The sequence below is a fragment of the Ideonella sp. FW305-24 genome (assembly GCF_058788035.1).
In genome coordinates this window covers 115,344-226,028 of the sequence record NZ_JBYTAI010000001.1, presented here as the reverse complement: position 1 = coordinate 226,028, position 110,685 = coordinate 115,344, and the positions used below count along the sequence as shown (strand labels likewise).

Annotated in this window: 103 protein-coding genes and 3 pseudogenes (2 of these 106 running past the window's edge); 59 read left to right on the top strand and 47 right to left on the bottom strand. The window is 67.4% G+C overall.

Annotated features, from left to right (window positions below):
* Nucleotides 1–922, bottom strand: partial view of a Rieske 2Fe-2S domain-containing protein gene (locus tag AC3WR5_RS00990; RefSeq protein WP_492481173.1) — the 5' portion only. It extends 323 nt beyond the left edge of the window; 922 of the gene's 1,245 nt are visible here — the first part of the coding sequence; the start codon lies at nt 920–922; its stop codon lies off the left edge, out of view.
* A gap of 230 nt (nt 923–1,152) precedes the next feature.
* Between AC3WR5_RS00990 and AC3WR5_RS00985 the strand changes: the two genes are divergently transcribed.
* On the top strand, nt 1,153–2,121 hold the full coding sequence (locus tag AC3WR5_RS00985) for a tripartite tricarboxylate transporter substrate binding protein (protein WP_492481171.1): 969 nt from the start codon (nt 1,153–1,155) through the stop codon (nt 2,119–2,121).
* Between the two features lie 22 nt (nt 2,122–2,143).
* On the opposite strand, the gene AC3WR5_RS00980 is transcribed toward AC3WR5_RS00985, so the two are convergent.
* From AC3WR5_RS00980 to AC3WR5_RS00945, 8 genes are all read right to left on the bottom strand, one after another.
* The gene (locus AC3WR5_RS00980) at nt 2,144–3,397 is read right to left on the bottom strand and encodes a LysR family transcriptional regulator (protein ID WP_492481168.1); all 1,254 of its coding nucleotides are present in this window, start codon (nt 3,395–3,397) and stop codon (nt 2,144–2,146) included.
* 56 nt (nt 3,398–3,453) lie between these two features.
* Entirely contained in the window at nt 3,454–3,915 is a 462-nt protein-coding gene (locus AC3WR5_RS00975; RefSeq protein WP_492481166.1) for a nuclear transport factor 2 family protein, read from the bottom strand.
* A complete protein-coding gene (locus AC3WR5_RS00970; protein WP_141286936.1) occupies nt 3,912–4,664 on the bottom strand; it encodes an alpha/beta fold hydrolase in 753 nt (250 codons plus the stop codon). The genes AC3WR5_RS00975 and AC3WR5_RS00970 overlap by 4 nt, the downstream gene beginning before the upstream one ends.
* A complete protein-coding gene (locus tag AC3WR5_RS00965; RefSeq protein WP_141286934.1) occupies nt 4,661–5,020 on the bottom strand; it encodes a protocatechuate 3,4-dioxygenase in 360 nt (119 codons plus the stop codon). The genes AC3WR5_RS00970 and AC3WR5_RS00965 overlap by 4 nt, the downstream gene beginning before the upstream one ends.
* A gap of 10 nt (nt 5,021–5,030) precedes the next feature.
* A complete protein-coding gene (locus AC3WR5_RS00960; RefSeq protein WP_141286933.1) occupies nt 5,031–5,870 on the bottom strand; it encodes a gallate dioxygenase in 840 nt (279 codons plus the stop codon).
* Between the two features lie 15 nt (nt 5,871–5,885).
* Nucleotides 5,886–6,962 carry a porin gene (locus tag AC3WR5_RS00955; RefSeq protein ID WP_492481164.1) on the bottom strand — a complete coding sequence of 359 codons (1,077 nt, stop codon included), beginning with the start codon at nt 6,960–6,962 and terminating at the stop codon, nt 5,886–5,888.
* Between the two features lie 300 nt (nt 6,963–7,262).
* A complete protein-coding gene (gene tnpC, locus AC3WR5_RS00950; RefSeq protein WP_492481163.1) occupies nt 7,263–8,042 on the bottom strand; it encodes an IS66 family transposase in 780 nt (259 codons plus the stop codon).
* Between the two features lie 90 nt (nt 8,043–8,132).
* Nucleotides 8,133–9,065, bottom strand: coding sequence for a LysR substrate-binding domain-containing protein (locus AC3WR5_RS00945; RefSeq protein ID WP_492482579.1), 933 nt, complete (start codon nt 9,063–9,065; stop codon nt 8,133–8,135).
* Nucleotides 9,066–9,259: 194 nt separating this feature from the next.
* Here AC3WR5_RS00945 and AC3WR5_RS00940 point away from each other — a divergent pair, with 194 nt between their 5' ends.
* The 15 genes from AC3WR5_RS00940 to AC3WR5_RS00870 all read left to right on the top strand — a co-directional run bounded on the left by AC3WR5_RS00940 (nt 9,260) and on the right by AC3WR5_RS00870 (nt 23,732).
* Nucleotides 9,260–10,270, top strand: a complete 1,011-nt coding sequence (locus AC3WR5_RS00940) for a TRAP transporter substrate-binding protein (RefSeq protein WP_492482577.1) — start codon at nt 9,260–9,262, stop codon at nt 10,268–10,270.
* 81 nt (nt 10,271–10,351) lie between these two features.
* Nucleotides 10,352–12,133, top strand: a complete 1,782-nt coding sequence (locus AC3WR5_RS00935; RefSeq protein ID WP_492481161.1) for an IlvD/Edd family dehydratase — start codon at nt 10,352–10,354, stop codon at nt 12,131–12,133.
* A gap of 78 nt (nt 12,134–12,211) precedes the next feature.
* Nucleotides 12,212–13,414: a fumarylacetoacetate hydrolase family protein gene (locus AC3WR5_RS00930; protein WP_492481159.1), complete on the top strand. Its 1,203-nt coding sequence runs from the start codon at nt 12,212–12,214 to the stop codon at nt 13,412–13,414.
* A 49-nt stretch (nt 13,415–13,463) separates the two neighbouring features.
* A complete protein-coding gene (locus AC3WR5_RS00925) occupies nt 13,464–14,024 on the top strand; it encodes a TRAP transporter small permease (RefSeq protein WP_492481157.1) in 561 nt (186 codons plus the stop codon).
* A gap of 16 nt (nt 14,025–14,040) precedes the next feature.
* Complete coding sequence (locus tag AC3WR5_RS00920) at nt 14,041–15,321, top strand: TRAP transporter large permease subunit (RefSeq protein ID WP_492481155.1); 1,281 nt, start codon at nt 14,041–14,043, stop codon at nt 15,319–15,321.
* Between the two features lie 11 nt (nt 15,322–15,332).
* Nucleotides 15,333–15,851: a P-loop NTPase family protein gene (locus tag AC3WR5_RS00915; protein ID WP_492481154.1), complete on the top strand. Its 519-nt coding sequence runs from the start codon at nt 15,333–15,335 to the stop codon at nt 15,849–15,851.
* Between the two features lie 137 nt (nt 15,852–15,988).
* Nucleotides 15,989–18,232 (top strand): heavy metal translocating P-type ATPase, encoded by a 2,244-nt coding sequence (locus AC3WR5_RS00910; protein ID WP_492481151.1) that lies wholly within the window; start codon nt 15,989–15,991, stop codon nt 18,230–18,232.
* Nucleotides 18,233–18,245: 13 nt separating this feature from the next.
* Nucleotides 18,246–18,395 carry a cbb3-type cytochrome oxidase assembly protein CcoS gene (gene ccoS / locus AC3WR5_RS00905; protein ID WP_492481149.1) on the top strand — a complete coding sequence of 50 codons (150 nt, stop codon included), beginning with the start codon at nt 18,246–18,248 and terminating at the stop codon, nt 18,393–18,395.
* A gap of 84 nt (nt 18,396–18,479) precedes the next feature.
* Nucleotides 18,480–19,910: a cytochrome-c oxidase, cbb3-type subunit I gene (gene ccoN, locus AC3WR5_RS00900; RefSeq protein ID WP_492482575.1), complete on the top strand. Its 1,431-nt coding sequence runs from the start codon at nt 18,480–18,482 to the stop codon at nt 19,908–19,910.
* Between the two features lie 10 nt (nt 19,911–19,920).
* The gene (ccoO, locus tag AC3WR5_RS00895; RefSeq protein ID WP_492481147.1) at nt 19,921–20,541 is read left to right on the top strand and encodes a cytochrome-c oxidase, cbb3-type subunit II; all 621 of its coding nucleotides are present in this window, start codon (nt 19,921–19,923) and stop codon (nt 20,539–20,541) included.
* A gap of 13 nt (nt 20,542–20,554) precedes the next feature.
* Nucleotides 20,555–20,749 (top strand): CcoQ/FixQ family Cbb3-type cytochrome c oxidase assembly chaperone, encoded by a 195-nt coding sequence (locus AC3WR5_RS00890; protein ID WP_141288729.1) that lies wholly within the window; start codon nt 20,555–20,557, stop codon nt 20,747–20,749.
* A complete protein-coding gene (gene ccoP / locus AC3WR5_RS00885) occupies nt 20,746–21,684 on the top strand; it encodes a cytochrome-c oxidase, cbb3-type subunit III (RefSeq protein ID WP_141288730.1) in 939 nt (312 codons plus the stop codon). The genes AC3WR5_RS00890 and ccoP overlap by 4 nt, the downstream gene beginning before the upstream one ends.
* A 20-nt stretch (nt 21,685–21,704) precedes the next feature.
* Nucleotides 21,705–23,180 (top strand): cytochrome c oxidase accessory protein CcoG, encoded by a 1,476-nt coding sequence (ccoG, locus tag AC3WR5_RS00880; RefSeq protein WP_141288731.1) that lies wholly within the window; start codon nt 21,705–21,707, stop codon nt 23,178–23,180.
* A 23-nt stretch (nt 23,181–23,203) separates the two neighbouring features.
* Nucleotides 23,204–23,437: a nitrogen fixation protein FixH gene (locus tag AC3WR5_RS00875; RefSeq protein ID WP_492481144.1), complete on the top strand. Its 234-nt coding sequence runs from the start codon at nt 23,204–23,206 to the stop codon at nt 23,435–23,437.
* Nucleotides 23,412–23,732, top strand: coding sequence for a hypothetical protein (locus AC3WR5_RS00870; RefSeq protein WP_141288733.1), 321 nt, complete (start codon nt 23,412–23,414; stop codon nt 23,730–23,732). The genes AC3WR5_RS00875 and AC3WR5_RS00870 overlap by 26 nt, the downstream gene beginning before the upstream one ends.
* Before the next feature lie 58 nt (nt 23,733–23,790).
* Here the strand turns inward: AC3WR5_RS00870 and fnr are convergent, their stop codons facing one another.
* A complete protein-coding gene (gene fnr, locus AC3WR5_RS00865) occupies nt 23,791–24,531 on the bottom strand; it encodes a fumarate/nitrate reduction transcriptional regulator Fnr (protein ID WP_492481142.1) in 741 nt (246 codons plus the stop codon).
* Nucleotides 24,532–24,651: 120 nt separating this feature from the next.
* On the opposite strand from fnr, the gene hemN reads away from it, so the two are divergent.
* The 3 genes and pseudogenes from hemN to AC3WR5_RS00850 all read left to right on the top strand — a co-directional run bounded on the left by hemN (nt 24,652) and on the right by AC3WR5_RS00850 (nt 28,183).
* On the top strand, nt 24,652–26,085 hold the full coding sequence (gene hemN / locus AC3WR5_RS00860; RefSeq protein ID WP_231011233.1) for an oxygen-independent coproporphyrinogen III oxidase: 1,434 nt from the start codon (nt 24,652–24,654) through the stop codon (nt 26,083–26,085).
* A 7-nt stretch (nt 26,086–26,092) separates the two neighbouring features.
* The gene (locus AC3WR5_RS00855) at nt 26,093–26,779 is read left to right on the top strand and encodes a sulfite exporter TauE/SafE family protein (protein ID WP_492481139.1); all 687 of its coding nucleotides are present in this window, start codon (nt 26,093–26,095) and stop codon (nt 26,777–26,779) included.
* Between the two features lie 206 nt (nt 26,780–26,985).
* Nucleotides 26,986–28,183, top strand: a pseudogene (locus AC3WR5_RS00850) (MFS transporter).
* Here the strand turns inward: AC3WR5_RS00850 and AC3WR5_RS00845 are convergent.
* Complete coding sequence (locus AC3WR5_RS00845; RefSeq protein ID WP_492481137.1) at nt 28,153–28,677, bottom strand: Rossmann-fold NAD(P)-binding domain-containing protein; 525 nt, start codon at nt 28,675–28,677, stop codon at nt 28,153–28,155. The pseudogene AC3WR5_RS00850 and the gene AC3WR5_RS00845 overlap by 31 nt on opposite strands.
* Nucleotides 28,678–28,908: 231 nt before the next feature.
* Here AC3WR5_RS00845 and AC3WR5_RS00840 point away from each other — a divergent pair, with 231 nt between their 5' ends.
* Nucleotides 28,909–29,751 (top strand): Crp/Fnr family transcriptional regulator, encoded by an 843-nt coding sequence (locus AC3WR5_RS00840; RefSeq protein ID WP_492481135.1) that lies wholly within the window; start codon nt 28,909–28,911, stop codon nt 29,749–29,751.
* Nucleotides 29,752–29,760: 9 nt separating this feature from the next.
* Here AC3WR5_RS00840 and AC3WR5_RS00835 read toward each other — a convergent pair whose 3' ends face one another.
* From AC3WR5_RS00835 to AC3WR5_RS00820, 4 genes are all read right to left on the bottom strand, one after another.
* Nucleotides 29,761–31,872: a PAS domain S-box protein gene (locus AC3WR5_RS00835; protein ID WP_492481133.1), complete on the bottom strand. Its 2,112-nt coding sequence runs from the start codon at nt 31,870–31,872 to the stop codon at nt 29,761–29,763.
* Nucleotides 31,873–31,877: 5 nt separating this feature from the next.
* Nucleotides 31,878–32,639 carry a response regulator transcription factor gene (locus AC3WR5_RS00830; RefSeq protein ID WP_141286065.1) on the bottom strand — a complete coding sequence of 254 codons (762 nt, stop codon included), beginning with the start codon at nt 32,637–32,639 and terminating at the stop codon, nt 31,878–31,880.
* A 42-nt stretch (nt 32,640–32,681) separates the two neighbouring features.
* Nucleotides 32,682–34,115: a hypothetical protein gene (locus AC3WR5_RS00825; protein WP_492481131.1), complete on the bottom strand. Its 1,434-nt coding sequence runs from the start codon at nt 34,113–34,115 to the stop codon at nt 32,682–32,684.
* 169 nt (nt 34,116–34,284) lie between these two features.
* Nucleotides 34,285–35,268: a LysR family transcriptional regulator gene (locus AC3WR5_RS00820; protein WP_492481129.1), complete on the bottom strand. Its 984-nt coding sequence runs from the start codon at nt 35,266–35,268 to the stop codon at nt 34,285–34,287.
* A 158-nt stretch (nt 35,269–35,426) separates the two neighbouring features.
* Here AC3WR5_RS00820 and AC3WR5_RS00815 point away from each other — a divergent pair, with 158 nt between their 5' ends.
* The 7 genes from AC3WR5_RS00815 to AC3WR5_RS00785 all read left to right on the top strand — a co-directional run bounded on the left by AC3WR5_RS00815 (nt 35,427) and on the right by AC3WR5_RS00785 (nt 44,385).
* Nucleotides 35,427–36,278 (top strand): fumarylacetoacetate hydrolase family protein, encoded by an 852-nt coding sequence (locus AC3WR5_RS00815; protein ID WP_492481127.1) that lies wholly within the window; start codon nt 35,427–35,429, stop codon nt 36,276–36,278.
* A 15-nt stretch (nt 36,279–36,293) separates the two neighbouring features.
* Nucleotides 36,294–38,375: a hydantoinase/oxoprolinase family protein gene (locus AC3WR5_RS00810; RefSeq protein ID WP_492481125.1), complete on the top strand. Its 2,082-nt coding sequence runs from the start codon at nt 36,294–36,296 to the stop codon at nt 38,373–38,375.
* The gene (locus tag AC3WR5_RS00805) at nt 38,372–40,210 is read left to right on the top strand and encodes a hydantoinase B/oxoprolinase family protein (RefSeq protein WP_492481123.1); all 1,839 of its coding nucleotides are present in this window, start codon (nt 38,372–38,374) and stop codon (nt 40,208–40,210) included. The genes AC3WR5_RS00810 and AC3WR5_RS00805 overlap by 4 nt, the downstream gene beginning before the upstream one ends.
* Nucleotides 40,211–40,227: 17 nt before the next feature.
* Entirely contained in the window at nt 40,228–40,620 is a 393-nt protein-coding gene (locus AC3WR5_RS00800; RefSeq protein WP_492481121.1) for a hypothetical protein, read from the top strand.
* 42 nt (nt 40,621–40,662) lie between these two features.
* Nucleotides 40,663–41,634 (top strand): Bug family tripartite tricarboxylate transporter substrate binding protein, encoded by a 972-nt coding sequence (locus AC3WR5_RS00795; RefSeq protein WP_492481120.1) that lies wholly within the window; start codon nt 40,663–40,665, stop codon nt 41,632–41,634.
* A 137-nt stretch (nt 41,635–41,771) separates the two neighbouring features.
* On the top strand, nt 41,772–42,881 hold the full coding sequence (locus AC3WR5_RS00790; RefSeq protein ID WP_492481118.1) for a porin: 1,110 nt from the start codon (nt 41,772–41,774) through the stop codon (nt 42,879–42,881).
* 88 nt (nt 42,882–42,969) lie between these two features.
* Nucleotides 42,970–44,385 carry an MFS transporter gene (locus tag AC3WR5_RS00785; protein ID WP_492481116.1) on the top strand — a complete coding sequence of 472 codons (1,416 nt, stop codon included), beginning with the start codon at nt 42,970–42,972 and terminating at the stop codon, nt 44,383–44,385.
* A gap of 147 nt (nt 44,386–44,532) precedes the next feature.
* Here AC3WR5_RS00785 and AC3WR5_RS00780 read toward each other — a convergent pair whose 3' ends face one another.
* From AC3WR5_RS00780 to AC3WR5_RS00765, 4 genes are all read right to left on the bottom strand, one after another.
* Nucleotides 44,533–45,849 carry a CapA family protein gene (locus AC3WR5_RS00780; RefSeq protein WP_492481114.1) on the bottom strand — a complete coding sequence of 439 codons (1,317 nt, stop codon included), beginning with the start codon at nt 45,847–45,849 and terminating at the stop codon, nt 44,533–44,535.
* Between the two features lie 255 nt (nt 45,850–46,104).
* Entirely contained in the window at nt 46,105–47,037 is a 933-nt protein-coding gene (locus tag AC3WR5_RS00775; protein WP_492481113.1) for an aliphatic sulfonate ABC transporter substrate-binding protein, read from the bottom strand.
* A complete protein-coding gene (locus AC3WR5_RS00770) occupies nt 47,034–48,347 on the bottom strand; it encodes an LLM class flavin-dependent oxidoreductase (protein ID WP_492481112.1) in 1,314 nt (437 codons plus the stop codon). The genes AC3WR5_RS00775 and AC3WR5_RS00770 overlap by 4 nt, the downstream gene beginning before the upstream one ends.
* 140 nt (nt 48,348–48,487) lie before the next feature.
* Entirely contained in the window at nt 48,488–50,773 is a 2,286-nt protein-coding gene (locus tag AC3WR5_RS00765) for a TonB-dependent receptor (protein ID WP_492481110.1), read from the bottom strand.
* Nucleotides 50,774–51,017: 244 nt separating this feature from the next.
* On the opposite strand from AC3WR5_RS00765, the gene AC3WR5_RS00760 reads away from it, so the two are divergent.
* The 3 genes from AC3WR5_RS00760 (at nt 51,018) to AC3WR5_RS00750 (ending at nt 53,269) form a co-directional block, all read left to right on the top strand.
* Nucleotides 51,018–52,037 carry a LacI family DNA-binding transcriptional regulator gene (locus AC3WR5_RS00760; RefSeq protein WP_492481108.1) on the top strand — a complete coding sequence of 340 codons (1,020 nt, stop codon included), beginning with the start codon at nt 51,018–51,020 and terminating at the stop codon, nt 52,035–52,037.
* A gap of 158 nt (nt 52,038–52,195) precedes the next feature.
* Nucleotides 52,196–52,714 (top strand): DUF6622 family protein, encoded by a 519-nt coding sequence (locus AC3WR5_RS00755; protein ID WP_492481106.1) that lies wholly within the window; start codon nt 52,196–52,198, stop codon nt 52,712–52,714.
* 117 nt (nt 52,715–52,831) lie between these two features.
* Nucleotides 52,832–53,269, top strand: a complete 438-nt coding sequence (locus tag AC3WR5_RS00750) for a YXWGXW repeat-containing protein (protein ID WP_233446883.1) — start codon at nt 52,832–52,834, stop codon at nt 53,267–53,269.
* Nucleotides 53,270–53,347: 78 nt separating this feature from the next.
* Here the strand turns inward: AC3WR5_RS00750 and AC3WR5_RS00745 are convergent, their stop codons facing one another.
* Nucleotides 53,348–55,411: an NAD(+) synthase gene (locus AC3WR5_RS00745; RefSeq protein WP_492481104.1), complete on the bottom strand. Its 2,064-nt coding sequence runs from the start codon at nt 55,409–55,411 to the stop codon at nt 53,348–53,350.
* A gap of 140 nt (nt 55,412–55,551) precedes the next feature.
* Here AC3WR5_RS00745 and AC3WR5_RS00740 point away from each other — a divergent pair, with 140 nt between their 5' ends.
* Nucleotides 55,552–55,986 (top strand): DUF427 domain-containing protein, encoded by a 435-nt coding sequence (locus AC3WR5_RS00740; RefSeq protein WP_492481102.1) that lies wholly within the window; start codon nt 55,552–55,554, stop codon nt 55,984–55,986.
* Between the two features lie 10 nt (nt 55,987–55,996).
* Here the strand turns inward: AC3WR5_RS00740 and AC3WR5_RS00735 are convergent, their stop codons facing one another.
* The 7 genes from AC3WR5_RS00735 to AC3WR5_RS00705 form a co-directional block, all read right to left on the bottom strand.
* The gene (locus tag AC3WR5_RS00735; protein WP_492481100.1) at nt 55,997–57,397 is read right to left on the bottom strand and encodes a class II fumarate hydratase; all 1,401 of its coding nucleotides are present in this window, start codon (nt 57,395–57,397) and stop codon (nt 55,997–55,999) included.
* Between the two features lie 274 nt (nt 57,398–57,671).
* The gene (locus tag AC3WR5_RS00730; protein WP_492481098.1) at nt 57,672–58,559 is read right to left on the bottom strand and encodes an ATP-binding cassette domain-containing protein; all 888 of its coding nucleotides are present in this window, start codon (nt 58,557–58,559) and stop codon (nt 57,672–57,674) included.
* 11 nt (nt 58,560–58,570) lie between these two features.
* Nucleotides 58,571–59,590 (bottom strand): FecCD family ABC transporter permease, encoded by a 1,020-nt coding sequence (locus AC3WR5_RS00725; protein ID WP_492481096.1) that lies wholly within the window; start codon nt 59,588–59,590, stop codon nt 58,571–58,573.
* A gap of 74 nt (nt 59,591–59,664) precedes the next feature.
* The gene (locus AC3WR5_RS00720; protein ID WP_492481095.1) at nt 59,665–60,579 is read right to left on the bottom strand and encodes a heme/hemin ABC transporter substrate-binding protein; all 915 of its coding nucleotides are present in this window, start codon (nt 60,577–60,579) and stop codon (nt 59,665–59,667) included.
* Nucleotides 60,567–61,691, bottom strand: a complete 1,125-nt coding sequence (locus tag AC3WR5_RS00715; RefSeq protein ID WP_492481093.1) for a hemin-degrading factor — start codon at nt 61,689–61,691, stop codon at nt 60,567–60,569. The genes AC3WR5_RS00720 and AC3WR5_RS00715 overlap by 13 nt, the downstream gene beginning before the upstream one ends.
* A 20-nt stretch (nt 61,692–61,711) precedes the next feature.
* Nucleotides 61,712–63,949, bottom strand: coding sequence for a TonB-dependent hemoglobin/transferrin/lactoferrin family receptor (locus AC3WR5_RS00710; protein ID WP_492481091.1), 2,238 nt, complete (start codon nt 63,947–63,949; stop codon nt 61,712–61,714).
* Nucleotides 63,950–64,171: 222 nt separating this feature from the next.
* Entirely contained in the window at nt 64,172–65,209 is a 1,038-nt protein-coding gene (locus AC3WR5_RS00705; protein ID WP_492481089.1) for a helix-turn-helix domain-containing protein, read from the bottom strand.
* 207 nt (nt 65,210–65,416) lie between these two features.
* On the opposite strand from AC3WR5_RS00705, the gene eat reads away from it, so the two are divergent.
* From eat to AC3WR5_RS00685, 4 genes are all read left to right on the top strand, one after another.
* Nucleotides 65,417–66,796 carry an ethanolamine permease gene (gene eat, locus AC3WR5_RS00700; RefSeq protein ID WP_492481088.1) on the top strand — a complete coding sequence of 460 codons (1,380 nt, stop codon included), beginning with the start codon at nt 65,417–65,419 and terminating at the stop codon, nt 66,794–66,796.
* Nucleotides 66,797–66,824: 28 nt separating this feature from the next.
* Entirely contained in the window at nt 66,825–68,201 is a 1,377-nt protein-coding gene (locus AC3WR5_RS00695; protein ID WP_492481086.1) for an ethanolamine ammonia-lyase subunit EutB, read from the top strand.
* An 81-nt stretch (nt 68,202–68,282) separates the two neighbouring features.
* Complete coding sequence (gene eutC / locus AC3WR5_RS00690) at nt 68,283–69,056, top strand: ethanolamine ammonia-lyase subunit EutC (protein WP_492482573.1); 774 nt, start codon at nt 68,283–68,285, stop codon at nt 69,054–69,056.
* Nucleotides 69,057–69,308: 252 nt separating this feature from the next.
* On the top strand, nt 69,309–69,614 hold the full coding sequence (locus AC3WR5_RS00685) for a hypothetical protein (protein ID WP_492481084.1): 306 nt from the start codon (nt 69,309–69,311) through the stop codon (nt 69,612–69,614).
* 71 nt (nt 69,615–69,685) lie between these two features.
* Here the strand turns inward: AC3WR5_RS00685 and yiaA are convergent, their stop codons facing one another.
* The 4 genes from yiaA to AC3WR5_RS00665 form a co-directional block, all read right to left on the bottom strand.
* Complete coding sequence (yiaA, locus tag AC3WR5_RS00680; RefSeq protein ID WP_492481083.1) at nt 69,686–70,120, bottom strand: inner membrane protein YiaA; 435 nt, start codon at nt 70,118–70,120, stop codon at nt 69,686–69,688.
* A gap of 87 nt (nt 70,121–70,207) precedes the next feature.
* Complete coding sequence (locus AC3WR5_RS00675) at nt 70,208–70,543, bottom strand: hypothetical protein (protein WP_492481082.1); 336 nt, start codon at nt 70,541–70,543, stop codon at nt 70,208–70,210.
* A 30-nt stretch (nt 70,544–70,573) separates the two neighbouring features.
* Entirely contained in the window at nt 70,574–72,814 is a 2,241-nt protein-coding gene (locus AC3WR5_RS00670; protein WP_492481081.1) for an FUSC family protein, read from the bottom strand.
* Between the two features lie 57 nt (nt 72,815–72,871).
* Complete coding sequence (locus tag AC3WR5_RS00665; protein ID WP_141286661.1) at nt 72,872–73,513, bottom strand: NAD(P)-dependent oxidoreductase; 642 nt, start codon at nt 73,511–73,513, stop codon at nt 72,872–72,874.
* A 101-nt stretch (nt 73,514–73,614) separates the two neighbouring features.
* Here AC3WR5_RS00665 and AC3WR5_RS00660 point away from each other — a divergent pair, with 101 nt between their 5' ends.
* The 5 genes from AC3WR5_RS00660 (at nt 73,615) to AC3WR5_RS00640 (ending at nt 78,124) form a co-directional block, all read left to right on the top strand.
* Nucleotides 73,615–74,523, top strand: coding sequence for a LysR family transcriptional regulator (locus tag AC3WR5_RS00660; protein ID WP_492481078.1), 909 nt, complete (start codon nt 73,615–73,617; stop codon nt 74,521–74,523).
* A gap of 244 nt (nt 74,524–74,767) precedes the next feature.
* On the top strand, nt 74,768–75,223 hold the full coding sequence (locus AC3WR5_RS00655) for a DUF305 domain-containing protein (RefSeq protein ID WP_492482571.1): 456 nt from the start codon (nt 74,768–74,770) through the stop codon (nt 75,221–75,223).
* An 11-nt stretch (nt 75,224–75,234) separates the two neighbouring features.
* A complete protein-coding gene (locus AC3WR5_RS00650) occupies nt 75,235–76,704 on the top strand; it encodes a YncE family protein (RefSeq protein WP_492481076.1) in 1,470 nt (489 codons plus the stop codon).
* An 82-nt stretch (nt 76,705–76,786) separates the two neighbouring features.
* Nucleotides 76,787–77,332: an RNA polymerase sigma factor gene (locus AC3WR5_RS00645; protein WP_492482569.1), complete on the top strand. Its 546-nt coding sequence runs from the start codon at nt 76,787–76,789 to the stop codon at nt 77,330–77,332.
* Nucleotides 77,333–78,124: an anti-sigma factor family protein gene (locus AC3WR5_RS00640; RefSeq protein WP_141286655.1), complete on the top strand. Its 792-nt coding sequence runs from the start codon at nt 77,333–77,335 to the stop codon at nt 78,122–78,124.
* Nucleotides 78,125–78,190: 66 nt separating this feature from the next.
* On the opposite strand, the gene AC3WR5_RS00635 is transcribed toward AC3WR5_RS00640, so the two are convergent.
* The gene (locus AC3WR5_RS00635; protein ID WP_492481074.1) at nt 78,191–79,873 is read right to left on the bottom strand and encodes an electron transfer flavoprotein-ubiquinone oxidoreductase; all 1,683 of its coding nucleotides are present in this window, start codon (nt 79,871–79,873) and stop codon (nt 78,191–78,193) included.
* Between the two features lie 220 nt (nt 79,874–80,093).
* On the opposite strand from AC3WR5_RS00635, the gene AC3WR5_RS00630 reads away from it, so the two are divergent.
* From AC3WR5_RS00630 to AC3WR5_RS00620, 3 genes are read left to right on the top strand one after another with little or no spacing between them, the layout of a single operon-like run.
* Entirely contained in the window at nt 80,094–80,876 is a 783-nt protein-coding gene (locus AC3WR5_RS00630) for an SDR family oxidoreductase (protein ID WP_141286651.1), read from the top strand.
* A 7-nt stretch (nt 80,877–80,883) separates the two neighbouring features.
* Complete coding sequence (locus AC3WR5_RS00625; protein ID WP_492481072.1) at nt 80,884–81,594, top strand: YceH family protein; 711 nt, start codon at nt 80,884–80,886, stop codon at nt 81,592–81,594.
* Nucleotides 81,595–81,616: 22 nt separating this feature from the next.
* Complete coding sequence (locus AC3WR5_RS00620) at nt 81,617–82,036, top strand: acyl-CoA thioesterase (RefSeq protein ID WP_492481070.1); 420 nt, start codon at nt 81,617–81,619, stop codon at nt 82,034–82,036.
* 6 nt (nt 82,037–82,042) lie between these two features.
* Here the strand turns inward: AC3WR5_RS00620 and AC3WR5_RS00615 are convergent, their stop codons facing one another.
* Genes AC3WR5_RS00615 through AC3WR5_RS00605 form a run of 3 tightly spaced genes read right to left on the bottom strand, consistent with a single transcriptional unit; the run spans nt 82,043 to nt 84,096 of the window.
* Nucleotides 82,043–83,041, bottom strand: a complete 999-nt coding sequence (locus AC3WR5_RS00615; RefSeq protein ID WP_492481068.1) for a DUF3667 domain-containing protein — start codon at nt 83,039–83,041, stop codon at nt 82,043–82,045.
* Between the two features lie 26 nt (nt 83,042–83,067).
* On the bottom strand, nt 83,068–83,613 hold the full coding sequence (locus AC3WR5_RS00610) for a helix-turn-helix transcriptional regulator (RefSeq protein WP_492481066.1): 546 nt from the start codon (nt 83,611–83,613) through the stop codon (nt 83,068–83,070).
* 27 nt (nt 83,614–83,640) lie between these two features.
* On the bottom strand, nt 83,641–84,096 hold the full coding sequence (locus tag AC3WR5_RS00605) for a PaaI family thioesterase (protein ID WP_492481064.1): 456 nt from the start codon (nt 84,094–84,096) through the stop codon (nt 83,641–83,643).
* 86 nt (nt 84,097–84,182) lie between these two features.
* Between AC3WR5_RS00605 and AC3WR5_RS00600 the strand changes: the two genes are divergently transcribed.
* The gene (locus AC3WR5_RS00600; RefSeq protein ID WP_492481062.1) at nt 84,183–84,884 is read left to right on the top strand and encodes a CoA transferase subunit A; all 702 of its coding nucleotides are present in this window, start codon (nt 84,183–84,185) and stop codon (nt 84,882–84,884) included.
* A gap of 34 nt (nt 84,885–84,918) precedes the next feature.
* Complete coding sequence (locus AC3WR5_RS00595; RefSeq protein WP_492481060.1) at nt 84,919–85,557, top strand: CoA transferase subunit B; 639 nt, start codon at nt 84,919–84,921, stop codon at nt 85,555–85,557.
* A 59-nt stretch (nt 85,558–85,616) separates the two neighbouring features.
* On the opposite strand, the gene AC3WR5_RS00590 is transcribed toward AC3WR5_RS00595, so the two are convergent.
* On the bottom strand, nt 85,617–86,207 hold the full coding sequence (locus AC3WR5_RS00590) for an NADPH-dependent FMN reductase (protein WP_141286637.1): 591 nt from the start codon (nt 86,205–86,207) through the stop codon (nt 85,617–85,619).
* A gap of 192 nt (nt 86,208–86,399) precedes the next feature.
* On the opposite strand from AC3WR5_RS00590, the gene AC3WR5_RS00585 reads away from it, so the two are divergent.
* Together AC3WR5_RS00585 and AC3WR5_RS00580 are read left to right on the top strand one after the other, a co-directional pair.
* A complete protein-coding gene (locus AC3WR5_RS00585; protein ID WP_492481057.1) occupies nt 86,400–88,268 on the top strand; it encodes a gamma-glutamyltransferase family protein in 1,869 nt (622 codons plus the stop codon).
* A 133-nt stretch (nt 88,269–88,401) separates the two neighbouring features.
* Nucleotides 88,402–89,715: a hypothetical protein gene (locus AC3WR5_RS00580; RefSeq protein WP_492481055.1), complete on the top strand. Its 1,314-nt coding sequence runs from the start codon at nt 88,402–88,404 to the stop codon at nt 89,713–89,715.
* A 61-nt stretch (nt 89,716–89,776) separates the two neighbouring features.
* Here the strand turns inward: AC3WR5_RS00580 and AC3WR5_RS00575 are convergent.
* The 4 genes and pseudogenes from AC3WR5_RS00575 to AC3WR5_RS00560 form a co-directional block, all read right to left on the bottom strand.
* Nucleotides 89,777–90,757: pseudogene (locus AC3WR5_RS00575) on the bottom strand (methyl-accepting chemotaxis protein); the annotation flags it as partial.
* A 104-nt stretch (nt 90,758–90,861) separates the two neighbouring features.
* Nucleotides 90,862–91,752 (bottom strand): ABC transporter permease, encoded by an 891-nt coding sequence (locus tag AC3WR5_RS00570; protein WP_492481053.1) that lies wholly within the window; start codon nt 91,750–91,752, stop codon nt 90,862–90,864.
* Between the two features lie 22 nt (nt 91,753–91,774).
* Complete coding sequence (locus AC3WR5_RS00565) at nt 91,775–92,584, bottom strand: ABC transporter ATP-binding protein (RefSeq protein ID WP_492481051.1); 810 nt, start codon at nt 92,582–92,584, stop codon at nt 91,775–91,777.
* A gap of 13 nt (nt 92,585–92,597) precedes the next feature.
* Nucleotides 92,598–93,605 (bottom strand): ABC transporter substrate-binding protein, encoded by a 1,008-nt coding sequence (locus tag AC3WR5_RS00560; RefSeq protein ID WP_492481049.1) that lies wholly within the window; start codon nt 93,603–93,605, stop codon nt 92,598–92,600.
* A 149-nt stretch (nt 93,606–93,754) separates the two neighbouring features.
* Between AC3WR5_RS00560 and AC3WR5_RS00555 the strand changes: the two genes are divergently transcribed.
* Nucleotides 93,755–94,429 (top strand): response regulator, encoded by a 675-nt coding sequence (locus AC3WR5_RS00555; RefSeq protein ID WP_492481047.1) that lies wholly within the window; start codon nt 93,755–93,757, stop codon nt 94,427–94,429.
* A complete protein-coding gene (locus AC3WR5_RS00550; protein ID WP_492481045.1) occupies nt 94,419–95,840 on the top strand; it encodes a sensor histidine kinase in 1,422 nt (473 codons plus the stop codon). Before AC3WR5_RS00555 ends, AC3WR5_RS00550 begins: the two co-directional genes overlap by 11 nt.
* A 6-nt stretch (nt 95,841–95,846) precedes the next feature.
* On the opposite strand, the gene AC3WR5_RS00545 is transcribed toward AC3WR5_RS00550, so the two are convergent.
* A complete protein-coding gene (locus AC3WR5_RS00545; RefSeq protein ID WP_492481043.1) occupies nt 95,847–96,800 on the bottom strand; it encodes a quinone oxidoreductase family protein in 954 nt (317 codons plus the stop codon).
* Nucleotides 96,801–96,908: 108 nt separating this feature from the next.
* Here AC3WR5_RS00545 and AC3WR5_RS00540 point away from each other — a divergent pair, with 108 nt between their 5' ends.
* Nucleotides 96,909–97,376 carry a MarR family winged helix-turn-helix transcriptional regulator gene (locus AC3WR5_RS00540; RefSeq protein WP_231011214.1) on the top strand — a complete coding sequence of 156 codons (468 nt, stop codon included), beginning with the start codon at nt 96,909–96,911 and terminating at the stop codon, nt 97,374–97,376.
* Nucleotides 97,377–97,400: 24 nt separating this feature from the next.
* On the opposite strand, the gene AC3WR5_RS00535 is transcribed toward AC3WR5_RS00540, so the two are convergent.
* The 4 genes and pseudogenes from AC3WR5_RS00535 to AC3WR5_RS00520 all read right to left on the bottom strand — a co-directional run bounded on the left by AC3WR5_RS00535 (nt 97,401) and on the right by AC3WR5_RS00520 (nt 100,084).
* The gene (locus AC3WR5_RS00535) at nt 97,401–97,763 is read right to left on the bottom strand and encodes an FKBP-type peptidyl-prolyl cis-trans isomerase (protein ID WP_492482567.1); all 363 of its coding nucleotides are present in this window, start codon (nt 97,761–97,763) and stop codon (nt 97,401–97,403) included.
* A pseudogene (locus AC3WR5_RS00530) lies at nt 97,758–98,105 on the bottom strand (FKBP-type peptidyl-prolyl cis-trans isomerase); the annotation flags it as partial. The gene AC3WR5_RS00535 and the pseudogene AC3WR5_RS00530, both read right to left, overlap by 6 nt.
* Before the next feature lie 93 nt (nt 98,106–98,198).
* A complete protein-coding gene (gene gluQRS / locus AC3WR5_RS00525) occupies nt 98,199–99,089 on the bottom strand; it encodes a tRNA glutamyl-Q(34) synthetase GluQRS (RefSeq protein WP_492481041.1) in 891 nt (296 codons plus the stop codon).
* A gap of 2 nt (nt 99,090–99,091) precedes the next feature.
* Complete coding sequence (locus tag AC3WR5_RS00520) at nt 99,092–100,084, bottom strand: LysR family transcriptional regulator (RefSeq protein WP_141284061.1); 993 nt, start codon at nt 100,082–100,084, stop codon at nt 99,092–99,094.
* 177 nt (nt 100,085–100,261) lie between these two features.
* On the opposite strand from AC3WR5_RS00520, the gene AC3WR5_RS00515 reads away from it, so the two are divergent.
* The 5 genes from AC3WR5_RS00515 to AC3WR5_RS00495 all read left to right on the top strand — a co-directional run bounded on the left by AC3WR5_RS00515 (nt 100,262) and on the right by AC3WR5_RS00495 (nt 103,805).
* Complete coding sequence (locus AC3WR5_RS00515) at nt 100,262–100,963, top strand: pirin family protein (protein WP_141284063.1); 702 nt, start codon at nt 100,262–100,264, stop codon at nt 100,961–100,963.
* A 146-nt stretch (nt 100,964–101,109) separates the two neighbouring features.
* Nucleotides 101,110–102,348, top strand: a complete 1,239-nt coding sequence (locus AC3WR5_RS00510) for a glycoside hydrolase family 5 protein (protein ID WP_492481039.1) — start codon at nt 101,110–101,112, stop codon at nt 102,346–102,348.
* 44 nt (nt 102,349–102,392) lie between these two features.
* The gene (locus tag AC3WR5_RS00505) at nt 102,393–103,103 is read left to right on the top strand and encodes a DUF599 domain-containing protein (protein WP_141284068.1); all 711 of its coding nucleotides are present in this window, start codon (nt 102,393–102,395) and stop codon (nt 103,101–103,103) included.
* A gap of 103 nt (nt 103,104–103,206) precedes the next feature.
* Nucleotides 103,207–103,419 carry an AbrB/MazE/SpoVT family DNA-binding domain-containing protein gene (locus AC3WR5_RS00500; RefSeq protein WP_141284070.1) on the top strand — a complete coding sequence of 71 codons (213 nt, stop codon included), beginning with the start codon at nt 103,207–103,209 and terminating at the stop codon, nt 103,417–103,419.
* Nucleotides 103,419–103,805, top strand: a complete 387-nt coding sequence (locus AC3WR5_RS00495; protein ID WP_492481037.1) for a type II toxin-antitoxin system VapC family toxin — start codon at nt 103,419–103,421, stop codon at nt 103,803–103,805. Before AC3WR5_RS00500 ends, AC3WR5_RS00495 begins: the two co-directional genes overlap by 1 nt.
* An 84-nt stretch (nt 103,806–103,889) precedes the next feature.
* Here AC3WR5_RS00495 and AC3WR5_RS00490 read toward each other — a convergent pair whose 3' ends face one another.
* Nucleotides 103,890–104,579: a DUF1353 domain-containing protein gene (locus tag AC3WR5_RS00490; protein WP_492481035.1), complete on the bottom strand. Its 690-nt coding sequence runs from the start codon at nt 104,577–104,579 to the stop codon at nt 103,890–103,892.
* Between the two features lie 221 nt (nt 104,580–104,800).
* Nucleotides 104,801–106,315, bottom strand: a complete 1,515-nt coding sequence (locus tag AC3WR5_RS00485) for a DUF8370 family protein (protein WP_492481033.1) — start codon at nt 106,313–106,315, stop codon at nt 104,801–104,803.
* A 425-nt stretch (nt 106,316–106,740) separates the two neighbouring features.
* Between AC3WR5_RS00485 and AC3WR5_RS00480 the strand changes: the two genes are divergently transcribed.
* The 4 genes from AC3WR5_RS00480 to AC3WR5_RS00465 form a co-directional block, all read left to right on the top strand.
* A complete protein-coding gene (locus AC3WR5_RS00480; protein WP_492481031.1) occupies nt 106,741–107,493 on the top strand; it encodes a DUF4422 domain-containing protein in 753 nt (250 codons plus the stop codon).
* A 46-nt stretch (nt 107,494–107,539) separates the two neighbouring features.
* Nucleotides 107,540–108,406: a hypothetical protein gene (locus tag AC3WR5_RS00475; RefSeq protein ID WP_492481029.1), complete on the top strand. Its 867-nt coding sequence runs from the start codon at nt 107,540–107,542 to the stop codon at nt 108,404–108,406.
* 14 nt (nt 108,407–108,420) lie between these two features.
* Nucleotides 108,421–109,509, top strand: a complete 1,089-nt coding sequence (locus AC3WR5_RS00470) for a GSCFA domain-containing protein (RefSeq protein WP_492481027.1) — start codon at nt 108,421–108,423, stop codon at nt 109,507–109,509.
* 347 nt (nt 109,510–109,856) lie between these two features.
* Nucleotides 109,857–110,685: the 5' end (the start) of an SPM autocatalytic domain-containing protein gene (locus tag AC3WR5_RS00465; RefSeq protein WP_492481025.1), read on the top strand. Its footprint extends 13,043 nt past the window's final position; only the first 829 of its 13,872 coding nucleotides appear in the window; it begins with the start codon at nt 109,857–109,859; its stop codon lies off the right edge, out of view.

Here is a 110,685-nt window from a genome sequence, read left to right as displayed (position 1 = left end):
CCTGCACGTAGTGGGTGTCGTCCACCGGCACCACCCAGGAGATCCGGTTGGCCCGGCCGTCGCTCACGTCGGTACCCGGGATCGACATCACGTTCGGGAAGAAGTAGCTGGTGATGCGGCTGAACTCGGTGTCGTCGAGCACGCGCTTGGCCACTGCCTGCGAGCCGTTCGGCGTGCGCGTGAATTCCACCGAGGGCATCACGGCGAACTCCTCGGCGAACTGCACTACGCTGAAGGTCGAGTGCAGGACCTGCACATGAAAGGGGTCCATGATGTTGTCATTCATCTGCAGCCAGCTGTAGGGCACGTGCGGTGTGGCGGCGAAGGTTTCGTCGCGTGTCGCACCCCAGCCGCCCACGCTGGTCTCGTGGAACTCGCCAGGGGCCAGGTCTTCCAGGATGTCGTAGCGCGGCAGCACCGGCTTCTTGTCCAGCGGGCCCAAGTAGGCGAACACCAGCCCGTAGCGCTCTTCGGTCGGGTACCAGGGTTGGCGCACCTTGTCGCGAAAACGGCCGTTGTCGGGCTCGCAGGGTTGGCCGAGGCAGTGGCCCTCGGTGTCGAAGCGCCAGCCGTGATAGCAGCAGGCGATGCTGTCGGCGCCGACCTTGCCGTAATAGAGTGAAGCCCCGCGGTGCATGCAGCGTGGGTACAGCAGCCCGACCTGGCCGTTGCCGGTCCGGAACAACACCAGCTCCTCGCCGAGCACCTTGATGAGCTGCGGCCGGCGAGTGACCGCTGCGGACGCAGCGACCGGTTGCCAGTAGCGCCGCAGCATTTCACCGCAGGGCTGGCCCGGGCCGATGCGCGTCAGCAGTTCGTCGGGCTGACCCGGCACGTAGCCGTGTGCGCTGCCGCTGGCCGGAACGATCGGCACCACGGTTCTTGCGGGCTTGGCGGTTGGCTGGAGAAGTTGTTCGTTCATGGCTCGGGCTCGTTGAAAGAAGAGCATCGATGCTAGGAAGCAAGCATCCCGGGCGCCAATGCAGATTGGCATGCGGCGATGCGTTCTGCCGATAGCGCGCCGCTGGGTGCCATAGGGAATCGGCATCGCTGCGGCTGCGAATCGCAGCGCGCGAGCCACTGCAAGCCCGCAGAATTCTTCTCAAGACCTCCAAGGAGACAAGGCCGGTGAATTCCACTAGAAGAAAGTTCATGGTCGCCAGCGCGTCGATCCCCGCCCTGGCGTTCCCGAGCCGCGCATTCGCCGAGACGAGCTACCCGCCCGGCAAGTGGCCAAACAAGCCGATGCGGCTGATCGTGCCCAACGTGCCGGGCGGCGGCACCGACACGCTGGCACGTTTGCTCGAGCGCCACTTGGCCAAGATCTGGCAACAGCCCCTGCTGGTCGAGTACAAGCCCGGCGCAGGCACGATGATCGGCACCGACTACGTGGCCAAGTCGCCCCCGGACGGATCGACGCTGGGCATGGTCGTGACCTCGCATGTGATCAACCCGGCGTTGCGCAGGAAGATGCCGTTCGACACCCAGAAGGACCTGGCCGGTGTGACGTTGACCGCGCGCTCCGGTCTGCTGCTCTCGGTGGCGCCCGGCTTGCCCGTGCACTCGCTGGCAGAGCTGCTGGCCTACTCGCGGGCGAACTCGGGCAGGCTTAGCTACGCCACGCCAGGCGCCGGCAGCTCGATGCACCTGGCTGGCGAATTGCTGAAGCTCACCTCCGGCCTGGACATGGCTCATGTGCCCTACAAGGGCAGCGGCGCCGCCTACGGCGATGTGTTCGAGAACCGCGTCAACGTGCTGATCGATCCGCTGTTCAGCGCACTACCCCATGTCACTGCCGGGCGCTTGCGGCCCATCGCGGTGCTGAGCGCCAGACGCGATGCCATCGCGCCCAGGATTGCGGCGATCGGCGAGACCTATGCCGGGTTCGATGTGCAGAGCATCAACGGCATCGTGGTGCCCGCCGCCACGCCGCGCGAGTTGGTGAAGCGCCTGAACGCCGATTTCGCCGCCGTGCTGAAGAACGACGAAGTCGTCAAGCGGCTCGCCGAAATCGGCCTGGAGCCCGTCGCCTCGTCACCTGAGAGCTTCGACGCCTACGTGAAGAGCGAAATGCAGCGCTGGCAGGCCGTTGTCAAAGCGGGCAACATCACCATCGATTGACGCTCCGCGCTGGCCGCGGCCGCTACAGGGTCGCGGCAGTCGGTAGGTCGCTGATCGACTCTTCCTCGCACAAGGCGCGCAGCTCCGCCAGCAACGCCTCAAGCCCGGCCGATCGGATCGCGTCAGCGCGCATCACCACGCCGATCTGCAGCTCGGTGCCGACCAGTTCGATCGGCAACAACGTCAGCTGGCCGTTGCGCTGCTCGTGCAGGGCCTGCCGACGCGACAGCACGGACAACCGGTCGCTCGCCCGCAGGAGCCCGCGGACCATCGCCACCGTGTTCGACTCGATCGCGTGGGCCGGCAGGCTCAGGCCCGCTGCCAGGATCGCCCGCTCGAAAACGTTGCGCGAGCGAGTGCGGCGGTACGGCACCACCCACTCGGCATTCGCAACGTCGGGCAGTGCCAGCCGCTTGCGTTGCGCCAGCGGATGCCCCGGACGCACCACCACCGACAGCACGTCATCGAACAGGCGCTCCTGCACCATGTCGTTGGGCGGGCTGGGGTGCAGCGTGCCGACCATCACGTCGATGTCGCCGCAGCGCAGGCCTTGCAGCAAAGCGTCGTACGGACTTTCGATGACGCTCACGTGCAACTCCGGATGCGCCGCGGTGAGCTGGCTGATCGCCCGTGGCGCGAGCACCGTGCCCGAAAGCGGCAAAGCGCCCACCAGCAAGCGGCCGCTGACCAGGCCGACGCTGGCGGCCAGGTCGCTGCCGATGGCACCGATCTCGGCCAACGCCAGCTTGCCGCAGCGCACCATGATCTGGCCGCAGGTGGTCGCGACCATGCCGCGCGATGTGCGCAGGAAGAGGTCACGGCCGACGATACGTTCGAGGTCGCGCAGCGCCAGCGTGATCGACGGTTGAGACAAGCCCAGACTCAGCGCTGCCGCCGTCTCGGTGTAGTGATCGGCGATGGCGATCACTGCCTGCAGGTGCCGCCGCGCCACTTGGCCGACCAGGCTGCAGCGGCGCGCGCGAGGCTCGCCCGCGGCGGCGGCTTCATCCATCTCGCGCCCGGCGCCTTCGAGGTGCTCGATCGCCCGCCGTACACGCATCAGCACGAGGTCGCCCTCGTCGGTGGTCGACATGCCGCGCGAGCTGCGGTCGAACAGCGTCAGGCCGAGTTCGAGCTCCAGCCCGCGCACGGCGCGCGTGACGGCGGGCTGGGTGAGGTGCAGGCTGTCCGCCGCCTTGCGCACACTGCGGTGCTGCGCCACAGCGGCGAAGGCACGCAGTTGCCGCATGTTGACCTCGACCGGGTCTTGCGTCACGGAAGGTGGCCGCCATCCGGCAGCGCGGCGCCCAGCGTCAGTGACAGGTCCCGTGCTCACTCGGCGTCCTCGCGAAACAACACGAAGCGCGCTTCACGGCGCGCGATGCGCCAGCCAGAGGGTGTACACACGAAGTCGTCCTCGAACTCGCCAAGCACCTGTCGAGGCTGCGCCGGTCGACCGAACAGGCCGGCCTCGTCGCTCGACAGGCCGCTCCAGAGCAGCACGCAGCTGTGTCCGTGGGCGCGGCTCGATGTCTGGAGCGTCACCAGCGTGTTGGTGATCAGGTGCCGGGTCAGGCGATCGGACGGCCGCGAGCGGTAGGACGCCGCGATGGCGGCCGGTCCATGCAGCGGCTCGGCGCCGGGCCGGACCAGCACGCCGTCGTCGGCGAACAAGGCGGCGAAGCCGTCGTGGTCCCGCGCGTCTATGCACGACACCCCGCGCACCACGAGGTCGGTGCAGGCTTGCCTGGCGATCCATTGTTCGACCATGGCGGCTTTGGTCCCATCGCTCATGCTGGGCCTTGCGCCACACTGCCGGTCTCGATGAGCGAGGCACCCATCCACGCGGCGAGACCTTGCGAGACGGCCTGCGGCTGCTCCAGCGTGGTCATGTGGCCCGATGCTTCGACTATCTGGAGCCTCGAAGTCGGCATCATGGCGTGCATGCTCTGGTGCCGCTCCGGCGGGCTCCACCGGTCTTCCCGACCGCACAGCAGCAAGGTCGGGCAAACGATCTGCGGCAGCAGTTCGCTCGCGTCCGGCCGGCCCAGCAAGGCGCGGATCTGGGCCTCGAAGATCTGCGGCGTGCTGCGCGCGATCATCTCCAGGATGGTCTCGAACACCGGTGTTCCAACGCAGGCCGGGTGCACCATGCCGCGCGCCCAGGGTTCGCCCATCGCCCGCATGCCGAAGGCGCGCGCCAGGCTCAGCAGGTCGAGCCGTGCCGCGCGCTCCTGTTCGCCAGCCGCCCCCTCGGGCAGCGCCTGGAAGCCCGTGTCCAGCAGCGCCAGGCGCTCCACTCGCTCCGGCGCTCGGCGCAGCACCTCCAGCGCCACCCGTCCACCCATCGAGTGCCCGGCCAGGGAGAAAGCGCCCGGCGGCGCGGTGGACAGCACATGCGTCGCCATGGCCTCGATGCTGTCCAGTGCGCCATAGGCTGCCACCCGGCAGTCGGCAAGATCCGCCAAGGCGCGGCATTGCGGCGCCCAGTTCGCGCCGTCGCACAGCAGGCCGGGCAAGAGAAGCAGCACGGGCTTGTTCATCGCAGGCTCGGCACTTGGCGCGTCCGCATGAAGGCTTCGAAGGTCTCGCCCCGCATCAGCGCGTACACGACCAGATTGGGTGTCTTCACCACGCGGGCGAACTTCTCGAGCACGAAGAAGTTGACGCCGTGGCGCACCAGCGCTATCCAGTCGAGCCGGCGGATCATGGCCTTTTCGCCGTCCGACAGCCCGGCGTTCGACATCGACCGTTCGCTGTCGGCCAGGTAGGCATCGCGCGCTTCGGCGTTGATCATGTTCCAGAAGAAGCGATTCAACTTCAGGGTGCGGTTGCTCACGCGCAGATCGAAGACGTAGGTACCGCCCAACGCCGCCATACCCTCGACTTGTGGATTCATGCTTCGCGCCTCAGGTCTGGGTTTCATACAGCACGACGGTCATCGCGGTGGTCGTGGCCAGGTAGTAATTTTGATGCAGCTTGCGGATGCGGTCACCGAGTGCACCGCGCATGGACAGCCACATGATCTGCTCGACGCTCTCGGCGCCGCCAAGCCGAACGTAGTCTGCGTGCGTCATGTTCATCAACTGCTCCGGATCGTTCTCCAGCAGTTCGAGAAACTTCAGATCCCATTCGGTGTTGTTGAAGCCCGTGCGCTCGCCGTGGATCTGGTGCGACAAGCCGCCGGTGCCGACCACCACTACCCGCAGGTCGACCGGATACGACTCGATGGCGCGGCGCACCGCCTGACCGAGGCGGTAACAACGCCTGCCGGTTGGCAGCGGGTACTGCAGCACATTGATGGCGATCGGCACGATGCTGCCCGGCCAATCGGGCACATGCGGCCACAACAAGGGCAAAGGCGCTGCGCAGCCGTGGTCGATCGGTTTTTCCTGGAAGATGGTCAGATCAAACTCGTCGTTGACGAGTGATTCGGCGATATGCGCCTGGAACTCGACATCGCCCCGCAGCGGTGGCAGTGGCCGGAGGCCCGCGCCTTCATCGGCAACGGGAAACGTGGCCCCGACCCCGAGCGCAAAGGTCGGGTACAGGTCGAAGAAAAACGTGGTGCAGTGGTCGTTGTAGAAGAACACGAGCACATCGGCCCGATGAGCCGCCAGCCACGCCGCAACCGGCTCGTAGCCCTTGAACAGCGGCGCCCACGCCGGGTCTTGCTGCTTGCCCTTGTCGTATGCCACGCCGATGGTCGGGACATGAGATGTCCCGATGCCGCCAATGATGATTGCCACGGTCTGCTCCCCGGTTCAGAAGCTGTGCTTGATGCCGGCAACGAAGCCCCGCGGGTCGGCATCGCGCCCCGCACCGCCGACACGAGCCGAGCCCGTCGCCAGTGCGAGGTTGGTATTCGCATCGTTGTCGACTCCGCCGTAGGAGGCGTAGAGGTTGCTCCGCTTGGAGAGAAGGTAGTTGTAGGAGAGGCCGTAGTTGATGGCTCGGCCGGAGGGAGTGTTCAAGTGCTCGAAGCTCGTGCGTGCGACCTGGGTCCATAGCACATGCTGGCCGAAGCTGGCGCTTGCGCCGATCCAGCAAGCGCGGGTCTTGTCGACGGCGCCGGTCGTTGCCGTCACGGGATCGGTGCGCCAGCAGCCGAGATTGGCTGCGTAGGCCGCGAGCTTGTACTCGACGCCGAAGCCGCCCTCGTCGAAATGCCCTGCGGCCTGTGTAGAGGTCGCCAATAGCTTGCGGCGCTGCAACGAGACAGTCGCGAAGAGGTCGGGCCGGCGATAGTCGATCGACCCGGCCATCAGCTTGCCAGCGATTCCTTCCCCGGCCGCAATGGCCGCGCGCCCGATGAAGCCCGACCAGGCTGGCGAGTTGTAGAACACACCGTTGTTGATGCGTGCCTCGCGCAGTTGGCTTGCGACCGAGATGGTGCCCGGCAAGCCGTACCGATTTCGGTCCGACTGGATGATGGTCCAGAAGCCCGGCGAATAGTCCCGGCCCAGCAGCACTTCGCCAAAGCGGCCCTTCAGGCCGACCACCGAGCGCCGCGCCCAGAACGCCGAGGCCGGCTCGCCGTAGGTGACCGTGGTGCCGGTATCGAGACCGAAGCCGGTCTCGGTGTTGAAGATCGCCTGCAGGCCGTCGCCAAGGTCTTCACTCGCGCGAAAGCCCAGGCGCGAGTTCCATTGGTGCCCCGAGTCCACGGCCTTGGTCCAGTGCGCACCGGGTGCGCCGGTCTTGGACACCAGCACACCGGCATCGACGATGCCGTAGACCGTGACCTGATCCTGCGCCAACGTTGGTTGCAGGCCGGCACAGACGAACAGCGCCGAGGCTGCCGAGAACGGCGCCATGCGCCTGCCGAATGCAAAGGTCATCGTGTCTCCTGGGTGAGTTTTTTTCGCTGGCTGTTGGCGGGTGCATGCAACTCGAGGCCAGGGCAAGGAGCATCGCTGCGCTAGCGCCAATTGGCCATTCAGTATGTGCAGCGAGGCGATACGTTTTGCCAATACCGCCCACCGCAATCTGGGCGATTCCACCCTATTGCGCCGCGCGCCGGCCCAAGGTGTCTCCATCGACAAAGAGCTTGCGATGGACACAACCCTGGGTCATCGCAAACTGAAGGTAAGCGTCCGGCCAAGTCAGCTCGGCCTGAGGCATGCGGCTGACGCCGCACTTCAGGAAGCGGGCGCCCAGCGATGCGGCAGTAACTCGCCGATGCGGCTGGCCGGGTGAGTTGGCAACCGCTCGAGCACATCCTTGAAGTACGCATAGGGCTCGTGCCCGTTGATGCGCGCCGAGTGCAGCAGGCTCATGATGGCCGCGGCCCGCTTGCCCGCGCGCAGGCTGCCGGCGAACAGCCAGTTCGACCGCCCGATGGCAATCGGCCTGATGTGGTTCTCCACCCAGTTGTTCGAGATCGGCACATCACCGTCCTCGACGAAGCGAGTGAGTGGCGTCCAGCGCTTGAGGCTGTAGTCGATGGCCTTCATCGTGGCCGAGCCGACGGGCACCAACCGCCGCTGTTCGAGCAGCCAGCGATGGAAGACGGCCAGCACCCGTCGTGACTTGCGCTGGCGGATGCGCCGTCGCTCGTCGCCGGGCCGGTCTTCGATCTCGCGCTCGATCCTGAACAGGCACTGGTGGTAGCGCAGGGCCTTGCGGCCCACCTCACTGCGGTGGTTGGCCCACAGGTCGTTGAATTTCCTGCTGGCGTGGGCCATGCATTGCGCCGAGGTCACACCCTTGGTGGTGGTCGCGTTGTGGCCGCTGAAGCCGTCGGTGAGCAACGTGCCCTGCCAGGCCTGTGGGGTGTCGAGCTTGAGGAACTCGCGCACGTTCTCGCCGCTGCGGCCTTCGCTGAACTCGAACACCACCCGCCGAAGCCCCCGTTGCCGTAGCCAACGTCGGCGCGCTTGCCGGCGGTAAGCCGCCAGCCCCGTGGCCGCTTGCGCCACCAGTGGCCTCGCGGGGGTGGGTCAGCCAGGGCTGGGGAACAACCTGAAGATGCCCGGGCATCTGCTTGAATGTACGCGCCTAACGCCGGCTCATGCCGCGTTCGGCACAGGTGCGGCAACACTGCGCAGCACATTGATGAACGCCTGCGCGGCTGGTGTGAGAACCTCATCAAGCCTTGTGATCAGGCCGTAATCCGGCATGCGCGCCGGCAGGGCCACCGGTATGCGAGCCAGCAGGCCTTTCTTGACGTATTTGTCCACGAGTGCCGCTGGCTGCAACGAAAGCATGTCGGTGCTCTGCATCAATGCCATCGCGAAGAGGAAGGAGGGTGTTTCGACCACGCCTGAGCTGAGCGCCAGTCCGGTATTGCCCAATGCCTCGTCCGAAACGCGTCGCAAGGCTGTCGAGGTGGGGTAGAGGATCCAGGGCCAGTGCGCCAGCTTCGCCAGTTCCAGATCGGTTGCGGCACGAAGCGGGTGATGAACGCCCGCTACCACGTCCAGCATCTCGCCGGAAAGGCGTTCGTAGTGGAACTGCGTTTGCTGGGATTCTTCGGTGAAGCGGCCGATCATCAGGTCGATCTTGCGCTCGGCCAGCCAGACGATCAGTTGATCGCTGCTGTGCTCCAGGATCTTCAGCACCAGCAGCGGCCGCAGGCGCTGGATCTCGGCGACAGAGGCGATCAGCAGGTGAGCGGCCGAACCGGTGATGGCGCCTATCGTCAGGTGGCCATGACCTCCCTGCCGCAGGGCATTGAACTCGTCCACGAATTTGCGGTGCCCGGCCAGTGCGCTGGCCGCGTAGCGCAGCGTGAACAGACCCAGTTCATTGGGCCGCATGCCGCGCGAGAGCCGCTCAAACAGCCGCGACTCCAGCATCTCCTCGATGTCCATCAGGATCTTGGTAGCCGCCGGCTGGGTGATGTGCATTTGCTCGGCGGTCAGGCGCAGGTTGCGCGTGTGGCCGAGGATGTCCAGGAACTGCAGATGCCTGAAGCGCAGGCGAGAACAGGCCTGTGCCATGGACAAGGGTTTGCCCGTAAAGGTGTCTGGAGTCATAACTGTCTGGAATGGATGCTAGCAAAAAATTGAATAGACCCGCGGCCGCCGCAGACCTAATCTGCGCCGGCGCTGAAGGGGACCGACACAGATCCACCAAGGCGCCGCCGATGGCCCGCTGGGTCCGTCGCGTCCACTTCAAACCATCGGAGACAAGCATGAAGTTCAAGACCCTCGCCCTGGTCGGCGCGCTGCTGGCCGTGCTGGCGGTACCCGTGGCTGCTCAAGTCAAGGAACACACTTTCAAGGTCGGCATCGGGCTGAGCGACGACCATCCCCAGGCCGTGGCGGTCAGGTATTTCGGTGAGCAACTGGCCGCCAAGAGCGGCGGCAAGATGACGGTCAAGCTGTTTTCCAGCGGCTCGCTGGGCAACGACATCAGCATGACCTCAGCGCTGCGCGGCGGCACTCTGGAGATGACCGTGCCCGACAGCTCGACGCTGGTCTCGATGGTGAAGGCTTTTGGTGTGATCAATCTGCCACTGACCTTCAATACCGAACTTGAGGCCGATGCGGTGCTGGATGGTCCGGTCGGACAAAAGCTGCTGGCCACGCTGCCGGACAAAGGCCTGGTGGGCCTTGGCTATTGGGAGAATGGCTTTCGTGATGTCACCAACTCACGTCGGCCCATCACCAAGGCCGAGGACTTGGCGGGCCTGAAGCTGCGCGTGATCCAGAACCCGCTCTTCCTGGACACCTTCAACACCCTGGGCGCCAACGCCACGCCGCTGCCGTTCACCGAGCTCTACTCGGCGATGGAGCAGGCCGCGGTGGACGGCCAGGAGAACCCGCCTGCCACCATCCTCGCCAGCAAGTTTTACGAGGTGCAGAAGCATCTGGTGCTGTCGCACCACATGTACAGCACCTGGGTGTTGCTGATGTCGAAGAAAACCTGGGACGGCCTGTCTGCCCAGGAGCAGAAGATCGTGCAGGACGCGGCCCGCGAAGCCACTGCCTACGAGCGCAAGACCATCCGTGCTTTCGGCGACAAGGCGTTGGGCGAGTTGAAGAAGGCCGGCATGCAGGTCACCGAACTGCCGCCCGCCGAGCAGGCCAAGCTGCGCGCCAAGCTGCAGCCGGTAATGGCCAAGTACGCCAAGGAATTCGGCGAGACGACGACCGCGGAGATGATGGCCGAGCTGGCCAAGGTCAGGGGCGGCACGAAGTAGCTCCGGAACGCCCAGGGCGGTGCGGGCTCCGGACTGCACTGCCTTGCCTTGCTCCCATTTCTGCTGTCTGCCCACGCTGCCATGGACAAGATGCCCCGCCGCCCGTTTCGCTCACGTGAGTGGTTCGCCGACCCGGCGCGATCCGACATGACCGCGCTGTATCTCGAGCGTTTCATGAACTACGGGCTCACGCCCGAAGAGTTGCGTTCCGGTCGCCCCATCATCGGCATTGCGCAGACCGGCAGCGACCTGTCGCCCTGCAACCGCATCCACCTCGACCTGGCCAGGCGGGTGCGCGACGGCATCCGCGACGCCGGTGGCATTCCGATGGAGTTCCCGGTTCATCCGATCTTCGAGAATTGCCGGCGGCCCACGGCCGCGCTGGACCGCAACCTGGCCTACCTCGGCCTGGTCGAAATCCTCTACGGCTACCCGATCGACGCGGTGGTGCTGACCACCGGTTGTGACAAGACAACGCCGGCTGGCGTGATGGCTGCCTCGACGGTGGACATCCCTGCCATCGTGCTGTCGGGCGGGCCCATGCTGGATGGCTGGCACGGAGGTGAACTGGTCGGTTCGGGAACTGTCATCTGGCGCAGCCGCCGCCAGTTGGCTGCAGGCGAGATTGACGAAGAAGAATTCCTGCAGCGGGCCTGCAGCAGCGCCCCGTCGGCGGGTCATTGCAACACCATGGGCACAGCATCCACGATGAATGCGGTGGCCGAGGCGCTGGGGCTGTCGCTGCCGGGCTGCGCCGCAATTCCGGCACCCTATCGCGAGCGTGGGCAGATGGCCTACGAGACCGGCCGGCGAATCGTCGGGATGGCGCATGAGGATCTGCGGCCTTCCCGCATCCTGACGCGAGAGAGCTTCCTCAATGCGCTGTCGGTCATCAGTTGCGCGGGCGGGTCCAGCAATGCGCAGGTCCACGTGATGGCCATGGCGCGCCATGCCGGGGTCGAACTGCATGCCAGCGACTGGCGCACCCACGCGCATGACCTGCCGCTGCTGCTGAACATGCAGCCTGCGGGCCAGTTCCTCGGCGAGCGCTTTTTCCGCGCCGGTGGTGTGCCGGCGCTGATGTGGGAGTTGCTGCAGGCCCAGCGCCTGCATGGCGATTGCCTCAGCGTGACCGGCCGCAGCATGGCCGAAAACCTGCAAGGCCGCGAGACCCACGACCGCGAGGTCATCAAGCCTTTCGACCAGCCGCTGATGCACCAGGCTGGCTTCCTGGTGCTGAGCGGCAACCTGTTCGACTTTGGCATCCTGAAGACTTCGGTGATTTCCGAGCGCTTCCGGGCACGCTACCTGAACCGGCCCGGTGCCGAAGGTGTCTTCGAGGCCAGGGCTGTGGTGTTCGAGGGTGCTGAGGACTACCACGCCCGCATCAACGATCCGGGTCTCGACATCGATGAAGCTTGCATCCTGGTGATGCGAGGGGCGGGTCCCATCGGCTGGCCGGGCTCCGCCGAGGTGGTCAACATGCAGCCGCCTGACGCGCTGATCCGCCGTGGCATCACCACCTTGCCCACGCTGGGAGACGGCCGCCAGTCCGGCACGTCTGACAGTCCGTCCATTCTCAACGTCTCACCTGAAAGTGCGGTTGGCGGCGGCCTGAGCTGGCTGGCAAGCGGCGACATGATCCGCGTGGATCTGAACACCGGCCGCTGCGACGCCTTGCTGGCACCGGAAGAGATCGCGCGCCGCCGCCGCGAACTGCCCGCACCGCCGGTGCCACCCAGCCATTCGCCCTGGGAAGCGCTGTACCGCGAAAAGACGGGCCAATTGGTGGATGGCGCGACGCTTGACTTCGCGCTCGCCTACCGCCGCATCGCCGAGAACACCCCCCGCCACAACCACTGAACTTCTGTCCTTGCCGGCGCCGCCGTACTCGCACGGGGCTGCCGCATTGCCGTCCCCTGATCGCTTGAAGGAACCCGCATGAACGCCCTGACCACCCTGGCTGCCGATCTCGCCGCCATCCTGCCCGCCGACGGCTTGTCTGGCACACTCGTGGCCCGGGTCTGGCGCAGCGATGGCATTGCCGGTCCGGCCGTGGTGGCCTTGCGCGAGCACGGCGTGTTCGACCTGAGCACGCAGTTCCCGACCATGAGCACCTTGCTGGAACGGGATGATCCGGCTCAGGCTGTGAGCCAGACGGCAGGCGAGCGCCTGTGCAGCGTGGAGGCTCTGTTGGCCAACAGCCGAAGCGGCGCGCGCAACGAGGCGCTGCCGTGGCTGCTGGCCCCTTGCGACCTGCAGGTCGTGAAGGCTGCGGGCGTGACCTTTGCTGCCAGTCTGGTGGAGCGGGTGATCGAAGAGCAGGCAGGTGGCGATGCCAACCGTGCCCAGAGCCTGCGCGCCCAGGTCAATGCGTTGCTCGGTGAGCGCCTGGCCGACATCCGGCCCGGGTCGCCCCAGGCCATGGCATTGAAAGCCCTGCTTCAGGAGAAGGGGCTGTGGTCCCAGTACCTGGAGGTTGGCATTGGCCCGGATGCCGAGGTCTTCACCAAGGCGCCGGTGCTGGCCTCGGTGGGCTGCGGCGAGGACATCGGCGTGCGTGCCGACTCGGCCTGGAACAACCCGGAGCCTGAAGTGGTGCTGGCGGTCAACGGCCGTGGCCAGATCGTCGGCGCCACCCTGGGCAATGACGTCAACCTGCGAGACATCGAAGGCCGCAGTGCGCTGCTGCTGGGCAAGGCCAAGGACAACAACGCCTCGTGTGCCATCGGCCCCTTCATCCGCCTGTTTGATGCCGGTTTCAGCCTGGACGACGTGAGGCGCGAGACGGTGCACCTGCGGGTGGCTGGTGTCGACGGCTTTGAACTTTGCGGCATCAACACCATGGCGAGCATCAGTCGTGACCCTGGCGAACTGGTGGCGCAGACCCTGGCGGCACATCAGTACCCCGATGGCTTCATGTTGTTCCTGGGCACTCTTTTCGCGCCCATCGAAGACCGCGACCAGCCCGGCAGTGGCTTCACCCACAAGCTGGGCGACGTGGTCACCATCCACAGCCACTGGCTGGGCGGCCTGCACAACCGCGTCACCCACAGCGAGACGGCCGCTCCCTGGCAATTCGGCCTGCGTGCCTTCATCAACAACCTCGCCGCGCGGGGCTTGCTGAAGGACGGCACGCTCTGAAACCGCCCGTTCACATGGCGACGGCAAAGACCGTCACGGAGACAACATGATGAAGAAACTGCTCGACGGCTATTGCCGCGGCGTGGAATGGGTGCTGGTGACCTTGCTGGCGCTGATGGTGTTGCTGGTGTTTGGCAACGTGGTGCTGCGCTACGCATTCAACTCCGGCATCGCGGTCTCGGAGGAACTCTCGCGCTGGTTCTTCGTCTGGCTGACCTTCCTGGGCGCGGCCGTCGCCGTGCGCGAGCGCGCCCATCTGGGCTCGGACATGCTGACTTCGCGGCTGAGCCCTACCGGCAAGCGCATCTGCCTGGGACTTGGCCAGATCCTGATGCTGTGGGCCACCGCACTGCTGCTGTCGGGCTCCTGGCAGCAAGCCAGGATCAACTGGGACGTCGAAGCCCCGGTCACGGGCGCATCGGTGGCCATCTTTTACGCTGCTGGGATCGTGTTCGCCGTCTCCACCGGGCTGATGCTGCTGGGCGAATTCTGGCGCACCGTCTCGGGCCGGCTGAGCGAGTCCGAACTGGTGATGGTGCAAGAGTCGGAGGATCTGGCGCAGATCGAAGAACTCCAGCTCGACCGCAGCCAGACCTTCAAAAAGCACTGAGCAGCGGACACACATCATGACGGTTCTCATCTTCCTGGGTGCCTTGCTCGCTGCAATGGCGCTGGGCATCCCCATTGCCTATTCGCTGCTGCTCTCAGGCATGGCGCTGATGGTTCACCTGGACATGTTTGACGCCCAGATCCTGGCGCAGAACGTTGTCAATGGCGCCGACAGCTTTCCGCTGCTGGCGGTGCCTTTTTTCATGCTCGCTGGCGAGATCATGAACGTCGGCGGCTTGAGCCGGCGCATCGTCAACCTGGCCTTGGCGCTGGTGGGTCACAAGCGTGGCGGACTGGGCTTCGTGGCCATTGTGGCGGCCTGCCTGTTGGCTGCACTCTCGGGCTCGGCGGTGGCTGACACGGCGGCGCTGGCTTCGCTGCTGCTTCCGATGATGGTGGCAGCCGGCCACGACAAGGCTCGCGCTGGCGGCCTGATCGCCTCGGCCGGCATCATCGCCCCGGTCATCCCACCCTCGATCGGCTTCGTGGTCTTCGGTGTGGCGGCCAATGTGTCGATCAGCAAGCTGTTCCTGGCCGGCATCGTGCCCGGCTTGCTGATGGGCCTGTCCATCGCGCTCGCCTGGTGGTGGGTGGCGAAGAAGGAAAACGTCCCGCCGCCGCCCAAGGCCAGCTTGGCCCTGCGTTTGAGCGCGCTGAAGGAATCGACCTGGGCGCTGGTGCTGCCGGTGATCGTGGTGGCAGGGCTCAAGTTGGGCGTGTTCACCCCGACGGAGGCAGCAGTGGTTGCCGCGGTGTATGCGCTGTTTGTCGCAACGCTGGTGTATCGCGAGATGAGCCTGCGCCAATTGCGCGAGGTGTTCGTCAGCGCGGCCAAGACGACGGCCGTGATCATGTTCCTGGTGGCCGCGGCGATGGTCAGCGCCTGGTTGATCACCGTGGCAGACATTCCGAGCAAGATGATCTCGCTGCTGCAGCCGTTCATGGGCAACCAGACGCTGTTGATGATCGCGATCATGGCGCTGGTGATGGCAGTGGGCACGGCGATGGACATGACGCCAACCATCCTGATCATGACCCCGGTGCTGATGCCGGTGATCAAGGCAGCGGGCATCGACCCGGTGTATTTCGGCGTGCTGTTCATCATCAACAACGCGATCGGTCTGATCACGCCGCCGGTGGGCACGGTGCTCAATGTGGTGGCCGGCGTGGGCCGCATGAAAATGGACGAAGTCACCCGTGGTGTTCTGCCGTTCATGGCAGCCCAGTTCGCCATGATGTTCCTGATGGTCTTCTTTCCCTGGCTGGTCACCGGCCCGGCGAAGTGGTTTGCCAGCTGATGAGAGTTTGAATGCGCATCCACATCACCGGCGCTTCCGGTTCTGGCACTTCCATGTTGGCGGCAGCCTTGGCCGAGCGACTGGGTGCGGCCTGCCTGGATGGCGACGCCTACTACTGGCTGCGGCCAGAACCCCCATTCCTGGACAAGCGGCCGGCCGACGCGCGGCGGGCGATGCTCTCGCGCGACCTGCAAGCCGCGCAGCACGCGGTGCTCGGCGGCGCCATCATCGGCTGGGGCACCGAGGTCGAGGATGCATTCGACCTGATCGTCTTTCTCTACCTGGATGCGCCCATCCGCCTGGCGCGGCTGCGCGAGCGTGAACTGCAACGTTTTGGTGCAGTGGATGAAGCCTTCATCGAATGGGCCGGTCAGTACGACCAAGGCCCGTCGGAAGGCCGCAGCCTGGCGAAGCACCGGGCCTGGCTGGCGGACAGGACCTGCCCGGTGCTGGCACTTCATGGCGACCTGTCGGTGGAGGCGCGGGTCGAGCGGGTGCTGGCAGGACTGAAGTCTCACGGCCTGATGTAAGGCCCCGCGCGGCGCTTCGTCTCGCGGCGCTGGATTGATCTTGCGCAAGCGCTGAACCGGCCCGTTGCCTCAGCATGCGAGTCACGTCCAGCATGCATTCAGGCGATGTCCGCCCAGTGTTGGCGGGAGCTTGCATGATGAAACCGCTGGTCCAGGGTGGGCCAGACTTCTGGCCGGGTGCACAAGCCAAGCGTGGCCCGGAGCATGTGGCTGCGCCGGACGTGGCGCCGCAGCCGGTCGAGGCTTCACTGCGCCTGGGTGGTCTGAGCTGCTCGGCCTGCACGATGACCATCGAGGCCGCGCTGCGCCAGGTTGACGGCGTGCTGCAGGCGCATGTCAGTGCCGTGTCGGCCTGCGCCACGGTGCGCTGGGACGGCGCGCGCACGGACGTGCCGGCGCTGATCCGGGCGATCGAGCGTGCTGGCTACCAGGCGGTGCCGGACACGGCGGCCGGCGCGCGTGCGCTGCGCCAGCGCGAGGCACGCACGGCGCTGTGGCGGCTGTTCGTGGCCGGCCTGTGTGCGATGCAGATCATGATGCTGGCCACGCCCTCCTACGTGGCGGGGCCCGGCGAGCTGGCACCGGACCTGAAGCATTTGCTGGACTGGGGCAGTTGGCTGCTGGCACTGCCGGTGATGGCGTTTTCCGCGACGCCGTTTTTCCGCGGCGCCTGGCGGGCCTGGCAGAACAAGCGCATTGGCATGGACGTGCCTGTGGCGCTGGGCATCGCGGTGGCCTTCATCGGCAGCAGCGGCGCCACCTTCGATCCGGGCGGCCTGTTCGGCGACGCGGTGTATTTCGATTCGCTGACCATGTTCGTGGCCTTCCTGCTGGGCGGGCGGCTGCTGGAGATGCAGGCCAGGCACCGTGCAGCCGTTGCGCTCGAAGACACCCTGGCTGGTTTGCCTGAGCGCGCGCTTCGGGTCCGGGCAGACGGCAGCGTGGAGACGGTGCCGGTGCACCAACTGGTGCGGGGCGACGTGCTGCGCGTACCGGCCGGGCAGGCCTTGGTGGCCGACGGTGTGCTGTTGGAGGGCCACACGGCGGTGGACGAATCGCTGCTCAGTGGCGAGTCGACGCCGGTGGCCAAGGCGCCTGGAGACAGTCTGGTGGCCGGCAGCGTCAACGGCCATGCGGCCTTGCTGATGCGGGTCGAGCGCGTGGGGGCGGACACCCGTTATGAGGCCATCGTCGGGCTGATGCGCCAGGCCCAGACGCTGCGGCCAGCCTCGCTGGCCAGCAGCGAGCGCTGGGCCGGCCCGTTCCTGTGGGCGGTGCTGCTGGTGGCCGGCGCAGCGGCGCTGGCCTGGCAGGCCATTGACCCCGCGCGTGCGGTGTGGGTGGCCGTCTCGGTGCTGATCGTCACCTGCCCGTGTGCGCTGGCGCTGGCGGCGCCATCGGCGCTGCTGGCCGCCGCCGGTGCCATGGGCCGCCGCGGGCTGCTGCTGCGCCGGCTGGACGCGATCGACGGCCTTGCCAGGGTGCAGCTGCTGTGCATCGACAAGACCGGCACCTTGACCGACCCGCGGCAGCAGACGCTGCGGCTGCAGCGCCTCGCGCCCGATGCGCGCTGGGACGACGCTGCGCTGATGCGCATCGGTGCGTCGCTGGCCGGCTGGTCCAGCCATCCGGTGGCCAGGGCGTTGGTGGCCGCAGCACCGGGACCTGCGCATGGCGGCTGCTGGCAGTCGCCCTCGGAAGTGGCGGGCAAGGGGCTGCAGGCGCTGGACGCGCAGGGCCGGGCCTGGCGGCTGGGTGTGGCCGGCTGGGCGGGTGCGCTGGCGAGTGAAGCCCAGCAGCGTGGCGCCGCCACGCTGAGCGTGGACGGCCAGGCGCTGGCCTGCTTCGAGTTGCAGGAGCAGCCGCGGCCCGGCGTGGTCGACTGCCTGCGGCAGCTGCAGCAGGGCGGATTGAAGGTGCTGCTGCTGTCTGGCGACGACCCGGCGCGGGTCGGCCGCTTTGCCGCCAGCGTGGGCCTGGCCGACTGGCGCGGCGGCATGGCACCCGAAGACAAGCTGCGGGTGGTGCGCGAAGCCCAGGCCGCCGGCCTGCGCGTGGCCATGCTGGGCGACGGCATCAACGACGCGCCGGTACTGGCGCAGGCCGATGTTTCGGTGGCGATGGGCGAGGGCGCTGGTGTGGCCCGCTGCGAGGCAGACGCGGTGCTGGTTTCCAACCGCCTGCAGGACCTGGCCTCGGCGCGCGAACTCGCGCGCAAGACCCGGCGCGTGATGCGCCAGAACCTGGCCTGGGCCGTGGCCTACAACGCGGCCAGCGTGCCGCTGGCGCTGCTGGGCTGGCTGCCGCCCTGGGCCGCCGGCCTCGGCATGGCCGGCAGCTCGCTGGTCGTCGTCTTCAATGCGCTGCGCCTGGCCCGTTGAGCGGCTTCATCCAATGGACATCCTCTACCTCCTGATCCCGCTTTCGGCACTGCTGGTGCTGGGCCTGCTGGCCGTGTTCGCCTGGGCGCTGCAGGGCGGCCAGTTCGATGACCTGGAACAGCAAGGCGAGCAGATTCTGCTGGACGACCGCGCCCCCGATTGACAAGCATCAAGCCCCGAGGGGGGCGGCCAGCAAAGAATCCTTCTGTCGACATTCGACTGGGATCGGAGGACTCTGATGGTGGCAATGCGCGAGACGCCCGGCACGGTGAACTACACCGACGAAACGGTGCGTGGATTTGCGCTGGCGGCGGTGCTGTGGGGCGTGGTGGGCATGACGGTGGGGGTGTTGATCGCCGCCCAGCTGGCCTTTCCTGACCTGACCTACGGCATCCCCTGGCTCAGTTATGGGCGGCTGCGGCCGCTGCACACCAATGCGGTGATCTTTGCCTTCGGCGGTTGTGCGCTGATGGCCACCAGCTTCCACGTCGTGCAGCGCACCTGCCAGGTGCCGCTGTTCCTGCCGTGGCTGGCCAAGTTCGTGTTCTGGGGCTGGCAGGCGGTGATCGTGCTGGCCGCCATCAGCTTGCCGATGGGCTTCACCCAGGGCAAGGAATACGCCGAGCTGGAGTGGCCCATCGACCTGCTGATCGCCGTCGTGTGGGTCGCCTATGCGGTGGTCTTCTTCGGCACGCTGGGTGTGCGCAAGGTGCGCCACATCTACGTGGCCAACTGGTTCTTCGGCGCCTTCATCCTGGCTGTCGCGCTGCTGCACATCGTCAACAGCGCGGCCATGCCGGTGAGCTTCTGGAAGAGCTACTCGGCCTACGCTGGTGTGCAGGACGCCATGATCCAGTGGTGGTACGGCCATAACGCCGTGGGCTTCTTCCTGACTGCCGGCTTCCTCGGGATGATGTACTACTACATCCCCAAGCAGGCCGAGCGGCCGGTGTACTCGTACCGCCTGTCCATCGTGCACTTCTGGGCGCTGATCTTCACCTACATGTGGGCCGGCCCCCACCACCTGCACTACACCGCGCTGCCCGACTGGGCACAAAGCGTGGGCATGCTGTTCTCGCTGGTGCTGCTGGCGCCGAGCTGGGGCGGGATGATCAATGGCGTGATGACGCTGTCGGGGGCCTGGCACAAGCTGCGCGACGACCCGATCCTGAAGTTCCTGATCGTCGCCCTGAGCTTCTACGGCATGTCGACCTTCGAGGGTCCGATGATGTCCATCAAGACGGTGAACGCGCTCTCGCACTACACCGACTGGACGGTTGGCCACGTGCACAGCGGTGCGCTCGGCTGGGTGGGCTTCATCTCGATGGGCTCGCTGTACTACCTGATCCCGCGCATGTACGGCCGCAAGGAGATGTACAGCGTCAAGGCCATCTCGCTGCACTTCTGGATCGCCACGCTGGGCATCGTGCTCTACATCGCCGCGATGTGGATTGCCGGTGTGATGCAGGGCCTGATGTGGCGCGCGCTGAACACCGACGGCACGCTGGTCTACACCTTCGTCGAAGGTGTCAAGGCGACCTGGCCGTTCTATGCGATCCGCCTGCTGGGTGGTCTGTTGTACCTGTCCGGCATGGCTGTGATGGCCTGGAACGTGGTGATGACCGTGCGCAGCGGTCGTCCGGCCCCGTCCCCCATCCCCCGTCTGGTCCAAGCTTGAGGAGCGCCTTGTGAGCACCCATTCTCCCGTCAGCGGCCACGAGCGCATCGAGACGAGCAACTTCTTGATGATCGTGCTGATCCTGCTGGTCATCGCCGTTGGCGGCATGGTCGAGATCATTCCGCTGTTCTTCCAGCGTTCCACCACCCAGCCGGTGACCGGGTTGCAGCCGTACTCGGCGCTACAGCTGGTCGGCCGGGACGTCTACCTGCGCGAGGGTTGCTACAACTGCCACTCGCAGATGATCCGCCCGCTGCATGCCGAAACGCTGCGCTACGGCCACTACTCGATGGCCGGCGAGTTCGTCTACGACCATCCCTTCCAGTGGGGCAGCAAGCGCACAGGGCCCGACCTGCAGCGCGTGGGTGGCAAGTACAGCGACGAGTGGCACCGCCTGCACCTGGCCGGCCCGCGCGACCTGGTGCCCGAGTCCAACATGCCGGCCTACCCCTGGCTGGAGACGGCCGCCATCGAGCCGGCCAGTGTGCCACCCAGGCTCAAGGCCATGCAGCGGCTGGGCGTGCCCTACACCGACGCAGATGTGGCCGGCAGTGCCGAGGCCGTGACAGGCAAGACCGAGCTCGACGCGCTGGTGGCCTACCTGCAGTCGCTGGGCACGCACGTCAAGTGAATTGAGGGACACCATGGACATCAACGACATCCGCAGCCTCGTGACGCTGCTGAGCCTGGCCCTCTTCATCGGGCTGATGGTCTGGACCTGGCGCCCGGCGCAACGCGCCGCGCACGAGGCTGCCGCCCGCCTGGTCTTTGAAGGGGATGACGGCCCTCTCTCCGCTGCCGCGGTGGCTGAAGATCACACGCGAGGGAGCCGGGCATGAGCGACTTCATCAACGCAGGCTGGGGCTACTACGTTGCCGCAGTCACCGTGCTGGGCCTGGTGGCCTGCATCGCGCTGCTGCTGATCGCGGCACGCCGCCGCGTGATGGCGCAGGACAACACCACCGGCCACGTCTGGGACGAGGACCTGCGCGAACTCAACAACCCGCTGCCGCGCTGGTGGATGTGGCTGTTCATCCTCACGGTGGTGTTTGGCGCCGGCTACCTGGCGCTGTACCCCGGCTTGGGCAGCGCGCCTGGCCAGCTGGGCTGGAGCAGCGTCGGCCAGTACAAGGAAGAGCAGGCGGCAGCGAACGCGGTCACCGCGCCGATGTTTGCTGCGTTTGCTGCCAAGACTGCGCCCGAACTGGCCCGGGACCCGCAGGCCATGGCGGTGGGCGAGCGCCTGTTCGCCAACAACTGCGCGGCTTGCCATGGTTCGGATGCGCACGGCAGCAAGGGCTTCCCGAACCTGACCGACCAGGACTGGCTGTGGGGCGGGGCGCCCGAGCGCATCGAGGAGACCATCCGCGAAGGCCGCGTGGGCATCATGCCGCCGATGGTGGCAGCGGTCGGCAATGCCGACGAGGTGCACCAGGTGGCGAACTACGTGCTCAGCCTGTCCGGCAGCCCGCACGACAGCCTGGCTGCACAGCTCGGCAAGTCCAAGTTCGTGGCCTGCGCAGCCTGCCACGGGCCGGATGGCAAGGGCAACCAGGCGCTGGGCGTGCCCAACCTCAGCGACAAGGTCTGGCTGCACGGCTGGGGTGAAGACGCGGTGGTGGCGATGATCAACAAGGGCAAGACCAACGTCATGCCGGCGCACGGCGAGCGCCTCTCGGCGCAGCAGATCCACCTGCTGGCCGCCTACGTCTGGGGCCTGTCCAAGTCCGGCCCGGTGACGACGGCCACGGCCACAACTTCCGCCACGCCGTAAGGCAAATCAAGGCAAGCTGCATGACCCGCGTCATTCCCATCGTGCCAGCCCCGGGTGACGCTGCGTCCGCAGCGGGCGAGGGCGAGATGGTCTCGCTCTACCAGAAGCAGAAGAAGATCTACCCGCGCTCGGTCAAAGGCGGTTTCGCCCGCTGGCGCTGGCTGATGGTGTGGCTCACGCAGGCCTTGTTCTATGGCCTGCCTTGGCTGTCGATGAACGGCAGGCAGGCGGTGCTGTTCGACCTGTCGGCGCGGCGCTTCTACATTGGCCAACTGGTCCTGTACCCGCAGGACTTCATCTACCTCACCGGCCTGTTGGTGCTCAGCGCCTACGGGCTGTTCTTCTTCACCACCGTGGGCGGCCGCCTGTGGTGCGGCTATGCCTGCCCGCAGACGGTCTACACCGAGATCTTCCTGTGGATAGAGCGCCGCTTCGAGGGCGAACGCGGCGCCCGCATGAAGCTGGACGCCGGCCCATGGACGCTGAACAAGCTCTGGCGCAAGGGCGGCAAGCACGTGGTGTGGGTGCTGCTGGGCCTGTGGACAGGCTTCACCTTCGTGGGCTATTTCACGCCGATCCACAGCCTGTGGACCGAGGCCTTCACGCTGGACTTCGGCCCCTGGGAATGGTTCTGGGTCAATTTCTACGGCCTGGCCACCTACGGCAACGCTGGTTTCCTGCGCGAGCAGGTCTGCCAGTACATGTGCCCGTACGCGCGCTTCCAGAGCGCGATGTTTGACAAGGACACGCTGATCGTCAGCTACGACAGCGCTCGCGGCGACCCACGCGGCACGCGCGCCCGCGGCACCGACCTGGCGAGCGCCGGCCTGGGCCAGTGCATCGACTGCAGCCTGTGCGTGCAGGTCTGCCCGGCCGGCATCGACATCCGCGAGGGGCTGCAGTACGAATGCATCGCCTGCACCGCCTGCATCGACGCCTGCGACGGTGTGATGGACAAGATGCACTATCCGCGCGGCCTGATCCGCTATGCCACGCAGAATGCGCTGGCCCGGCAGGAACCGCATCCGGACCTCACCAAGCCGCCCAAGCCAGCGCTTGACCTGCCGCACCTGCTGCGGCCCCGGGTGCTGATCTATGGCGCGGTGCTGATCGTCATCGCCGTCGCGTTTGTCACCAGCCTCAGTCTGCGCCGCACGCTGAAGGTGGACGTGGTGCGCGACCGCGCCACGCTGGCGCGCATCGTTGAAGACGGCCTGGTCGAGAACGTCTTCCGGCTGCAGTTGATGAATGCCACCGAGCAGCCACAGCGCTATCACGTGGCAGTGCAGGGCATTCCCGGCGCTGTGCTGTCCGGCAGCCCGGAGGTCAGCCTGCTGCCTGCCGAAGCCCGCTGGGTGACGCTCGCGGTGCGGGTGCCGCCCGAGCAGGCGGCGGCCTTGAAACCGGGCGCCCACCCGATCCGTTTCGAGGTGTCGCCGCTGGGCGCCGCGGGTGCCGCGGTGAGCGAAAAGTCCTCGTTTGTGATCCCCCGCTGATTCCGCCAACAAGGAGACAAGCCATGAAGGCAAGGCCCATCGAACAGTTTCAACCGACCTTGCCCTGGTGGCGGGTGCCCACTGCCTGGATGGTGTTTGGCGGCCCCGCCCTCGTGGTGGTGGCGAGCTTCGCCACCTTCGGCCTGGCGCTGCACGGCCGGGACCGGCCGCTGTTGGAGGCGGGCAGCGCAGAGCAGGGGGCCACGACCGATGCCATGCAGGCGCGCAATCATGCTGCCAGCCCCACACGCCGTTGAGGAAGACGAGCCGGAGGAGCGCACCGTCGCTTTCCGGCCCAGGCTTCGCAGCAGGCTGCTGCTGGTGCTCTGGCCTGCATTCGTGATGGCGGGCCTGCTCGCCGGCCTGATGTTCGCCTTCGTGGACCCCGGCAGCGTGCACGACCTGCCAGGCAGCGGCGAATCCGAATGGTCGCGCAACGCCATCTGTTCGCTGGCATTCCTGGTCTTCTGGGTCACGACCGCCATTTCGTCGGCCGCTACTTTGTGGCTGGTGGGCGGCTTGCGGCGCGAGCGCGAGGCGGCGCCCGAATGACCGCTGGCGCCGCGGAGCCCGTCACGCAGGGGGGTGGCACCGCCGCGGCTCGGCTGGATCAGCCGTGCGCGTTGTTTACCAGGCGCTGCAAGGCCTCGGGGTCCAGCACGTCGATCTGCCGCTGGCGTACCGCCAGCACGCCGTCTTCCTGGAACTTCGAGAAGCAGCGGCTCACGGTCTCCAGCTTCAGGCCCAGGTAGGTGCCAATTTCCTCGCGTGTCATGCGCAGCACCAGCGAAGACGGCGAGAAGCCGCGCGCCTTGAGCCGCTGCGAGAGGTTCAGCAGGAACACTGCCAGGCGCTCTTCGGCCCGCATGCTGCCCAGCAGCAGCATCACGCCATGGTCGCGCACGATCTCGCGGCTCATGATCTTGTGGAACTGGCGCTGCAGGCCGGGGAATTCGCGCGAGAGCTGCGTGAGCTGGCTGTAGGGAATCACGCAAACCTGAGAGTCTTCCAGCGCCACGGCGTCGCAGGCATGGTGGTCATTGCCAATGCCGTCCAGACCCAGCAGTTCGCCCGCCATCTGGAAGCCGGTGACTTGGTCGCGCCCGTCTTCGGGCGTGATGCGGGTCTTGAAGAAGCCGGTGCGCACCGCGTAGACCGCTTCGAACGGATCGCCGTGGCGAAACAGCGTGTGGCCGCGGCGCACGCTGCGGCGGGTGGCGACCATGCCGTCCAGCCGCTGCAGTTCGTCTTCCGGAATGCCCACCGGCAGGCACAGCTCGCGCAGATTGCAGTGTGAGCAGGCCACATTGGGCTTGGCCTGGGCGGCGCAGGCATCGGTCAGGGGAATCATGGCGGGGCAGTCTTGATGTGAGACAACAAAGGTCCGGGACCTGATTGTTCAAGCCCGGCTGCTGTGGGCGCTTGCGCCAGATCAAGCCGGCCAAGGCCGGTGCCGGGCAGCATGCCGGGCATGACAGTCCTTTCGTCGACCTCCGCTGGCGCAGAGCAGGCGTCGCCGCTGCTGCCCGAGGCCTTGCTGCGGCGCTTCGACGCCCCCGGCCCGCGCTACACCTCCTACCCCACGGCAGACCGCTTCGTCGAAGCCTTCGGCCCGGCCGAGTGCCGCCGAGCGCTGGCGTTGCGCGGCGGCGGCGCGGCGCTGGGCGGGCCGCTGTCGGTCTACGTGCACATTCCGTTCTGCGAGTCGGTCTGCTACTACTGCGCCTGCAACAAGGTCATCACCCGCCATCACGAGCGCGCCACCGAATACCTGCAGGCGCTGGACACCGAGATCGGCCTGGTGCGCGCCGCACTGGGCGACGGCCCGTCGGCTTCGCAGCTGGTCTCGCAGCTGCACCTGGGCGGCGGCTCGCCGACCTTCCTGTCCGACGAGGAGCTGGGCCGTCTGCTGGCTTCGCTGCGCGCAGCCTTCGGCTTCACCGAAGGGGCGGAGCTGTCGATCGAGGTCGACCCGCGCACCGTCAGCGCCGAGCGCCTGGCCCACCTGCGCACACTGGGCTTCAACCGCATCAGCTTCGGCGTGCAGGACTTCGATCCGCAGGTGCAGCAGGCGGTGCACCGCGTGCAGCCGTTCGAAAGCGTGAAAGCCTTGATGGTCAGCGCGCGCGAACTGGGCTTCGCCTCCATCAATGCCGACCTGATCTACGGCCTGCCGCAGCAGACGCCGGCCAGCTTCGCGCGCACCATTGCGCAGATCGGCGAACTGCGGCCGGACCGCCTGGCGCTGTACGCCTATGCCCACCTGCCGCAGCGCTTCAAGCCGCAGCGCCGCATCGACACCCTGCAGCTGCCCAGCGCCGCGCAACGTGTGGAAATGCTGGGCGGTGCCATCGCCGGCTTGCTGGGTCGCGGCTACACCTATGTGGGCATGGACCACTTCGCGCTGCCGGACGATCCTCTTGCCGTGGCCAAGCGCGAAGGTCGGCTGCACCGCAATTTCCAGGGCTACAGCACCCAGCCCGATTGCGACCTGATAGGACTGGGTGTGTCGGCCATCGGCCGCGTGGGCGCGAGCTACCACCAGAACGCCAAGACCCTGCCCGAGTACTACGACGCGCTGCGCCAGGGCGAACTGCCGGTGCAGCGCGGCGTGGCGCTGGTGAGGGACGACCTGGTGCGCCGCGCCGTCATCATGGCGCTGATGTGCCAGGGCCGGGTCGACTTCGAATCCATCGAGCTGGCCCACCTGATGGACATGCGCAGCTACTTCGCCACCGAGCTGCAGCAGCTGGCGCCGCTGGCCGAGGCAGGGTTGGTCGAGATTGAGCCGGATGCCTTGCAGGTCACCGCCACCGGCTGGTATGTGGTGCGCGCAGTGGCCATGGTCTTCGACCGCTACCTGCAGACCGACCGCCAGCGCGAGCGTTTCTCCAGGATGATTTGAGCGCCTGATGACCGCTGCCGTGTTGCCGTTGGTGCTTGCCGGCCTGGCCATGGGCGTGGCCGCTTCGCCGCATTGCGCCAGCATGTGCGCCGGGCCGTGTGCGGCGCTCACCGGTGGCTGCGGGCGCAACCTGGCCGGCTTCCAGCTGGGCCGGCTCGTGGGCTACATGGCTGGCGGTGCGCTGGCGGCGGCCAGCGTGGCGGCGCTGGGTGCCTGGAGCCAGGCCGTGCCGGCGCTGCGGCCGCTGTGGGTGGCGCTGCACCTGGCGCTGCTGGCGCTGGGCCTGTGGTGGCTGTTGACCGGCCGCTTGCCGGCTGCCTTGCTGCGCGACGGTGCCAGTCCGGTGCGCTGGGTGGGTGGCCGCCGCCGGCCCTGGCGCGCCGGCCTGGCCGGGCTGGGTTGGGTGGCGCTGCCTTGCGGCGCGCTGCAGGCCGGCCTGTTGCTCGCCACATTGGCGAACGATGCCTTGGGCGGTGCGCTGGTGATGGCCGCGTTTGCGCTGGGCTCCATGCCCGCATTGGCGCTGGCGCCCTGGCTGTGGACCCGCTGGCAAAGCTGGCGCGGCCAGCGCGTCTCGCCCGTGCTGGCGCAGGCCTGGGGCTACCGCATGGCCGGCGCCGGCCTGGTGCTGGGCTCGGGCTGGGCGCTGAGCCATGGCTTGCTGGCGCAGTTCGCTGCCTGGTGCGTGGCCTGAGAGCCTGAGAAGGTGCCCCGCGGCCAGGGGCCGGGGAGAGTCAGGCCTCCCCCCATCAGCCGGCACCAGGAGGGCGTTTTCGGGAGAGGTGGGGAACACAAGCCGTCGCTAGTCTTCCAGGCATCGACCATGGAGACCACGCCGGCATGACCAACCCACCGCAATCCAGCCAGGGCGCCTCCGCAAACGCCGGCAAGCGCCCTTCGATGGCCCTCTATGCGCTGACCATCGGCGCCTTTGGCATCGGCACGACCGAGTTCGTCATCATGGGCCTGCTGCTGCAGCTCGCGGCCGACCTGAAGGTCCACCGCAGGCCTGCTCATTTCCGGTTACGCGCTCGGCGTGTTCGTGGGGGCGCCGCTGCTCACGGCAGCGCTGAGCAAGGTGCCGCGCAAGACGGCGCTGCTCGCGCTGATGGTCATCTTCACGCTCGGCAACCTGGCCTGTGCGCTGGCGCCCAGCTACGCGGTGCTGATGGTGGCGCGGGTCATCACCTCGCTGGCGCACGGCACCTTCTTCGGCGTGGGCGCAGTCGTCGCCACCAGCGTGGTGCCGCCGGACCGAAAGGCCGCTGCGCTCTCGACGATGTTCACCGGCCTGACGGTCGCAACGCTGCTGGGCGTGCCGGTGGGTTCCTGGCTCGGGCTGAACTTCGGCTGGCGGGCTACGTTCTGGGCCGTGTGCGCCATCGGCCTCGTCGCGATGGCGGTCATCGCGCTGTTCGTCTCGGCGAGGGAGGCGGGCTGCGGCAGCGGCGTGTCGCTGAAGGAGGAACTGAAGGTGCTGGGACGGCTGCACGTCGTGCTCGGGCTCGCGGCCACCGTGTTCGGCTTCGCCGGCGTGTTCGCCGTGTTCACCTACATCCAGCCGCTGTTGACCCAGGTCACCGGCTTTGCCGAGGCCACGGTGTCGGTGATCCTGCTGATGTTCGGCGTCGGCATGATCCTCGGCAACGTCATCGGCGGCCGGCTGACCGACCGCGCGCCGGTGCGCATGCTGCTCGGCTCGCTGGCCGCACTCGCCATCGTGCTGGTGCTGATGGGGTTCGTGATGGGCAACCCCATCGCCGCGGTGCTGTTCGTCGGGCTGCTGGGCACCGGCGCGTTCGCCACCGTGGCACCGCTTCAGCTGCGCGTGCTCAGCAAGGCGGAGGGAGCCGGGCAGAGCATGGCGTCCAGCCTCAACATCGCCGCCTTCAACCTGGGCAACGCGCTGGGCGCCTGGCTGGGCGGCGTGGTGATCGACCACGGGCCCGGCCTCGCGCACCTGCCCTGGGTGGCGGCCGTGCTGACGCTGGGCGGCCTTGCGGTGGCGGGCTACAGCGTGTGGCGTGAGCGTGCCGCAGCGCTGAGTGAGTCGTCATTCACCGCGACTCAGCGCAGCGCGTCCAGCAGCAGCGCCTGAAGCAGGTAGCAGCGCTTGTCGGCCTCGGAGCTCTGGCCTTCGAGCTGGTCGGCCAGCGTGTGGCCTGGATGCGCGCCCGAGGCCAGGTCCTGGCAGACCGGCACGCCGGCCTCGCTGCGGATCTGCTGCACCAGCGCGGCGGGCAGGCCCTCGCAGGCCAGCGCCTCATAGAAGCGGCCGAGCAGGCGCAGCGTGGGTTGCAGGTCCTCTGGCGTGCCGGTCTGCCACTGGCTGGGGCGCACCAGCGCCACCTGTGCGCCCAGCGCCAGCGCGGCACGGCGCAGCAGGCCGGCGCCTTGGGTGGGGTCGGCCGCACTGTCTTCGCACAGCAGCCCGAGGTTCAGGCCGCGCAGCGGTTGCGAAGCGGTGCCGGCCGCGGCCGCCCGTTGCAGGCTGCGCGCGCTGGCCAGCAGTGTGGCCTGCCGGGCGGCGAGATTCGCGGGAGGCAGCGTCTCGGGCATGGGGGACGGAAGGATGTGGGAGCGGGCAGGCATGGGTTGCGGGGAGGTGCGGCGCAAGCCTTGATTGCGCGGAGGCCCAGCCTAGCGGCGGCAGCGCGGCGCGCATTTGCGCGGCGTCAAGCCCGCCGCCGCCGGCCTGCCTGATACGCGGTTGACACGGTCTGTTGACCCACTGTTACCGAGCGACGCGGGCCGTTGATGCCTGTGTTGCAGGCGCTGCCTAGCATTCATCTCAACCTGAATGCCAACGCCCTGGAGATCCCCATGCACAGCTCTGCCGCCGCCACTGCCTCTGCCATCGCCGTTCCTGCCGCCCACGTGATGGCGATGCCGACGCCCCCGGCTCGGGCCATGGCGCAAGCGCCCAAGCTGCCAGGCCTGGCGCGCACGCAGCTCAGTGCCGCTGCCCAGATCGGCGACACGCTGACCCTGATCGGCGAGGCGCTTGCGCCGCAGCGCCGCGTGGTGCATGCAGGCGATCGCATCTACCAAGCCGGCGAAGCCTTTGCCTGCCTGCACCTGATGAACGCCGGCTTCGTGAAGCTGGTGCGCCTGTCGGCCGATGGCCGCGAGCAGGTGGTCAGCCTGAAGTTCCGCGGCGACTGGCTGGGCTTCGACGGCATTGCCCATGGCCACTATGGCTGCGACGCCGTGGCCATGGACACCGGCGAGGTCTGGAGCGTGCGCTATGACGCCCTGGTGGCCGCCAGCCTGCGCCAACCGGCTCTGCTGACGGTGCTGCACCAGGCGATGAGCCGCGAGATCACCCGTGACCGTGATTCGCTGATGTCGGTCTGCACGCTGCCTGCCGACGCGCGCGTGGCGGACTTCCTGCGTTACTGGGCCGAGTCGCTGGCCAAGCGTGGCCTGCGCACCGATCAATTCACGCTGCGCATGAGCCGCGCCGAGATCGGCAACTACCTGGGCATGACGCTGGAGACCGTCAGCCGCGCGCTGTCGCGCCTGGCCCGCGACGGGATCATCTGCTTCGCCGAGAAGGGCCGCCGCGAGGTGCAGATCCCGGACGTGAGCGCCCTGTCAGCCTTTGTGCAGCGCTGCCTTTCGCCGGTGGCCGACGAACTGCCGGCTGCGCCTACGTTGCAGTGAGCCAGCGAATCACCTGGTGCCAATGACGCGGGCCAGCGCCTGCGCCAGTTCGCTGCGGCTGTAGGGCTTGCGCAGCAGCTCCCAGTCGGGCGGGGAGTCGCGGTCCGCCTCCAGCAGCTCGGCCGAGAAGCCGGACATCAGCAGCACCGCCAGCTGCGGCCAGCGTTGCCTGGCTTTTGCTGCAAGCGCGGTGCCGCGCATGCCGGCGCCCAGCGCGATGTCGCTGAGCAGCACGTCGAAACCGGCATCGGGCAGGTCCGGCGGGTCCAGCTGTTCCAGCATCGACCATGCCGCCTCGCCGCTGGCCACCGGCGTCACCTGGCAGCCCAGCGCCAGCAGGAACTGCCGCACCACCTCGCGCACCTCGGCATCGTCTTCCACCAGCAGCACGCGCAAGCCTGGCGGCAGCGCCTGCGTGGCCGGCACCGGCTCGCTGGTCGGGGCCTGCGCGTCGGCCTGGGTCGGGATGTAGAGCGTCAGGCAGGTGCCGCTGCCGGGCGTGCTGTCGAGGGTCACGGCGCCGTGCGATTGCTTGACGAAGCCGTAGACCGTGCTCAGCCCCAGGCCGGTGCCGCGGCCGGCCTCCTTGGTCGTGAAGAAAGGCTCGAAGGCGCGTTCCTTGACTTCCTCGGACATGCCGCTGCCGGTGTCGCTGATGGCGATCGCGACAAAGCCGCCGTCGGCTTGGCCCTGCGGGTCCAGCTCGGCGCGCAGTGCGCCGGGCAGGCGCGCGTGCGGCGTGGCGGTAAAGCGCAGCGTGCCGCCTTCGGGCATCGCGTCGCGGGCGTTGATGGCAATGTTCAGCAGCGTGGATTCGAGCTGCCCGGGGTCGGCCAGCACCGGTGGCAAGTCCACCAGCGGCTCGACTGCAATCTGGATGCGCTGGTCCAGCGTGCGGCGCAGCATGCCGGCCAGCGAGAGCAGCAGTTGGCCCACGTCCACTGCGCTGGGCTGCAGCACCTGGCGGCGCGAAAAGGCCAGCAGCTTGCCGGTCAGCTCGGCGCCGCGGCGGCTGGCCCGGGTGGCCGCGTCCACCAGCTGCAGCGCGTGCGGGTCGGCAGCCAGCGTCGGCAGTTCTTCCAGCACCTGCAGGTTGCCCTGGATCACCGTCAGCAGGTTGTTGAAGTCGTGCGCAATGCCACCGGTCAACTGGCCCACGCTTTCCAGCCTTTGCGCATGGTTCAGCGCTTCTTCGGACTCGGCCCGCTGCAGGCTGGTGGTCAGCAGGTTGGCCAGCGATTCGAGGAAGCGCTGCTCGTCCTCACCGAAGCGCTGCGCCTCGCGCGAGCGCACGACGAGTGCGCCAATGGTGCGCCCGCGGTCGGACAAGGGCACGGCCAGCCCGCTGGTCAGCCCGGCGGCCAGGTAGGCAGGCGGCACCACGAAACGTTGTTCGCACCGGTAGTCGGCCACCGTCACCGGCCCGCCCTGGGCCAGCACGAAGGCCAGCGGGCTGTCCGGCAGGTTTGCCAGCTGCGAGCCGATGGTTTCCTCCGCCAGCGCGCCAAAGCCGCTCACCAGCCTGAAGTTCAGCCGGTCTGCCGTGAGCAGGTAGACCGCGGCCAGCTCGACCTGCAGCGCCTGGCCGGCGATCACCGGCACCTGGTCCAGCAGCACCTGCGGGTCGCGGGCGTCCACCGCGGCGCGGCCGAGCTGCGCCAGGTGTTCGCTGTAGCGTGCCCGCTGCAGGGCCTGCTTGACGCGCGGGTAGCTGCCAATGTCGCGGATGGCCGCCACCACCAGGGGCAGGCCCTGGCTTTGCAGCGGGCTCAGCGCGATCTCCACCATCACCTCGCTGCCATCGCGCCGCTTGGCCACCAGGTCCATCTGGGTGCCCATCGGCCGGGTGCGGGGATGGCGGGCGTAGCCCTCGCGGTAAGCCGCGTGCTGCGGGCGGATCGCGTCTGGCACCAGCACGTCCACATTCAGGCCCACCAGCTGCTCGGGGATGTAGCCCAGCAAGGCCGCGGCCGACGGGTTGGCCAGCACGATGGTGCCGCGGGCATCGGCCACGATCAGCGCGTCCGGGTAGGCCGCGAACAGTGAGCGGAACACATCGCGCTCATCCAGCTCCAGCGGCAGGCTGGGCGCCGAGGCGGGCGGAGGGGCAGGGCTGCGCATCTGTCTCAGCCCTTGGTCACCGGCGCCACCAGGATGTAGCCGGCGCCGCGCACGGACTTGATGATCTGCGGATCGTCGGCATCGGCCTCCAGCTTCTTGCGCAGCCGCCCCACCTGCACGTCGATCGTGCGGTCGAACGGCGCGGCGCTGCGGCCGCGGGTCTGCTCCAGCAGGAAGTCGCGCGAGAGCACCCGGCCGGCATGCTGCAGGAAGGTGCTCAGCAGGTCGAATTCGCCTGTGGTCAACACGGTTTCCTGGCCCTGTGCGTCCAGCAACCTGCGCGCCGAGCTGTCCAGCGACCAGCCGGCAAAGCGCTGCGGGCCGGCGGCTGCAGCAGCAGGGGCCGGAGCGGGTGCCATGGCGGGTGCAGCGGCTTCGTCGGGTGCAATGCGCCGCAGCACGGCCTTGACGCGCGCCAGAAGTTCGCGCAGGTCGAAAGGCTTGGTGACGTAGTCGTCCGCGCCGACCTCCAGGCCCACGACCTTGTCCACCGCGTCCCCGCGGCCGGTGACGATCACCAGCCCACAGTGCCAGTGCTCGCGCAGCTGGCGGGCAATGGAAAAACCGTCTTCGCCGGGCAATCCCAGGTCCAGCAGCACCAGCGAAGGCGCATCACTGCTCATCAGCGCCATCAGCGCGCGGCCACTGTGCAGCTGCGTGACCCGGTAGCCCCGGCCCTGCAGGTAGTTGGCGAGCAGTGCGGTGATGTCGGGCTCGTCGTCGAGAACGGCCAGGTGCAAAGGGCTGACGGCGGCGGGAAGCGACATCCCGCCATCGTAAGGGATGAATGCGTCAGATTCCTTGACTGCTCATGGCTTCTTCACCGGGCAGCCCATGGCTTCGAACCCTGCCCTGGCCTGGTAGGCCGGCACCGGGTAGTACTCACCCAGCGTGGTCGCCTCGTCCCCCGGCTTCTGCGTGGCCCACAGGCTTTGCGTGAAGCCGGGCGAGGGCTTCATGTGGCGGTGGATGATGTAGCCGCCGTGCGGGTTGTCCATGCCGTCGCCCACGCCCCAGGGCAGCCAGGCCACGCCGCATTCGGCGCGCGCATTGGCTGGCCGGTTGGCGGGCGTGGAGACCACCAGCGTGTAGCGCTGGTTCGCGTCCAGAGGCACCTGTTCGTCCATCAGGCAGGCGTCCACCGCGCCGTCGTGGATCGAGCGTCCCTTGCAGAAGGACCAGTAGCGCAGGTCCACGTTGGCGTCCATCACCGCATTGCCCTGCAGCGTGTGCGGCGTGCGCGGCGCCTTGCCCTGGATCACCAGCAGCTCGCCGTAGCGGTCGTCCACGTAGGCCGACATGTAGTAGTTGTCCAGCGTGCCGTAGAAGCCGCTGCGCCGCGTCGCATCCATGCGGTTGCGCGCTTCCTCGAACGGCGTGTTGATCAGCACGCTGGCCATCGTCAGCAGCGGGTTGTAGAAGCCATTCCAGCGCGGCACCGGCTGGGCCGGGTGGTAGGGCGCCTTGGCCCCAGGCACCGCGAACATCGCCTGGTTGCCAGCCTTGCTGGCACGGAAGTCCCGCACGGCCTGGTCCTTGACCACCTGGCCGCGGCACAGCGCATCGCCCTCCACCTGGCTGCCATCGGCCAGCGTCATCACCGGCCGCGGCAGCTTCGCGCCACCTAGCGGCCCCAGCCCATCGTCCGGCGCATACACCCGCAGCCAGAGCTGGTAGGTCGCCTCGCCCGTCGGCACGAAGATCGTGTTCGCCGGCCGTGTCGCCTCGTCCACCCGCACCCCCGCCTGCAGCGCCGCGCGCGCCTGCACGTTCACCGTGAACTGCCGCGGCATGGCCAGCCGCTGCGCGCCGGGGCGGAAGGGATTCACGCTGCCCGCATCCGGCGCAATCCCATCGTCCGCCAGGCCATCGACCGGCTGGCCCAGCGGGTTGTACGAAGCAAACGACATGTAGCGCGCCCGCGGGTACTCACCCTTGAGCACCAGTTTGGCACCCTCGGGCAAGCTGAATTGCGAGATCCAGTAGGTCACCGCCCGGTCCGGACTCAGGATGTTGAAGGTGGCCGGCGACACGGTGCCGACCCAGAAGCAATCCGTCAGGCCCTTGCCGGCCTGCACGCGGTCGATCTCTTCAGCGCTGAAGGGCACGACCTGCGGCGCGGCCTGGCGCAGCAGGTCCATCACGGCGGAGGCGGAAGGCTCAGGCGGCGGTGGCGTTTGGGCCAGCGCGGCTGTGGCGCAAAAGGTGAGGCTGCTCAGCCAACGCAGCGCTTGCAGGGGCATGCCGGTCTCCATTGTTCTCGGTAGACTGGCAAGGTAGCAGAGAACGGCGGTCCTGTTCCTTGCCATTGGTGGCCGAGATGCCACCTGCCGATGGGTTGGGTGCACGCTGTTGGCCACGCGCGCTCGGTCGATCGGCGCTTTCGAATGGCCGCATGGGGAGACCAGGCGGTCACGCAGAAGTCTTTTCCTTCGGCGACCGTCTGGCTTTCGCTGCCGACTTCGACGCGTCGCCCTCGGGTACGGGTTCGGTGAGGCGGTCTCCCCACGAGTGCGTCAACTGCTGAACCACTTCGGCGACGATGCGGCATGCGGGTGAGAGCTTGCCTTGCTTGGGCAAAGCCAGGGTCGTGTGGCGGATCAGGTCGGGCTTGACGAGTTGGCTGGCCTGAAGCCGTCCGCTCTGCAACTCGGCCGCCATCGAGTAGGGGCCGAGCACTGAGTAGAGGCCTTTCGTGTGCGCAACGAGCTCCTTCTGCACGGTCAATGAGTCCGCCTCGGTGACAGTTTCCAACTTGAACCCGAGGCTGCGCGCCGCCTCGTCAAGCGCGTTGCGCCATTGGCCCGGACGCCGGGGCAGCACCAGCCGCAAGTTCGCAAGACGCGTGAAGTTGACCGTTGGCTCACGCGTCAAATCGTCACCTGGCGCGGACACAAGGTAGGTGTGCGCGACGCTCAGCAGCTTCTCCTCACGTCCGCTCGGACGCTTGAAGCGGAAGAGGACCGCGAGGTCAACGGCCCCGCTGTCCAGCATCGCGTCGATCTCCGCGCCTTGCGCCTCGGCGATGTTCAGACGGATGCCCGGATGTTCCTGCTGCAGGCGCTCGAACAGTCGCGTCACCAGCGGATGCGCAGCCGAAGGGATGATGCCCATGCGCACCTCGCCCAGCACCTTGCCCGCATCCGCGCGCAGGTCCTCGGTCAGGCGCTCCGTTTCCTGAAGCCAAGAGCGCAAGCGCAGCGCGGCACGGGAGCCGAGTTCGGTCAACGCCACGCCGCGCCCCGTGCGCCGGAACAAGGGACTGCCAAAAGTGGCTTCGAATTCGCTGATCTGCCGGCTGACATGCGACTGCACCGTCTGCCTGCGTGCCGCCACCTTGCTGAGGCTGCCTGCCTCGGCCACTTCCAGGAAGAGTCTCGCGCTGGCGATGTTCATAGGGATTTCCAGTAAGAGCCATGCCAAAAATGGCAAGTCTGAATCCTTGGGATTCTAGGTAGGCAGAGAGCCTCCGGATTTCTACATTGGCGTCATCCGCTGCACCGAGCGACTCGACCGAGCCACCGGCAGCAGCATCCCTCAGTCAGGAGACGCCGTTGAAACTCGTCAGCTTCATTCACGCCGGACAGCCCACGTATGGCGTCGTCCAGGGTGATCGTTATGTGCAACCCCCCGCCGATTTCCTGAGCCGCTTTCCGGATCTGCTGGCGGTCCTCAAGGCCGGCGCGCAGAGCGAACTGCAACTGGCCGCGGCCAAGAGCGGCACGTCCGTGGACCCGGCCGCCGTCAAGGCCTTGCCGGTGCTGTCGAATCCGGGCAAGCTGATCTGCGTCGGTCTCAACTACAAGAGCCACGTCGCCGAGACCAAGCGCGCCGACAGCGAGTACCCCTCGCTCTTCCTGCGCTTCAACGACACCCTGGCCGCGCACGGTGACGCGGTCCTGCGGCCGAGCTTCTCCGAGCGCTTCGACTGGGAGGGCGAGCTGGCCTTCGTGATCGGCAAGGGCGGCCGGCACATCCCGAAGGCGCAGGCCTTCGAGCACATCGCCGGCTACGCCTGCTTCAACGACGTCAGCGTGCGCGACTGGCAGCGCCATACCCACCAATTCACGCCCGGCAAGAACTTCCCCGGCACGGCGCCGTTCGGCCCCTGGTTGGTCACCCGCGACGATGTACCCGACGTCACGAAGCTGACGCTGGAAACGCGCGTCAACGGCCAGGTGATGCAGCACGCCAGCATCGACGACCTGATCTTCGACATTCCGGTGCTCATCGAATACATCTCGCGCTTCACGCCGCTTTCGCCAGGCGACGTGATTGCCACCGGTACGCCGGGCGGCGTGGGTGACCGCCGTGAGCCGCCGGTCTACATGAAGGACGGCGACGTGGTCGAAGTCGAGATCACCGGCCTGGGTGTGCTGCGCAACCGCATCGGCACGGAAGCCTGAAGCGCGGAGACCGACATGGCAAACCCACGGCCCCAACTGCGCATCGCCGTCGACATCGGCGGCACCTTCACCGACATGGCGGCCTTCGACGAGGTCAGCGGCAAGCTGCTGTTCGGCAAGGCGCTGTCAACTCATGGCGAACTCGTCAAGGGCATCCAGGCCACGATAGCCAGCGCCGACATCGACTGGCGCGACGGCAACCTGTTCCTGCACGGCTCGACGATCGCGATCAACACGCTGCTGGAGCGCACCGGCGCGAACACGGCGCTGCTGATCACCGAGGGCTTCCGCGACATCTACGAGATCGGCCGCGTCAACCGGCCCGATGCCTACAACCTCTTCTTCAACAAACACCAGCCGCTGGTGCGGCGCTCGCTGCGCTTCGAGGTCGCCGAGCGCCTGCGCGCCGACGGCAGCACGCACAAGCCGCTGGACGAGGCCGCCGTGCGCGAGCTGGCGCGTGACCTCAAGGGCCAGAACGTCGAGGCCGTGGCCGTGCTGCTGCTGCACTCGTACCGCAACCCGGCGCACGAGCAGCGCGTCAAGCAGATCCTGCAGGAAGAAATTCCCGGCGCCTTCATCTGCGCCTCGCACGAGCTGAGCCAGGAGTACCGCGAATTCGAGCGCGTATCGACGGCGGTGGCCAATGCCTACGTCGGGCCGCGGGTCTCGGAGTACCTGGGTCAGCTGGAGACCCACCTTTCCGGCCACGGCTTCGAAGGTGACTTCTACATCGTGCAGTCCACCGGCGGACTGTTCCCGGTGGCGCATGCCAAGGTCGGCTGCGTGCGCATGCTCGAATCGGGGCCTGCGGCCGGCGTCATCGGTGCCCAGGCGATCTGCGCGCAACTCGGCATGGACGATGCCATCGCCTTCGACATGGGCGGCACCACCGCCAAGGCCGGCGTGATCAGCGAGGGCCGGCCGTTGACGACGGGCTCGGCGCTGATCGGTGGGTACGAACGTGCCTTGCCGATCCAGATCCCGATGATGGACATCCACGAAGTCGGCACCGGCGGCGGCAGCATCGCCCGTGTCGAGACCGGCAGCGCATTGCGTGTCGGCCCGCAGAGTGCGGGTTCGATCCCCGGTCCGGTGGCCTATGGCCGCGGCGGCACCGAACCCACGGTCACCGATGCCAATCTGCTGCTCGGGCGGCTCGACGCCGAGCACTTCCTGGGGGGTGAACTCAAGCTCGACCTCGACGGCTGCCAGCGCCAGATGCGCGAGCGCGTGGCCAAGCCGCTGGGCCTGGACCCGACCGCAGCGGCCGACGGCATCCTGCGCATCGCGGTGACGCAGATGTCGCATGCGGTCAAGGCCGTGACCACCGAGCGGGGCCTGGACGCCGGCAGCTTCACGATGGTCGTCTACGGCGGCGCTGGCCCGCTGCATGCGTCGGCCATTGCCCGCGAGATTGGCATCCGCAAGGTGTTGATCCCGTACGCGCCAGGCTACTTCTCGGCCTACGGCATGCTGTTCTCGGACCTGCGCTACGACTACGTGCGATCAGTGTTCCGCAAGCTGGGCGACGTGTCGTTCGACGAGATCGAGGCGGCGTACAAGACGATGGAAGATGAAGGCCGCGCGGCACTGGCGCAATCGGGGATCAAGCCCGACGGCGTGGTGATCGAGCGCGCCGCCGACATGCGCTATGTCGGCCAGGAACACGCCGTCACGGTCGACCTGCCGCTGGCCTACTTCGCGGGCAAGGACCGCCAGGCGATCAAGAAGCAGTTCGACGAACTGCACAAGGTCCGCTACGGCACCTCGGCTCCCAAGGAGCCGGCCGACCTGGTCAGCTTGCGCGTGACGGTGCTGGGCACGATGAAGAAGCCGCCCAGGCACAGCGTGGACGTGGGCACGGCCACGCCGGACAAGCGCGCGGTTCGCGCCGTGAAGCCGGTGTACTTCCGCACCGGCGGCTGGGCCGACACCCCGGTCTACCTGCGCGACCTGCTGCTGGCCGGCAACGTCATCACCGGCCCGGCCCTCATCGAAGAACACGCCTCCACCACCGTCGTGCAGCCCGGCGACGAACTGCGCGTGGACGAACTCGGCAACCTGCAGATTTCCATTGGGAGCGACCGCTCATGAGCACCGCCCAAGCCAGAACACTGGCCAACACCCACGGCACCACCCGCGCCCCTGACACGAACGCCTCGGCCGTGGACGCAGTCACCGTCGAAATCATCCGCAACGGCCTCTACGCCGTGACCGAGGAGATGAAGACCAACCTGACGCGCACCGCCTACAACCTGATCATCTACGAGGCGCTGGACTTCACGGTCGGCCTGTTCACCAAGGAAGGCGACACGGTGTCGATCGGGCTGGGCCTGCCGATGTTCATCCGCGGCATGTCGGAAACGGTGAAGGCCAAGATCCGGCATTTCGGCTACGAGAACATCCTGCCGGGCGACATCCTGGTCACCAACGACGCCTACACCACCGGCAGCCACCTGAACCACTTCACGTTCACCATGCCGGTGTTCCACGAGGGCAAGCTTGAAGGCTTTACCTGCTGCATGGCGCACTGGCTGGATGTGGGCGGCACGCTGGGCAATGTCACCACCGACATCTTCAGCGAGGGGATCCAGATCCCCATCATCAAGTACCAGCGCGAAGGTGTCGTCAACCAGGACCTGATCGACATCATCGCGATGAACGTGCGGCTGGCCGACCGGGCACTCGGCGACCTGCGCGCCCAGATCACCGCCATCACCACCGGCGAGCGCCGCTACGTCGAGCTGCTGCAGCGTTACGGTGCCGACGCTGTGAATGCGTCGATCCGCCAGATCATGGATTCGTCTGAAGCTGTGGCGCGACAGAACACGCTGTCGATCCCGGACGGCGTTTACGAGGCCGAATCGTTCATGGACGACGATGGCCTGGAGATCGGCAAGCGCATCCCGATCCGCGTCAAGGTGACGGTGGCGGGCGACGAGATGACGGTCGACCTGTCGGACGTCAGCAAGCAGGTGCGTGGCTTCTACAACTCGGGCTTCACCACCGGCATCGCCTGCGCGCAGGTGGCCTACAAGTGCCTGACGACGCCGACCGACTACCCGGTCAACGACGGCAGCTTCCGGCCGCTGAAGGTGGTCATGCCGATGGGCACCGTCATCAGCGCCGAGCGGCCTTACCCGATGCGCGTCTGGATGACTTTCCCGATGACGGTGATCGACACCATCTTCAAGGCGCTGGCACCGGCGATCCCGCACCGCTCGATTGCCGGCCATCATGCCGACCTGGTGTTCCCGAACATCCACGGCATCTCCCCGGAGGACGGCCGCTTGTTCATCGTGGGCATCGGCCCGCTCGGCGGCGGCTGGGGTGCCAAGAGCAGCGAAGACGGCGTCTCGGTGACCGTCTGCATCAATGACGGCGACACCCACAACAGCCCGACCGAGCAGCTCGAAGCGAAGTACCCGGTTCTGGTCGAGAAGTACGAAATTCGCCAGGACAGCGCCGGCGCCGGCAAGTACCGAGGCGGCCTCGGTGCCGAGATGGTGGTGCAGGCGCTGTCGCCGTTCACCGTGACGACTCGCATCGACCGCGTGCATTGCAAGCCCTGGGGCCTGGAAGGCGGCGGCGACGCGATGGGCAACGGCCTGGCCGTGCGCCACAAGGGTGAATGGAAGACTGACCACCTGAACGCCAAGATCTTCAACGTGCGGCTCGAACGCGGCGACGCCTACAAGATGCTGTCGGGCGGCGGTGGGGGCTTTGGTGACCCGCTGGAGCGCGACATCGAGAAGGTCGCCGAGGATGTGCGCGAAGGCTACGTCAGCGCGGAGGTGGCGCGCGAGGTCTACCGCGTTGCACTCGACGCCAATGGCCAGGTCCACGCCGAAGCCACGCAAGCCTTGCGCAGCGCCCCGCGGGCCCCGCGCAACGGTACGGCTGGTGATCTCGCCTGGGCCGGGCAGTGAGCAGCGCGGGCCTGGCCGTGGCAGCCAAAGACTTTGTGCAGCGTGCCGAGCACCTGCTCGACCTCTGGAGTTCGCTGTCGATGCAGCACGTGGCGCTCGGGGCCGGCTGCGGCTGCGGCATCGGCGGCATCAGCCTGCGCCTGGACGACTTCGAACTCGACATCGTCGACTACCTGGGTGACACCGGTGTGCGGTCCGGTGTGCCCGAGGTTGCGGCCTTTTTCACGGAGCTGCAGCAGTGCGCACAGGAAGGCTCGGCGATGGGCGCGCGCGCGCAGCCGCTGCGCCGCCTGCTCGATCAGGCCCGGCGCGAACGTCTGCCATTTGCTGTGACCGAGTGGCTGTTGCCCAAGGTCGAGAAGACGCTGCGGTCCTACGCCGAACTGCATGGACCCAAGCTCGAAGGTTGAGCACACCCGCTGCCAACGAAATACAAAAATCCAGGAGACATCTTGAACATCATCCAATTGCTGGCGGCGACGAGCTTGCTGGCCATTGCGCCTGCATGGGCGCAAGCCGCCACCTTCCCGGAAAAGGACAGGACGATTCGCATCGTCGTGCCCTTCGCCGCCGGCGGTGGCGTTGACAACGCGGCACGCCTGCTCGGCGAGCAATTGCGCAAGCAACTCGGCGTCTCGGTCATCGTCGACAACAAGGCCGGTGCGAGCGGCACCATCGGCGGCAGCGCGGTGAAGACGGCGCCTGCCGACGGTTACACGCTGCTGTTCTCGGCGGCGACGCATGTGCTGGCCAAGCAGGTGCTGTCCAACCCGCCCTACGACCCGCAAACCGACTTCGCGCCGGTGGCGCGCGTCGGCGAGGCGCCATTGATGCTGGTGGTCTCACCGCAGCAGCCGGAGAAGAAGCTGGCCGAGGTGCTGGCCGCCGCCAAGCAGCAGCCCGAGAAGTGGATGGCTGCGATACCTGCAGCCGGTGCTCCCAGCCATCTGGCGACCTTGCTGCTGGCCAGCCAAGGCGGCGTCACGTTCACCTACGTGCCTTACAAGGGAACGCAGCCGGCGCTGGTCGATGTCGGTGGCGGTCATGTCAACCTGCTGCTCGACTCGATGATCTCCGTGCTGCCCCTGGCCAGGAGCGGCAAGGTCAAGCCGATCGCCATCACGTCCACCAAACGCAGTGCCCTCGCGCCGGACGTGCCGACCGTGGCCGAGAGCGGGTTGCCGAACTTCTCCTACGTGTCCTGGTACGGCGTGTGGGCGCCCAAGGACACGGCGGCCGAGCGCATCACCATCCTCAACGCCGCCATCAACAAGGCCGTGGCCGAACTGGCCAAGAGCGGCGCTTTCGCGAGCCTGGGCATAGAGGCCGTCTCCGAAACCACCGCGCAATTCAGGCGCTACGTGGCAGCCGATGTCGCGCAAGGCGCCGAACTGCTGAGGAACGCTGGCTTCAAGCCGGAGTAGCCAGGCTGCACCCTGGCCAACGCCCCAGGCATTGGCATGTCCGTCAACCGGGGCGTCAGCGACGCCCCGGCGGAGATCGCCATTCCTCTCTCTAAGCGCATGGCGCAGCCAGCGTCCATCGCAAGCAAGGAAGCATCATGTTGAAAAGCATTTGCACGGCCGGCCTGAGCGCCGCCTGTTTCGCCGCCACGGCGCAATCGTCGGTCACGGTCGGCGGCACGCTGGACCTGGGCCTGCGACAGGTCCGCAACGGCTCGGTTGGTTCGCAGAAGTCCGAAGTCAGCGGTGCCAACGCGACGAGCAAGCTCGTCATCCGCGGTGTCGAGGACTTGGGCGACGGACTCAGTGCCGGCTTCTACCTGGACGGAACCATCCTCGCCGACACAGGGGTTGCTGGCGCTGCTGCGCCGGCCGGGCAATTCTGGGATCGCCGCTCCACCGTCAGCGTGGCCAGCGCCCAACTCGGCGAGGTCCGGCTGGGCCGCGATTGGGTGCCGACGCACCTGGTGTGGACCGGCTTCGACCCGTTCGTGACGCTGGGCATCGCCAGCGCCAACACCTTCCGGTCTTTCGCTGCCTCGCGCGCACTGGGCCAGGCATTCGGAACGGCCGGCGAGGCCACGACGGCCAACCCGACATTGCGGGTCAGCAATGCGCTTGAGTATTTCCTCCCTGCCGGGCTTGCCGGCGTTTACGGTCAGGCCATCGTGACGGCGGGGGAAGGCGGCACGCCGGCCGTCGGCGGCACCAGGGGCGAGGGCTTCCGGCTGGGCTGGGCACGCGGCGGCTGGAACGTCGCTGCTGCGCAATTCACGACGCACAATGCCACCGGCAACCAGAGCTTCAAGGACCAGGCCTACGGCGCCTCGTACGACTTCGGTGTCGTCAAGCTCGACGTCGCTCAGCGGCGCTGGTTGTTCGGTGTTGACCGTACCGTGAACACCCAGTTCGGTGCGGTGATTCCAGTCGGCCGGGGTGCCATCAAACTGACCTATCTGCGCGCCAATCAGACCGGCGCTACGGCTGCGCAGAGCGACAAGGACGCCAGCTTGCTCGGAGCTGGCTACGTCTACAGCCTGTCAAAGCGCACCGCCCTCTACACGCACGTGGCGCAGGTCGAGAACAAGGGCGCGGCGACTTTCGCAATTCCGGGTGGCCCGGCGGTCAGCGGAACGGCGACGGCAGCCAACTATTTCGGTGGCCAGAAGTCGACCGCCTACGAGGTGGGTGTGCGGCACGACTTCTAGGGCAACGCCGACCCGAGACCGCGAATTCCCAGTTGCGCGACGACCGCTCGACCGACAACAAGGACGACCCGAGCGGCGTGATGGAGACATGATGTACGACCACCCGACACCGGCGATGTCCGAGCAAGACGGCGCCCACCACGCAGCCCAACTGCTGTTCCGCATCGAGAACGTGCCATTCACGCGATGGCACACGAAGGCGCGCGTCGTCATGGGCAGCGCCACCTTCTTCGATGCCTTCGATGCGCTGGCGTTGGCGTTCGTGCTGCCGGTGCTGGTCGGCCTGTGGCACCTGACCACTGTCCAGGTGGGTGTGCTGATCGCCGCGGGCTACCTCGGCCAGGTCATCGGTGCGTTGTTGTTCGGCTCCCTGGCCGAGCGCTACGGGCGCGTCCCCATCGTCGCCGTGGCCGTCGGACTGATGTCGGCCATGAGCATCGTCTGCGCGCTGTCGGGCAACTTCCTGATGCTCTTCGTGATGCGCTTCATCCAGGGCATCGGAGTCGGCGGCGAAGTGCCCATCGCCGCCGCCTACATCAACGAGCTGTCGCAGGCCAATGGGCGAGGCCGTTTCTTCATCCTGTACGAACTCATCTTCCCGCTCGGCCTGCTTGCTGCGGCCCAGGTCGGCTCGTTCGTGGTGCCGCGATTCGGCTGGGAGTACATGTTCCTCGTCGGCGGCGTTCCCGGCCTGCTGATCCTGATCTTCCTGGCCCGCCTGCCGGAGTCGCCGCGGTGGCTGATCTCGAAGGGCCGCTTCGAGAAGGCGGAAGAGATCATTCGAACCATCGAGGCGAGTACGTCCAAGCGCAGCCTCGATCCAACGAACGACAAGCAGGAGATCGCCCGCCGCGTCGAAAGCCTGGCACTCGGTTTGCGGTCACAGAAAAGAGCATCCTGGAAAGAACTGTTCTCGCCGGTTTACCGGCCCCGCACCGTGGTGGTCTGGGTACTCTGGGCCACGTCGTATTTCGTGGCCAACGGCATCAACAATTGGCTGCCAACCCTTTACAAGACGGTCTACAACATGCCGTTGCAGGAAGCCCTGCGCGTAGCGTCGCTGACCAACGTACTGAGCGTGGTGGCCGTCCTTGGCTGCGCACTGTTGGTCGACCGCATCGGCCGCCGCCGCTGGGCCATGGGCTGCTTCGTGCTGTGCGGCGCGCTGCTCGGGGTGCTGGCGGCCCTCGGCGCCAAGAGTGCCTTGTCGGTGATGATCCTCGCTTCGTCGGCCTATGCGGTGATGGGAACCACGACGGTCCTGTTGTATCTCTACACGCCCGAGATCTACCCGACACGCATGCGGGCCATCGGCACCGGGCTGGCGACGTCCTGGCTGCGCGTGGCCTCGGCCACCGCGCCGGCGGTTGTCGGCATTGTCTTGTCTGGCCAGGGCATCGCCGCGGTCTTCCTGATGTTTGCCCTCGCCAACGTGATCGGCCTGCTCGCCGCGATGCGGATGATCGAAACGACCAATCGGGCACTCGAAGACATATCGCCGTGAATCACGGCAGTCAGCCAGATGCCATGACGGGTGGCCTGGCCTGGCCGGGGCGGGGCGGAGGTTGGCTACTCGTCTTGAAGCGGCGCTTGGCCCGGGCGCAGGAGTGCTGCCAGCAAGGTGCCCTGGAAGGCGGTGCGGGCCTCGGCCTCAGTTCACGGCGAGCCTGCGGGGCCGCGCGGGGTCTGTTGCGGCACGTGCCAAGTGCGGCGTGCCCGTTGGGTCGATGTGCACCGCCTGCAGCCGCCAGTCCCTGACGCCGGCGGCGGTGACCGTCATCCACAGGATGGAGCCGGTGTTGTTGTCCGCGTCGCTGAAGCCGTCGAAGACGAAGTTGCCCAGGCTGTAGATCACCGGCTTGCCGTCGATGACCTCGGTGTCCTGGCGGATGTGGGGATGGGCGCCCACCACCGCATCCGCACCGGCGCGGATCATCAGGCGGGCGAGGGCGTGTTGGCGGGCGTGCGAGGTTTCGCTGTGCTCCTGGCCCCAGTGCATGAAGGGGATGACGATGTCGGCCTGTGTCCTGGCCGAGCGGATGTCGGCCACGATCTGCTCCTCGTCGGCCCAGGCCACACCCGGGCTGTCCGGCCCGGCCTCGAAGCGGCGCGGGAACATCTCGTCATACCCCAGCAGGGCGATGCGCAAGCCCTGGCGCTCGATGATGGCGGGGCGGTGCGCCGCGCGCAAATCGGTGCCGCCGCCGAAGTAGGGTATGCCTGCGCGTTGCAGCCGGCCCAGCATCTCCCCAAAGGCCCCGGGGCCGAAGTCGCCCGAGTGATTGTTGGCCAGCGAGACGGCGTCGACATGCCGGCGCAGCACGTCCAGCACCCGCGGGTTCGCCCGGAAGGTCCAGGGCTTGTCGACGGGCTTGCCGCCGGTGGCGATGACGCATTCCAGGTTGGCGATGCGCAGGTCCGCGTCCTTCATGGCGTTCATGACAGGTCCAAAAGGATCGTGTCCGCGCGCGATGACCCGCCCCGGCCCGTCGGCCAGCATCACGTCGCCCATCCACGCCAGCCGCACCACAGCGCCGTTTGCCTCTGGCCTGGCAATGCCGGCTCGCGGCCGCGCCAGTTGCGCGCCATCGCCGGTCGCGTCCACGCGTGCCCAGCCATCGGGGGTTGCGCCTTGCCGCACCAGCGCACAACCCCAGGCCAGTTCACGGCCCAGCCCCGAGGTGTAGGCCCGCTGCCAGCCCGACAAGCTTGGTTGCCACGCATCTTCCTGGTCGAGCACCTCATGCCCCGCGGCCGGCCACCGGCTTTGCGACAGCACCACTGCGGGCCCGGCGCCTTCCCGGTCGAGCACGGTGACGACCACCTGGCTGACCTGGTCCGCACCGGCTGCGTCGCTCAGCGCAAGCGCGCGCAGCTCGAAGCCTTCGCCCACCTTGGCGTTCGTGGCCGCCAGCGGGTCAATGTCCGCTGCCACCCGTAGCGTCGCGGTGGCTTCCCCGCTGCGCATGCTGCACAGTAGTTCGGTGGGACCAGCCTGTTGGGCTGACGCAAGCGTGTTGGCCAGCAAGGCGCCAACGCCGAAGGCAAGCCTGACGACGCTGCGGCAACGACGCGCCGCGCGCCAGGGAACACAAAACATGGCAACTCCGCCGTGAAGAGACAAGGCGTGCTGCGCATGGCGCATGCACCTGCTACTTCACTGAACGGCGTGCAGGGCGCAGATGGGACATCGAAGCGCCGGGCTCTGCAGGCGCGGGACTGTTCAGCCCAACGGGGGCCAGAAGTTCTCCCGCACCTGCACCGCCCTCGGAATGAGCTTCAGCTCGAAGAACGCGTCGGCCACCGCCTGTTGCGAAGCGGCGATGGCGGCGTTGGTGGGCACGGCGCCGTAGTGTTGGCGCTGCTGCAGCTTCAGCGCCAGCGCTTCATCCAGCCCCAGCAGCGGCGCGAGGACGCGGGCGGCTTCCTGTTGGTGGTTGTTTGCCCAGGCGCCGGCGTCGGCCAGCCAGCCGACGAGGGCGCGCACGATCGCAGGGTTGGCTTGTGCGAACTCGCGGCGGGCTTCGTAGAAGCTCCAGGGGGCGCCGGTGTCCAGGCCGGGGGCGCTGAGCAGGCGGGCCTGGGTGGCGGACTGGGCGATGGTGAGGTAGGGGTCCCAGACGACCCAGGCGTCGATGGATCCGCCCTGGAAGGCGGCGCGCGCGTCGGCAGGGGGCAGGAAGACGGGCTGGATGTCGGCGTAGCGCAGGCCGGCGAGGGTGAGGGCGCAGATCAGCAGGTAGTGCGAGCTGGAGCCTTTGGCCAGGCCGATGCGCTTGCCTTTCAGGTCGGCCACGCTGCGCATCGGGCTCTCGGGCTTGACCAGGATGGCTTCGGTGCCGGGGGCGCCGGGCTCGGCGCCGACGTAGACGAACTGCGTGCCAGCGGCTTGCGCGAAGACTGGCGGCGGCGCGCCGGTCACGCCGAAGTCGATGGCGCCGACGTTCAGCGCTTCCAGCAGCGCCGGGCCGGCAGGGAACTCGATCCACCTCAGTTGCCAGCCTTGCGCAGCCAGCAGCGGCTCCAGCACGCCGCGTGTCTTCACCAGCAGCAGCAAGCCGCCCTTCTGGAAGCCGATGCGCAGGGTCTTGGGCTCTGCCGCGTGCGCCAGGACAGGCAGGGCGAGCAGGCCTTTGAGAAGGGTTCGACGGGTCATGCTTGTGCGGTCTTCAAATGCTCGGTGGGCAGGCGATGCGCAGGCCAGGCCAGGCCCAGGTGCTCGCGCAGCGTGCGGCCTTCGTAGCGCTGGCGGAACAGGCCGCGGCGCTGCAGTTCGGGCACCACGAGGCGGGCGAAGTCGTCCAGCCCGGCAGGTACCGTCGGGGGCATCAGGTTGAAGCCATCGGCGGCGCCGGCTTCGAACCAGTCCTGCAGCACGTCGGCCACGTCGGCCGCGGTGCCGACGACGCTGAGGTGGCCACGCCCACCGGCGATCTTCAGCGCGAGCTGGCGCAGCGTGAGCTGGCCGTCGCGCGCCAGGCTGCTGAGCAGCTGCTGGCGGCTGCGCTGGCCGGTGCTGGTTTCGGGCAGTTCGGGCAGCGGCTCGTCCAGCGGGTAGCCGCTGAGGTCGAAGTTGCCGATCATGCGAGACACCAGCGCCACACCGGCTTCGGGGTGCACCAGCGCCTGCAGGGCCTCGTGCTTCTCCTGCGCCTTGGCGCGGCTTTCGCCGACCACCGCAAACACGCCCGGCATGACCTTCAGCGCCTCGGGCGCGCGGCCGAATGCGGCGGCGCGGGCCTTGAGGTCCGCGTAGAAGGCCTGGCCGGCGGCGCGGTTCGGCTGCGCGGTGAAGACCAGCTCGGCGCTGGCCGCAGCCAGCGCGCGGCCGGCCTCGGAGGCGCCGGCCTGCACCAGCACCGGCCGGCCTTGCGGCGAGCGGGCCACGTTCAACGGGCCGCGCACCGCGAAGTGTTCACCGCGGTGGTTCAGCTCGTGGCGCTGGGCCGGGTCGTGGTGCAGGCCAGAGGCCTTGTCGTTGACGAACGCGTCATCGACCCAGCTGTCCCATAGGGCCAGCACCACCTGCAGGAATTCGCGGGCGCGGGCATAGCGGTCGCCGTGGGCGATGTGCTCGGCACGGCCGAAGTTGCCGGCCTCGGCGGCGTTGTCCGAGGTCACCAGGTTCCAGCCGGCGCGACCGCCCGAGAGATGCTCCAGCGAGGCGAATTGGCGGGCCACGGTGTAGGGCTCGTTGTAGCTGCTGGTGGCGGTGGCGATCAGGCCGATGCGCTCGGTGACCGCGGCCAGCGCCGACAGCAGCGTGAGCGGCTCGAAGCGGGCCGAGCGGGACATGCGCTCGGTGCCCGGGCCTTCATCGGCGGCCACGCTGTCGGCGACGAAGATCGCGTCGAAGCAGGCGGCTTCGGCGGTGCGCGCGAGCTGGCGGTAGAGCGCGAAGTCCAGGCCGGCGTGCGGCGGCACATCTGGTGCGCGCCAGGCCGCCACGTGATGCCCAGACTCCATCAAAAAGGCACCTAAATGCATCATGACAGCCCCTCGTCCGACGGGTACATCGTCAGATCCCCCGAGGGGATGCGGGCCGGCTTGGGAGCGGCCCGGCGCTCGGCCCGCGTGGTCTGCGTTGACATGGCTTGTCTCATGGCTCAGAGGAAGTCGTAGCGGACGTTGACACCGAAGTAGCGCTGGTCGTCACGCGGCACCCAGCGGTTCACGTAGCTGCCGCCGCGGCCGAGGAAGGAGGCGTAGCTGCGGTCGGTGAGGTTCTTGGCCAGCACGGCCACGCGCCAGCCCTGGCCCGGCGAGGCCAGCGCCACGCTGGCGTTCCAGATGCCGTAGGCGCCTTGCACCGTGTCGGCGTATTGGCCGATGTCGTACTGCACCTTGCTCTGCCAGTTGAAGTCGCTGCCCAGCGTGAGCTGCAGGCCGCTGTCCAGTGGCACGGTGTAGTCGCCGCGCAGCGCGAGCTTCCAGTCCGGCGAGAAGGGCAGGGGCTTGCCGTTCACGTCGCAGCTGGCGGCGGCACCTGCCGGGCAGTTGAAGTCGTCGATGCGGGCGCGGATGTAGGCCGCGGCGGCGCCGAGCGTGAGCTGCGGCGTGGGCTTGGCGCTGAGGTCCAGCTCCACGCCGCGCGAGGACACGTCACCGGCGTTGATCAGCCGGGTGATGACGGTGCCGTCCACGTTGTCGTAGAAGTTGGCCTGGTAGTTCTGGTACTTGGTGACGAAGGCGGCGAGGTTCACGCGCAGCCGGTGGTCGAAGGTTTCGGTCTTGAGGCCGGCTTCCAGCGAGTTGGAGGTTTCGGGTTTGAGCGCCAGCGTGTCGCGGTCCAGCATGTTGAAGAACACGTTGTAGGCCGGGCCCTTGTAGCCGCGCGAGAAGGTCAGGTAGCTACTGGCCTCGGCAGACAGGTCGTGCTGCAGGCCGACCCGGCCGGAGTAGCCGGTTTCGCTGGTGCTGCCCTGGTTGGCCACCACGGCATTGACGCCAGGAATCGCGCCGTTGAACTGCGCATCCGGCGTGCTGCGGCTGCGCTCGTGCTCGAAGCTGAGGTGGTCCTCCGTCACGCGCAGGCCGAGCAGCGCGCGGGTATCCGGCGCGAAGTGCCAGCGGCCTTCGCCGAACAGCGCGGTGCTGTCGCTCTGGGTGCCGTAGTGGGCCAGGCCCCAGTCGGCGAAGCTGCTGCCGTCGGCCACCACGCGGGTCACGTCGCGGCGGTAGGTTTCGCGGTCCTTGGTGTGCATGTAGTAGAGGCCGCCCACGTAGTCGAAGCTGCCGCCCTGGGCCGAAGCCAGGCGCAGCTCCTGCGAAAACTGGTCGAAGTCCACCTGGCCGTGGTCATGCGACTGCGGCAGGCCGACCACCGGTGCCGACAGGCGGTCGCCGTCCTGCACCTGCTGGTTCTGCCAGTCGCGCCAGGCGGTGATGGAAGTCAGCGTGTGGTTGCCCAGCGGCAGTTCGAGTTGCACCGAGGCGCCGCGGTTGCGGTCGGCGGCGGTGGTCTTCAGGTTGTTGTTGATCTGGCGGTTGTCGTCGCTGGCGGTGACCGGGCCCAGCGCGGCGGCGAAGGCCGGGTAGTTGGTGACGGTGCCGGCGGGGTAGGCGATCAGCGAGCTGCGGGTGATGACGCCGGTGGGAATGGTGTCGTGCGACTGCAGCCAGTCCGCATTGAAGCTGAGCTTGCGGCCGGCGCCCAGGTCCCAGTCCAGCCGGCCGCGCAGGCCCTTCTTGTCGTAGCCGTTCACGTCCTCGCCGTTGAAGACGTTGCGCACATTGCCGTCGTAGCGGGCGCGCAGGCCGGTGAGCGAAGCGGTGACGCCCGGCGAGAGTTCGCCGGAGACGCCGGTGCGCAAGCGGTTCTCGTTGCCGCCGCCGTAGTGCGAGAAGTCGACGTAGCCCTCGGGCGTGCGGGCCGGTGCGCGGGTGCTGATGTTGACCACGCCGGCCGAGGCGTTCTTGCCGAACAGCGTGCCCTGCGCGCCGCGCAGCACTTCCACGCGGTCCACGTCCAACAGGTCCAGCGTGGCCTGGCCGGGGCGGGCCAGCACCACGCCGTCGATCACGGTGGACACGGTGGGCTCCACGCCCGGCGAGGTGGAGATGGTGCCCACGCCGCGCACGAACAGCGAGGTGTCCTTGTTCGACGCGCCGGTGCGGAAGTTCACGCTGGGCACCTGGGTGGCGAGCGCGCCCATCGTGTTGCGGTTGCTCTGCTCCAGCTGTTCGCCGCCGACCACCGACACGGCCACCGGCACGCTCTGCAGCGACTCGGCGCGGCGCGTGGCGGTGACGGTCACCGTCTCCAGCGTGGCGGCAGGCTCGTTGGCCGCTTCTTCGGCCTGGGCGGTGCCGAGGCAGGCCAGCGCGGCAAGGGCCAGGGCATGGTGAGGAAATCTGTGCGAGAGCTGGGCGGCAGGCGAGGCGTTGGGCATCTTCGTTCTCCGATTCTGGGGACTGCGGTCAGCGCCGTGTTAGCGCTAACATTGCCGTCATCATCGGGACCGGGGACGCATCGCGTCAAACGACAAAAAATGGCTTGCTTAGGCGAAAACCTTGTTTGCGGTGGCGCGACCGCGCTCGGCCAAGGCGGCAGTGACCCGAGCGCCGGGCCGCTCCCAAGCCGGGCCACATCACCCCGGGGGATCGCTCGACGTACCCGTCGAGCGAGGGGCTGACATGGCAATGCGCAGACGCAAGGCGGCACAGCGCACGACCCTGGCGGATGTCGCCGCGATGGCCGGCGTTTCGGCCATCACCGTGTCGCGCTTCTTCAACGAACCGCACCGCGTGGGGCCTGAGCCCACCGAGCGCATCCGTGCCGCGGTGGAGGCGCTGAACTACGTGCCCAACCTGGTCGCGGGCGGGCTCGCGTCAGCGCACAACAGGGTGGTCGCGATGGTGGTGCCCAACATCTCCGGGCCGATCTTTGCCGACACGCTGCAGGCGCTGTCGGACGGTTTGGCAGTGGGCGGCTACCAGCTGCTGCTGGCGTCCAGCTACTTCTCGGTCGAGGCCGAGGAGCGCGCGGTGCGGGCCTTCCTGGGCTGGAACCCGGCCGCGCTGGTGCTCACCAGCCGCTTCCACAGTGCGGCGACTGAGCGCTTGATTGCCGATGCGACGCAGCCCGTGATCGAGACCTGGGACTTGCAGCCTGGCCGCAAGCCGTTGCTGATCGGTTTTTCTCACAGGCAGGTCGGGCGGGACGCGGCGCACTACCTGCTGGACAAGGGCCATCGCCGCATCCAGTTCGTGCGCAACAGCGCGGCTGGCGACCTGAGTGCGCAGGAGCGCGAGGCTGGTTATGCCGAGGTCATGGAGGCGCATGGCCTGGAGCCTCGCCACTTCGTGCCGACCGCCGCTGCGCCGCTGGAAGCCGGCGCCGAGGCGATGAAGGCGCTGACCGCGCGCCAACGCCAGCGGCCCGAGGCGCTGATCTTCGCCAACGACAACCTGGCCTGCGGCGCGTTGCTGGCGGGGCAGCGCGCGGGCATGCAGTTGCCGCAGGACATGGCGGTGTTCGGCTTCGGTGACTACGCCTTTGCCGACAAGCTGCTGCCCAGCCTCAGCACCATCCGCCCGCCCGCCCGGCAGATCGGCGAGCTGGCGGCGGCGCAGGTGCTGCAACTGGGCCGCGGCGAGCAGCCGCCGGCGCTGACCGAGCTGGTTTGCGAACTGGTGGCGCGGGAAAGCGCCTGAACGGCGCTTCGGTGGCTCGCATTTCGCGCCGCCGGGCCGCATTTCGCGACCGGCCCTGGCGGCTCGTCGCAAGCCGCTGTCGGCGAACAGGGGGCGTGGGCACAGTTCGTTCATCGGGTGCTTTTCATCCGAACCGAATCAACCCGAAGGAGCCCAGCATGCTGATGCAAATCCTGTCCCACACCCCCACCTGGGTTTTCGCCTTGTTCGCCGGCCTGCTGTGGCTGGGTGGCAAGCAGATGCTGGCGCGCCGCGTGAAGCTTGCGCGCATCACGCTGGTGGCGCTGTTGATGACCGGGCTGTCGGTGGCGGGCGTGTGGTCGGCCTTCTCGGGCACGGCTGCTGCGCTGCCGGTCTGGGCACTAGCGGCGGCGTTGGTGGCCACGCTGGTCTCGCGCCGGCCGCTGCCTCAGGGCACACGCTTCGACAAGGCCACGCAGGAATGCGTGGTGCCTGGCAGCGCCGTACCGCTGGCGCTGATGATGGGCATCTTCCTGACCAAGTACACCGTGGGCGTGCTGCTGGCCATGCAGCCGGCGCTGGCCCAGCAACTGGGCTTCGCGGTAGGCCTGTCGGCCGCGTATGGCTTGTTCAGCGGCGTGTTCGTCGGGCGCGCACTGGGGCTGTGGCAACTGGCGCTGCGCATGGACCGCGAAACCGGTCTGCAAGCAGCCTGAGTGTAAAGCGCTGTGAAGCGCGAGTGAAGGCGCAGCAAGGTGCTGCAGGCCTGGGCCTACAGCACCATCCGCGCTCGTCCGATGTGAGCGCAGCCTGCAAAGTGGGAATCTTCGTCCATGGCATCACTGCCGAAGAAGGAGATCGAGATGTTGAAGGCTTCCATCATTGCTTTGTCGCTTGCGGCCCCGTTTGCCGCGGCTTTGCCGACCCAGGCTTCGGCTGCCGTGGACTTCGTGGTGCGCATCGCGCCGCCGGCGCCGCGCTATGAAGTGGTGCCGCCGCCGCGTCCGGGCTACCTGTGGACCCCAGGCTACTGGAGCTACCGCAACAACCAGCATTACTGGGTCGCGGGCACCTGGGTGCGTGAGCGCCCGGGCTATGTCTACAACCACCCGACCTGGGTGGAGCGCAACGGCGAGTGGCGCCTGAGCCAGGGCAACTGGGCGCGCAACGACCGCGACCACGACGGCATCAAGAATTCCCGTGACCACGACCGCGACGGCGACGGCGTGCGGAACCGCGCCGACCCCCACCCGAACGTGCCAGGCCGTTGAGCCGACACGCACTGAAGCTTGAATCGATAGACGCACGGGGCCAGGTGGCAACACCTGGCCCCGCTGCGTTTCAGGGCCTCATACCTGAGGTACCTTTTCAAGTTCGGCCAACCATGCAGTGGCCGTCGCGTCGCTGGGCGCGCGCCAGTCACCGCGCGGCGAGAGCGAGCCGCCCGAGCCGACCTTGGGCGCGTTCGGCACGCAGCTGCGCTTGAACTGGCTGGTGGTGAAGAAGCGGTGCAGGAAGGTGCGCAGGTGCTGGCGGATGGCCGGCAGTTCGTAGGCGGTGCGCGCCACGTCCGGTCCTTCGGGCCAACTGCCCATGGCTTCGTCATGCCAGGCGCTCCAGGCCAGGTAGGCAACCTTGGATGGCGCGAAGCCGTGGCGCAGCGTGTAGTAGAGGAAAAAGTCGTGCAGCGCGTAAGGGCCGATGCTGGCTTCGGTGCTTTGCGCGGGTTGGTTTCCAACGCTCGCTTGCGCATCCGCCGGGACCAGCTCGGGGCTGACTTCGGTGTCCAGCACGTCGCGCAGCACCTGGCTTCCGGCAGCGCCGATCTGGCCCGAATCCGCCACCCAGCGCACCAGGTGCTTGATCAGCGTCTTGGGCACGCTGGCGTTGACGTTGTAGTGCGACATGTGGTCGCCCACGCCGTAGGTGCACCAGCCCAGTGCCAGCTCGCTCAGGTCGCCGGTGCCAACCACCATGCCGCCGTGCTGGTTGGCCAGGCGGAACAGGTGGCTGGTGCGCTCTCCCGCCTGCACGTTCTCGAAGCTGATGTCGTAGACCTTCTCGCCGCGCGCGTGGGGGTGGCCGATGTCCTTCAGCATCTGCTCGCAGCTGGGCCGGATGTCGATCTGCTCGGCCTGGCAGCCGATGGCGGACATGAGGCGCAACGCCTGGTCCAGCGTGCGGCCGCTGGTGGCGAAGCCGGGCATGGTGTAGGCCAGGATGTCGCTGCGCGGCCGGCCCAGCAGGTCCATTGCCCGGGCGCAGATCAGCAGCGCCTGCGTCGAGTCCAGCCCACCCGAGATGCCGATGACCAGCTTGCCGATGCCGCTGGAGGCAATGCGCTGCGCCAGGCCCTGGACCTGGATGTCGTAGACCTCCTGGCAGCGCTCGTCTCGGCGCGAGGCGTCCGCCGGCACGTACGGAAAACGTTCGACGCGGCGGCGAAGCGGGCCGGTCAGCCGGGAGGTGCCGACCTGGAACGGCACGCGGCGGAAGTGGTTCAGCTGCGCGCGCAGTTGAGAAGTCTGGTGGCCAAAGGAGTTCTGGCGCTGGCGCTCGTTGGCAATGCGTTCCAGGTCCACGTCGGCGCTGATCCAGTGCGAGTCGGTCAGGAAGCGGGCGGACTCCTTCAGCAACTCGCCGCATTCGGAGATGAGCGACTGGCCGTCCCAGGCCAGGTCGGTGGTGGACTCTCCCGTGCCGGCCGAGCTGTAGAGGTAGGCCGCCTGGCAGCGCGCGGCCTGTTGCGTGACGAGCGCGCGCCGGTAGCCGGCCTTGCCGATGGTCACGTTCGAGGCCGAGAGGTTGGCCAGCACCGTGGCGCCTGCCAGCGCCGCATGGCTGGACGGCGGGATGGGCACCCACAGGTCCTCGCAGATCTCCACGTGCAGCTGCAGCAGCGGCTGGTCGGTGGCGGTGAACAGCAGGTCGTTGCCGAAGGGCACGCGCTGCGCGCCGATCGTCACCTCGGCGCTTTGAACATTGGCAGCAGGGTTGAACTGGCGCGCCTCGTAAAACTCGCCGTAGTTCGGCAAATACGTCTTCGGCACGATGCCCAGGACCTGCCCGCGCTGCAGCACCGCGGCGCAGTTAAACAGGCCGTGGTCCACCCGCAGCGGCAGGCCCACCAGCGCCAGCGTGTCCAGCCCCTGCGTGGCCTCGGCCACGCGCAGCAGCGCGGCTTCTGCTGCGCGCTGCAGGGCCTGCTGGTGGAACAGGTCGTCGCAGCTGTAGCCGGTGAGGCCCAGCTCGGGGAAGACAACGAGCGAGGCGCCTTCGGCCGCGGCGGCCTGGTAGAGCGCGATGGTCTGCTCGGCGTTGAAGGCGGGGTCGGCCACGCGGTTGCGCGGCACGGCCACCGCCACGCGGGTGAAGCCATGGTTGGCGGGGTTGCGGAAGGTCGTGGCGTCCAAGGGTCAGCTCCTGTGCATTGCCCGCGAGGCTACCGCATTGCGGGCCGCGCCCGCGGCGGCACGCCGATTGCTGCTCCGGGCGTCCAGCTCGGCCCGTTTGGACAGCTGCCGGCTTCGACATGGACCGACAGGAGACCCTCATGAACCCTTCTCCAGGACACAAGGAACATCCGGAACATCATGTGCGCGAGCGGCACCTGAAGCAGCGCATGGTGGTGGAGTGGCATGGCCAGACGCTGGCCGACTCGAGCGATGTGATTCAAGTCGACGAGGACAGGAACCCCCCGCGCTACTACTTTCCGCGCAACGAGGTGAAGACCGAGATGCTCAAGCGCACGCAAACCAGCTCGCACTGTCCGTTCAAGGGCGAGGCGAGCTACTACGCACTGCACTCCGGTGACCAGACGCTGCCGGATGTGATCTGGAGTTACGAAGCGCCTTACGACGAGCACCTCGCGCTGAAAGACAGGATGGCCTTCTGGGTCGAGAAGATCGACGGGCTGCAGATCAAGAAGCTGGGGGCCAGCGAGGCCGCCGCCGGTCAGGCGGCGCGCAGCACGTCGCCGTCCTCCTGAACGCCCCGAGTCAATCCTGGCCTGTGAGATGGGCCGGATCGAGCAGCTTTTCGAGTTCGGCGCGCGGAATGTCGGTGTGTTCGGCGGCCACATCGACGATGGGGCGGTCTTCCTTGTAGGCCAGCTTGGCGATCTCGGCGGCCTTGGCGTAGCCGATCAGCGGGTTCAATGCGGTGACCAGGATGGGGTTGCGAGACAGGGCCTGCTTGAGCCGCTGCTCGTTGACGCGGAAGCTGGCGATGGCCTTGTCGGCCAGCGGGGGCATCACGCCGGCCAGCAGCGCAATGCTTTCGAGCAGGTTGCGGGCGACCAGCGGCAGCATCACGTTCAGCTCGAAGTTGCCGGACTGTCCGGCGATGGTCAGTGCGGCGTCGTTGCCGATGACCTGCGCGGCAACCATCGCGGTGGCTTCCGGGATCACCGGGTTGACCTTGCCGGGCATGATGGACGAGCCCGGCTGCAGCGCCTGCAGCTCGATCTCGCCCAGGCCGGCCAGCGGGCCGGAGTTCATCCAGCGCAGGTCGTTGGCGATCTTCATCAGCGCGACGGCCAGCGTCTTCAGCGCGCCGGAGGCGGCGACAGCCGTGTCCTGCGCGCCCATCAGCGCAAAGCGGTTCTCGCCGGGCGCGAAGGCCATGCCGGTCTGGCGGTTCAGCGCCGCGCAGCACAGCGCGGCGAACTGTGGGTCGGCATTCACGCCGGTGCCCACCGCCGTGCCGCCCAGCGCCAGCTTCTGCAGCAGCGGCAACACGCCTTGCAACTGGCCTTGCGCCAGCGCGAGTTGCGCGGCCCAGCCTTCCAGCGCCTGGCTCAGGCGCACCGGCATCGCGTCCATCAAATGCGTGCGGCCGGTCTTCACGTGCGCGTGCGTGGCGCGGGCCTTGTCCAGCGTGGTGGCGACCAGGCTTTGCAGGGCCGGCAGCAGTCTGTTCTGCAGGGCCTGGGCCGCGGCAACGTGGATCGCGCTGGGCACCACGTCGTTGCTGCTCTGGCTGGCGTTGACGTGGTCGTTGGCGCTGACCTTGTCGTTCAGCCGGCGCCCGGCCAGCGTGGCCAGCACCTCGTTGGCGTTCATGTTCGAGCTGGTGCCTGAGCCGGTCTGGAAGATGTCGACCGGGAAGTGGCGCAGCAGGGTCTCGTCCGGCAACGCCTGCAGTTCGGCCACGGCGGCCTGGATGGCTTGTGCCTGCGCAGCGCTGATGCCGCCCAGCTGCTGGTTGGCCTCGGCTGCAGCGGCCTTGATGGCCAACAGCGCGTGCACAAACGGGGCCGGCATGGGCTGGCCGCTGATCGGGAAGTTCAGCACCGCGCGCTGCGTCTGGGCGCCGTACAGCGCCTCGGCGGGCACCTGCATGGCGCCCATGGAATCGGATTCGGTGCGGAAGGCGGCGGCAGAAGAGGGCGTGGTCATGCGAGGAAGCTCCGTCAGGAAAAAAATGCGCGAATGGCTTGGCGCCTGGGAGCCCACTCTACGGCGCGAAGCGGGCGCTTGTGGCGGCCCGGCGCAAAGGCTGGGTGGCGGGTGGGGGCGCTGGTGCCGTTCTAGACCGGCAGCGTGAACCAGACCACGGCCGCTACTGCGAGCACCAGCAGCAAGGCCGCCAGGTCGCGCAGGCGCTCGTACCGAAGCGGCAGGTGGCTGGGAAGGCGCGAGGAGTTCATGGGCAAGGCTCCGGTGTGAGGGCTCAAGCGACGCGGCGGCGCGCCAGTACCGCCAGCCGGCCGTCCTCGCCCGGCACGCTGCGCAGCTGGATGCCGTAGAGGTTTTCGAGCGGGGCCAACGCGCTGGCGTTCGGCGGCAAGTCGCCCATCAGCCGGCCTTGCTGCAGCAGCCACAGGCGCTCGAAGCCGGCCAGGGCCTGGTTGATGTCGTGCAGCACGGCGACCAGCGCATGGCCGCGGGTGCGGCAGAAGGCCTGCATGGCGTCCAGCAGCTCGAACTGCAGGCCAGGATCCAGCGAGGCCAGCGGCTCGTCGACCAGCAGCAGCCCGGCCTGCGCGTCCCACAGCTGGGCGAAGACACGCGCCAGCTGCACGCGTGCCTGCTCGCCGCCGGAAAGCGTGTCGAAGCGGCGCGTGGCCAGGTGGCCGGCGTGAGCAAGGGCCAGCGCTTCGGCGGTGATGCTGGCGAGCGCAGGGTCATGGTCCAGCGCCACGCGGCCGAGGCCGACCACCAGCGCCACCGGCAGGCTGAAGGCGACGGCATGCGACTGCGGCAGCACCGCGCGGCGACGGGCCAGCGCGGCGGGCGACCAGCCGGCCAGCGTGCGCCCGTCGAACCGCAACTCGCCTTGCTGCGGCGGGCGCTCGCCGGCCATCAGCTTCAGCAGCGTGCTCTTGCCGGCGCCGCTGGGGCCGAGGATGGCGACGTGCTCGCCGGCCTGCAGCGCCAGGTTGAACGGGCCGATGACGGCACCGCTGCGGCCGGGCTGGCGCAGCTGCGCCTGCTGCAGCGTGAGCAGGGCGCTGCCGGCTGCAGCGGGCTGCTGAGGCGCATCGGCCATGCGCCAGGCCTCGCGGCATTCGGCGAAGGCGAAATCGGTCGGCAGGCGCTCGGCCCAGTCGGTCGTCATGTCGCGTGCCTTCAAACGCTGCCGCCTTGCTGGCGCACCGCAGCGCGCAGCATCAGCAGGAAGGCTGGCCCGCCGATCAGCGCGGTGAAGATGCCGACCGGGATCTCGGCCGGTGCGGCCAGCGTGCGCGCCAGCGTGTCGGCCAGCAGCAGCAGCGCGCCGCCCAGCAGCATCGAGAACGGCAGCTGGCGGCGCAGGTCCGCGCCGACGCAGGCGCGCGCCAGGTGCGGCGCCAGCAGCCCGAGGAAGCCGATCACGCCGCACCAGGCGACCGCGGCGCCGCAGCTCAGCGCCACCAGCAGCACGACCCAGCCGCGCAGCCGCGGCACCGCGATGCCGACGTGGCTTGCCGCCGCTTCGCCCAGCGCCAGCGCGTTCAGCGGCCGCGCCAGCCGGCAGGCGAACGGCACCAGCAGCGCGAGCAGCAAGGCCATCGTCGCCACCAGCGGCCAGCCGGCACCGGCCAGCGAGCCCAGGGTCCAGAACGACAGGCTGCGCAATTGCTCGTCGGTGGCGAGGTAGGTGGCCAGGCCGATCACCGCGGCAGTCACCGCGTTGATCGCCAGCCCGGTCAGCAGCAGGCCGGCGATGGAGCCCGGCGTGAGCCAGCGGGCGATCCGGTCCAGCGAGAAACAGACCAGCAGCGCACCGCAGAACGCGGCCACCGGCAGCACCCAGGGCCGCCAAGCGGGCGGCAGCGGCGCGGCGGCGCTGGCGAAGATGACCAGCGTGAGCGCCGCGGCGCAGGCGGCGCCGGTGGTCACGCCCAGCAGGCCGGGGTCGGCCAGCGGGTTGCGGAACAGCGCCTGGGTCAGTGAACCGGCGAGTGCCAGGGCTGCGCCGACCAGCAGCGCGAAGATCACGCGCGGCAGGCGGATCTGCCACAGCACGTGGGCGGCGCCGCTGAACGCTGCGCTGCCGTCGTCATGGGCAGCCCGCCAGGGCGCGAGCCAGTCGGCCATGCTGATGGCGACTGGGCCGAACTGGGCGGCGAGCAGCGTCGCGGCCAACAGCGCCAATGTGCCGAGCAACGGCCACGCGAGCGGTCTGGAGCTCGCAGCCGCTGGCACGCGAGGAGCGGGGCCGCGGCGCAGCACGCTGAGCGTCATGCTGCGGTCGGGCCGGCCAGGGCTTCGGTGAATGCGCTGTCCAGCTGGCGCACGGCCTGCGGCAGGCGCGGGCCGAAGCCGAGCAGGAACTGGGCTTCGAGGGCAACCACACGCCTGGCGCGGCCAGCAGGTGTTTCGGCCAGGCCCGGCAGGCGCAGCAGGCCGGGCACGCCGCCGGCGGCTTCCAGGCCTTGCGTGGTGGCGAGGATCAAGTCCGGCTGCGCGGCAATCGCCGCTTCCGGCGTCAGCGGCTTGTAGCCATTGAAACCCTGGATCGCGTTGACCGCGCCGCCGTAGACCAGCATGGCCTGCGCCGCGGTCTCGCCGCCGGCCACCATCACCTGGCTCACCGAATGAGACAGCACGAACAGTGCGCGCAGCGGCCGGCCGAGCCGCTGTTGGCGCTGCGCCAGATGGCCGGCGACCTGCGCTTCGCTGGCGCGCCAGTCCTCGCGCAACTTGGCCGCCAGCGCGGCGGCTTCGGCCGGTTTCTGCACCAGCTCGCCGATGCGGCCCAGTCGGTCCAGCATGCCGTCGAAGCGGTTGTGCGCCGGCAGCAACGCGAGCTGCACGCCGGCCGCGGCGATCTGCCGCAGCACCGCCGGCGGGCCGGCGTCTTCGGTCGCCAGCAGCACCGTGGGCGCCATCGCCAGCACGCCTTCGGCCGACAGCGTGCGCATGTAGCCGACGCTGGGCAGCTTGCGCGCGGCTTCCGGGTACAGCGAGGTCACGTCCACGGCGGCGAGCAGTTGCTCTGCGCCCAGCGCGTAGACCATCTCGGTGACCGCGCCGCCGGCCGCGACGATGCGCGGCGCGGGCGCCGCCAGCGACCAGCCCGGCAGCGCCGCGGCGGACAGGCCACCCAGCAGTTGCGCCAGCGCATCGCGGCGCGAAGGCATCAGGCCGCGCATGTTTCTCCCTCCACCGCGAGGGATTCGGCCAGCGCGCGCCAGTCGGCCCGCTCGGGCTGGCCGGGCTTGCGCTCACCGAACATCATCGCGATGGTCTCGCCCGAAGCGTCGAAGAATTCGACCGAGTGCACCGGGCCATCCGTGGTCGGCTTTTTCACCAGCCAGGCGCGGGCGATGTGGTCTTCGCGCAGGTGCAGGTTGAAGCCGGCGTCCAGCACGTTGAGCCACGGCCCCATGCGCTCGACGCGCTGCACCGGCCCGCTGTGGATCTGGATCACGCCGGCATTGCCGACGAAGACCATGATGGCCACCGATTGCGCCACCGCCTGCTGCAGCAGGGCATGTGCGCTGCTGGCGGGCAGCGGCAGCGCGTGGCCGGCCGGTGCGAGGCGCAAGGCCTGGGTGCGGACCAGGCCGTGGCGGCGCAGCAGGCCGAAGAATTCGTGCGTGTCCTTCAGCGCCAGCCATTCGGCCTGGAAGGCGGCCAGGTTCACATCGGCATCGGGCTTGACCTCGACCGGTGCGGCAACGGGCAAGGTCTGGATGCCGACCGGTTCGGCCGCGGCTGCCGGCGAGGCGAAGCGGTCGATCACCGCTTGCCAGGCCACCAGGTCGGTGCCCGTGCGGGTGAAGACCTTGTGCACCGCGCCGCCTTGCGCGTCGAAGAACTGCAGGCTGCGCTGGGTGCTGCCGTCGGCCAAGCGCTCGGCCACCGCGAAGCCGTGGGCCCAGCGGCTGTAGAAGATGCGCAGGTCGATCTCGCGGCCCAGCACCAGCCCCATCTCGCCACCGGCCGGTCCGCTGGCGCTGGCCGGCGCGTAGACGCCGGTCTTCTCGTGCACGCAGGAGGGGTTGCGGGTCAGTGCCATCAGCTCGCCGGCCGGCGCCAGCGCGCCAATCACGGCTGGCCATTCGGCGCGCAGTGGCGTGGCCTGCAGCGGCGACTGGTCGGCCGGGAAAGCGCCGGCATGCGCGGCGATCAGCTCGCCTTCGGACACGCCCAGCGCCTCGGCAAGGTCTCGGTGGCGCGAGCGCGCGGCGCGGCGACCCTCGGCGAAGGCGATGCGCAGTGCTGCGAGCGACGGGGTGGGGGGGGCGGGCGAAAGGCTCATCTTGGGCTCCGGGAAGGTCTTCAGAAGTCGTAGCGCGCTGCAACCTGCACGCTGCGGCCAGGTGCGGTGTAGGCGTCTTTGACAGTGCTGCTGTCGGCCAGGCCGCGCACGTCGGACCAGCGCGTGTAGTGGCGGTCGAACAGGTTGCTGACGTTGGCCTGCAGCGTCAGGGCGGGCAGCGGCTTCCAGCTGCCGCCCAGGTCCAGCGTGGTGTAGCCGGTGGGCGCGTAGTAGGTGGCGCTGGATATCTCGCTCCTGGCCTTGCCCTGCACGTGCAGCGCGCTGGCGCGCAGTGACCATTCCGCTGCCTCGTAACGCAGGCCCAGCGTGCTGCGGGCGGGCTCCACGGTGTCCAGCGGCGTCTTCACGCCGTCCGCCTCGCTGCGGCCGTGCGAGATGGCCACGCCGCCGTTCAGCACCCAGCCGCTGCGCTGCCATTCGGCGCGCGCTTCGCTGCCGAGGATGCGGGCCTTGCTCAGGTTGATGTACTGGAACACCAGCGGATCGGTCGGCGCGCCGGTGCCGCTGACGACCTGCTGGCTGATGAAGTCGTCGTAGCGGTTGTCGTAGTGCAGCACCTGGTAGCGCAGCTCGCCCCAGGCGCCGCGCACGCGGCCGCGCAGGCCCAGCTCCACGCTGTTGGCGCGCTCGGCCTTCAGGTCCGGGTTGCCGATGCTGCTGTAGAACTGCGCCGGGTTGGCAAAGCTGCTGTTGACCTGGTCCGGCGTGGGCGCGCGGAAGCCGCGGGCCCAGTTGACGTAGGGCGCAAAGGCTTCGTCGGCACGCCAGATGGCGCCCAGGCGCGGCGTGGCAGCCTGGTCCGACAGCGAGACCGCCGTGCCGGTGTAGCCGGTCTGGCTGGCCGAGAGCTTGTACGAGTCGAAACGCAGGCCGGGAATGAGGCTGATGGGGCCGGCCTCGATCTCGTCCTGCACGAAGGCACCGGCCAGCGTGTAGGTGGTGTCGGGGAAAAGCTTGGGCGGGGTGATGCCGGTGAACTCGCCGGTGACCTTGGCCTGGCTCCAGTCCAGGCCGTAGCTGAAACGCTGGCGCGCGTCCTGTCCCAGCGCGGGCGTGGCGACGGTGCTTTCGAGCTGGGTCGAGAAGCCGAGCAGCTTCTGCTCGTAGTCGTAGTCGCGGCTTTGCGGCGAATCGGTCGACACGCCGGCGGTGGTCAGCGTGCGTTCGGCCAGCGTGAGCTGGTGGGTGGTGGCGTCCTGCCAGTAGACCTGGCTGCGGGCGCGCTGCAGCCAGCTGCCGGCTTCGTCGTCGAAGCGGTGTTCCAGCGAGACGCGCTGGCGGTCCAGCTTGTCGTGCGCGTCCAGGTCGGTGGTGGTGGTCGTGGTGCCGCGCGAGCTGACGTCGCCGCGGGCGCTGTAGACCTCGGTGTCCTGCTTGCGCTGTTGGCTTTCGAAGCTCAGGCCCAGTTCGTGTTCGGGCGCCAGTGCATAGGAGACCTTGGCCAGCACCGCGGGGGCGCGGTAGCTGACGGGGTTGGGCGTCGTGCGGGTGCCGTCTTGGGTGTCCACGCTGCCCTGGTTGTCGGTCTCGTGGCCGCGGCGGGTGGTCAGCAGCAGCAGGCCTTGCCACCGCCCATCGAGGCCTTCGCGGCCCGCCAGGCCCAGCGTGGCGGCCCAGGAGTCGTCGACAGAGTTGTAGCCAGCGCGGGCGAAGCCGCCGAAGGTCTGGCCTTTTTTCAGCAGGTCGGCCGGGTCCAGCGTGCGCAGGCTGACCACGCCGGCCAGGCCGTCGCTGCCGTACTGGGTGGACGCGGGGCCGCGCAGCACTTCGACGCTCTGCGCGGTGTCCAGCACCAGGAAGTCGCCACGGCCGGTGCCGATGGGGCCGAAGGTGAAGCCGGCAGGGGTGCGCACGCCGTCGACCAGCATCATCACCTGGTTGCCTTCCAGGCCGCGGATGTTCACGCCTTCGTTGCCGGCGCGTGCGGTGCCGCCGGAGGCATTGAAGCGCGTGGCCTGCTGGCGCACCGTGAGGTCCAACTCATCGTTGAGCAGGTCCTTGATGTCGCGCGCGCCGCTTTGTTCGATTCGCTTGGCCGGCAGCACCGTGACGGTGGCCGGCACGTTGTCGACCGCGCGCTCGGTGCGCGTGGCGGTGACGGTCACCAGCGGTAGCGGTGCGTCGAGCGCAGCGGCGGCGGTGGTTGAGGCGGCTTGCGCCCATGCGGACAGAGGCAGCATCGGGGCCACGGCCCCGGCCAGGCCCATGGCGAGTGCCAACGGCGTCTTGCGGATCACTTGCGTTCCAGAAATGAGGAGGCGGCAGGTGCTGGCGCAAGGCTGGCGGTGCCAGGCTGGAAGCGGGCGCCGGGGTCATCACGGCGCTGCCCGCGGCAGAGCTGTCGAACGACCTGATGCAGGCCGCTTCAGCGGGCGCTTCCAGAGGATGAAATGATTGTAATGCGAATCACTCGCATTACAAGAGGCTCACGAAGCTTCGGCGCGACGAAGGCCTGCAGCTCAGTGAAGCGCGCTGCCGCCGGGCTGCTGCCAGCGTTTCCAGGTCGCCGAGGGCAGCTCGCCGAACAGTTCGCGGTAGTCCTGCGAGAACTGGCCGAGGTGCCAGAAGCCTTGCGAGGTGGCCGCCTCTGCCACCGAGCGGGCTTCGCGCAGCGCCCGCCGCGCGGCGGTTAGCCGCACGGTGCGCAGGAAGGCCGCAGGCGCCAGGCCTGTGGTCTGCTGGAAGGCGCTTTGCAGCGTGCGCCGGCTCACGCCCAAGGCGTCGCACAAGGTGGCGACGCTGGGCGGCTCGTCGGCCAGGCTGGCGTTGGCTGCTTGGCGCAGCCAGGCCTGGGCGCGGGTGACCAGCGTGCCGGCGCGGGCGGGTGACAGCGCGGGCGCTGTGTCGGCGTCCGCCGGCAGCAGCGCGAGCAGGTGGCTCAGCAGTTCCTCGCGCAGCTGCGCGGCCGCATGCGCCGAGGCCAGCAGGTCCGGCTGGGCCTGGGCCATGGCCAGTACCGTGGCCACTTGCTCTCGCAGGGCCTGCAGGCGCTGCGGTGCGGCCGCGTGCAGGCCGGCGCGCGAGGCCAGCCGGGCTATGGCCTGCTGCTGCGCCGGGCTGGCCAGCGTCTGCAGGCTGTGCAGCGGCAACGAGAGCCCGGCCATGCACAGGCCTTCGGGCGTGACGAACTCGAAACCGGCCGCCCCCGAGAAGCTGCAGAAGCGCTCGGCGCGCGCCTGGCCTTGCCAATCGGTGTTGCCGCAGAAGCTCACCGCGCCCTGGCCCAGCGACAGCGGCAGGCCCAGTGCCAGTTGGCCGACCGGCAGTGCACCACGCTGCAGCAGCCGGCGGCTGGTGTCTTCCACAAACAGGTGCAGGTCGCCCAGCCACAGCTCGCGCACCCGGCCTTCGAATGGGCCGGCTGAGAGTTGCGCATAGTCCTGCTGCCAGTCCTGCAGCAGCGCGGCCTGTTCATCGGCGTCTCCCGTCTGGCGCAGGTGCAGGCCAGGCTGGAGGCGGCCGAGGTGGTGGGGCAGGGCGGGTAGGTTCAGGGCCATGGTTCCATGGTTCGCTGGGTGCGAGCAAGGTACGGGGGCGGACGAACGTTTGCAATCCATGTGCCACCCGATGCAAGCTCGGGCAGGCCGATGACGCCAGGTCCGAAAACTTGCCGATTTCCGATAGCCAGCGGCGATGCCGGTGCCGAAGATGGCGTTAGCCCTTACCCACGTCGAACCCGAACAACCCATTACCAGGAGGTTCCCATGAGCACCCCCGGACATCTGAAACCCACCTTGAACGCCTGGCACCTCTGGGGCCTGGCGGTTGGCCTCGTCATCTCGGGCGAATACTTCGGCTGGAGCTACGGCTGGGCCAGCGCGGGCACGCTGGGCTTCCTGATCACGACGCTGGTCGTGGCAGCGATGTACACCAGCTTCATCTTCAGCTTCACCGAGCTGAGCACCGCCATTCCGCATGCCGGTGGCCCGTTTGCCTACGCGGCCCGCGCGCTGGGCCCCACCGGCGGCTTCATTGCCGGCTTTGCGACGCTGGTCGAGTTCGTCTTTGCGCCGCCGGCCATTGCGCTGGCCATTGGCGCCTACCTGAACGTGCAGTTTCCGGAGGTCAGCCCTAAGCTGATGGCGGTGGGCGCGTACGTGATCTTCATGACACTGAACATCGTTGGCGTGAAGACGGCGGCGACTTTCGAGCTGTTCGTCACCGTGCTGGCCATCGTCGAGCTGCTGGTCTTCATGGGCGTGGTGGCGCCGGGCTTCTCGGTGGCCAACTTCACGGCCAAGGGCTGGGCCGGCAGCGACACCTTCTCGCCCGCGGCGATCTCGGGCATGTTCGCCGCCATTCCATTTGCGATCTGGTTTTTCCTGGCGATTGAAGGCGTGGCGATGGCGGCCGAAGAAGCCAAGGAGCCCAAGCGCACGATTCCCATTGCCTACATCGCCGGCATCCTGACGCTGCTGGTGCTGGCGCTGGGCGTGATGGTGTTCGCCGGTGGCGCGGGCGACTGGTCCAAGCTGTCCAACATCAACGACCCGCTGCCGCAGGCGATGAAGATGATCGTCGGCGAGAACAGCGGCTGGTTGCACATGCTGGTGTGGATCGGCCTGTTCGGCCTGGTGGCGTCGTTCCACGGCATCATCCTCGGCTACTCACGGCAGATCTTTGCGCTGGCGCGTGAGGGCTACCTGCCGGGTTGGCTGGCGGCCGTGCATCCGACATTCGGCACGCCGTGGCGCGCCGTGCTGGCCGGTGGCGTGATCGGCATTGCCGCGATCTTCAGCGACGAGCTGATCAAGTTTGGTGGTCAGACGCTGACGGCCAACATCGTCACGATGTCGGTGCTGGGCGCGATCGTCATGTACATCATCTCGATGGTCAGCCTGTTCGCGCTGCGCAAGAAGGAGCCGAACCTGGAGCGTCCGTTCCCGGCCATGGCCTATCCGGTGCTGCCGGCGGTGGCGCTGGTGCTGGCCGTGGGTTGCCTGGTCACGATGATCTGGTTCAACCCGCTGGTCAGCGGCCTGTTCCTTGGCGTGATGGCGCTGGCCTATGTCTACTTCCGCCTGACCGTGGGTCAGCGCACTGCTGCTGCGGCGTTGCCAGGCGCAGTGGGTGCCAGTTCCTGATCGGCGCGACCTGACGCACACTGCACGCATGCCGTACGCACACACCCTGGGGGGGCAGGTCTGGCAGTTTGCCGACCTCAAGACCTTGCTCGCGAAGGCCACGCCGCTGCGCTCGGGCGACGTGCTGGCCGGCCTTGCGGCCGGAACGGCAGCCGAGCGCATGGCCGCGCGGCTGGCGTTGGCCGAACTGCCGCTGAAGACCTTCCTCAGCGAGGTCGTCGTGCCCTACGAGGCCGACGAGGTCACACGGCTGATCATCGACACGCACGACGCCGCGGCCTTCGCCGAGATCGCCCACCTCACCGTGGGTGATTTCCGCGACTGGCTGCTGGGCGAGCAGGCCGACGAAGCCGCGCTGGCCCGGGTGCGCCGCGGCATCACGCCCGAGATGGCCGCGGCGGTCAGCAAGCTGATGCGCAACCAGGACCTGATGCTGGTGGCACGCAAATGCCGTGTCATCACCCGCTTTCGCAACACGCTGGGACTGCCGGGCCGGCTGGCGATGCGGCTGCAGCCCAACCACCCGACCGACGACCCGCGCGGCATCGCGATCTCGATGCTGGACGGGCTGCTGTACGGCGTGGGTGACGCGGTGATCGGCATCAACCCCGCGGGCGACGGCATCGGTCCGCTGACCGGCCTGATGCATGCAGTCGACGAAGCCATCCAGCGCTTCGAGATCCCCACCCAGGCCTGCGTGCTCACGCATGTCACGAACCAGATCCAGGCCATCGAACGGGGTGCGCCAGTGGACCTGGTGTTCCAGTCGGTCGCCGGCACGGAGGCCGCGAACCGCAGCTTCGGCATCGACCTCGCGGTGCTGCGCGAAGCCCGCGAAGCGGCGCTCAGTTTGAAGCGCGGCACGCTGGGCGACAACGTCATGTACTTCGAGACCGGGCAGGGCTCGGCGCTGTCCGCAAACGCCCACCAAGGCGTGGACCAGCAGACCTGCGAGGCCCGTGCGCACGGCGTGGCCCGTGCCTTCGAGCCGATGATCTGCAACACCGTGGTCGGCTTCATCGGCCCGGAATATCTGTTCGACGGCAAGCAGATCATCCGTGCCGGCCTGGAAGACCATTTCTGCGGCAAGCTGCTGGGCCTGCCGATTGGCTGCGACGTCTGCTACACCAACCACGCCGAGGCCGATTCGGACGACATGGACACGCTGATGACGCTGCTCGGCGCTGCAGGCGTGACCTTCCTGATCGGCGTGCCCGGTGCCGACGACGTGATGCTGAACTACCAGAGCACTTCGTTCCACGACGGCCTGGTGCTGCGCGAACTGCTGGGCTTGCAGCGCGCCCCCGAATTCGAAGCCTGGCTGCAGCGCATGGGCGTGACGGGGGAGGCCGGCCAGCTGCTGCCTGTGACGCCGAGCCACCCCTTGTTGCAGCACTTTGGATGAAGCTATGAGCGCTCCCGCACGGCCGCCCGAAGGGGGCGCTCCTTTCCTCATGGAGGGACCCACGAAGTGGAGGGTGCACCTGTGACCGACAAGCCCTTGATCACTGTCGACCCCTGGGCCGTGCTGCGCAACCAGACCCCGGCGCGCATCGGCCTGGGCCGCAGTGGGCGCAGCATGCCGACCAAGGAACTGCTGGCCTTCTCGGCCGCGCACGCGCAGGCCCGCGACGCGGTGCACCTGCCCTTGCAGGCCGAGGCGCTGGCCGCGCAACTGGCCGACCTGTTCGGCGAACCCACGCTGAAACTGCGCAGCGCCGCGCCGGATCGCTCAACCTACCTGCTGCGCCCCGACCTGGGCCGGCGCCTGAGCGACGAAAGCCGAGCCTTGTTGTCGCAACAGACCCCCGCCGGTTGCGACCTGCTGCTGATCGTCGGCGACGGCCTTTCCGCCGCCGCTGTCGAGCGCCAGGCCGTGCCGATGCTCGCGGCCCTGCTGGCCACCAAACCCGAAGGCTGGTGTCTGGGCCCGCCGATCCTGGCCACGCAAGCCCGTGTGGCGCTGGGCGACGAAATCGGCGAGCGCCTGGCCGCCGCGCAAGTCGCGATGCTGATTGGCGAACGCCCCGGCCTCAGCTCACCCGACAGCTTGGGCGTCTACCTCACCCACGCCCCCAAGGTCGGCCGCACCGACGCCGAACGCAACTGCCTCTCGAACGTACGCCCAGAAGGCATGTCACACGCAGAAGCGGCGCGCAAGCTGTGGTGGCTGGTGCAGGCTGCACGGCGGCTGCAACTGACGGGTGTGGGATTGAAGGATCACAGTGACGTGAGGGCTGTTCCCGAGGTTACCGAATAGGCGTGCCAAACACGGGGCATGCGGCGATGGGCACTTCCTCCAAAGTAGGGATTGCTGCCATCCAGTTGCAGCGACGGCTTGCCTTGCCCGCTTCGCTCATGACTACACTCGGTGACAGTTGACGGACAGCCTGTTGAGCGTTTTGCGATGATCGGTTCGGAGAGCCAGTGCGAAGGCAGATCGGCAATGGACTCAAGGGTTGCCTGATACAACATCACTTAACGTAGAGGACTTGGTGTGAGAGCAATTTTGATGATGGTCGTGTTGCTGAGCGGCTGTGCGACGGATTGGACGAAGCAGGGTGGTTCGGTACAGGCGCTGGAGGCTGATCGAACAACTTGCACTGCCCAGGCCACGGCGGCTTATCCTGTGAAGATCGTCGGCGGTGGACAGAAGATGTCGGCCCCCAAGACCGAGTGTGAAGGGAGCGGCCCGGCGCGGACTTGCCGCACGATGCCAGCCACTTACCTCGGTGAATACAGCATGGACGTGAATGAGAAGCAGCGCGGAGAGGCCGTCAATAAGTGCCTTCGCAACAATGGGTGGACCAAGGGCTGACGACGGGATCGCTGGCTGCTGCTGGTCGTGTTGAAACGCATTCGGCTCGCCTCGCATTTCTCGAGAGCCCCTCAAGCGTCAGGTCGGGTGTCCGAGGTCGTCCAGCGCTGGCCAGACGCGGCCACATCCCGCACATTCTTCTGCACCGCCACCGCGGCAAACAGGCTCAGCACGAAGCCCATCGCGTAGAAGCCTTTTTCGCTGGGCGCGAGTTGGGCGTTCCAGAGGCCGACTGCGAGCAGTGTGAGCGACGCGGCCAGAGAGATCCAGCAGAGGGAGAAGTACATGCCGGTCACCGGCGTGCCTTCGAGTTTGTCGCGCACTGACTTCTGCAGTGACACGGCTGCGAACAGGCCGTACATCAGCAGCGTCAGGTAGTAGCCCTTTTCGTTGAGCTGCATGTTGGCGTTCCACAAGCCGATCAGGTAGGTGGCTGCGCCTACCACCAGTGCGAGCCACGAGGCGCCGATGAAGGCAGAGGTGGGGCGTTGCAGTTGCGGCTTCATGGGTTCCTCCCGGCGATGTGTTGGGCTGTGACTGTACCCAACCGGCGCGCGCATGGGTTGCAGCGGGCCAGCGCTGCAACGGGAGGGTCAGTGGCGCCGGGTGTCGCGCAGGCTCTTCAGCAGCGCGGTAGCGGCCAGCTCGGTGTTGAGCGAGCGCTCCAGCGGCGAACGGCACAGGCCGGCTTGCTCGTAGTGCTGGTTTTCGTAGAGCTCAGACAGCGCGGGGAAGGCCCGCAGCAGGTGTTCCAGGCCGTCATCCATTGGCGCCTGGGCCAGCAGTTGGCCAAGTTCCCGAACCAGCCGCTGGTATTGTTCGGCACTGGCCTCAAGGGGTTGACGTTCCAGCCGCTCCAGCAGCATGGCCAGCGCGGCCAGCGGCTTCAGGCGGGTGGGCAGCATGATCAGCGAAGGGTTGGCGTCCATGTGACTCATCTGCCATCGCCGCTGCGCTTTTCAAGGCCCTGGCATGGCAGATTTTGCCGGCACGGGCGGCATGGCGGCGGCTTTCAGCACTTCGGCCGCCGCGGTCAGCCGTTGCGCGGCCAGCTCGATCAGGTCCAGCCGGCGCTGTAGCCAGCGCATCAGGTGGGCACTTTCGCTGTCGCCGTCAGAGCCGGTGGGTGACGGGAGCTGTCCCGTCGGAGCGGCGATGCTGGAGGTCTTGCGCTGCGGCTCGCCAGGCAGCAAGCCGGCGGTGGCGGTCAACAGTGGCGCCAGGTGGGTGGCACAGCGGGCCAGTGCAGCTTCGGTTGCGGCCTGGTTCATTTGCGGGTGGCGGTAGATCAGCAGGCGTCGCAGCGCGGCCAGCTGGGCCAGCAGCACGTGGCATTGCACCAGCAACGTGGCCAAGGTGTGGATGGGCAGGCGCACCGCGCGCGGCTCCACGCCCGTGCGCTGCGCCATGCCGGCCAGCGCGCCAATGCTGTCGTAGACCCCGCGCCGGGCCAGCTTCAGCGACAGCTCCGGCTGCGCTGGCAGCGGCCAGCGCAGCACCTGCTCGGCCAGCTGGGCCAGGCTCAGTCGCAAGCGGCCAGTCTGCAGCGCCAGGCTGTGGTGCTCCCACCACGGCAGCACGAAGCTGAAGCCCCAGGCCAGCAGTGCGCCCAGCACCGTGTCTGCCAGCCGTTCGGCCACGCCGAAACCGGCTTCGGGCTGCGCCAGGTGGGCCTGCAACAAGGCCATCACGGTGGCGGCGATGGCGGTGACCAGGTAGCGACGATTGACGAAGGCATGGGCCACGCCAGCAGCCAGCAGGAACAGCAGGCCGGACAGCGCAGTGACATGGAGCGCAGCCAGCAGCATCACCACCAGGCAGCCGATCAGGGTGCCGGCCATGCGCGCGTCTCGTCGCGCCAGTGTCTGCTCCAGGTTGCCGCGCAGCACCACGGCCACGCTGAGCACCAGCCAGTGCGGGTGCGAGGCCCAGGGCAGCCACAGCGCCAGCACATAGGCGCTGGTGAGCGCCACGGCGCAGCGCAAGGCATGCCGCAGCACGGGAGAGGCCAGGTGCCACTGGGACTTCAGCGCAGCCAGCGGCCAGCCTTCTGCGCTGACGAACAACTGCAGCTCCTCGCGGTCTGGCACCGGCAGTGGCGGCTGCTTCGGCTGCGGCGCTGCGAGCGCGGCCTGCAAGCGTGCCAGGTCGTTCAGCATGTGCTCGCCGCGCATCACCAGCGCGTTCACCAGCTGCTGCTGGGCGGGCGACACGCCGTCGTCCAGCGCGGCCTTTTGCTGCGCTTGCAGCTGGCCCCGCAGATCGGCCACGGTGCCGGGCGTCGTGATGACAGGCTCGCCAAATTGCAGCGCCAGTGCGATGCGGGCGAGTTGCATCGCAATCTGCTCCATGGTGCCGCACAGCGTTTCGCGCAGCGCTGTGGCACGTGCGGCGGCCTGCGGGCCGACATCCAGGCTTTCCAGGTCCAGCTCGCTGACCAGCAAGGTGTCGCGCAGCTCGATGACCTGCAGCAGTGCCTGGGTCTGGGCCAGCGCGCCGGGCCGGTCCAGCGCGGGAAACAGCAGGTCGCGCGCGGCTTGCAGGCGCTCGTCCAGCACAGCCTGGTGGGCCAGCCATTCCTGCAGCGGCGATTGAGCAGGCAGCGCGCCGGGCTCGGCCGGGCGCAGCAGCCGGCTGCGCGACTGCAGCAGCGCGGCCAGGGTCTCCAGCGTGCCGGCCAGCGCCAGCGTGCGCAGCCGGGGCTGCAGCAGGCGCGAGGCGAGGCTGGCCCAGGCCAGGTAGAGCAGCGCGCCCAGCAGCGTCCAGCCGGTGTGTTGGGCCAGCGCCGGCAAGCCCATGCCGGGCGGCAACGCGAGGCTGAAGACCAGCGCCAGGATGCCGACGAAGGACACCGCGCTGGCGCGCGGTCCCCAGGCCAGCGCCATGCAGGAGGCGGCGGCGATCAGCGCGATCGTCAGCGCCAGCAGCACGGGATGCGCGGCGACCGCCAGCACCAGCGCGCTGCAGCAGGTGCCGACCAACGCCGCGGTGAATACCCGGTAGCGTGTCCGGTCCGGCGCCAGCGGCGTGTCGGCCAGGCTGGCATAGATCGCGCCGGAGGCGGCCACGAAGGCTGCGGACGCGCCACCGATGGGCCAGGCCAGCAACTGCACCAGCGCCAGCCCCAGCGAAACCGAAATGCCGTTCAAGCCGTAGGTGGGCAGGCGCAGCCCCGCGAGCAGCCAGCGTGGAAGTTGCATGCCGCGCATTGTTGCGCAGCAGCTCGGCAGAACCGCTGCGCTGCGGCGCAGCGGTGCTCAGCTGGCGACGGTGAAGCGTGCCCGCACGTGGCGCGGGTTCTCCAGCTCGTCCACCAGCGCCACTGCTAGGTCGGCCACCGAGATGTGGCCGGGCTGGTCGCCGTCCATCAGCGGCTGCTCGCTGCCCAGCCGGTAGTTGCCGCTGCGCTCGCCGGGTTGCAGCAGGATGGGTGGAGACAGGAAAGTCCATTCCAGCGAATCTTCACCACGCAGGCGGTTCAGCGCCTCGCGGGCGGCGGAGGCGGCGGCCTTTATCTCGGCCGGGAAGCCTGGCGTGTCCACCAGTTGCACGCCGGGGGCGACGAACAGGCTGCCGGCGCCACCCACCATCACAAAACGCTTCACGCCGGACTGCTTCACGCCGGCGACCTGTGCGTCGTAGCCGCGCAGGAATTCGTCGTGGATGTCGGGGTTGCCCCAGCCTGGGTTGTAGGCGCTGAGCACCGCGTCATGGCCGCGCACCGCGGCGGCGACCTGGTCGGCCACCAGCGCGTCGGCCTTCACGACGGTGAGGTTCGGCTGAGCGGGCAGCTTCTCGGGATGGCGTGCCAGCACGGTCACCTGGTGGCCGCGTTGCAGCAGTTCGGTCAGGGTGGGCGTGCCGACAAAGCCGGTGGCGCCGATCAGGGCGATGCGCATGAAGAAACTCCGGTTGGATTGCAGTGCCATGCAGTTTGTCTGCTTCACAAGCAGTGCGGTAGCGGGTCAGAATTGCTATCAGTTTGAAGTAGGGCTTCAAGATGGATGATTTGCGGCGCTTGGCCGTGTTTGCCGCGGTGGTGCGGCACCGCTCGATGAGCGCCGCAGGGCGAGCCCTGGGCATGAGCCCTTCGGCGGTGAGCCAGCAGGTGCGGCTGCTGGAGAAAGACGGCGGCGTGACCTTGCTGCACCGCTCCACCCGCAAGCTCAGGCTGACCGACGCCGGTGAGCGCCTGCATGTGGCCTGTGCCGCGATGGTGGCGCAGGCCGAGCTGGCGCGGGCGGAACTGCACAGCGCACGCGAAGCGCCCAGTGGCGAGCTGCGCATTGCTGCAACGGTGGGTTTTGCGCGCCACATTGCCCCTGCGCTGGGCGAACTGCTGGCGGCCCACCCGTCGCTCAGCCTGCAGTTGCTGGTGGACGATTCGCCAGTGGACCTGATCGAGGCGCGAGTGGACCTGGCGGTACGCTTTGGCAATGTGCCGGACATGCCTTGGGCCGCTCGGCGGCTGGGCAGTTTCGACTGGTGCCTGTGTGCCTCACCGCAATGGCTGGCCCGGCATGGCGAACCGGCCTCGCCGGAAGCCTTGCTGGGCCACGCGTGGGTCGGCTTTGCGCGCACGGGTGGTGTGCTGATGCCCAGTTTCCGGGGGCCGGCCGGTCAGCTGCAGACCTTGCGCATCCAGCCGCGCATCGGGAGCAACAACCAGCTGTCGATCCAGCAGATGTGCGAGGCCGGCCTGGGGCCGGCGATGCTGGGCATGGTGGACGTGCACGAGGCCCTGGAAGCCGGCCGTCTGCGCCACCTGCTGCCGGAATGGCAGGCCGGTTCGCTGGACGTCTGGGCTCTCACCCCGCAGCGAGATGCCCAGCCGGCCAAGGTCCGGCATGCCATCGCGGCCTTGGGCCGCTACCTTGCAGGTGTGCCCGGGATGCGGCCGCCAGGCTGACGGCAAAGCCTGGCGCAGGCCCGGTGCCTACAGACCGCCGGGGCATGCGCCTCCTCCGACTTGAAGCCCGATGGCAGAGGGGCTGCGCTTCGAGGCCATCGAAGAAAAATCGACCGGCAACTGGAATAAGTGCGGCAGCGCGTCGTCTACCTCTGTAGCCGACACCACTTTCAGACCTGCCATGACACATTCCGACGCAACGCCCTTGCGACGAATCACGATACCTGCAGCTGGTGTCCTCGCCATGCTTGCAAGCTTGCTCATGGTCTGCAACGTCTCTGCGGACTCACCGCAGGCGGCCTTTGCTGCCGAGAACGACGCGGCCATGGCCCGCATGATGGACGGCATGGCGTTGACGCCTTCGGGTGACATTGACCGGGACTTCGCCTTGATGATGATTCCGCATCACCAAGGCGCCATCGACATGGCGCTGTCCGAACTGCGCTACGGGCACAACGAGCAACTGCGGCGGATCGCGCAGGAGATCATCGTCGAGCAACAGCAGGAGATCGCCGCCATGCACCTTGCGCTGGGCCTGCCGCTGCCGCCTTCCGCGCCCGCGCCGACCCAGGGCACGCCATTCCTGGCACCTGCCGTCTCAGCTGCTCCAGCCGCACCAGCCGGCGCAGCTGCTTCTACTGGTCCCGACGGAGCGGTTCTCGGCACACATTGCTCGCCTCACGTCCACAACCCCCAATGAGCTCCGCAACCATGAAACATCCACGCATCGTCGGCGCCATCCTCGGCACAGCGCTCGCCACGGCTTTTGCTTGGGCGCAGGCCGGCCAGGCGCCCGGCGCTTCAGCGACCGCCGACATTCCCATCAGCCATCGGGACCGCCTCTACGCCGCCGAGCAGTTCTCCAACACGGTGTCGGTGACCGACCCGGCGGACAACAAGCTGCTCGGCTTGATTCGCCTGGGCGACCCGTCGCCCGGCAACTTCAGCCCGCTTTACCGCGGGCAGGTGCTGGTGCACGGCATGGGCTTCTCGCCTGACCATCGCACCCTGGCTGTCGTCTCCATCGGGTCGAATTCGGTGACCTTCATCGACACCGCCACCAATGCGGTGAAGCATACGACCTATCTCGGGCGCTCGCCGCACGAAGCCTTCTACACGCCGGACGGCAAGGAGGTCTGGGTGACGGTTCGCGGCGAGAACTACATCGCCGTGCTCGACGCGGCCACGTTCCTGGAGAAGACGCGCATCACCACCCCATCGGGTCCCGGCATGCAGATCTTCTCGCCCGACGGCCAATACGGCTACATCTGCTCGTCCTTCAATCCGGAAACTGATGTCGTTTCGGTCGCGACGCACCAGATCGTCGGCCGCGTCCGGCAGGACAGTCCCTTCTGCCCCAACATCGCCGCAACGCCTGACGGAAAGCAGGTCTGGCTGACGCTCAAGGACATCGGCAGGACGATGGTCTTTGACGCCAGGCCACCGTTCTCGGTGATCAAATCGTTCGATACCGGACCCATCACCAATCACGTCAACTTCGCCAACACGAAGCGCGGCCAGTTCGCCTACGTGAGCATTGGCGGCTTGAATCAGGTCAAGGTCTTCCGTACCGACGACTTCTCGCTTGTCGCCACCATCCCGGTCGGCAAGCTGCCGCACGGCATCTGGCCGTCGGGTGACGGTACCCGCATGTACGTGGGCCTGGAAAATGCCGACGCGCTTGCCGCGATTGACACAGCCACCAATGCCGTCGTCGGGACCGTGCCCGTCGGCCAGGCTCCGCAGGCGATTGCCTATGTGCCGAATGCCGTGCCCGAAGGCGACGGCATGCAGGGCTTGCAGCCTCTTGGCGTTGCCGGTCAACTGGCGCAATTGTTTCTGGTTCCGCTGGAGAATGGGCGGGGCAGCAGCAGCGACAACCCGCCTACCAGCGTCGCGCTGTTCGACCAGGGCTTGCTGCAGGTGGTGCAAGCCTCTGCGACCGGGCTCGCACCCAAGCAGGCGTATGTGCTGGCGCTGGCGGACAAGGCCGATGGCTCGGGCATCCTGCAGCCACTCGCAAATTTCATGACCAACCCGGCGGGGTCTGCCATCGTCAATGCCATTGGGCCCATCCGGCAAACTGTGCAGGGGCAGGCTGGGGCGCAGCGTCGCTACCTGGTCATTGCACCTCACAACGGTGATACGCCTGGCGCGCCGGTTCAAGTGCAGGGCAGGTGAATGTCCGTCTCACGCAACCTGCTCTTGCGGGCTTTGGCATGAGCGGCCCCACCCAGTGTGAAGGCTGGCATTCAGGACTTCGATTGACATGAAGGATCTGCTGGCGCTTGTCGAACCGATGGTGCCGGCCTTGCGGCGCTACGCGCGTGCGCTGATGCATGATCCACACTTGGCCGACGACCTGGTGCAAGATTGCCTGGAGCGAGTCGTCAAGCGATGGGAGCAGCGGCGCCACCAGGACGATACGCGGCAATGGGTCTTCTCCATCGCGCACAACCTGGCGATGGACTGGCTGCGGCAGCAGAGGCGCCGCGGCCTCCATCTTGCAATTGAGGACGTCGAAGAGAAGGAGATGGTGACGCCCGCCGCTCAGGAGGCCCACATTCGGCACCGTGAACTGCTGGGCTTCCTGGACCGATTGCCGCATGAGCAGCGAAGCGTCATCCTGCTCGTGTCCGTGGAGGATTTTTCCTATGCGGAAGCGGCCAAGGCCCTGGACATACCGATCGGAACCGTGATGTCGCGATTGGCCCGCGGCCGGGAGAGGTTGCTGCGTGCCATGGAGGGTGAGCCGCGCCAGCAAAAACCTGAGCGAGGCTCGCAACCCGCGCTGCGGAGACTGAAGTAGATGAGCGCAGACAACCCGACACCGCAACCCATCCTCGAAGAGGATTTGCACGCCTACGTGGACCACTGCCTCGATGCGGCGCGCCGGCGTGAGGTGCAGCACTACCTGGACCACCATCCCGAGGCCGCGGCGCAGGTGGCGGGTTTCGCCGCCCAGCGGCAGGGCCTGCGCAGCGCGCTGGCGGGCATTGCGGACGAGCCTGTCCCGCCCAGGTTGAACTTGCAGCGCATGCTCGAAGAGCGCCGGACGCCCCGCCCCTGGCCTTGGAGCATGGCCGCCGCCGTGGTCTTGGCCTTGGGCGCGGGCGGCTTGGGGGGATGGTCTGTTCGCGGGGTGTGGCCCGACGGCCATGGTGGCATCGCCGCGCTGGCTCGCGAAGCCACGAGCAGCTATGCGGTGTACGCAGCCGATCCGCTGCGCCCTGTCGAAATGGGGCCTGAGCGCCAGACTGAGTTGGTCAGTTGGGTCTCGGCCAGATTGAAGCGTGCCGTCTCTGTACCGGATCTCTCCGGGTCAGGATTCCGCTACATCGGCGGCCGACTCGTTTCGACCGAACATGGTCCTGCCGGCATGTTCTTCTACGACGATGCAAACGGCACGCGCCTGGCCATGGTGGTGAGGCCCATGGCGATCGAGCACGATACGCCGATGCTGAAACAGCACACAGGCAATATTGCGGGCTTCACCTGGGCCGCGCATGGGCTGGGCTACAGCGTGGTCGGCACGGAGCGCGCCGATGCGCTGCACCCACTTGCCGACGAGGTCAGGCGTCAGACCAACGCGATGCTGTGATGGTCAACCAGACCATGGAAGACCGCAATTGATGCGGCTGCAATCCGAGCGAGCCCAGCGCAAGGCTCACATGCCTGCGTAGTTCGGCCCGCCGCCGCCTTCGGGCGTGACCCAGACGATGTTCTGCGTCGGGTCCTTGATGTCGCAGGTCTTGCAGTGCACGCAGTTCTGCGCGTTGATCTGCAGGCGCTGCGTGCCGGCTTCTTCGACGAATTCGTAGACACCCGCCGGGCAGTAACGACTCTCCGGGCCGGCGAACTTGGCCAGGTTGACCTGCACCGGTACCGCGTTGTCCTTGAGCGTCAGGTGGGCCGGCTGGTTCTCTTCGTGGTTGGTGTTGCTGATGAAGACCGACGAGAGGCGGTCGAAGGTCAGCTTGCCGTCGGGCTTGGGGTAGTCGATCTTGGTCGATTCGTTGGCCGGGCGCAGGTAGACGTGGTCGGGTGCTGTGCGGTGGATCGTCCACGGCGGGCTCTTAACGCCCAGTTTGGGCAGCAGCCACTGCTCGATGCCGGTCATCAGCGTGCCCACGGTGTTGCCCTTCTTGAACCACTGCTTGAAGTTCTTTGAGCGCATCAGCTCGGTCTTCAGCCAGCTCTGCTCGAAGGCGGCCGGGTAGGCGGTCAGCTCGTCTTGGGCACGCCCGGCGCCGAGTGCCTCAAACGCGGCTTCTGCTGCCAGCATGCCGGTCTTGATCGCCGCGTGGCTGCCCTTGATGCGGGCCGCGTTCAGCGTGCCGGCTTCGCAGCCGACGAGTGCGCCGCCCGGGAACACCAGCGTGGGCAGGCTGAGGATGCCGCCAGCTGTGATGGCACGTGCGCCATAGCCCAGGCGCTTGCCGCCTTCGATGTGCTTGCGGATCGCAGGGTGCGTCTTCCAGCGCTGCATTTCCTCGAACGGGCTCAGCCACGGGTTTTTGTAGTCCAGGCCGACCACGAAGCCCAGCGTGACCTTGTTGCCTTCGAGGTGGTAGAGGAAGCCGCCGCCGTAGGTCTCGTGGTCCATCGGCCAGCCGGCGGTGTGCACCACCAGGCCGGGCTTGGCCTGCGCTGCGGGCACTTCCCACAGTTCCTTGACGCCGATGGCGTAGCTCTGCGGATCCTTGCCGGCGTCCAGCTGGTACTTGGCGATCAGTTGCTTGCCGAGGTGGCCGCGCGCGCCCTCGGCGAAGATGGTGTACTTGCCGTGCAGTTCCATGCCGAGCTGGAAGCTGTCGTTGGGTTCGCCGTCCTTGCCCACGCCCAGGTTGCCGGTGGCCACGCCCTTGACCCGGTTCTGCTCGTCGTAGAGCACTTCGGCCGCTGCAAAACCAGGGAAGATTTCCACGCCCAAGGCCTCGGCCTGCTCGGCCAGCCACTTGGTCACCGCGCCCAGGCTGATGACGTAGTTGCCTTCGTTGTGGAAGCACTCCGGCACCAAGCCGTCGGGTGTCTTCCTGGCGCCAGCCTCGGAGAGGAACAGCACTTCGTCGGCCGTCACCGGCTGGTTCAGCGGCGCGCCACGTTCCTTCCAGTCGGAGAACAGCTCGGTGATCGCGATCGGGTCCATCACTGCGCCCGAGAGGATGTGCGCGCCAGGCTCCGAGCCCTTTTCCAGCACCACCACGTTGACCTCGCGGCCCTTTTCGGCGGCGAGTTGCTTCAGGCGGATCGCGGTCGACAGGCCAGCGGGGCCGCCGCCGACGACGACCACGTCGTACTCCATCGATTCACGGGGGCCGTACTGGGCCAGCAACTCGCTCGGGGTCATGGGTCTCTTTCTGCGTTTGAATGAATTTGTCTCCGCGTGCCATGGGCCGGCCGCAGGCGTGCTTGAGGTAATTCTAGCGGCTTGTGCTCAAAAAAAGCACGGTCGTGCTTTTGTGTCGCCGTGGTGACCTGGCCCCAGAAAAACCGCTGGATTGCGCCCGCGTAAATACCCCTGCGTCGCTGCCTGTCACGCCTGCGAGGCACGTGCTATGGTTTCATCCATGAGCTACAACATTGACCTCTCGGGCCGCGTGGCCCTGGTGACCGGCGCCTCCGGCGGCCTCGGCGCCCAGTTCGCCAAGACCCTGGCCAAGGCCGGCGCCGCCGTGGTGCTGGCCGGTCGCCGTGTCGAGCGGCTGAAGACCTTGCGCGCCGAGATCGAGAGCGGCGGCGGCGACGCCCACGTCGTCAAGCTGGACGTGACCGACCACGACAGCATCAAGTCCGCCGTGGCCCATGCCGAGACCGAAACCGGCACGCTGGACATCCTGATCAACAACTCCGGTGTCAGCACCACGCAGAAGTTGACCGACGTCACGCCGGAAGACTACGACTACGTGATGGACACCAACACCAAGGGCGCGTTTTTCGTCGCCCAGGAAGTTGCCAAGCGCATGATCGCCCGCTCGCGCGGCGCGGCGCCCGGCACCTTCATCGGTGGCCGCATCGTCAACATTGCCTCGATGGCCGGGCTGCGCGCGCTGGGCCAGATCGGCCTGTACGGCATGAGCAAGGCCGCGGTCATCCACATGACCCGCGCGCAGGCGCTGGAGTGGGGCCGCTACGGCATCAATGTCAATGCCATCTGCCCCGGCTACATCGACACCGAGATCAACCACCACCACTGGGAAACCGAAGGTGGCAAGAAGCTGATGGCGATGCTGCCGCGCAAGCGCGTCGGCCAGCCGCAGGACCTGGACGCCACGCTGATGATGCTGTGCGCCAGCCAGAGCCATTTCATCAACGGCGCGGTGATCCAGGCCGACGACGGTTTTGGCGTCTGAACTGCCGATGAGCGAAGAAGAAGGACAGGCGGCGCCCACCGCCGAAGTGTCGGCAGCGGTGCCGGTCATGACCACGCTGCAAGCCCGCGTGCTGGCGGTGCTGGTCGAGAAGCAGCACACGGTGCCGGACAGCTACCCGCTGTCGCTCAACGCGCTGCAGTCCGGCTGCAACCAGAAGACGGCGCGCGCACCGGTGATGGAAGTCAGCGAGCGCGACCTGCTCGAAGCGCTGGACGAGTTGAAGCGCAAGCACCTGATCTCGGAAGTCAGCGGCAGCCGCGTGGTGCGCTTCGACCACAACATGCCGCGTGGCCTGGGCGTGCCCAGCCAGTCGGCGGCGCTGCTGGCCACGCTGATGCTGCGCGGCCCGCAGACCGCTGCCGAGCTGCGCCTGAACAGCGAACGGCTGCATCGCTTTGCCGACGTCTCCTCGGTCGAAGCCTTCCTCGACGAACTGGCCACCAAGCAGCCGGCGCGGGTGCGTAAGCTGGCGCGTTCACCTGGCGAGCGCGAGGCACGCTGGGCGCATTTGCTGTGCGGCGAGCCGCTGGCGTCCTTGGCCGGCGCATCTGGCGCTGCCACCGGTGGCAGCGGCGGGCAAACAGGGCCGAGCTGGTCCGACTGGGAAGCGCTGCAGGCCGAGGTGGTGCGCCAGGGCAGCGAGCTGGCGGAGCTCAAGCGCGTGATGGCCGAGCTGCGCGAAGCGCTCGGGCACTGATCTCCGGCATCGAGGGGAGCGCATGCGATTCGAGTTGCCGGCCGAAAAGAAGCTGACCTATGAGATGCGCATCCCCATCCGCTGGGGTGACATGGACCTGATGGGCCACGTCAACAACGCGATGTATTTCCGCTACCTGGAAACCGTGCGCGTCGAGTGGCTGCATGCGGTTGGCGGCAAGCCGGACCCGAGCGGCCAGGGCCCTGTCATCGTCAACGCCTTCTGCAATTTCCTCAAGCAGTTGGAATACCCCGGCGAGGTGCTGGCGAGGCACTATGTGGCCAACCCTGGCCGCAGCAGCTTCGACACCTTCATCACGCTGGAACGCACCGACCGGCCTGGCGTGGTCTGCGCCGAGGGCGGTGCGACGACCGTCTGGGTCGACTTTCCCTCCGGCAAGTCCGCACCGCTGCCGGATTGGCTGAGGGCGCTGATCGCCTGAACGCTCTCAGCCGACCATCAGCAGCCACAGCGCCAGCCCGCCGGTCACCAGTGCCAGCAGCAGGCTGTAGGCCAGCGAGATGAGCAGCGCGCGTGGCAAGGTGGCCCACCAGGAACCGCCGTACACACGCTTCATCGACAGCGCGCCATAGACGGGGATGGCCAGCAGTGGCAGGACCATGACCGCATTGGGCAGCACCTGGATGCACAGCAGCGCGATGAACCAGAAGCTGTGCACATGCAGGCTGAAGACGAAGTGCTCGCCGTAAGAGCGCTTGCGGCCAAGGTAGGCCAGCTTCATCAGCGCGGCGAAAAATGGCAGCATCAGGAACACCGCGTAAGGCGCCTTGGCCGCGAACTGGTGGCTCATCCCTTCCGGGTGCGCCGCGCTGGCCTTGTGCGTCATGCGGGCCACGAAGTGATCGATGGCGCTGCAGGCCTCGGATTCCTTGAGGCAGCGCTGTTCGCGCTGCAGGTCTTCGTCGTCGATGGTGGCCAGGACCGAGCCGTCGTCCTGGTCGACTTCGGGATCCGATGCGTCTGCCGAGGCCGACGACGCGGACGAAGCAGCGCTGTTGGCTGCAGCCGGCGCCGAAGCTGCGGTCGCGGGCAGGTGCGAGCCCACGATGATGTGCCGGCCATCGCCGCCGGTCAGCTTCATCACCAGGAAGAAGACGAAGCTCGCAGTCAGGTACAGCCGCAGCGGCAGCACAAAGTGCCTGCGGCGGCCGTGAAAGTATTCGCGAGTCAGCTGGCCTGGCTTGGTCAGCAGCATGCGCAGCGTGCGCCACAGCGCGCCTTCCAGCGCCACGTAGTGGGTGACGAACTCGTGCACGAACTCGGTGAAGCTGGGCGGATGCAGCACCGTTTCCTGGCCGCACCGCGGGCAGTAGTCGGCATCGGGCAGCGGCGTCAGGTCCTGCTGGCAGTTGCGGCAGTGCGGTGAGCGTGCGTGGCCATGGGGCGCGTCAGCGGGCGAGAAAGGCAGCGAGGTAGACGTGGTCACGGCAACAGGTGGGCGCAGGGGAGGATTCACACGGCAAGCAAGCGGTGCACCAGCTCTGGCGTGCTGCTGGCGTTCATCTTGCGCATCAACCGGGCCCGGTACACGTCCACGGTGCGCGGGCTGATGGCGAGCTTCTTGCCGATCTGCTTGCTGGTGTCGCCCTCGATCAGCAGGGCGGCAATCTCGCGCTCACGGCCGGTGAAATCGACCTTCAGCACGCGTCGGGCCGACAGGTCCTCGAAGGTCCAGATGCCGGCGGCATGCGGATCGGATGAGTCCAGCGCGCGGCCGGACACGTGGCACCAGAACAGCTCGCCGCTCATGCGCTTCATCACCCGGTCGTCGGCGTAGCGCCCGTCTTCGCCCAGGCTGGCAATGATGCGGTCGCCGGTGCGCTGGTACTCGGCGGTGCTGGGGTACATCACTTCGAAAGACTGGCCGATCAGTTGCGCCTGGTCGGCGTTGAACATGGCCAGCGCATGCTGGTTGCAGTCCACCACCAGCCGGTAGCGCGAGAGCACCATCCCAATCGGGGCCAGGTCGAAGGCAATGCGGTAGTCCAGGTCAATCATTGCAGGCAGGCAAGGCGGCGCTGCGGTTCAAAGCAGCGCATAGGTGGTGGTGGCATGGGCCGCGAGTGTCCCAGATGCGAGCCTGCATTCGATCTCGCCGAACACCAGTTGCCGGCCGAGCTTCAATACACGGGCCAGTACCTGGACCTCGCCAGCATCGCCCGGCACCGGGCGCAGGAAACTGGTCTGCAGTTGCACGGTGGTCATGGGCTGGAAGCTGCCCAGCTGGGCCGAGATGGCCAGCACCATCGCGCTGTCGGCCGCGGCCATCAGCGTCTGGCCGCAAAGCACGCCGCCGGCATGCACATGTGGCGGGGTGACGGGCAGGGCGAGCGTCAGCTCGCTGCCCTCCAGCGCGCGCACCTGCAGGTCCAGCGCCTGCACCCAGGGGGCGAAGATCTCGCTGCACAGGCGCTGCAGCTGGTCCGTGTCCAGCGGTTTCGCGGGCGGTGGCGAGGGTTGGCGGGGAGCGTCTGAGGTCATGGCCTTAGTCAAATCTACCTAGTGGACTACGTAATATGTTACGTAGTAACCTGCTTGCACATCCGAACAAGCCCGGAGGCAAACCCATGAACAAGATCTACCCGAGCGCAGCGGCTGCGCTGGAAGGTGTCGTCCAGGACGACCAACTGCTCGCCGTCGGGGGCTTTGGCCTCTGCGGCATTCCCGAGGCGCTGATCGACGCGCTGCAGGCCAGCGGTAAGCAGAACCTCACCGTCATCTCGAACAACGCGGGTGTCGATGGCTTCGGCCTTGGCAAGCTGCTCAGCACGCGGCAGATCAAGAAGATGATCTCCAGCTACGTGGGCGAGAACAAGGAGTTCGAGCGCCAGTACCTGGCCGGCGAGTTGCAGCTCGAATTCACGCCGCAGGGCACGCTGGCCGAGAAGCTGCGCGCCGGCGGCGCAGGCATTCCGGCGTTTTTCACCAAGACCGGCGTGGGCACCATCGTCGCCGATGGCAAGGAGCTGCGCGAGTTCGACGGCCACACCTACGTGATGGAGCGTTCGCTGACGCCGGACGTCTCGCTGGTCAAGGCCTACGTGGCCGACAAGAGCGGCAACCTACAGTTCCGCCGCACCGCGCGCAACTTCAACCCCAACGTGGCCATGGCCGGCAAGATCACCATCGTCGAGGTCGAGAAGATCGTCGAGACCGGCGAGATCGACCCGGACCAGGTTCACCTGCCCGGCATCTTCGTGCACCGCATCGTGCTGAACGCGACGCCGGAAAAGCGCATCGAGCAACGCACAACACGGAAAACCGCGTGACCACGCGGTTTGCGCAAGTCTTCAGGAGATAAGCATGGCATGGACCCGCGATGAAATGGCCGCCCGCGCTGCACAGGAACTGCAGGACGGCTTCTACGTGAACCTGGGCATCGGCCTGCCCACCCTGGTGGCCAACCACGTGCCTGGCGGCATGGAGGTCTGGCTGCAGAGCGAAAACGGCCTGCTGGGCATCGGCCCGTTCCCGACCGAGGACGAGGTCGACGCCGACATGATCAACGCCGGCAAGCAGACGGTGACCACGCTGCCCGGCTCGTCCATCTTCTCCAGCGCCGACAGCTTCGGCATGATCCGCGGCGGCAAGATCAACCTGGCCATCCTCGGTGCGATGCAGGTCAGCGAAAAGGGCGACCTGGCGAACTGGATGATCCCCGGCAAGATGGTCAAGGGCATGGGCGGCGCGATGGACCTGGTGGCAGGCGTCGGCCGCGTCATCGTGCTGATGGAGCACGTGGCGACCAAGAAGGACGGCAGCACGGACATGAAGCTGCTGCCCGCCTGCACGCTGCCATTGACCGGCCTGGGTGTGGTCAACCGCATCATCACCGACCTGGCCGTGATGGACGTGACCCCCGAAGGCCTGAAGCTGATCGAGACCGCGCCGGGCGTGAGCCGCGAAGAGGTGCAGGGCAAGACCGGCGTGCCGCTGCACTGAGCACGGCGCAGCGACTTCACGACAAAGGGCCTTCGGGCCTTTTTTCAATGCGTTGCGGTTCAGTACGGCGGCGCCTTGCGCGTGCGCTGTTCGCGGGCCGCTTCGGTCCACCAGGCCAGGTCGTCGGCAAAGCGCGGGAAGGCTTTTTGCAACGACTCGCCGGCGCCGCCTGTGGGATTGCCGTCGGCGTCCAGCGTCTGCGAGATCGGGCCGACCGCCAGTGCGCTGGAAATGACCACCATGCCCATCTCCGACAGGATGCTGTGCCAGATGCTGCCCGAGCGCACGCCGGAGAAGCGGCCGGCCGAATAGCTGGCTACTGCGGCGGGGCGCCAGAACCATTCCTCCAGGAAATGGTCGGTCAGGTTCTTCAGCCCGGGCTGTGGCCCCCAGTTGTATTCGCCGGTCACGAAGACAAAGGCGTCCGCCGTGCGGATCTTCTCCGCCAGCGCTTCCATCGCCGCGGGGGCCTCTCCCTTGGGGTACTCCTTGTACATGCGGTCCAGCATCGGCAGGTTCACCGCCTTGGCGTCCACCAGCTCGGCCGCCGCGCCGCGCGCGTTCAGGCCCTTGACGAGGTAGTCTGCAAGGCGAATGCCCATGCGGTCGGAGCGGTAGGAGCCATAAAACACCAGCACTTTGTCGGCCATGTTGTTCCTCGGGGCAGTTGATGATGCCCATCATCTTCGGGTTTGCGGTCTGTTCGCCAATCCCCCAGACGAGCCCCTGGGCATCGGCCGCATGCACGAGGCGTGGCAGGTTTCGGCCGAAACCCCTGAGGGTTTGGGCCTCTTCGGTGCAGCCTTCGCCGGATGGCGGGCTGCGCGAGCAGAATCGCCAGCATGTCTGCTTCGCGATTGCCTTTGTTCAAGCCGTCTGTCGGTGGGCTGCTGCTCAGCCTGCTGGTCAGCGTGGCCGCAGCCAAAGCGCCGGTTCCGGTGCTGCCGGCATTGGCCGCTTCCGAAGCCGCACCGCTGGTCATGCCCGAAGCCGCCACCGGCTTCACGGCGAAGCCCGGCTGGTACTACCCGCATGCGACGGTGGCTGCAGCCAACCCGCTGGCGGCGGATGCGGGTGCGCGCATGCTGCGGGAAGGCGGCAGCGCGGCGGACGCGGCCGTCGCGGTTCAGATGGTGCTGGGCCTGGTCGAGCCGCAGTCCAGCGGCCTGGGCGGCGGCGGCTTCCTGCTGTACTGGGATGGCAAGCAGGTGCAGGCTTGGGACGGGCGCGAGACTGCGCCGGCCGCGGCCGATGAGAAGCTCTTCCTCAAACCCGATGGCCAATCCATGAACATGGGCGAGGCCGTGCCGGGCGGCCGTGCAGTCGGTGTGCCGGGCGTGCTGCGCATGCTGGAAGCCGTGCACCGCGAGCACGGCAAGCTGCCCTGGGCGCGCCTGTTCCAGCCCGCCATCGAGCTGGCCGAAGCCGGCTTCGAGCTGACGCCGCGGCCGGTGGCCTTGCTGGCCGAGGCCGAGGCGGCCAAGCGCGACCCGGCCGCGCGTGCCTTCTACTACCAGTCTGGCCCGCCGGGCGCGGACCCGCAGCCCTGGCCGGTTGGCCACCGGCTGCGCAACCCGGCGCTGGCCGAGATCCTGCGCCGCATCGCCAAGGAGGGCAGCGCGGCCTTCTACCAGGGGCCGGTGGCCGCCGACCTGGTGCGCCGTGTGCGCAGCCACCCGAGCAACCCGGGCCGCATCACCGAGGCCGATCTTGCGGCTTACCAGCCCGTCAAGCGCGAAGCCCTTTGCACTGATTGGCGTGCGGTCTGGCGCGTCTGCGGCGTGCCGCCGCCGTCGTCGGGCCACATCGCGATGATGCAGATCCTCGGCCTGCTCGACGAATTGCCGCCTTTGACCGGCAGTGCATTGGGCGCAGACGGCTTGCCGCAGCCGGCCTTCCTGCACCGCTACACCGAAGCCTCGCGCCTGGCCTTTGCCGACCGCGCCCAGTTCCTCGGCGACCCGGCTTTTGTCGCTGCGCCCTCTGGCGGCTGGCAAAGCCTGCTGGCGCCGGCCTACCTGCGCCAGCGTGCGCTGCTGATCGGTGAACGCGCGGCCACCTCGCCCGTTGCCGCCGGCCGCCCCGGCGATGAACGCGGTGCCTACGCCCCGCAGCCCGAGCAGCCCGAATACGGCACCAGCCACATCAGCATCGTCGATGCGCAGGGCAACGCCGTCTCGTTCACGACCACGGTCGAAGCCAGCTTCGGCACTGGCCTGCTGGCCGATGGCGGCACCGGCCTGCCTGGTGGCTACATCCTGAACAACCAGCTGACCGACTTCTCGTTGCGGCCCACCGACGCGCAAGGCCGGCCGGTGGCGAACCGCGTGCAGCCCGGCAAGCGCCCGCGCTCCAGCATGAGCCCCACGCTGGTGTTTGACCGGCGCGATGGCCGCTTGCAGCTCAGCACCGGCGCGGCCGGAGGCGCGGTCATCATCCACTACACCGCCAAGATGCTGCTGGGCATGCTGGCCTGGGGCCTGGACCCGCAACAAGCCGCCAACCTGCCGAACTTCGGCAACTTCAACAGCACCAGCACGCTGCTCGAGGCTGGCCGCTTCCCGTCCGCCACGGTGCAAGCCCTGACCCAGCGCGGCCAGCAGATCCAGCAGGTCGAGCTGACCAGCGGCATCCAGGCCCTGCAGCGCCGCAGGGACGGCTGGCTGGGCGGCGCGGACCCGCGGCGCGAGGGCGAGGTGCGGGGGGATTGATGGCGGGAGTGTGACAAAGTCACGCGGCGCATCCCTTGATCGAAGGAGGCCGGAAAAGACCGTGCCTGAGACAATCGGTCAACTTTTTTGCGGCGCCTCCCCGCGTCTCCAGCCCATGCGTTCGATCCCGTTCATGCTCTCCGCCGCAGTGCTTGCCGCCGGCGCCCTGTTTCTGCCGGCCGCCCAGGCGACCGTCGTGGCCGTGCCAGGCGACCAGACCAACCTGAGCAGCAAAGCGGACAAGATGATCTCGTTCCGGCACCAGAAGCATTCCTGGGTAACGGCCGATCAGCAGTTCCAGTTGCTCTACAACACCGGTTCTACCGCCGGTGATGCGCTGCAACTCAGCACCAGTCCTGACGGGGTCACCTGGACCAAGAAGCTCACCCTGGCGAACACCGACGAGAACAGTTCAGCGGATGGCTCGCTGAATGGCGCACTGCTGTCGGTCGTCTATTCGACGGCCAACAAAGGCATCAATTTCGCGCCGCTGAAGTACGACCCGTCCACCCAAAGCTGGAAGATCAAGGGTCCGGGCCAGGTGGTGCGCGACGGCAAGGACAAGCTCAAGGGCAAGCCTGCCTACGTGCCTTCGCTGGTGGAAGATCAGAGCGGCAACTTCTGGGTGGTGTTCCTGGAGCAGACGGTCAAGAGCGGACAGTCGAGCGGCCCGGCCGTGCTTCGGTTGTATTACCGGGCCAAGGATGCCAGCACCTGGAGCGACACCGGACTCGCCTTCCACGAGGCGGCAAACCGGCCGTACAACGAGCCCAAGCTCAGCGCACGGCTGGTGCGCACGCTGGACAGCATCGGCATGGTCATCGCCGATGGTGCCGACATCTGGTGGGCCCAGCGGCCGGCAGATGCCGCCTGGAACGGCAACTGGCAAGCTTCTCAGGTGCTGATCCAAGGCACGCCGGACAGCGAGGCTGACGTGGACCCGTACGCCAGCCACTTCAGCACCACGACCGATGACCAGGGCAACATCCACCTGGTCTATGCCGACGCCAAGAAGCCGTACTACCGCCGCTTCAACGCGCTGGTTTCGGAAGGTGGGCCGGCCTGGAGCCTGAACAGCATTGCCTTTTCCGATACGCCGCTTGACACCGGCTATCCCGAAGTGAGCTACCTGGGCGGCAGCAGCATTGCAGTGGTCTTTAACGCGCATGTCGAAGGCAAGGTCTCCAACTTGCGCGTTTACCAGTCTGCGAGCCGCGGCAGCAGCCTGCAAAGCTTCAAGTGCACGCACCTGCTCACGCACGAGCCTGCACCTGACGGCAACCAGACGCAGTACCAGCACATGCGCAATGAAATGCCGGCAGTTGCGCCAGCCGCTGGCGTGCCGGTGCTGTTGCAATACCAGGTGCCAAAGAACGGTGCCTGGAACTACAAGGCATTGAACTACAGCTTCCCCGCCAGCACCACGCCAGGCTGTACGGCGCAATAAGGCAGGCTCGATCCGTCAAAAAAAACACCCGGCCCTGGCCGGGTGTTTTGCTTTCAGCCGCTCAGAACTGTGCCCAGTCGCCATCCGCGGTGCGCGGCGCCGCGGCGACGGCTTCGGCCTTCGCAGCGCGCGGTGCCGCAGTTGCAGCCTTTGGCACGCGGGGGCGAATGGCAGCAGTCTTGGCCGGGCGCGGCGCAGGCGCGGCGGCTTTCACGGCCGGTGCTTCGGACGAACGGAACACCGACACCGCCTCCAGCAGCTGGCTGGCCTGCAGCTTCAGGCTCTCGGTGGCGGCTGCCGTCTGTTCGACCAAGGCTGCGTTCTGCTGCGTGGCCTGGTCCATCTGCGTGACGGCTTCGCCGACCTGGACCACGCCTGCGCTCTGCTCGCGGCTGGCCGAGCTGATCTCGCCGACGATGTCGGTCACCCGCCGGATGGACGTCACGACCTGCGACATGGTGCTGCCGGCGCGATCGACCAGTACCGTGCCGTGGGACACGCGCTCCACGCTGTCGTTGATCAGCTTCTTGATCTGGCGCGCGGCCTCGGCGCTTCGCTGGGCCAGGCTGCGAACCTCGCCCGCCACCACCGCAAAGCCGCGGCCCTGTTCGCCGGCTCTTGCGGCCTCAACCGCGGCATTCAGCGCCAGGATGTTGGTCTGGAAGGCAATGCCGTCGATGACGCCGATGATGTCGGCGATCTTGGCACTGCTGGTGTGGATGCCCTTCATGGTCTCCACCACCTCGGCCACCACCTGGCCGCCATCGCTGGCCACCGAGGAGGCGCTTTGCGCCAGCTGGTTGGCCGTCTGCGCGCTGTCAGCGTTCTGTTGCACGGTGGCGGACAACTGCTCCATCGAGGCCGCCGTCTCTTCCAGCGCCGAGGCCTGGGATTCGGTGCGGCTGGACAGCTCCTGCGTGCCATCGGCGATCTCGCTGGAGGCCTGCGCAACGGCCTGGGCCGACTGCTGGACCTGCTGGATCATGCGTGCCATCTGGTCGCGCATCACCGAGAGGTGGAACAGCAGGCTGTGCGCGTCGTTGGCGGGCAGCGTGAAGTGCGAGCGCAGGTCGCTTCGGCGTTTGCATGCCTTTGTGGGCATCAACGACAACGGGGCCTGCATGGCCCCAAAGGAATGATTGGGCGTCAGAACGCAGCCGGCCGCCACTTCAGCAGGCGCTTCTCGGCGCGGCTGAGCAGGAAGTCTGCCGCCAGCGCGACGACGGCCAGCACGATCATCGCGGCGAACACGCCGCTGGCGTTGAAGGCGCCCTGGGCGGTGGAGATCAGCAGGCCAATGCCTTCCTTGGCGCCGAGGAATTCGCCGACCACCGCACCGACCAGCGCAAAGCCGAAGCTCACGTGCAGGCTGGCGAGGATCCACGACATCGCCGAAGGGATGACCACCGCGGTCGTCAGCTGGCGCGGCGAGGCGCCAAGGATCTGCGCGTTGGCGATCATGTACTTGTCGGCCTCGCGCACGCCCTGGAAGGCATTGCCGAAGACGACGAAGAACACCATCACGACCGCCAGTGCCACCTTGGAGGCCATGCCCAGGCCCAGCGCGATCACGAAGACCGAGCCCAGCACCACGCGGGGGATGGAGTTGGCGATCTGGATGTACAGGCTGAAGACGTCCGACAGCAGCTTGTTGCGGCCCAGCAGGATGCCGCAGATCACGCCGGCCACCGAGCCGATCAAAAAGCCCAGCACGGTCTCTTCCAGCGTCACCGCCACCTGGCGCCACAGCGAGCCTTGCGAGGTGCCCTCGGTGCTCCATTCGACCAGCTGGTTCCAGATCAGCGAAGGCTGCGAGTAGAAGAACGGGTCGATCCACTTCAGGCGCGCGGCGAGTTCCCAGCCGCCCAGCGTGACGACCAGCACCGCCAGGCGCAGGCCGATGATCATCAGGCGGCGCCGCTTGATGGCGGCATGGGCGACTTCGGATTCCTTGGCGAGCGCGGCTTCACTGAGCGCGGCGGGCAGGGCGGCAGCGCCGGGCTTGGTGGCGGCGACGGGAGAGGCGAGTGCGGTCATGGCGATGTCTCTTTCTTGCCGTTCAGTGGATGTCGACTTCTTCGCGCAGGTCGGCCCAGATGCGCTTGGAGAGCTCGATGAAGCGCGGGTCGTAGCGCACCTCGCTCATCACGCGCGGCCGCGGCAGGTCGATCTCGTAGACACGCTTCAGGGTTGCCGGCCGGGCCGACAGCACGAACACGCGGTCCGCCAGCGCCACGGCTTCTTCCAGGTCGTGCGTCACGAAGACCACCGAGCCGCCGGTGCTGGACCAGAGCTTCAGCAGTTCGTCCTGCATCAGCGTGCGGGTCTGCATGTCCAGGGCAGAGAAGGGCTCGTCCATCAGCAGGATTTCGGGCTTGTTGATGAAGGTCTGAGCCAGCGCCACGCGCTTGCGCATGCCGCCCGAGAGCTGGTGCGGGTAGTGCTTGTCGAAGCCGGCCAGGCCCACTTTCTGGATCCAGTGCTGGGCCAGTTCCAGCGCTTCCTTCTTCGCCATGCCGCGGAACAGCGGCCCGGCGGCCACGTTCATCAGCACGCTGCGCCACGGGAACACCGCGTCCGCCTGGAACACGAAGCCGATGCGCGGGTCGATGCCGTCCACCGGCTGGCCCATCACGTGCACCTTGCCCACGGTTGGCTTCAGCAGCCCGGTCACCATGTTCAGCGTGGTCGACTTGCCGCAGCCGGTCGGCCCGACGATGGCGATGAATTCGCCGCGGGCGACCGACATCGAGAAATTGCGCAGCGCGACGGTGGCGTCACCGTCCGCGGAAATGAATCGCAGTGACACGTTGTCGAAATCGATCGCGGGCGCGCCGGGCGCAGCGTTCAGGGGCAGCACAGTGCTCATGACAACTTCCTTCTTACTTCGCCGCCAGGAAGGCGTTGGTGTAGGTCTTGGACAGGTCGATGTTCTTGCCCTTGATGGCCGGCTTGGTCGCGGCCAGCACCTTCAGCACCGTCTCCGGGCCGCCGGCGGGCATCTTGCCGTCGCTGGTGAACATCGGCAGCGAGGCCTTCAGCGCGGACACGTACAGCGGCTTGTCGTTGCCGTAGTAGTCCTTGGGCATCTTCTCGGCAATGTCTTCGGCCGAGTGGGTGCTGATGTACTGCATGGTCTTGGCGAAGGCGCGGGCCATCTTGGCGGCCAGGTCCTTGTGTTCGGCTGCCCAGCTGTTTTGCACGTACAGGCTGGCCGCGGGGTACAGGCCGCCCAGCGCGGTGCGCGTGCCTTCTTCGGTGCGCAGGTCCACCATCACCTGCGCGTCGCCCGTCTTCAGCAACTGGGCGATGGTTGGCTCGGTCGTCATGCCGCCTTCGATGCGGTCCTGCTTGATGGCCGCGATGAAGGTGTTGCCTGCGCCCACCGGCAACAGCGAGTAGTCCTTGCTGGGCACGCCCTTGCTCTCGGCCAGGTAGCGGGTCAGGAAGTCGGTGGACGAGCCCAGGCCGGTCACACCCAGCGTCTTGCCCTTGGCGTCGGCCATGCTCTTGAAGGTTGGCGCGGCCTTGGTCGAGACCATTTGCGCTTCGCCCGGCACCTTGCACAGCACGGCAATCGCCTGGATCTCCTTGCCCTTGCTCTGAAGGTCGATGGTGTGGTCGTAGAACCCGACCACGCCTTGCACCGCGCCGGCGATCAGCTGGTTCTCGGCGTCCACGCCGGCGGGCTGCGACTGCAGGTCCACCACCAGGCCTTCGTCCTTGAAGTAGCCCAGCACCTCGGTGAGCTTGGCCGGCAGGTAGATGATCTTGTTGATGCCGCCGACCATGATGGTCACGGTGTTGGCATCGGCCGCCTGGGCCGGCACGGTGGCGGCGAGGGCGGTGAACAGGCTGGCGGCGAGCAGGGTGCGGCGGGGAAGGTGCATGCGAGTCTCCTTGGTTTGATGGGTTCACTGTAGGCAGCCGCGTCCTTCGGCCAGCTTTCGGCGAGGGCCGGCTTTCGTGATGGTTTTCCCTAGCGGCCGCACGCCCTGCGTCCGCTTCGTAGAATTCGCCGCTTCCTGCTCTCCTCCCAATGAAACTCCTGCTGGTTGAAGACAACGCCGAACTGGCGCACTGGCTCGCCAGCCTGCTGCGCGAGCAGGCCTTTGTCGTGGACCACGTGGACAGTGGCGATGCGGCCGACCTGCAACTGCAGCAACAGCACTACGACGTGGTGCTGCTGGACCTGAACATCCCCGGCCTGCCCGGCAAGGGTGTGCTGCGGCGGCTGCGCGAGCGGCGTGATGCTGTGCCGGTCATCGTGCTCACCGCGACCGCCTCGCTGGACCAGAAGGTGCTGTGCCTGGAGATCGGCGCGGACGACTACATGGTCAAGCCCATCGAGGGCCGCGAGCTGGTGGCGCGCATCAAGGCGCTGGTGCGGCGGCAGATGCCGGGCAAGGCCAACGAGATTGCCTGCGGCGACCTGCTGTACGACCTGCGCACGCGCCAGTTCACGCTGGCCGGCGCCGAGCTGGCGCTGCCGCCGCGCGAGCGCACGCTGCTCGAAACCCTGATGCTCAAGGCCGGCAGCACGGTGGACAAGCAGGCCTTGCTGGACAGCATCTACGGCCTGGACGACGAGCCCAGCCTGGACGCGTTGGAGCTGTACGTGCATCGGCTGCGCAAGAAGCTGGAAACCAGCCAGGCCACCATCATCACGCTGCGCGGACTGGGCTATTTGCTGCGCACGCGAGATGAAGGCTGAACGACTGCTGACCAGCCTTCGCGCAAGGCTCGCGCTGTGGCTGCTGCTGCCACTGTCCTTCTTCGTGGCGCTGTGCGGCTGGCTGAACTGGCGCAATGCTGCGGCGCTGGCCGACTACGTGCAGGACCACGACCTGCTGGCCTCGGCCAAGGTGCTGGCCGAGCGGCTGATTTGGGAGGGCGATGCGATCCAGGCCACGGTGCCGCCGTCCGCGCTCAGCCTGTTCCGCTCCGAGGCGCGGGACCGTGTGTTCCTGAGCGTGACCGATTCCGATGGCCGCCTGCTCGCCGGTTCGCCCAACTTCCCGCTGCCGCCGCAGTTGCAGCTGCAAGGCGTGGACCAGGCGCAGTGGTACGACACGCAGTTCGACGGCCTGCCGCTGCGCGCCGTCATCACCCGGCGCGACATGTACGAGGTCGGCGGCGGCCATCCCGTCACGCTCACCGTGAGCAAGACGACAGGCAGCCGCGACCGCATGCTGCGCGCGCTGTTCTGGCCATCCATGGAGTTCCTGCTGCTGGCGCTGGCGCTGGCCATCGTGCTGGCCACGCTCGCGCTCACCTGGGAACTGCGCCCGGTGCTGCGCCTGCGCGAACAACTCGCCCAGCGCGACCCGCTGCGGCTGGACTTCGAGGTCGACACCCACGGCCTGCACAGCGAGCTGCGCCCGGTGGCCGACACGCTGAACCGCTTCGTCGCGCAACTGCGCGCCCACAGCGAGGCCCAGCGCCGCTTCATTGCCGACGCCGCGCACCAGCTGCGCACGCCGCTGGCGCTGCAGGCCTCGCAGATCGAGTTCGCCCGCTACACCCGCGAGCACCGCAAGAACTGGGACACCCGGCGCGAGGACATGGACACGCTGTGGCGCGAGATGCAGGCCAGCAACCGCCGGCTGATCGCCGTCACCAACAAGCTGCTGCTGCTGGCCCAGGCCGAGCATGCCGACGTGCGCACCCGGCTCGTGCCGCTGGACCTGGGCCAGGCCGCGCAGCACTGCGTGGAGCAACTGGCCGCGCTGGCCGACCGCCGCGCCATCGACCTCGGGCTGGACCTGCCCGCAAGCGGCGACGCGGTGCAGGTCATGGCCGAGCCTGCGCTGCTGGACGCGCTGATCAGCAACCTGCTGGACAACGCACTACGCTACACCCAGGAGTGCGGCCGCGTGACCGTGGGCCTGCGCACGTTGCCCCAAGGCGGCGCCGAGCTGACGGTCGAAGACAACGGCCCCGGCATTGCACCGGAAGCCTTGCCCCGCGTCTTCGAGCGATTCTTCCGCGCCGCGGGCGACACCGAAGGCTCGGGCCTGGGCCTGGCCATCGTGCGCGAGATCACCGATGCGTTCGGGGCAACCGTCGAGCTGCAGCCCGCCACACCACGGGGCTTGCGGGCGGTGGTGCGCTGGACGGCCTGAGCCGGCTCAGGGCCGAAGCACGATGCGCGAGGCGCTGTCCTCGTCCGCCCAGACGCGACCCACCTCTGCCAGCGGCACCACGCGGGTCGCAATCTCGAAGCCTGCTGCCGGTGCCGCCGCCAGCACGCCCTGAATGGCCTTGAACAGCCGCGGCATCGGCACGCTGCCAATGCCGCTGCCCATCAGTTGCAGCGCGGTGGATCGCAGCGCGGCGCCTGGCAGCGTGATGTCCGCGCCGCTGATCGCGCCAATCTGCACGAAGCGCACCGGCAAGCCATCCGGGCTGGCCTTTGCGGCGGCAACGATCAGCGTCTCGGCACTCGGGCCCCACAGGTAGTCCAGCACGATGTCCACGCCTTGTGCGAACTCGTGCTCGAAGGCCTGCGCCATCGTCTCGCGGTCCTGCGTCAGCGCAATCGTCACGTCCGCACCCAGCCGCCGCAGGTCGTCGAAAGCGCGGGTGTTGCGTGCGGTCGCGATGACCTTCTTCGCTCCCAGGTGCTTGGCCACCTGGATCGCCAGCCGGCCGGAAGCGCCGGTGGCGCCATTGATCCACACCGTTTCGCCGGCGCGCATTTGCGCGCGTTCGACCAGCGCCGCCCAGGACGACATCGCAGGAATGACCATCGCGGCGGCGGCTTCGTCGGCCAGGCCCTCTGGTAATGGCAGCAGCCGCTTGGCATCGACCAGGCAGTGCTCGGCCATTGCGCCGTACGGATGTTCCGGCATCAGGAAATAGACGCGCTGGCCGTCTTCGGTGACGCCCGTGCCGTCCACGCCCGGGATGAGGGGCAGGGCGCCGCTGGCGCTGTAGTGCTTGCCCGAGGCGCGGCCACGGGTCACATGGCTGATGGCCGAAGCCGTGACCCGGATGAGCTGTTTGCCGGGGCTGGCCGCCGGTGTCTCAAAGTCGCCAAAGACCGGGGCCTGGCCCGCTTGCGTCACGATCGCTGCTTTCATATACAACTCCGTTCAGTGCGCGGCGGGCAACATGCCTCTCGCGCTGCTTAGATTTCTGAATGAGTGTATTTTGCACCTATTTGACCGGACCGCTCCTACCCAAAGCCCATGAAACGAGAAATGCTGCAGCTTCGCGAGGCCTTGATGGACCTCACCGGCGTGTTGAACCGGCCTCAGCCGGATGCCGCCTTGATCGAGATGGCCGGCATCGACCTGGACCGCGCGCTGTTCCCGCTGCTGGTGCGCATTGAGCGGCGTGGGCCGCTGGGCATCAAGGAACTGGCCGAGCTGTGCGGGCGGGACTACACCACCGTCAGCCGGCAGGTCACGAAGCTGGAGAGCCTGGGCCTGGCGGCCCGGCAGGTGCACGAGCAGGACGCTCGCATCAAGCAGGCAGTCATCACCGAGAAGGGCCGGGTGATGACCACGGCGCTGGACGGCGCGAGGGAGAAGATCATCACCTCGCTGCTCGCCGATTGGGACAAGCAGGAGCTTGCCGATTTGTCCCGCCTGATGCGCAGGCTGGCGGACGACGCGCTGCGCTTTGTGCAGGCGGAGAAGGCGCGGCAGGCCTGAGCGCGCCCAGGCCTGCCGCAGGGCTCAAACGCCCAGCAGTTCGACTTCGAACACCAGCGTGGCGTTCGGCGGGATCACGCCGCCTGCGCCGCGCTTGCCGTAGCCCAGGTGAGGCGGGATGACCAGCACGCGCTTGCCGCCGACCAGCATGCCTTGCACGCCTTCGTCCCAGCCGCGGATCACCATGCCGGCACCCAGGTCGAACTCGAAGGGTTCGTTACGGTCCTTGCTGGAGTCGAACTTGCGGCCGCGGTTGTCGGCGGCGGCGGCGTCGAACAGCCAGCCGGTGTAGTGGACGGTCACGCTGTTGCCTTCGACGGCCTCGGCGCCTTCGCCGATCACCAGGTCGGTCTTCTGCAGCGAAGCGCGTTCCGGCGTGGGCAGCAGCTCCACTTCGAAGACCAGTGTCGCGTTCGGCGGGATCACGCCACCGGCGCCGCGCGGGCCGTAGCCGAGTTCCGGCGGAATCGTCAGGATACGGGTGCCGCCAACCAGCATGCCTTGCACGCCCTCGTCCCAGCCGCGGATCACCATGCCGGCGCCCAGGTCGAACTCGAAGGGCTCGCCACGGTCCTTGCTGGAGTCGAACTTGCGGCCACGGTTGTCGGGTGCTGCCGGGTCGAACAGCCAGCCGGTGTAATGCACCGTCACGCTCTGGCCGGCCTTGGCCGCTTCGCCGCTGCCGGTGGCCAGGTCTTCGTACTGCAGGCCGCTGGGGGTGGTCGTCATGGGGGTTCTCTTTCGTCCCAAAGGGTCGTGAATCAGGGGCAGCATGATGCCACTGACCGATGACATCGCCAGTCCCGGGGGTGCGGAGCCGCTTCAGGGGGCTTGCATTGCGCGCCACGCCGATACCGCTTGCACCAGCCAATCGGCCTGTGGCGCGTCTGCCGGCAGCGCGGGCAGGCCCAGCGCATCGGCTGCAGCGCGCAGCGACTGCCGCGCGTCCGCGGGTTGATCCAGCCGCAAGGGCTGCGCACCGTTCTGCTTGGACAGCTTCTGCCCGTCCTCTGCCAGCACCAGCGGCGTGTGCAGGTAGCGGGGCGTGGGCAGCCCAAGCGCACGCTGCAGATGGATCTGGCGCGGTGTGTTGTCGGCCAGGTCCTCGCCGCGCACCACGTCGCTGACCTGCTGGGCCGCGTCGTCCACCACCACGGCGAGCTGGTAGGCCCAAAGGCCGTCGGCGCGCTTGAGCACGAAGTCGCCCACCTCCGCGCAAAGGTCCTGTGCCTGCGCGCCAAGGCGGCGGTCTTGCCACCTGAGCAGCCCTGCGGGTTCGCAGCGCAGGCGCCAGGCGCGCGCAGGCTTGCCATGAAGGCCGTTGCGGCAGGTGCCGGGGTAGACCCGTTCGCCATGGCGCGGCGGCAACGCGCCTTGCGCGGCCAGCGCGTTCAGGATGTCCTGCCGGCTGCAGCCGCAGGGGTAGGCCAGGCCGGCGGTCACCAGTTGCTGCAGCGCCGCCGCATAAGCCTCGCCACGGCGCGACTGCCACCACACCTCGCCATCCGGCAACAGCCCGCAGGCGATCAACTGGCCGAGGATGGCTTCGCCGGCACCCGCAACGCAACGCGGCGTGTCCACATCCTCGATACGCACGCGCCACTGGCCGCCATGCGCACGCGCGTCCAGCCAACTGGCCAGCGCCGCGACCAGCGAGCCTGCGTGCAGCAGGCCGGTGGGGGACGGTGCGAAACGTCCGATGTAGCCGGGCATGTTCAATCGACGTCCGACACAAGGCCGCTTTGCGGATTCAACAAGGCATGCCGGGTCGCCGGGCTCTCCAGCTGCTGCAGCCACCACTGCAGTGCCAGCCCCTGCGGCGCCTTGCGCGGCTGGGTGACCGACGCCGCGCGCCAGGCGTAAGCCATGGTCGCCACGCGCTGCTGGCGCTGCACCTGCTTGACGACCAGCCGGCCCAGGCGGATGTGGTCGCGCACCAGCGGCTCGGGTACGAAGCCGCAGCCCAGGCAGCGCAGCTGGGCCTCGATCTTGGTGTGCATGGTGGGCACGGTCAGCACGTCCTGGCCGGGCAGCAGGTTGACCGTCATGGGCGACAGGCGTTGGGCCGAGTCGGCCACGGCGACCGCGCGGTGGCGCAGCAACTCGGCGTCGTCAATGGGGCCGTCGAAAGTGGCCAGCGGGTGATGCGGCGCGACCGCGAAGACAAACGCCATGTCGCCCAGCGGCCGCAGTTCGATGCCCGAGGCCAGCACGCTGTCGCCCGGCACGCCAATCGCCAGGTCCGCCTGGCCCGACACCAGCGCCTCCCAGGTGCCAGCCAGCACCTCGGTGCGCAGCCGCAGCCGCGTGCCAGGGCCGTCCTGGCCGCCGTTGGGTCGCATTGCGTAGAAGGCTTCGCACAGCTCCAGGATGGTCAGCCGGGACAGCACGCCGTCGACCGCGATCGTCAACTGGGTTTCCCAGCCGGTGGATACGCGGCGCACCCGGTTGGCCACCGCATCCATCTGCGCAAGCAGTCGCCGGCCTTCCTGCAGCAGTTCCTCGCCAGCGGCGGTGAGCTGGGCCTGGCGCGAGCGGCGGTCGAACAGCAACACGTCCAGTGCGTCTTCCAGCTGGCGCACGCTGTAAGTCAGCGCCGAAGGCACCTTGCCCAGCTCGCGCGCCGCAGCGGCAAAGCTGCCGGTGCGGGCGATGGTGTCCATCATCGACAAGGCATCGGGCGTGAGGGCTTGGCGGCGGTCTGTCATGGCGGCGGCGTTTTGGGGAGGCGTAAAGACTGAATGCAAAAGCGCTTGGGCATTCATCTTATTTGAAAGCTCGCTTCAAGCCACCGCCGCCGCACAAGAGGGCCCCAGACCTACATTGGATTCACCGCGACGCAAGGCCTTTCGCCTCCACCGCCGCTTCACACGGAGATGCTCACCATGATCACCCTGCGCAAGTCTGAAGACCGCGGCTATGCCGACCACGGCTGGCTGAAGAGCTTCCACACCTTCTCCTTTGCCGACTATCACGACCCGGCCCACATGGGCTTTGGCAACCTGCGTGTCATCAACGAAGACCGCATTGCCCCGGGCACCGGCTTCGGCACCCATGGCCACCGCGACATGGAAATCGTCAGCTACGTGCTGGAAGGCGGCCTGGGCCACAAGGACAGCCTGGGCACCGGCGCCACCATCCAGCCTGGCGAAGTGCAGCGCATGACGGCCGGCACCGGCGTGCGCCACAGCGAGTTCAACCACGCCGAAGGCCAGACCACGCACTTCATGCAGATCTGGCTGCTGCCCAAGGCCGCAGGCCTGGCGCCCGGCTACGAGCAGAAGGCTTTCAGCACCGAGGAAAAGCGCGGCAAGCTGCGCCTGGTGGCCTCGCCGGACGGCCGCGACGGGGCGGTGACGCTGAACGCCGACGCCGCGATCCGCGCCGGTCTGTTCGACGGTGACGAATCGGCCGAGCTGGCGCTGAACCCGGCCCGCAAGACCTGGGTGCACCTGGCCCGCGGCAAGCTGACGGTCAACGGCCAGCAGCTCTCGGCGGGCGACGCCCTGGCGCTGACCGGCGAGCACCAGCTGGAGATCAGCGGCGGGCAGGGCGCCGAGGTGCTGGTGTTCGACCTGGCAGCCTGATCGCCTGAGCGCGGGCAACCGCGGCCCTGATGTCGCCTGGCAACAAACGCATCCGCATGTTGCCGGGCGACCAGAAACACCGGCTGCCGCCCGGACCACGCATGAGAATCCGGCTTTCGCCCCGCTGAGGGGTTGCCGGAGACCTCATGCCCCCGCTGCGTCGTTCGTCACTCGTCCTCTTTGCTGCCCTGGCGGGCGCGGCCGCCCACGCCGGCAACCTGCCCGCCGGCTACGCCAAGTGCGCCACCGAAGGCCAGGCCTGCAGCTTCAAGGGCGCCCGCCAGGTCGCCTATGGGGCGGCCGGCAAGTTCGCCTACGGCACCTACGTGGGTGGCGTGGCCTGCACGCTGGCCAGCTTCGGCGGCGTGGACCCGAACCCCGCCAAGCCCGCCAAGGTCTGCTCCTACAACAAGCAGAAGATCAACACCAGCAGCCCGGTGCCGGCCTACCGCGGCGTGAGCCTCGCCGGCGCCGAGTTCGGGGCGGACCCGTGGGGTGGCGGCTCGCTGCCCGGCACCTACGGCGTCAACTACACCTACCCGACGCAGGGCGAGGTCGGCTACTTCGCCGGCAAGCAGATGAACACGGTGCGGTTGCCATTCCGATGGGAGCGGCTGCAGCCCACGCTGAATGCCGCGTTCGACAGCGCCGAGTGGGGCCGGCTCAACGGCTTCGTGGTCGCCGCCACCGCCAGCGGCGTCACCGTGGTGCTGGACCCGCACAACTACGCCCGCTACTACAGCAACGTCGTCGGCGCCGGCGTGTCCAATGCCGCTTTTGCCGACCTCTGGTCGCGCCTGGCCATTGCCTACAAGGGCAACGACAAGGTCGTGTTTGCGCTGATGAACGAGCCGCACGACATGCCCACCGAGCAATGGCTGGGCGCGGCCAACGCTGCTGTTGCCGCGATCCGCGCAGCCGGTGCCGGCAACCTGATCCTCGTGCCCGGCAACGGCTGGACCGGCGGCCACAGCTGGAGCGACACCTGGTACGGCACGTCCAACGCCACCGTGATGCTTGGCGTGGTGGACCCGGCGGACCGCTACGCCTATGAGGTGCACCAGTACCTGGACAGCGACAGCTCCGGCAATTCGGCCAACTGCGTCAGCACCACCATTGGCGTGGAGCGCCTGAGCGGTTTCACCGCCTGGCTGCGCAGCCACGGCAAGCGCGGCTTCCTCGGCGAATTCGCCGGTGGCAACAACGCCACCTGCCAGGCCGCCGTCACCGGCATGCTGGACCACCTCGGCGCCAACCGCGACGTGTGGAATGGCTGGACCTGGTGGGCCGCCGGCCCGTGGTGGGGCAGCTACATGTATTCCATCGAGCCGCAGAACGGCGTGGACGCGCCGCAGATGGGCTGGCTGACGCCTTACCTGCCTTGAAGGCAGGCTGAAGAAGCGGTGGCTGCCCGGTAAAGTCCGGGCCCATGAGAACTTCGCTGTTGGATGCGCTGAGCCTGCTGTCCGGGCTCGACTGGCTGGCCCTGCTGGTGTTCTTCGGCGGCTGGGCCGGCTACGCCAGCTTCGCCCGCCGCCGCGCCACCACCCGCGCCTCGGTGCTGGGCAGCACCAACCATGAGCGCCGGCTCTGGATGCGCCGCACCACGCAGCGCGAGAACCGCATCCTCGACGGCATGGTCACGCAAAGCATGTCCAGCAGCCCGTCGTTTTTCGCGTCCACCACCATCCTGATCATTGGCGGCCTGTTGGCCGTGATCAGTGCCGGCGTGGAGCGCACCGAAGAACTGGTGCGCGACCTGCCGTTCGCCGCCCACACCAGCGCGCTGGTGCTGGAGATGAAGCTGGTGCTGCTGCTCGGCATCTTCATCTACGCCTTCTTCCGCTTCACCTGGAGCATCCGCCAGTACAGCTTCGGCGCCTTGCTCGTCGCCTCCGCCCCGCTGTTCGACGAACCCTGGACCGAAGCCGAACGCGACGCCTTCGCCGACCGCGCCGGCGGCGTCATGGCCCTGGCCGCCGAAGCCTTCAACGACGGCCTGCGCGGCTACTACATGGCCTTCGCCGTCGTCGGCTGGTTCTTCTCCCCCTGGATCTTCGTGGCCGCCACCGTCGGCGTCATCTGGGTGCTGTTCCGCCGGGAGTTCCATTCGGAGGTGCTGGCACTGCTGGCGAGGTAGGGCCCGCTGGGGCTGATGGTTGCTGCACGCGACCACGCCTGGCCTCAGGGGGCAAAGAGGCGTATTCTTACCGAATGGTGATCGATATTTACGGAGTAAGAAAATGACAGCTACCGCCACCTTGTCCAGCAAATTCCAGATTTCCATTCCCAAGGGCGTGCGCGAGGAACTGCACTGGCAGGCCGGGCAAGAGTTCGTGTTCATCCCCAAGGGCAAGGGGGTGCTGGTGATGCCCGTGCCGGAACTCGAACAACTGGCTGGCATCGCCAAGGGCGCGCAGACAGACGGCTACCGCGACCGTGGGGATCGCTACTGATGGCAGCCATGCGCGTGGTCGACACATCGGCATGGATCGAGTGGTTGACCGGCAGCATGCTGGGCAAGCGGCTTGGCCAGGAGTTCCCCGACAAGTCGCAATGCATCGTCCCCACCATCGTGCAGCTCGAACTGTCGAAGTGGCTGGTGCGCGAGCTCGGCGAAGAACAGTCGGATCAAGTGATCGCCTACACGCAGAAGTGTGTGGTCGTGCCGATGGGCACCTCCATCGCCCTGCTCGCGGCAGACCTGCACCGCGAACACAAACTGGCTACCGCCGATGCCATCGTCTACGCAACGGCTCGGCACGCCGGCGCGGACTTGCTGACCTGTGACGCGCATTTCGAGGGCCTGCCCGAGGTGGTCTTGTTCCCGAAGGCGGCATGATGGTCGGCCGCCTGTTGGCTGTCCATTCCTTGTGTGCTGAAGCGGGTTCGTCAGCGAGTAATTTCAGCAGCCTGTTTAGCATCACTACTCGGTGATGCCGAGCAAGGATGCGTCGACCTTTTCACTGTTTCTGTAGAAGAAGTCATTCGGACGGAGCTTCGTAGCCAACTTCTCGAGATCATCGAGAGAAAGAGAATCGCCATTAATCTCAAGCAACTTGGCCACTGACTGGACCGACGATGCGACATCGGGTGCGCTGTAGTCAGCTCTTCGCGAGTAAACCCCAGCGACCCCGGAGGTTGACTTGAAGTTATTTACGCAGTTCCTCCCACAGTTCTTGCCGGGAACTAGCGTGATCCACTTTGGCCCACCGAGGAACACTGCGAAGTACATGGTCTTTGCCTTGGCCAGCGACACGCCTTCTGCGATCAAACCCTCATAGAAAACCTTGTGGGTTTGCCTCCAGGGCCGTACGTTTCGATCGCAGTAGTGATCGTGAACAACCGCTGCCTTGATGAATTTCGGATCAAAGGGCGACCCAACGAAAGGTTGAAAGATTCCAGGGATCGACGCTCCGTCGGTTGGAAGGCCTGCCCTTGCTTCCCATACCACCTTGGCCGAGTCCGTGAACCTGAGAGCATTCTTCAGCGTGCACTGGCCCATCTGCTCGCAGCCAGAGGGAATCAGTTCAAGGATTCCTTCGAATTGCGCTTGCGCGCTGCAACTCCAGAGCAGGAGCAACATTGCGAGTGCGCGCGCTTCCAAATAATGCATTGGGTCCTCCTGAGATACTCCGATGAGCATTCTATGACGCCTAACAAGATGCTGGGGTCAAACAGCATGTTGGGGTCAACTCTTGCATTGCGATATCGCCCTGCAGATAAACGATCCGTCGTTGCGCATGAAAGTGAATGTAGTAATGCAAAAATTGACCCAATACTGCTATAAAAGTCAATTACTTGGTGCGACTGACTTGAGGTGTCTCATTGGTGAGGCTACATCACCAGCGCGGTGAACTTCTTGCGCAGCAGAGGGTACTCAGCCCCCCCGTTTGAGGCTACGTACTCTCTTACGAGGATGGCGAGATCCTCATCTGTGAGATGGACGATATAGCCACGCTGGTCAAGCGCGGTATCGCGGCAGCGATTCTTCAAACGGTCGTCGTCTTCGACGGAGCGGCAAACAAGGATGCCGACCTGTCCGCGAGAGGGACCGAAGCGGCCGGACAGCTGATCAACTTCAGGATTCCCTACTTCTTTACCGTAATTCTTGCATTCCACGAATATGTGAGCGGAGGCGTAGTGGGATGAGAGCCAAGAGTAGAAGCCAGTCTGCGCACTATTTATGTAGGTGATATCTACCCGCTTTCTACCATCGTGCAGCTCATGTTGCTTTTTGGGAGCCGAGAGAGATGGAAAGAACAGCGCGCTTAGTAGCGCCTCTATCGAATTCTCATATTGAGCTGCCGAGTCTCTGCCGACAGGAATCTTGGTCACTGCCTCGAGCAACTGCTCGAACCGAGGAGCATCGATGTTTTCGATCTCTGCCAGTTGATGATGAGTGATTGGACGCGAGGTTCTTACCGCGTCTTTTTTGTATTGCTCCAAGATGTCTGGGTGGCGAAGGCTCTGATCGGCAATCGTTAGTTTGTCTGCTCCATACTTGCTTCGCAGCGACTTCTTGGTAACGCGTGTTCTTCCGTCCGTCAGGACGTGTACTAGAGACGAATTGATTGACTTCTCGTGAACCTGCATCCTCGGCAAGAGATAGTGCGTATAGTAGCGCTGTACGTCGTAGACCAAACGATGTCGGACGGCGATCTTTGGCACTAGTAGGAGGGCGCCGAACGGGGTGACTGGCAACTCAATGAGCGAATCTTCCCATCGGTCGTGAAGTGGATTCCAAATGGGGCCTGAGTCGACATCCCTTTGCAGTGGGATGTCGTAGTAACGGCACATGTCTTGGGTATATCGAATTAGTGGACCGCGGAGGATGTTGCAGGCTGCGTCCGAGATTCGATCTGGCCCGACGCGATCAATGAAGAGGCACGCGTCTTCGATGTCCTTGAGCAGACCAGTCTTCCCAGCCTTACTTTTGCTCAAAGCTGTCCAGAAGTCCATTGCGAACCCTCGGCCGATCCCGCTGCCTTGAGATTGACCGCGCGAAAGACCCAGGTGAAACTCATTTCGCTCTGATAGACCTTCAAGCATTACGAGACCAGATGCGCGGTCATCTTCTTGAATGTGCTCAAGGAGTCTTTGGAAGAAGTGCTGCAGCAACGAACTGCATTCGGAAGCCCAGGCTGTTTCCATGCCGCGGATACGACTTGGATCTAGGAACACTGGAATGTCATTCCCAATTGGCACATCAACGAAATCGAGTGTTGTCTGATCTCGACCGAGAGAGAAGTGCTTCGAGACCCGTAGCTTCGGGTTTGCCTTTGTCATCGATTTCTCCCCCCAGTTCTTTGGAGTTACATTGTGGGGCTCGGTGACGGATGCGGTTTCCATGAGGCCTCACGCGATGCAGCAGTCGAACCCGCTACGGAACCGGACTCAACGCCGGATACCAACACTCGCGGCAGTAATAGTGAGCCTTTTTTTGTCCATTGGGCCAGGGTATCACCGCAGTATCGAACGTGGAAAGAGGCGACTTCCTTCATCTTGAGGATTCAAGGCCCTGGGAGCTGGAGCGAGCTGGGCGCGGGGCTTCAAACCTGAGACTGCTGGACCTTTTCGCTTTGGTCGGTCAACCGCCGCTCGGTCGGAGTCTCGTTCGCCGCGCCCCTTCGCCCCCAAATAGCTCCCGAAACCACCCTTTACTTCCAGCAATGAAGACGAGGTCCCCTCGGTAAGGTCGCTGTGTCCAGATTGGTGCTCGTGTCCAGGGCTTGACCCGACCGGTTCCGAGGCTGGCGCAGCGTCAAGGAACCGAGATGAGTGACCCGCAGCAACTGACGATCTACCAGACCTTTCACAAGGACTACGTGCGCAATGCCGATTGCCCGTGGATCCAGCCTGTGGGGGTCAACGGCTACCTGGCCGAGGGCTTCAAGAGTGACGGGGAAGGGGACGACAACATCTCGTCGCTGAACTCGTTCTACTGCGAGCTGACGGCCCAGTACTGGGCCTGGAAGAACGCCACGGCCGACGTGGTGGGCTTCTATCACTACCGGCGCTACCTGAACTATGTGTTCGACGCGACCTGGCAGTACCAGACCACCGTGGGCGTGCCGGGCGATGCCTTTTTCCTCTCGTACCTGACGGCCGACGGCCAGCGCAGCAAGCTCGACGAGATCCTGGACGTGGCCGACGCCATCGTGCCCAAGCGCGCCGGCTCGAACCGCTCGATCGAGGCGCATTACCTGGCGCATCACCCTGCAGAAACCTGGGAAGCCTTCCTGGAAGAGCTGCACGACCGGCACCCCGAATACCGCAGGTTCATCCCGCTGTTCAAGCTGAACAGCACGATGTCGAACTGCAACATGGTCGTCATCCGCCGCGAGCAGTTCAACGCGTACTGCGAAGAACTCTTTCCGCTGATCGACGCGGTGTACGCGCGCATCGGCGCGCCTTACGACACCTACAACAACCGCTACCCGGGCTTCCTCGCCGAACGCTTCCTGGGTTTCTGGCTGCACGCCCGCGGGCTGCGCACTTTCGAAGTGCCGCTGATCCAGCTGACCTGACTGAACACCCGCCGCCACAGGCATTCCAGAAGAGGGAGACAACCCAATGATCTACATCATGGGCATGAGCCACATCCTGCCGGTGCTTGACGCCTGCAGCGCAGACGGGCTCAAGGCGCAGCTGGGCCGCATTTCCAACGACCAGGCGCCGCAGTTTGTCGACTGGCATACCGACCCGGCGCAGATCGCCGTGCCGGTGCAGGTGGCCAACCTCTACATCCGCCAGATCGCCCCGCACTGGGGCCCGACGCTGGCGCTGCAAAGCTCGCCCAGCGTGATCAGCATGGCGCCTGGCTTCCAGAAGATGCTGGCTGGCATGAACGGGGAAGGCGGGCAGGGTGGCAACGTGCTGTTCACCTTCATTCACGGCGAGGAGCACATCCACCTGGCGCTGCGCGAGCAGCCGCAGCCGCTGGACTTCTGGCTGCCCGAGCGGCCGGACCTCGCACCGCTGCCGGGCCGGCAGATCGTGCCGCTGTACGTCATTGAACGGCAGGTCGCGGCGCAGATCGCCAAGGCCCAGGCCATCCTGCTGGCCATCCGCGCGATGCAGCCTTCGATGCCGGTCTTCAACGTGGTGTGCCCGCCCACGATTCCTGGCGAGCGCTGGGACCCGGGCCCTGGCGTGGTGGACCCGGAAGCGGTGGACATGAGCCCGCTGTCGGTGCGGCTCAAGTACTACCTGGTCTACGCCCGGCAGATCCGTGAATCGGCGCGCGCCTGCGGCATCAACAGCCTGCTGCCGCCCGCAGAAGCCATGGACCCGCAGGGCTACCTGGCCGCTGAGTTCGCTGGCGATTCGGTGCATGGCAACAAGCGCTACGGCGCGCTGGTGCTGCGCCAGATGGCCGAGATCGCCGAGAAGACTGGCCAGCGCCGCGTGCCGGCCGAGTTGCTGGCGCAAGCCGCCTGAACGGAGAGATCGACATGCATCCCTATTCGAATCTCCCCCCTCGGGCCTTCTGGAAGAAGTTCGTGTCCGACGTGGCCTGGCGCGACCTGCCGCTCAACGACACGCCGAAGTTCCAGCTGCTGCGCAGCGACAAGGTCGCCACCGCCGGCAGCTGCTTTGCGCAGCACATCGCCCGCTACATGAAGAACGTGGGCATGGCGCCGTACATCGCCGAGCCGGCCCACCCGCTGATGCACCAGTTCGGCGGCGAGGTGGAGAGCTATCAGCAGTTCTCCGCCCGCTACGGGAACATCTACACCACACGCCAGTGCCTGGAGCTGTTCCAGCAGGCCTTCGGCCAGCGCCCCATGATCGAAGACTTCTTCGAGCAGGACGGCCGCTGGTACGACCTGGTGCGTCCCAGCGTCGTGAAGGCCGGTTTTGCCAGCCTGGAAGAAGCCAGGGCAGACCGAGCCTACCACCTGGGCCGCGTCAAGCACATGTTCGAGACGGCCGACGTGTTCATCTTCACGCTGGGCCTGACCGAATGCTGGCTCAACACCGAGACCGGCCACACCTACCCAGCCTGCCCGGGCACGGTCAAGGGCGAGTTCGATCCTGAAAAGCACGTCTTCCGCAACCTGACCTGCACCGAAGTCGTGGCCGACCTGGAAGCCCTGGTTGCCGCGCTCACCGAGGTGAACCCGGCGCTGAAGATCATCTTCACCGTTTCACCGGTGCCGCTGGTCGCCACCCGCAGCGAGCGCAACGTGCTGGTGGCGTCCTCGTATTCCAAGTCGGTGCTGCGCGCCGCGGTGGGCGAGGTCGAAGCGCGTCACGCGCAGGTCGCCTACTTCCCGTCCTTCGAAATCATCAGCCATGCGGCGTCGTTCGGCCAGTACCTGGCTTCGGACCTGCGCGAGGTCACAGAGCGCGGTGTCTCGCACGTGATGGGCTGCTTCCTGTCGAGTTTCTATCCGGAGCTGGCTGCCGCCGCTTCGTCGTCTTCCACCGCCGCAGCGCCTGCGGCTTCGGTGGCCTCTTCTTCACCGGCCGCTGCGGCCACTCCGGAGCTGGCGCCCCCGGTGGAATGCGATGAGCTGTTCAACGATGTACGCGCTTGACCACCCCTCCGCGTCGGCCTGCGGGTTAACCCGCGGAATCTTGCGGGTCCGTGAACGGCCAACGCCCAGGAAGCCCCGGTTTGCCAACTCTTCGGCAAGAAGAGGGGGTTTTCGGGCCCTGTTTGCTGCCTCCGGCGGCTTAAGTCGTTCGTCCACGGGACGAAAACCGACTGAGAGATCGGAATTCCACCGACGTCGCTGCCCTGCGACCGGCTGCTGCCCTGATCTCGGCGCAAGGCGAGGAGCCTCGGTTCAGCCCCTTGCGCACCGTTTGAAGTTTCTGGGTAGCAGTCGCGCCGCGACGCCGGCTCGTTCCATTTGAGATCACAAGTTAAAGGACATCTGTCATGGCCACCACTGTTCCGACCCTGACCACTGATCAGATCGCAGCTCTCTCGACCGCTGCCGTCGCCGCGCTGACCACCGAAGACTGGGCCGCGTTCAGCAATGCGCAGATCCAGGCCCTGGGCACCGCGCAGGCCGCGGCCATCTCGCCCGCCGGGATCGCTGCGATGAGCGGCAGCCAGCTCTCCGCCTTCGGCACCGCTGACTTCTCGATGCTGAAGACCGCTGCGATCAAGGCACTGACGGACGCGCAGCTCGCCGCCCTGACGACCGACCAGTTCGTCGCCATGTCCACCGGCCAGGTGGCCGTGCTGACCAGCTCGCAGATCGCCGGCCTGGCCACGAACCAGCTCGACTCGCTGAGCACCGGCCAGTTCGCCGCCATGACCAGCCTGCAGGTCGCCTCGATGACCGCCACCCAGGTGGCCGCGCTGGAAAGCGTGGACGTGGCTGCGCTGAGCACCGCCGCGATCAAGGGCATGACGGCCGACGCCGTCACCGCGCTGACCAGCACCCAGGCTGCCGCGCTGACCAGCGCGCAAGTCGCCTCGCTGAGCAGCACCCAGATCGCCGCGATGGACGTGGTGGACCTGCAGCAGCTGAGCGCCGACAAGATCCGCGCCATCGGCACCGCCGCCATCAAGGGCCTCAGCGCTGACCAGGTCGGTGGCCTGACCAGCGTCCAGGCCGCCGCACTGGGCACCGCCCAGCTGGCCGCCATCGGTTCCGACCAGCTGAGCTCGCTGAGCACCGCCAACGTTGCCGCCCTGAGCTCGACCCAGATCGGCGCGCTGAGCAGCGCGCAAGTCGCCGCGATGAGCAATGCGCAAG

Excerpts from the sequence above, each read along its gene's own strand:
- AC3WR5_RS00505 (WP_141284068.1), top strand. The coding sequence starts at position 102,393 with ATGAGAACTTCGCTGTTGGATGCGCTGAGCCTGCTGTCCGGGCTCGAC.
- AC3WR5_RS00595 (WP_492481060.1), top strand. The coding sequence starts at position 84,919 with ATGGCATGGACCCGCGATGAAATGGCCGCCCGCGCTGCACAGGAACTG.
- AC3WR5_RS00500 (WP_141284070.1), top strand. The coding sequence starts at position 103,207 with ATGACAGCTACCGCCACCTTGTCCAGCAAATTCCAGATTTCCATTCCC.
- AC3WR5_RS00620 (WP_492481070.1), top strand. The coding sequence starts at position 81,617 with ATGCGATTCGAGTTGCCGGCCGAAAAGAAGCTGACCTATGAGATGCGC.
- AC3WR5_RS00560 (WP_492481049.1), bottom strand. The coding sequence starts at position 93,605 with ATGCACCTTCCCCGCCGCACCCTGCTCGCCGCCAGCCTGTTCACCGCC.
- AC3WR5_RS00925 (WP_492481157.1), top strand. The coding sequence starts at position 13,464 with ATGAAGAAACTGCTCGACGGCTATTGCCGCGGCGTGGAATGGGTGCTG.
- AC3WR5_RS00730 (WP_492481098.1), bottom strand. The coding sequence starts at position 58,559 with ATGACGACCGACTGGGCCGAGCGCCTGCCGACCGATTTCGCCTTCGCC.
- AC3WR5_RS00545 (WP_492481043.1), bottom strand. The coding sequence starts at position 96,800 with ATGAAAGCAGCGATCGTGACGCAAGCGGGCCAGGCCCCGGTCTTTGGC.
- AC3WR5_RS00915 (WP_492481154.1), top strand. The coding sequence starts at position 15,333 with ATGCGCATCCACATCACCGGCGCTTCCGGTTCTGGCACTTCCATGTTG.
- AC3WR5_RS00480 (WP_492481031.1), top strand. The coding sequence starts at position 106,741 with ATGAGTGACCCGCAGCAACTGACGATCTACCAGACCTTTCACAAGGAC.
- AC3WR5_RS00910 (WP_492481151.1), top strand. The coding sequence starts at position 15,989 with ATGAAACCGCTGGTCCAGGGTGGGCCAGACTTCTGGCCGGGTGCACAA.
- AC3WR5_RS00590 (WP_141286637.1), bottom strand. The coding sequence starts at position 86,207 with ATGGCCGACAAAGTGCTGGTGTTTTATGGCTCCTACCGCTCCGACCGC.
- AC3WR5_RS00855 (WP_492481139.1), top strand. The coding sequence starts at position 26,093 with ATGACCGCTGCCGTGTTGCCGTTGGTGCTTGCCGGCCTGGCCATGGGC.
- AC3WR5_RS00550 (WP_492481045.1), top strand. The coding sequence starts at position 94,419 with ATGAAGGCTGAACGACTGCTGACCAGCCTTCGCGCAAGGCTCGCGCTG.
- AC3WR5_RS00965 (WP_141286934.1), bottom strand. The coding sequence starts at position 5,020 with ATGAATCCACAAGTCGAGGGTATGGCGGCGTTGGGCGGTACCTACGTC.
- ccoP (WP_141288730.1), top strand. The coding sequence starts at position 20,746 with ATGAGCGACTTCATCAACGCAGGCTGGGGCTACTACGTTGCCGCAGTC.
- eat (WP_492481088.1), top strand. The coding sequence starts at position 65,417 with ATGAGCACCCCCGGACATCTGAAACCCACCTTGAACGCCTGGCACCTC.
- AC3WR5_RS00485 (WP_492481033.1), bottom strand. The coding sequence starts at position 106,315 with ATGGAAACCGCATCCGTCACCGAGCCCCACAATGTAACTCCAAAGAAC.
- AC3WR5_RS00705 (WP_492481089.1), bottom strand. The coding sequence starts at position 65,209 with ATGGCCCTGAACCTACCCGCCCTGCCCCACCACCTCGGCCGCCTCCAG.
- AC3WR5_RS00490 (WP_492481035.1), bottom strand. The coding sequence starts at position 104,579 with ATGCATTATTTGGAAGCGCGCGCACTCGCAATGTTGCTCCTGCTCTGG.
- AC3WR5_RS00830 (WP_141286065.1), bottom strand. The coding sequence starts at position 32,639 with ATGTCGCTTCCCGCCGCCGTCAGCCCTTTGCACCTGGCCGTTCTCGAC.
- AC3WR5_RS00870 (WP_141288733.1), top strand. The coding sequence starts at position 23,412 with ATGCTGCCAGCCCCACACGCCGTTGAGGAAGACGAGCCGGAGGAGCGC.
- AC3WR5_RS00555 (WP_492481047.1), top strand. The coding sequence starts at position 93,755 with ATGAAACTCCTGCTGGTTGAAGACAACGCCGAACTGGCGCACTGGCTC.
- AC3WR5_RS00675 (WP_492481082.1), bottom strand. The coding sequence starts at position 70,543 with ATGGACGCCAACCCTTCGCTGATCATGCTGCCCACCCGCCTGAAGCCG.
- AC3WR5_RS00520 (WP_141284061.1), bottom strand. The coding sequence starts at position 100,084 with ATGACAGACCGCCGCCAAGCCCTCACGCCCGATGCCTTGTCGATGATG.
- AC3WR5_RS00790 (WP_492481118.1), top strand. The coding sequence starts at position 41,772 with ATGTTGAAAAGCATTTGCACGGCCGGCCTGAGCGCCGCCTGTTTCGCC.
- AC3WR5_RS00755 (WP_492481106.1), top strand. The coding sequence starts at position 52,196 with ATGCTGATGCAAATCCTGTCCCACACCCCCACCTGGGTTTTCGCCTTG.
- AC3WR5_RS00610 (WP_492481066.1), bottom strand. The coding sequence starts at position 83,613 with ATGATTGACCTGGACTACCGCATTGCCTTCGACCTGGCCCCGATTGGG.
- ccoN (WP_492482575.1), top strand. The coding sequence starts at position 18,480 with ATGCGCGAGACGCCCGGCACGGTGAACTACACCGACGAAACGGTGCGT.
- AC3WR5_RS00605 (WP_492481064.1), bottom strand. The coding sequence starts at position 84,096 with ATGACCTCAGACGCTCCCCGCCAACCCTCGCCACCGCCCGCGAAACCG.
- AC3WR5_RS00475 (WP_492481029.1), top strand. The coding sequence starts at position 107,540 with ATGATCTACATCATGGGCATGAGCCACATCCTGCCGGTGCTTGACGCC.
- AC3WR5_RS00655 (WP_492482571.1), top strand. The coding sequence starts at position 74,768 with ATGCTTGCAAGCTTGCTCATGGTCTGCAACGTCTCTGCGGACTCACCG.
- AC3WR5_RS00650 (WP_492481076.1), top strand. The coding sequence starts at position 75,235 with ATGAAACATCCACGCATCGTCGGCGCCATCCTCGGCACAGCGCTCGCC.
- AC3WR5_RS00760 (WP_492481108.1), top strand. The coding sequence starts at position 51,018 with ATGGCAATGCGCAGACGCAAGGCGGCACAGCGCACGACCCTGGCGGAT.
- AC3WR5_RS00735 (WP_492481100.1), bottom strand. The coding sequence starts at position 57,397 with ATGACCACGCCCTCTTCTGCCGCCGCCTTCCGCACCGAATCCGATTCC.
- AC3WR5_RS00825 (WP_492481131.1), bottom strand. The coding sequence starts at position 34,115 with ATGCCCCTGCAAGCGCTGCGTTGGCTGAGCAGCCTCACCTTTTGCGCC.
- gluQRS (WP_492481041.1), bottom strand. The coding sequence starts at position 99,089 with ATGCCCGGCTACATCGGACGTTTCGCACCGTCCCCCACCGGCCTGCTG.
- AC3WR5_RS00985 (WP_492481171.1), top strand. The coding sequence starts at position 1,153 with ATGGTCGCCAGCGCGTCGATCCCCGCCCTGGCGTTCCCGAGCCGCGCA.
- AC3WR5_RS00695 (WP_492481086.1), top strand. The coding sequence starts at position 66,825 with ATGCCGTACGCACACACCCTGGGGGGGCAGGTCTGGCAGTTTGCCGAC.
- AC3WR5_RS00640 (WP_141286655.1), top strand. The coding sequence starts at position 77,333 with ATGAGCGCAGACAACCCGACACCGCAACCCATCCTCGAAGAGGATTTG.
- AC3WR5_RS00515 (WP_141284063.1), top strand. The coding sequence starts at position 100,262 with ATGATCACCCTGCGCAAGTCTGAAGACCGCGGCTATGCCGACCACGGC.
- AC3WR5_RS00770 (WP_492481112.1), bottom strand. The coding sequence starts at position 48,347 with ATGGAGTCTGGGCATCACGTGGCGGCCTGGCGCGCACCAGATGTGCCG.
- AC3WR5_RS00875 (WP_492481144.1), top strand. The coding sequence starts at position 23,204 with ATGAAGGCAAGGCCCATCGAACAGTTTCAACCGACCTTGCCCTGGTGG.
- AC3WR5_RS00510 (WP_492481039.1), top strand. The coding sequence starts at position 101,110 with ATGCCCCCGCTGCGTCGTTCGTCACTCGTCCTCTTTGCTGCCCTGGCG.
- AC3WR5_RS00625 (WP_492481072.1), top strand. The coding sequence starts at position 80,884 with ATGAGCGAAGAAGAAGGACAGGCGGCGCCCACCGCCGAAGTGTCGGCA.
- ccoG (WP_141288731.1), top strand. The coding sequence starts at position 21,705 with ATGACCCGCGTCATTCCCATCGTGCCAGCCCCGGGTGACGCTGCGTCC.
- AC3WR5_RS00600 (WP_492481062.1), top strand. The coding sequence starts at position 84,183 with ATGAACAAGATCTACCCGAGCGCAGCGGCTGCGCTGGAAGGTGTCGTC.
- AC3WR5_RS00720 (WP_492481095.1), bottom strand. The coding sequence starts at position 60,579 with ATGCGCGGCCTGATGCCTTCGCGCCGCGATGCGCTGGCGCAACTGCTG.
- AC3WR5_RS00835 (WP_492481133.1), bottom strand. The coding sequence starts at position 31,872 with ATGCGCAGCCCTGCCCCTCCGCCCGCCTCGGCGCCCAGCCTGCCGCTG.
- AC3WR5_RS00660 (WP_492481078.1), top strand. The coding sequence starts at position 73,615 with ATGGATGATTTGCGGCGCTTGGCCGTGTTTGCCGCGGTGGTGCGGCAC.
- AC3WR5_RS00635 (WP_492481074.1), bottom strand. The coding sequence starts at position 79,873 with ATGACCCCGAGCGAGTTGCTGGCCCAGTACGGCCCCCGTGAATCGATG.
- AC3WR5_RS00785 (WP_492481116.1), top strand. The coding sequence starts at position 42,970 with ATGATGTACGACCACCCGACACCGGCGATGTCCGAGCAAGACGGCGCC.
- AC3WR5_RS00750 (WP_233446883.1), top strand. The coding sequence starts at position 52,832 with ATGGCATCACTGCCGAAGAAGGAGATCGAGATGTTGAAGGCTTCCATC.
- AC3WR5_RS00565 (WP_492481051.1), bottom strand. The coding sequence starts at position 92,584 with ATGAGCACTGTGCTGCCCCTGAACGCTGCGCCCGGCGCGCCCGCGATC.
- hemN (WP_231011233.1), top strand. The coding sequence starts at position 24,652 with ATGACAGTCCTTTCGTCGACCTCCGCTGGCGCAGAGCAGGCGTCGCCG.
- AC3WR5_RS00765 (WP_492481110.1), bottom strand. The coding sequence starts at position 50,773 with ATGCCCAACGCCTCGCCTGCCGCCCAGCTCTCGCACAGATTTCCTCAC.
- AC3WR5_RS00840 (WP_492481135.1), top strand. The coding sequence starts at position 28,909 with ATGCACAGCTCTGCCGCCGCCACTGCCTCTGCCATCGCCGTTCCTGCC.
- AC3WR5_RS00685 (WP_492481084.1), top strand. The coding sequence starts at position 69,309 with ATGATGGTCGTGTTGCTGAGCGGCTGTGCGACGGATTGGACGAAGCAG.
- AC3WR5_RS00775 (WP_492481113.1), bottom strand. The coding sequence starts at position 47,037 with ATGACCCGTCGAACCCTTCTCAAAGGCCTGCTCGCCCTGCCTGTCCTG.
- AC3WR5_RS00665 (WP_141286661.1), bottom strand. The coding sequence starts at position 73,513 with ATGCGCATCGCCCTGATCGGCGCCACCGGCTTTGTCGGCACGCCCACC.
- AC3WR5_RS00780 (WP_492481114.1), bottom strand. The coding sequence starts at position 45,849 with ATGCGCAGCGGGGAAGCCACCGCGACGCTACGGGTGGCAGCGGACATT.
- fnr (WP_492481142.1), bottom strand. The coding sequence starts at position 24,531 with ATGATTCCCCTGACCGATGCCTGCGCCGCCCAGGCCAAGCCCAATGTG.
- AC3WR5_RS00945 (WP_492482579.1), bottom strand. The coding sequence starts at position 9,065 with ATGGCACAGGCCTGTTCTCGCCTGCGCTTCAGGCATCTGCAGTTCCTG.
- ccoS (WP_492481149.1), top strand. The coding sequence starts at position 18,246 with ATGGACATCCTCTACCTCCTGATCCCGCTTTCGGCACTGCTGGTGCTG.
- AC3WR5_RS00495 (WP_492481037.1), top strand. The coding sequence starts at position 103,419 with ATGGCAGCCATGCGCGTGGTCGACACATCGGCATGGATCGAGTGGTTG.
- AC3WR5_RS00845 (WP_492481137.1), bottom strand. The coding sequence starts at position 28,677 with ATGCCTGCCCGCTCCCACATCCTTCCGTCCCCCATGCCCGAGACGCTG.
- AC3WR5_RS00580 (WP_492481055.1), top strand. The coding sequence starts at position 88,402 with ATGCTCTCCGCCGCAGTGCTTGCCGCCGGCGCCCTGTTTCTGCCGGCC.
- AC3WR5_RS00670 (WP_492481081.1), bottom strand. The coding sequence starts at position 72,814 with ATGCAACTTCCACGCTGGCTGCTCGCGGGGCTGCGCCTGCCCACCTAC.
- AC3WR5_RS00810 (WP_492481125.1), top strand. The coding sequence starts at position 36,294 with ATGGCAAACCCACGGCCCCAACTGCGCATCGCCGTCGACATCGGCGGC.
- AC3WR5_RS00970 (WP_141286936.1), bottom strand. The coding sequence starts at position 4,664 with ATGAACAAGCCCGTGCTGCTTCTCTTGCCCGGCCTGCTGTGCGACGGC.
- AC3WR5_RS00715 (WP_492481093.1), bottom strand. The coding sequence starts at position 61,691 with ATGAGCCTTTCGCCCGCCCCCCCCACCCCGTCGCTCGCAGCACTGCGC.
- AC3WR5_RS00540 (WP_231011214.1), top strand. The coding sequence starts at position 96,909 with ATGAAACGAGAAATGCTGCAGCTTCGCGAGGCCTTGATGGACCTCACC.
- AC3WR5_RS00820 (WP_492481129.1), bottom strand. The coding sequence starts at position 35,268 with ATGAACATCGCCAGCGCGAGACTCTTCCTGGAAGTGGCCGAGGCAGGC.
- AC3WR5_RS00975 (WP_492481166.1), bottom strand. The coding sequence starts at position 3,915 with ATGAGCGATGGGACCAAAGCCGCCATGGTCGAACAATGGATCGCCAGG.
- AC3WR5_RS00920 (WP_492481155.1), top strand. The coding sequence starts at position 14,041 with ATGACGGTTCTCATCTTCCTGGGTGCCTTGCTCGCTGCAATGGCGCTG.
- AC3WR5_RS00930 (WP_492481159.1), top strand. The coding sequence starts at position 12,212 with ATGAACGCCCTGACCACCCTGGCTGCCGATCTCGCCGCCATCCTGCCC.
- yiaA (WP_492481083.1), bottom strand. The coding sequence starts at position 70,120 with ATGAAGCCGCAACTGCAACGCCCCACCTCTGCCTTCATCGGCGCCTCG.
- AC3WR5_RS00935 (WP_492481161.1), top strand. The coding sequence starts at position 10,352 with ATGGACAAGATGCCCCGCCGCCCGTTTCGCTCACGTGAGTGGTTCGCC.
- AC3WR5_RS00630 (WP_141286651.1), top strand. The coding sequence starts at position 80,094 with ATGAGCTACAACATTGACCTCTCGGGCCGCGTGGCCCTGGTGACCGGC.
- AC3WR5_RS00585 (WP_492481057.1), top strand. The coding sequence starts at position 86,400 with ATGTCTGCTTCGCGATTGCCTTTGTTCAAGCCGTCTGTCGGTGGGCTG.
- AC3WR5_RS00470 (WP_492481027.1), top strand. The coding sequence starts at position 108,421 with ATGCATCCCTATTCGAATCTCCCCCCTCGGGCCTTCTGGAAGAAGTTC.
- AC3WR5_RS00805 (WP_492481123.1), top strand. The coding sequence starts at position 38,372 with ATGAGCACCGCCCAAGCCAGAACACTGGCCAACACCCACGGCACCACC.
- AC3WR5_RS00570 (WP_492481053.1), bottom strand. The coding sequence starts at position 91,752 with ATGACCGCACTCGCCTCTCCCGTCGCCGCCACCAAGCCCGGCGCTGCC.
- AC3WR5_RS00955 (WP_492481164.1), bottom strand. The coding sequence starts at position 6,962 with ATGACCTTTGCATTCGGCAGGCGCATGGCGCCGTTCTCGGCAGCCTCG.
- AC3WR5_RS00940 (WP_492482577.1), top strand. The coding sequence starts at position 9,260 with ATGAAGTTCAAGACCCTCGCCCTGGTCGGCGCGCTGCTGGCCGTGCTG.
- AC3WR5_RS00740 (WP_492481102.1), top strand. The coding sequence starts at position 55,552 with ATGAACCCTTCTCCAGGACACAAGGAACATCCGGAACATCATGTGCGC.
- AC3WR5_RS00890 (WP_141288729.1), top strand. The coding sequence starts at position 20,555 with ATGGACATCAACGACATCCGCAGCCTCGTGACGCTGCTGAGCCTGGCC.